The 84,347-nt window shown below is 36.4% G+C and carries 69 protein-coding genes, 1 tRNA gene and 2 riboswitches (1 of these 72 running past the window's edge); of the genes, 39 read left to right on the forward strand and 31 right to left on the reverse strand.

Going from position 1 to position 84,347, the window contains the following annotated elements; genetic code table 11:
* The 3 genes from bepA to ABN080_RS05145 all read left to right on the forward strand — a co-directional run.
* Window positions 1-24: the 3' portion of a beta-barrel assembly-enhancing protease gene (gene bepA / locus ABN080_RS05135; RefSeq protein ID WP_349440529.1), read on the forward strand. Its footprint begins 1,449 nt before the window's first position; the window shows 24 of its 1,473 coding nt (coding positions 1,450-1,473); its start codon lies beyond the left edge, outside the window; its stop codon occupies window positions 22-24.
* 8 nt (window positions 25-32) lie between these two features.
* Complete coding sequence (gene arsC, locus ABN080_RS05140; protein ID WP_349440530.1) at window positions 33-389, forward strand: arsenate reductase (glutaredoxin); 357 nt, start codon at window positions 33-35, stop codon at window positions 387-389.
* 711 nt (window positions 390-1,100) lie between these two features.
* Window positions 1,101-2,351, forward strand: a complete 1,251-nt coding sequence (locus tag ABN080_RS05145; RefSeq protein WP_109407721.1) for an MFS transporter — start codon at window positions 1,101-1,103, stop codon at window positions 2,349-2,351.
* A 207-nt stretch (window positions 2,352-2,558) separates the two neighbouring features.
* Here the strand turns inward: ABN080_RS05145 and hda are convergent, their stop codons facing one another.
* The 4 genes from hda to upp form a co-directional block, all read right to left on the reverse strand.
* A complete protein-coding gene (hda, locus tag ABN080_RS05150) occupies window positions 2,559-3,266 on the reverse strand; it encodes a DnaA inactivator Hda (RefSeq protein WP_036938961.1) in 708 nt (235 codons plus the stop codon).
* A gap of 249 nt (window positions 3,267-3,515) precedes the next feature.
* Window positions 3,516-4,721: a mechanosensitive ion channel family protein gene (locus ABN080_RS05155; protein WP_349440531.1), complete on the reverse strand. Its 1,206-nt coding sequence runs from the start codon at window positions 4,719-4,721 to the stop codon at window positions 3,516-3,518.
* Window positions 4,722-4,988: 267 nt separating this feature from the next.
* Entirely contained in the window at window positions 4,989-6,290 is a 1,302-nt protein-coding gene (uraA, locus tag ABN080_RS05160; RefSeq protein WP_109407723.1) for a uracil permease, read from the reverse strand.
* A gap of 190 nt (window positions 6,291-6,480) precedes the next feature.
* Window positions 6,481-7,107: a uracil phosphoribosyltransferase gene (gene upp, locus ABN080_RS05165; RefSeq protein ID WP_072068431.1), complete on the reverse strand. Its 627-nt coding sequence runs from the start codon at window positions 7,105-7,107 to the stop codon at window positions 6,481-6,483.
* Window positions 7,108-7,338: 231 nt separating this feature from the next.
* Here upp and purM point away from each other — a divergent pair, with 231 nt between their 5' ends.
* The 6 genes from purM to mgtE all read left to right on the forward strand — a co-directional run bounded on the left by purM (window position 7,339) and on the right by mgtE (window position 15,081).
* Window positions 7,339-8,379: a phosphoribosylformylglycinamidine cyclo-ligase gene (gene purM, locus ABN080_RS05170; protein ID WP_349440532.1), complete on the forward strand. Its 1,041-nt coding sequence runs from the start codon at window positions 7,339-7,341 to the stop codon at window positions 8,377-8,379.
* Window positions 8,380-8,392: 13 nt separating this feature from the next.
* Complete coding sequence (purN, locus tag ABN080_RS05175; RefSeq protein ID WP_349440533.1) at window positions 8,393-9,022, forward strand: phosphoribosylglycinamide formyltransferase; 630 nt, start codon at window positions 8,393-8,395, stop codon at window positions 9,020-9,022.
* Window positions 9,023-9,129: 107 nt separating this feature from the next.
* Window positions 9,130-9,720: a spermidine N1-acetyltransferase gene (gene speG, locus ABN080_RS05180; RefSeq protein ID WP_072068434.1), complete on the forward strand. Its 591-nt coding sequence runs from the start codon at window positions 9,130-9,132 to the stop codon at window positions 9,718-9,720.
* A gap of 46 nt (window positions 9,721-9,766) precedes the next feature.
* Window positions 9,767-11,848 carry a polyphosphate kinase 1 gene (gene ppk1 / locus ABN080_RS05185; RefSeq protein WP_072068435.1) on the forward strand — a complete coding sequence of 694 codons (2,082 nt, stop codon included), beginning with the start codon at window positions 9,767-9,769 and terminating at the stop codon, window positions 11,846-11,848.
* Between the two features lie 4 nt (window positions 11,849-11,852).
* Window positions 11,853-13,385: an exopolyphosphatase gene (ppx, locus tag ABN080_RS05190; protein ID WP_072068436.1), complete on the forward strand. Its 1,533-nt coding sequence runs from the start codon at window positions 11,853-11,855 to the stop codon at window positions 13,383-13,385.
* A gap of 232 nt (window positions 13,386-13,617) precedes the next feature.
* Window positions 13,618-15,081 carry a magnesium transporter gene (gene mgtE / locus ABN080_RS05195; protein ID WP_072068437.1) on the forward strand — a complete coding sequence of 488 codons (1,464 nt, stop codon included), beginning with the start codon at window positions 13,618-13,620 and terminating at the stop codon, window positions 15,079-15,081.
* An 83-nt stretch (window positions 15,082-15,164) separates the two neighbouring features.
* Here the strand turns inward: mgtE and ABN080_RS05200 are convergent, their stop codons facing one another.
* A complete protein-coding gene (locus tag ABN080_RS05200) occupies window positions 15,165-15,386 on the reverse strand; it encodes a hypothetical protein (RefSeq protein WP_196554057.1) in 222 nt (73 codons plus the stop codon).
* A gap of 770 nt (window positions 15,387-16,156) precedes the next feature.
* Here ABN080_RS05200 and ABN080_RS05205 point away from each other — a divergent pair.
* On the forward strand, window positions 16,157-17,530 hold the full coding sequence (locus ABN080_RS05205; RefSeq protein WP_072068439.1) for an MFS transporter: 1,374 nt from the start codon (window positions 16,157-16,159) through the stop codon (window positions 17,528-17,530).
* Between the two features lie 160 nt (window positions 17,531-17,690).
* On the opposite strand, the gene dtpA is transcribed toward ABN080_RS05205, so the two are convergent.
* On the reverse strand, window positions 17,691-19,157 hold the full coding sequence (gene dtpA / locus ABN080_RS05210; protein WP_349440534.1) for a dipeptide/tripeptide permease DtpA: 1,467 nt from the start codon (window positions 19,155-19,157) through the stop codon (window positions 17,691-17,693).
* Window positions 19,158-19,718: 561 nt separating this feature from the next.
* On the opposite strand from dtpA, the gene ABN080_RS05215 reads away from it, so the two are divergent.
* From ABN080_RS05215 to fbaB, 8 genes are all read left to right on the forward strand, one after another.
* A complete protein-coding gene (locus ABN080_RS05215; protein ID WP_196554055.1) occupies window positions 19,719-20,954 on the forward strand; it encodes an MdtA/MuxA family multidrug efflux RND transporter periplasmic adaptor subunit in 1,236 nt (411 codons plus the stop codon).
* Entirely contained in the window at window positions 20,954-24,085 is a 3,132-nt protein-coding gene (locus tag ABN080_RS05220) for an MdtB/MuxB family multidrug efflux RND transporter permease subunit (RefSeq protein WP_349440535.1), read from the forward strand. Before ABN080_RS05215 ends, ABN080_RS05220 begins: the two co-directional genes overlap by 1 nt.
* Window positions 24,082-27,165 (forward strand): multidrug efflux RND transporter permease subunit MdtC, encoded by a 3,084-nt coding sequence (gene mdtC, locus ABN080_RS05225; protein ID WP_349440536.1) that lies wholly within the window; start codon window positions 24,082-24,084, stop codon window positions 27,163-27,165. Before ABN080_RS05220 ends, mdtC begins: the two co-directional genes overlap by 4 nt.
* A complete protein-coding gene (baeS, locus tag ABN080_RS05230) occupies window positions 27,162-28,538 on the forward strand; it encodes an envelope stress sensor histidine kinase BaeS (protein WP_196554052.1) in 1,377 nt (458 codons plus the stop codon). Before mdtC ends, baeS begins: the two co-directional genes overlap by 4 nt.
* Window positions 28,539-28,560: 22 nt before the next feature.
* On the forward strand, window positions 28,561-29,268 hold the full coding sequence (gene baeR / locus ABN080_RS05235; RefSeq protein WP_072068476.1) for an envelope stress response regulator BaeR: 708 nt from the start codon (window positions 28,561-28,563) through the stop codon (window positions 29,266-29,268).
* Between the two features lie 119 nt (window positions 29,269-29,387).
* The gene (gene trhP / locus ABN080_RS05240) at window positions 29,388-30,767 is read left to right on the forward strand and encodes a prephenate-dependent tRNA uridine(34) hydroxylase TrhP (protein ID WP_075674055.1); all 1,380 of its coding nucleotides are present in this window, start codon (window positions 29,388-29,390) and stop codon (window positions 30,765-30,767) included.
* A 296-nt stretch (window positions 30,768-31,063) separates the two neighbouring features.
* A complete protein-coding gene (yegS, locus tag ABN080_RS05245) occupies window positions 31,064-31,957 on the forward strand; it encodes a lipid kinase YegS (RefSeq protein ID WP_349440537.1) in 894 nt (297 codons plus the stop codon).
* Window positions 31,958-32,006: 49 nt separating this feature from the next.
* On the forward strand, window positions 32,007-33,056 hold the full coding sequence (gene fbaB / locus ABN080_RS05250; protein ID WP_109407737.1) for a class I fructose-bisphosphate aldolase: 1,050 nt from the start codon (window positions 32,007-32,009) through the stop codon (window positions 33,054-33,056).
* A 55-nt stretch (window positions 33,057-33,111) separates the two neighbouring features.
* Here the strand turns inward: fbaB and thiD are convergent, their stop codons facing one another.
* Window positions 33,112-33,909, reverse strand: coding sequence for a bifunctional hydroxymethylpyrimidine kinase/phosphomethylpyrimidine kinase (gene thiD, locus ABN080_RS05255; RefSeq protein WP_349440538.1), 798 nt, complete (start codon window positions 33,907-33,909; stop codon window positions 33,112-33,114).
* A 51-nt stretch (window positions 33,910-33,960) separates the two neighbouring features.
* A riboswitch (TPP riboswitch) is annotated at window positions 33,961-34,049 on the reverse strand.
* A 316-nt stretch (window positions 34,050-34,365) separates the two neighbouring features.
* Between thiD and ABN080_RS05260 the strand changes: the two genes are divergently transcribed.
* A complete protein-coding gene (locus ABN080_RS05260; protein WP_349440539.1) occupies window positions 34,366-35,010 on the forward strand; it encodes a hypothetical protein in 645 nt (214 codons plus the stop codon).
* Between the two features lie 612 nt (window positions 35,011-35,622).
* Window positions 35,623-36,258 carry a lipid IV(A) palmitoyltransferase PagP gene (gene pagP / locus ABN080_RS05265; protein ID WP_349440540.1) on the forward strand — a complete coding sequence of 212 codons (636 nt, stop codon included), beginning with the start codon at window positions 35,623-35,625 and terminating at the stop codon, window positions 36,256-36,258.
* A gap of 116 nt (window positions 36,259-36,374) precedes the next feature.
* On the opposite strand, the gene ABN080_RS05270 is transcribed toward pagP, so the two are convergent.
* Together ABN080_RS05270 and mgrB are read right to left on the reverse strand one after the other, a co-directional pair.
* Entirely contained in the window at window positions 36,375-37,757 is a 1,383-nt protein-coding gene (locus ABN080_RS05270; protein WP_349440542.1) for an amino acid permease, read from the reverse strand.
* A 148-nt stretch (window positions 37,758-37,905) separates the two neighbouring features.
* Window positions 37,906-38,082 (reverse strand): PhoP/PhoQ regulatory lipoprotein MgrB, encoded by a 177-nt coding sequence (gene mgrB, locus ABN080_RS05275; RefSeq protein WP_164526450.1) that lies wholly within the window; start codon window positions 38,080-38,082, stop codon window positions 37,906-37,908.
* A gap of 339 nt (window positions 38,083-38,421) precedes the next feature.
* On the opposite strand from mgrB, the gene ABN080_RS05280 reads away from it, so the two are divergent.
* The 3 genes from ABN080_RS05280 to brnQ all read left to right on the forward strand — a co-directional run bounded on the left by ABN080_RS05280 (window position 38,422) and on the right by brnQ (window position 41,391).
* Entirely contained in the window at window positions 38,422-38,808 is a 387-nt protein-coding gene (locus ABN080_RS05280; RefSeq protein ID WP_006533085.1) for a helix-turn-helix domain-containing protein, read from the forward strand.
* Window positions 38,809-38,935: 127 nt separating this feature from the next.
* Window positions 38,936-39,742, forward strand: a complete 807-nt coding sequence (gene yidA / locus ABN080_RS05285; RefSeq protein ID WP_196554048.1) for a sugar-phosphatase — start codon at window positions 38,936-38,938, stop codon at window positions 39,740-39,742.
* 302 nt (window positions 39,743-40,044) lie between these two features.
* On the forward strand, window positions 40,045-41,391 hold the full coding sequence (gene brnQ, locus ABN080_RS05290) for a branched-chain amino acid transport system II carrier protein (RefSeq protein ID WP_197269068.1): 1,347 nt from the start codon (window positions 40,045-40,047) through the stop codon (window positions 41,389-41,391).
* 136 nt (window positions 41,392-41,527) lie between these two features.
* On the opposite strand, the gene ABN080_RS05295 is transcribed toward brnQ, so the two are convergent.
* Window positions 41,528-42,367, reverse strand: coding sequence for an N-acetylmuramoyl-L-alanine amidase (locus ABN080_RS05295; RefSeq protein WP_349440543.1), 840 nt, complete (start codon window positions 42,365-42,367; stop codon window positions 41,528-41,530).
* Between the two features lie 98 nt (window positions 42,368-42,465).
* Window positions 42,466-43,938 (reverse strand): alanine/glycine:cation symporter family protein, encoded by a 1,473-nt coding sequence (locus tag ABN080_RS05300; RefSeq protein WP_349440544.1) that lies wholly within the window; start codon window positions 43,936-43,938, stop codon window positions 42,466-42,468.
* 1,341 nt (window positions 43,939-45,279) lie between these two features.
* Between ABN080_RS05300 and ABN080_RS05305 the strand changes: the two genes are divergently transcribed.
* A complete protein-coding gene (locus ABN080_RS05305) occupies window positions 45,280-45,513 on the forward strand; it encodes a DNA polymerase III subunit theta (RefSeq protein WP_072068477.1) in 234 nt (77 codons plus the stop codon).
* A 98-nt stretch (window positions 45,514-45,611) separates the two neighbouring features.
* On the opposite strand, the gene yebF is transcribed toward ABN080_RS05305, so the two are convergent.
* Together yebF and ABN080_RS05315 are read right to left on the reverse strand one after the other, a co-directional pair.
* On the reverse strand, window positions 45,612-46,001 hold the full coding sequence (gene yebF / locus ABN080_RS05310) for a protein YebF (protein ID WP_197269067.1): 390 nt from the start codon (window positions 45,999-46,001) through the stop codon (window positions 45,612-45,614).
* A gap of 96 nt (window positions 46,002-46,097) precedes the next feature.
* Window positions 46,098-46,280, reverse strand: a complete 183-nt coding sequence (locus ABN080_RS05315; RefSeq protein WP_072068479.1) for a YoaH family protein — start codon at window positions 46,278-46,280, stop codon at window positions 46,098-46,100.
* A 112-nt stretch (window positions 46,281-46,392) separates the two neighbouring features.
* On the opposite strand from ABN080_RS05315, the gene pabB reads away from it, so the two are divergent.
* The 4 genes from pabB to mntP all read left to right on the forward strand — a co-directional run bounded on the left by pabB (window position 46,393) and on the right by mntP (window position 51,165).
* Window positions 46,393-47,778 (forward strand): aminodeoxychorismate synthase component 1, encoded by a 1,386-nt coding sequence (pabB, locus tag ABN080_RS05320; RefSeq protein ID WP_349440545.1) that lies wholly within the window; start codon window positions 46,393-46,395, stop codon window positions 47,776-47,778.
* Window positions 47,765-48,328, forward strand: a complete 564-nt coding sequence (locus ABN080_RS05325) for a CoA pyrophosphatase (RefSeq protein ID WP_349440546.1) — start codon at window positions 47,765-47,767, stop codon at window positions 48,326-48,328. The genes pabB and ABN080_RS05325 overlap by 14 nt, the downstream gene beginning before the upstream one ends.
* A gap of 185 nt (window positions 48,329-48,513) precedes the next feature.
* Entirely contained in the window at window positions 48,514-49,875 is a 1,362-nt protein-coding gene (locus ABN080_RS05330) for an L-serine ammonia-lyase (RefSeq protein ID WP_072068482.1), read from the forward strand.
* Window positions 49,876-50,378: 503 nt separating this feature from the next.
* A riboswitch (yybP-ykoY riboswitch) is annotated at window positions 50,379-50,518 on the forward strand.
* Between the two features lie 59 nt (window positions 50,519-50,577).
* Entirely contained in the window at window positions 50,578-51,165 is a 588-nt protein-coding gene (gene mntP, locus ABN080_RS05335; protein WP_196554042.1) for a manganese efflux pump MntP, read from the forward strand.
* Between the two features lie 94 nt (window positions 51,166-51,259).
* Here mntP and rlmA read toward each other — a convergent pair whose 3' ends face one another.
* Window positions 51,260-52,075, reverse strand: a complete 816-nt coding sequence (gene rlmA, locus ABN080_RS05340; RefSeq protein WP_349440547.1) for a 23S rRNA (guanine(745)-N(1))-methyltransferase — start codon at window positions 52,073-52,075, stop codon at window positions 51,260-51,262.
* A gap of 135 nt (window positions 52,076-52,210) precedes the next feature.
* Entirely contained in the window at window positions 52,211-52,624 is a 414-nt protein-coding gene (gene psiE, locus ABN080_RS05345) for a phosphate-starvation-inducible protein PsiE (protein WP_072068485.1), read from the reverse strand.
* A 236-nt stretch (window positions 52,625-52,860) separates the two neighbouring features.
* On the opposite strand from psiE, the gene ABN080_RS05350 reads away from it, so the two are divergent.
* Window positions 52,861-53,307, forward strand: a complete 447-nt coding sequence (locus tag ABN080_RS05350) for a universal stress protein (RefSeq protein ID WP_349440548.1) — start codon at window positions 52,861-52,863, stop codon at window positions 53,305-53,307.
* 190 nt (window positions 53,308-53,497) lie between these two features.
* Here ABN080_RS05350 and ABN080_RS05355 read toward each other — a convergent pair whose 3' ends face one another.
* The 3 genes from ABN080_RS05355 to cycA all read right to left on the reverse strand — a co-directional run bounded on the left by ABN080_RS05355 (window position 53,498) and on the right by cycA (window position 56,664).
* On the reverse strand, window positions 53,498-54,316 hold the full coding sequence (locus tag ABN080_RS05355) for an MBL fold metallo-hydrolase (protein ID WP_349440549.1): 819 nt from the start codon (window positions 54,314-54,316) through the stop codon (window positions 53,498-53,500).
* Window positions 54,317-54,509: 193 nt separating this feature from the next.
* A complete protein-coding gene (locus ABN080_RS05360; RefSeq protein ID WP_115349971.1) occupies window positions 54,510-54,944 on the reverse strand; it encodes a universal stress protein in 435 nt (144 codons plus the stop codon).
* Window positions 54,945-55,251: 307 nt separating this feature from the next.
* On the reverse strand, window positions 55,252-56,664 hold the full coding sequence (gene cycA / locus ABN080_RS05365) for a D-serine/D-alanine/glycine transporter (RefSeq protein ID WP_349440550.1): 1,413 nt from the start codon (window positions 56,662-56,664) through the stop codon (window positions 55,252-55,254).
* Between the two features lie 259 nt (window positions 56,665-56,923).
* Between cycA and ABN080_RS05370 the strand changes: the two genes are divergently transcribed.
* The 3 genes from ABN080_RS05370 (at window position 56,924) to ABN080_RS05380 (ending at window position 59,053) form a co-directional block, all read left to right on the forward strand.
* Window positions 56,924-56,999, forward strand: a tRNA-Lys gene (locus tag ABN080_RS05370).
* A 612-nt stretch (window positions 57,000-57,611) separates the two neighbouring features.
* On the forward strand, window positions 57,612-57,965 hold the full coding sequence (locus tag ABN080_RS05375) for a hypothetical protein (RefSeq protein ID WP_349440551.1): 354 nt from the start codon (window positions 57,612-57,614) through the stop codon (window positions 57,963-57,965).
* Between the two features lie 419 nt (window positions 57,966-58,384).
* Window positions 58,385-59,053, forward strand: coding sequence for a hypothetical protein (locus tag ABN080_RS05380; RefSeq protein WP_349440552.1), 669 nt, complete (start codon window positions 58,385-58,387; stop codon window positions 59,051-59,053).
* A gap of 495 nt (window positions 59,054-59,548) precedes the next feature.
* Here the strand turns inward: ABN080_RS05380 and ABN080_RS05385 are convergent, their stop codons facing one another.
* Window positions 59,549-60,916, reverse strand: coding sequence for a phage regulatory CII family protein (locus ABN080_RS05385; protein WP_349440553.1), 1,368 nt, complete (start codon window positions 60,914-60,916; stop codon window positions 59,549-59,551).
* Window positions 60,917-60,948: 32 nt separating this feature from the next.
* Window positions 60,949-61,179, reverse strand: a complete 231-nt coding sequence (locus ABN080_RS05390) for a regulator (RefSeq protein ID WP_109910781.1) — start codon at window positions 61,177-61,179, stop codon at window positions 60,949-60,951.
* A 140-nt stretch (window positions 61,180-61,319) separates the two neighbouring features.
* On the opposite strand from ABN080_RS05390, the gene ABN080_RS05395 reads away from it, so the two are divergent.
* The 4 genes from ABN080_RS05395 to ABN080_RS05410 are packed head-to-tail and all read left to right on the forward strand — an operon-like array spanning window position 61,320 to window position 64,816.
* On the forward strand, window positions 61,320-61,907 hold the full coding sequence (locus ABN080_RS05395; RefSeq protein WP_349440554.1) for a phage repressor protein CI: 588 nt from the start codon (window positions 61,320-61,322) through the stop codon (window positions 61,905-61,907).
* 19 nt (window positions 61,908-61,926) lie between these two features.
* Window positions 61,927-62,808, forward strand: coding sequence for a hypothetical protein (locus tag ABN080_RS05400; protein ID WP_349440555.1), 882 nt, complete (start codon window positions 61,927-61,929; stop codon window positions 62,806-62,808).
* A gap of 2 nt (window positions 62,809-62,810) precedes the next feature.
* Window positions 62,811-63,824: a phage integrase gene (locus tag ABN080_RS05405; protein ID WP_349440556.1), complete on the forward strand. Its 1,014-nt coding sequence runs from the start codon at window positions 62,811-62,813 to the stop codon at window positions 63,822-63,824.
* Complete coding sequence (locus tag ABN080_RS05410) at window positions 63,821-64,816, forward strand: hypothetical protein (RefSeq protein WP_349440557.1); 996 nt, start codon at window positions 63,821-63,823, stop codon at window positions 64,814-64,816. The genes ABN080_RS05405 and ABN080_RS05410 overlap by 4 nt, the downstream gene beginning before the upstream one ends.
* Before the next feature lie 351 nt (window positions 64,817-65,167).
* On the opposite strand, the gene ABN080_RS05415 is transcribed toward ABN080_RS05410, so the two are convergent.
* The 6 genes from ABN080_RS05415 to ABN080_RS05440 all read right to left on the reverse strand — a co-directional run bounded on the left by ABN080_RS05415 (window position 65,168) and on the right by ABN080_RS05440 (window position 72,060).
* On the reverse strand, window positions 65,168-65,866 hold the full coding sequence (locus ABN080_RS05415) for a fimbrial biogenesis chaperone (RefSeq protein ID WP_349440558.1): 699 nt from the start codon (window positions 65,864-65,866) through the stop codon (window positions 65,168-65,170).
* Window positions 65,867-65,868: 2 nt separating this feature from the next.
* Window positions 65,869-67,248 carry a fimbrial protein gene (locus tag ABN080_RS05420; RefSeq protein WP_349440559.1) on the reverse strand — a complete coding sequence of 460 codons (1,380 nt, stop codon included), beginning with the start codon at window positions 67,246-67,248 and terminating at the stop codon, window positions 65,869-65,871.
* Complete coding sequence (locus tag ABN080_RS05425) at window positions 67,245-69,773, reverse strand: fimbria/pilus outer membrane usher protein (protein ID WP_349439132.1); 2,529 nt, start codon at window positions 69,771-69,773, stop codon at window positions 67,245-67,247. Before ABN080_RS05425 ends, ABN080_RS05420 begins: the two co-directional genes overlap by 4 nt.
* A 16-nt stretch (window positions 69,774-69,789) precedes the next feature.
* Window positions 69,790-70,518, reverse strand: coding sequence for a fimbrial biogenesis chaperone (locus ABN080_RS05430; RefSeq protein ID WP_349440560.1), 729 nt, complete (start codon window positions 70,516-70,518; stop codon window positions 69,790-69,792).
* 60 nt (window positions 70,519-70,578) lie between these two features.
* Entirely contained in the window at window positions 70,579-71,109 is a 531-nt protein-coding gene (locus ABN080_RS05435; RefSeq protein ID WP_072068492.1) for a fimbrial protein, read from the reverse strand.
* Between the two features lie 504 nt (window positions 71,110-71,613).
* On the reverse strand, window positions 71,614-72,060 hold the full coding sequence (locus ABN080_RS05440; protein ID WP_197269063.1) for a DUF6386 family protein: 447 nt from the start codon (window positions 72,058-72,060) through the stop codon (window positions 71,614-71,616).
* A gap of 143 nt (window positions 72,061-72,203) precedes the next feature.
* Here ABN080_RS05440 and ABN080_RS05445 point away from each other — a divergent pair, with 143 nt between their 5' ends.
* Complete coding sequence (locus tag ABN080_RS05445; RefSeq protein ID WP_349440561.1) at window positions 72,204-73,037, forward strand: hypothetical protein; 834 nt, start codon at window positions 72,204-72,206, stop codon at window positions 73,035-73,037.
* Window positions 73,038-73,313: 276 nt separating this feature from the next.
* The gene (locus tag ABN080_RS05450) at window positions 73,314-74,159 is read left to right on the forward strand and encodes a hypothetical protein (RefSeq protein ID WP_349440562.1); all 846 of its coding nucleotides are present in this window, start codon (window positions 73,314-73,316) and stop codon (window positions 74,157-74,159) included.
* Between the two features lie 100 nt (window positions 74,160-74,259).
* Here ABN080_RS05450 and putP read toward each other — a convergent pair whose 3' ends face one another.
* Entirely contained in the window at window positions 74,260-75,744 is a 1,485-nt protein-coding gene (gene putP / locus ABN080_RS05455) for a sodium/proline symporter PutP (protein ID WP_196553694.1), read from the reverse strand.
* Between the two features lie 467 nt (window positions 75,745-76,211).
* Here putP and putA point away from each other — a divergent pair, with 467 nt between their 5' ends.
* On the forward strand, window positions 76,212-80,174 hold the full coding sequence (putA, locus tag ABN080_RS05460; protein WP_349440563.1) for a trifunctional transcriptional regulator/proline dehydrogenase/L-glutamate gamma-semialdehyde dehydrogenase: 3,963 nt from the start codon (window positions 76,212-76,214) through the stop codon (window positions 80,172-80,174).
* A gap of 458 nt (window positions 80,175-80,632) precedes the next feature.
* Here the strand turns inward: putA and fliZ are convergent, their stop codons facing one another.
* The 4 genes from fliZ to ABN080_RS05480 all read right to left on the reverse strand — a co-directional run.
* Window positions 80,633-81,163 carry a flagella biosynthesis regulatory protein FliZ gene (gene fliZ, locus ABN080_RS05465; protein WP_006533125.1) on the reverse strand — a complete coding sequence of 177 codons (531 nt, stop codon included), beginning with the start codon at window positions 81,161-81,163 and terminating at the stop codon, window positions 80,633-80,635.
* Between the two features lie 58 nt (window positions 81,164-81,221).
* Window positions 81,222-81,944: an RNA polymerase sigma factor FliA gene (locus ABN080_RS05470; protein WP_036912728.1), complete on the reverse strand. Its 723-nt coding sequence runs from the start codon at window positions 81,942-81,944 to the stop codon at window positions 81,222-81,224.
* 440 nt (window positions 81,945-82,384) lie between these two features.
* Window positions 82,385-83,491 (reverse strand): FliC/FljB family flagellin, encoded by a 1,107-nt coding sequence (locus ABN080_RS05475; protein ID WP_349440564.1) that lies wholly within the window; start codon window positions 83,489-83,491, stop codon window positions 82,385-82,387.
* A 138-nt stretch (window positions 83,492-83,629) separates the two neighbouring features.
* A partial coding sequence (locus ABN080_RS05480) for a flagellin (protein WP_349440565.1) occupies window positions 83,630-84,347 on the reverse strand: 718 nt, incomplete at its 5' end.

Genomic DNA, 84,347 nt, shown 5'->3' on the forward strand with positions numbered 1-84,347 from the left:
CAAAGAGACAGTCAATTTAAATAAGGGACAACATGACCAAGAAAGTGACGATTTATCACAATCCACGCTGTTCAAAAAGCCGTGAAACCTTACATTTATTAGAAGAAATGCAAATAACCCCTGAGATTAATCTCTACTTAGACACAGCGCCTTCAGTAACAGAACTTAAAACACTTCTTAAAGCGCTAGGGTTTGATGATGCAAGAAAATTAATGCGTACAAAAGAAGAGATCTATAAAACACTCAAACTTGCTGACGAAACATCGCAAGATGCGTTAATTCAAGCAATGCATGAAAATCCTAAGCTTATTGAGCGCCCTATTGTGGTTGTTGGAAATAAAGCCCGTTTAGGCCGCCCACCTGAGCAAGTGAAAGAGTTATTTAGCTAAGAACAGGAAAATTTAGCTAGGATCAGAAAATTAAAGCCTATACTTCACGATACATGAGATAGGCTTTATTCTTTATGTTTTATCATTAATACCGCAACCGTTTACTCTCTTTTCCCCATTTAGGCATAAATCACTAAATGTTATTAAATTGTGAACGCAACAATTAATAAAGTGTTCTTTATTCCCTCAACAGAAAAAAATTAATCTCTTTTTGCTTTCAAAAAAATTCATCTCAGTTTCATATTTTTTATGGCTAATAAATCGTCATTTTTTGGATAGTCTATCAAGATCACACTATCCCGCTATAGGTCACCTTAAAAAGAAAAAAATAATCATGTGTTTCATTTATATTGTGACTCAAGTCTCTTTACACAAATGCGTTCCTACATATCATAGACATCAGAAAATATGATAGCAGAGTTGATAAACACTAAATTCTCGCCACTCTATTTTTTCATTATCATCCAAGAAAGAAATTAACAAAAAAAATACATTTTAAACAGCACTGCAATACAGCAATAATCTTTCAATTTGTTATTTACTCTATCTCTTCTTTAGTTGTTAACTTTTAATTTGATGACAATTAATCGGTGTGAAATGAAGTTATAGATGTATATGAAATAAACAACGTTATAGCCAACATTATGGGCAATTAAAACTAACCAATCATCATTATGGTGTCGGGTGATTGCTAGGCTAATAGGAAAACAGATGAATATCGTACTTAGATTAAAACTTGTCTCATTCCTCCAGTTCTTTATATGGGGATCTTGGCTGGTAACATTTGCCTCGTATCTCTTTGGAGAACTGCATTTTAAAGGTAGTGATGTTGGGCTTATTTTCAGTGCTCTTGGGCTTGCCTCACTTATCGCACCTGTCATCATGGGATTTATTGCAGATAAAATAAATAACCGCAAATTAGTATTTATTACCCTGCATATTTTTTCTGCATTAGCATTAGTGTTGATGTCGCAAATGACGACTGTCACTACATTATTTTTTGCTACCTTGTTGCATTTATTGTTCTTTATGCCAAGTATTTCAATGGCAAACAGCATCATCTTTGAACTGTTAGAGCAAAAACATTTAGAACCTAACAACTACTTTCCAAAGATCCGCGTTTACGGCACAGTTGGTTTTATCGCGGCCATGTGGGTTATTAGTTTCTTAGGTTTAGGTAATAGCTATCATCAACTCTTTGTGGCTGCAATTGCTTCTATTATTCTCGCTGTTTTTGCCATGTTCTTACCTGCAACAAAAGCAGTTGATAAAAATGAAGCTAAAACAGAAGAAGTGGCATTTAGTCTTTCTAATATTTTGCAAGTTTTCAAAAAGAGAAACGTAGTTGTTTTCTTATTCTTTGCAACACTATTAGGATCTGTTCTGCAAATTACGAATACTTTTGGTGTACCATTCCTGCAAGATATTGCAGCATTACCAAACGCCGATGATTCATTCTTTGCACGTTATCCTTCTGTATTTTTATCTATTTCACAAATTTCAGAAGTCGTCTTTATTTTATTCCTACCTCTGTTACTAAAACGAGTAAGAATCGAAACTATTGTTTTATTTAGTATGATTGCTTGGATTTTACGTTTCGGTTTCTTTGCTTACGGCGATTACACATCATTAGGACAAATCGTCTTATTATTATCAATGATTGTGTATGGTTGTGCTTTCGACTTCTTTAATATTTCAGGTTCACTGTTCTTAGAAAAAGAGATCCCATTACAATATCGTTCAACTGCACAAGGTATGTTTATGACCTTAGTGAACGGTTTTGGTACTTATTTAGGTGCAATGTTAAGTGGCTGGGTCATTGACTTATACACCACAAATGGTGCCGTTGACTGGAAATCATTCTGGTTAATTTTCACAGGATACACGGTTGCAATTACTGCACTTTATCTGATTTTCTTACTGGTACCTCAGAAGAAAACTAAAGTAGTAGAAGCACACTAATTATTTAACCCTCCTCCTTTATTGTTTGTATTTCTCACCGCTTGCCTTTTATAAAGACAAGCGGTTTTTTTATAGTTTTTAATACAAAAAATCACCATTAAAAATAACGAAAAATCATTACTTTTAATTGGTTTAATTTAAACAATAGAGGAAAATTTGTGTTATTCACCTCACCTAATTTGATGAGGGATAATATTGAGGTAAAAGCTACAGTTTAAGAATATCTTTCACGAAGGGAATGGTGAGTTTTCGTTGAGCTACAATAGAAGCATGATCAAGTTCATCAAGCATTTCAAAGAGTGTCCGCATTTTTCTATCAAGGCGCTTTAACACAAAGCGACCTACATCTTCAGGTAACTCAAAACCACGAAGCTTTGCCCTTAATTGTAATGCTTGAATTTTTTCTTCATCGCTTAATGGCTGCAAACGATAAATTTGCCCCCAATCTAGCCGAGACGCAAGATCAGGAAGTTGTAATTCGATTTGGCGAGGTGGTCTATCCCCAGTAATTAATAAACAAGTTCGACCATGCTCTAAAACGCGATTATAAAGATTAAATAAGGCAAGCTCCCACTCTTCATCACCTGCAATACATTGAACATTATCGATACAAACTAATGATAGATGCTCCATGCCTTCAAGGACATCGGGAACAAAATAGGCTCGTTTATCAAGTGGAACATAGCCAACGGCATCACCTTTTAATGAAAGTTCAGCGCATGCAGCATGTAATAGATGGCTTTTTCCACCCCCGTCGCGGGACCAGAAATAGATATAACTGCCATGGGATTGATGAATGGCGGTTTGAATTGCCGCGACTAACGACGCGTTTTCCCCTGCATAAAAGCTATCGAATGTCTCATCATCGGGCAGAGATAGTGGTAATGATAGCTGTGACGGCGTATTCAGAAGCACCTCACCTGAATAGTTTAATAAACGTGGTGATTCTAACACAAATTCTCACAAGGTCAGAACCAATATTAAAAAAGCACATGATACTGATTAAGATAACAGCAAGATTTGCGTGATCGCTTATTTTATGAACTCTTCATGCTTCAAGTTGCCCTATCATTGACTTTGTTTATTTACACGAGTTGCCAAGCTATACCTCAAATTATTTAGCATAAAATTAAAAAAGTATTCTTTGTTTAATTAATATTTTTATTATCTGAATTTTAATTTCGCAACATCATTACCTGAAGGTTGCTGATAAATATCAAGCTTAAAATATTTAGCTGATGCATTTATATACTCAAAAATTTCAGATTGTGTTTCTTCATATTCAACCCATGTTGTCGCTCTGGTAAAACAGTATAACTCTACGGGTAATCCCATGGGGGTTGGTGGCATTGTTCTTATCACTAAATACATATCAGGCCTAACATCACCACGCATTTTTATCCAATTTAGCATGTACTTTCTAAATAGCTGTAAATTGGTGACCCCTTTTGTTTCTAGCCACACATTAATATCGCCAATCTCTTCTTCTTTGCCTTCAAGCATAGCTTCTATGCTTTTACGAAGAGGAACTGTATTTTTTAATTCAAGGACTAATTCTTCCGTTGCAAATGAAATCGAAGATTGGTCAATATAAAAGCTACGTTTAATCCGACGTCCTCCAGATGAAAACATCGGTTGCCAGTTAGTGTATTTTTCCGTCAAAAAATCTTTGGTTGGAATACGTGAAATCGTATTATCCCAATTACGGACTGTGATAGTGTGTAATGCGATATCAATCACCTCACCACTGATATTACTACTTGGAAGTTCTATCCAATCATAAAGCTTTAAGACTTTACCGTTAGAAATAAGAATATTGGCAACAAATGAGATAAGAGTATGTTGAAAAACAAACATTAATACCGCAGCAATGGCACCAAAACTTGAGATAATAATAAGTGGTGATTGTTCAGTAAAAAGTGCAATGATCAAAATAAAAGAAATTATCCAAACGACGATTTTGGCAATTTCAATATAACCTTTAATGGAATTGTTCCGATGCCACGCCTTTTTTGCATGCCTAATGTTAAAAATATCGAGAGCATTATTAAGCAATGAGGCAATATTGATAATAATAAAAGCTCGAGCAACCGTCTCAAAGATAACATTCATCTCATGAGAAAAAGAAGGTAGTAGCTGATTAATATAAAGAACTAATGTTACTGCAACTATAGAGGCACTCTTTTTAGCAATGTCTTCTATCGTCTCTTCATCTGAAAGTTCAGTAAATAAAAAAAGTAATCGCTTTGCAATTCGGCGGAAAATCATCTTGGCGAAAAACCATACCACCAGCAACACAACAACTAAGAATATTGTGGTAAATATTTGCTTTGATGTTATGAAATCATAAATTTCAATGAGTTTTTCCATAAATTACGTTATACCTTTTTTGAGTCTTTCCCAACCTTAAAACGAATGTCACTTAAACAGTAACTAAATGCCTATTTCGCATAAGAACAGACATCCATTGTCTCATTTATTTTATTTAAATAAACATCATGATTGAATTATTGATGCTTTTCTAAGTTTTAAACACTCAAAAAATCAAATATCTTAGTTTTTAATTTTAACATAAAAACAGGGTGCAATAAAAAAGACGGATATAATCCGCCTTTTTCGTTAACTTCAACATATCACTTATTTTTTATTTGCAGTACCACTGACTGATTCAATCGTGTTATCTACAAATTCTGATTCAGGTCGAACAACACTGACTAATTTAAAGATTAAGCTTAAAACAATACCCACAACTGTTGCTAAAGCCATGCCTTTTAATTCAGCTGCACCAATGTGAATTGAAGCGCCACTCACACCAACAATCAGAATAATGGCAGTTAATATCAAGTTTTGCGGTTTGTTGTAATCCACTTTTGAATCTAACAAGACACGAATACCTGATGCACCAATGACACCATAAAGCAATAAAGATACTCCTCCCATCACTGGAACAGGAACAGCAGCAATAGCGGCGGCTAATTTACCTACACAGGATAATAAGATTGCAAATATTGCCGCGCCACCAATAACCCATGAGCTATAGACTTTGGTAATTGCCATAACACCAATATTTTCACCATATGTGGTATTTGGCGTTGAACCAAAGAAACCCGAAATTATGGTAGAGAAACCGTTTGCGAACATAGAACGATGTAAACCTGGATTTTTCATTAAATCGCGTTGCACAATATTTGCTGTAACAACAAGGTGACCAACGTGTTCAGCAATAACCACTAATGCCGCAGGCAGAATAATGAAGATTGCACTCCATTCAAAACGTGGTGAATAGAATGTCGGTAATGCAAACCAATTAGCTTCTTTAATAGGCGTAACATCAACAGCCCCTAAGAAGAAAGAAAGCGCATAACCTGCTAATACCCCTATAAGAATAGGAATAATTGCAAGGAATCCTCTAAACATCACTGAACCTAAAATAGTGACACCTAAAGTGACCATAGAGATAAGCAATGTTTGATTATCTACTGGTGCATCTGCACTTGGTAATAAACCCGCCATTCCTGCCGCGGTTCCTGCTAACTCTAACCCAATAACGGCAACGATTGCGCCCATTGCCGCAGGTGGAAACATCACATTAATCCAGCCTCGCCCTGCTATTTTTACAATACCTGCCACAAGACAAAATAACACGCCACAAACGATGAATCCCCCAAGTGCTAATTCATACCCTAATGGTAACAACAAAAGCACTGGTGAGATAAACGCAAAACTTGAACCTAGATAAGCAGGAATGCGTCCTTTACAAATAAAGAGATAAAGCAGGGTTCCGATCCCGTTAAATAACAATATTGTTGCCGGATTAACTTTAAATAATATTGGCACAAGTACGGTAGCGCCAAACATTGCAAACAGATGCTGAAGGCTCAACGGAATTGTTTGTAATAATGGTGGGCGCTCTTCTACCCCGATTGCACGACGAGTCATGCTTACGACCTCTCTTTAATATGAATGTGAAATTGGTTTGTATTTTTAACTTTATACTCGTCTTATTTTAAGTCGCCATGTTGCTGTCTAGGCCCACTCGCACTAGTCATCTAACTGCACCTTAAATATGTAGAGTATAGAAAAAATAAATGGTCCAAAAAAAAGCCGACTATCAAAGTCGGCTTAATTATTATTTTGTACCAAATATCTTATCACCAGCATCGCCAAGACCTGGAACGATGTACCCATGCTCATTAAGATGGCTATCAACCGATGCAGTATATAACTCCACATCTGGATGAGCTTCTTCTAATGCCTTAATACCTTCTGGAGCAGCAACCAGTACTAATACTTTAATTGAAGTACAGCCCGCATTTTTTAATAAATCAATTGTGGCAATCATAGAGCCGCCTGTTGCTAACATAGGGTCAACAACAAGAGCCATACGCTCTTCAATATTGGATGCTAATTTCTGGAAGTAAGGGACGGGTTTTAAGGTTTCTTCATCGCGGTAAACGCCAACTACACTGATTCGGGCACTAGGAATATTTTCTAATACTCCATCCATCATCCCGATACCTGCACGGAGGATAGGAACTACTGTGATTTTTTTTCCTTTAATCTGTTCTATCTCTACCGGACCACACCAACCTTCAATTGTTACCGTCTCTGTTGCTAAATCGGCGGTAGCTTCATACGTCAGTAGACTGGAAACTTCTGAAGCCAGTTCACGAAAGCGCTTAGTGCTTATATCATGATCTCGCATCAGCCCCAATTTATGTTGAATGAGTGGGTGTTTTACCTCAACGATCTTCATAATTTCTCCTAATGTACGACGCAGCCTGACAAAAAAATCGCGAGATTATACCGCTTTTTTGCCAACATTCCATCGTTTTTCTATTGATATTGATCAAGCGCACAGCTTTTAACCACACCAACATGAATAATTGTGACCTAGAAAGAAGATCCTCGCAAACGTTTGCTTTGCCTGTTAGAATAGCGCCCGCACACATTTTTTCTTAACAGCAACTTGCCGTGAGGGCTCTACGTGACTAACAAATCCTCTCTCAGCTATAAAGATGCCGGTGTCGATATTGATGCAGGTAATGCTTTAGTCGATCGTATCAAAGGTGTAGTAAAAGAAACTCGCCGTCCTGAAGTTATGGGGGGTTTAGGTGGTTTTGGTGCACTATGTGCAATTCCATCTAAATACCGCGAACCTATTTTAGTTTCAGGCACCGATGGTGTGGGTACAAAACTCCGCCTTGCGATGGATTTAAATCGCCATGATGACATCGGTATTGATTTAGTCGCAATGTGTGTCAACGATTTAATTGTTCAAGGCGCCGAACCCCTTTTCTTCCTTGACTACTATGCCACAGGAAAATTAGATGTCGATACCGCTGCTCGTGTTGTAACAGGTATTGCTGAAGGTTGTAAACAATCAGGCTGTTCATTAGTGGGTGGTGAAACAGCAGAAATGCCCGGCATGTATCATGGCAATGATTATGATATCGCAGGCTTTTGTGTCGGCGTGGTTGAAAAATCAGAGATTATTGATGGCAGTAAAGTTAAAACAGGTGATGCATTAATTGCTTTAGCATCCAGCGGCCCTCATTCTAATGGTTATTCATTAGTCAGAAAAATTCTTGAAGTCAGCAATACACAAGCTGATAACACATCATTAGGTGAAAAATCACTTGCCGATCACCTATTAGCGCCTACACGTATTTACGTGAAATCACTGCTGTCATTAATTGAGAATGTTGATATTCATGCAGTTGCACATATTACAGGTGGCGGTTTCTGGGAGAATATTCCTCGCGTACTACCTGAAAATACGCAAGCTCGTATCGAAAGTCACAGTTGGGAATGGCCTATAGTCTTCAAGTGGTTACAAGAAGCGGGACAAGTTAGCACACATGAAATGTACCGCACCTTTAACTGTGGTGTCGGACTATTAATTGCGGTTAATCCAGATGATGTTGAAAAAACATTAGCACACCTTGCAGAATGTGGTGAAAATGCATGGCTTATCGGTGAAATTGCGCCACAAGCCTCAGGTGAAGCACAAGTCATTATTAACTAATGAAAACATGTGAATGAAAAATATCGTTGTCCTTATTTCAGGAAACGGCAGCAACCTACAGGCGATTATTGACGCCTGTAGGGCAAATAAAATCACAGGTAATGTGGTTGCTGTCTTTAGCAATAAAGCGGATGCTTATGGCCTCGAACGTGCAAAACAGGCTGATATTCCAGCCTATTTTGTTGATCCATCCCAATTTAATGATAGAGCTGATTACGATAAAGCGCTAATCGAAAAAATTGATGTTTATCAGCCTGATATCGTGGTTTTAGCAGGCTTTATGCGTATTCTATCACCTAATTTTGTCACTCATTATCAGCATAAATTATTAAATATTCACCCTTCTTTGCTTCCTAAATATCCAGGGTTGCATACTCATCGCCAAGTTTTAGCAAATAAAGAGTCTTTTCATGGCGTTACCGTCCATTTTGTTACCGAAGAACTTGATGGTGGCCCAATGATTCTTCAGGCACGTATTCCTGTTTTGCCGGATGACACTGAACAATCATTACAAGCTAGAATACAAATAGAAGAGTATCGTATCTACCCATTAGCAATCAGCTGGTTAGCTGAAGACCGATTGACTATGAAGAATAATCAAGCTTTCCTTGATGATATTGCGTTGTTCGGCAGCCTTGATTAACTATTTCGTTTAAGCTAAAAAGTCACATTGTGCTACACTGTAGCCCGCGTGACTTTTTTTGTGTCACCCTTTTCTCTTTTTTATTCAATGCATTCACCGAGGTGCTTATGTCCGGTGGTAGGAAAGTTCCACCTATAAAATTACGTCCTCTCGAACGAGAAGATCTCTCTTTTGTCCATCAACTTGATAACAATGCCAGTGTTATGCGCTATTGGTTTGAAGAGCCTTATGAGGCTTTTATTGAGTTAAGTGACTTATATGAAAAACATATTCACGACCAAAGTGAACGCCGTTTTATTGCTGAAAGTGAAGGCACTAAAGTGGGACTTGTCGAGTTGGTTGAAATTGATTATGTTCATCGTCGTGCCGAATTCCAAATTATCATTGCACCTGCACATCAAGGTCATGGCTATGCAGCACGAGCAGCAAAATTAGCGATGGATTATGCTTTTTCTGTACTTAATTTATACAAACTCTATTTAATCGTTGATAAAGAGAATGCTAAAGCGATTCATATTTATGAAAAGCTTGGCTTTAAAAAAGAAGGTGATTTAATAGATGAGTTTTTTGTTAACGGTGCCTATCGTTCTGCAATTAGAATGTGTACATTCCAAGCACCTTATTTTGAGCAAAAAGCCAAAGAAGCAAAACCCGAAAATTTTGTCAAACCGGGTGCGACTATTAAGCAACATGTCTGATTTATTCAGATATTAAGATTTAACTTTAACCCTAGTTGGAGTTCAGATGTCCCAGGAACGACTCTATATTGATAAAGAGATCAGTTGGCTTGCGTTTAATGAACGTGTATTACAAGAAGCGGCTGACAAACGAAACCCGTTAATTGAAAGAGTCAGGTTTCTGGGGATCTATTCAAATAATCTTGATGAGTTCTATAAAGTCCGTTTTGCTGATGTTAAACGCCGTATCTTAATTAATGAAGAGCGAGGCTCTCGCTCTGCTTCAAGTCATGCTCGCCATCTTATCAAAAAAATTCAATCAAAAGTGGCTAAGGCTGACCAAGAATTTGATGCTTTATATAACGATTTATTGCTTGAAATGGCACGAAATCAAATCTTCTTAATCAATGAACGTCAAATATCACCTAATCAACAAATCTGGTTACGCCAATATTTTCGTCAAAACTTAAGAAAACACATTACGCCCATTTTAATTAATCCTGAAACCAATTTGGTTGAGTTTCTTAAAGATGACTATACCTATTTGGCCGTTGAAATTGCACAAGGGCAAACTATTCATTACGCCTTATTAGAAATTCCATCAGATAAAGTTCCTCGTTTTGTTATTTTGCCAACTGATCAAGGGCGTAGTAAGAAAAAATCCATGATTTTATTGGATAATATTTTACGTTACTGCCTTGATGAAGTTTTTAAAGGTTTTTTTGATTATGACTCATTGAATGCTTATTCTATGAAAATGACGCGAGATGCGGAGTACGATCTTGCGACAGAAATGGAATCAAGTTTACTTGAAATGATGTCCTCAACCTTAAAACAACGCCTTACCGCAGAGCCTGTGCGTTTTGTTTATCAACGTGATATGCCAGATGAGATGGTGGCATTACTGCGCAGTAAATTAGGTTTATCAAATAACGACTCCGTTATTGCAGGAGGGCGTTATCATAATTTTAAAGACTTTATTAACTTTCCAAATGAAGGTAGCAAATTTCTATTAAATAAGCCTATCCCGCGGTTACGCCATATTTGGTTTGATAATTTCCGTAATGGTTTTGATGCCATTAGGGAGCGAGATGTCTTACTTTATTATCCTTATCATACTTTTGAACATGTGCTGGAATTGTTGCGCCAAGCCTCTTTTGATCCAAGCGTTATTTCAATTAAAATCAATATTTACCGTGTTGCAAAAGACTCTCGAATTATAGACTCCATGATCCATGCTGCACACAACGGTAAACGAGTCACTGTGGTTGTAGAATTACAAGCTCGTTTTGATGAAGCGGCCAATATTCATTGGGCAAAACGCCTAACAGAAGCTGGTGTTCACGTTATATTCTCTGCGCCAGGTTTAAAAATTCATGCGAAATTATTTATTATTTCTCGCTTAGAAGATGGCGAAATTATTCGCTATGCCCATATTGGTACTGGGAATTTTAACGAAAAAACGGCGCGCCTTTATACTGACTATTCGCTCTTAACTGCGAATACTGAAATTACCAATGAAGTACGTCGTGTTTTTAGCTTTATTGAAAACCCTTATCGCCCTGTTACTTTTGAACATTTGATGGTTTCACCTCAAAATTCGCGAACTCTTTTAAACCAACTAATTACTAATGAAATTCACAGTGCTCAAGCTGGGCATCCCGCAGGGATTACATTAAAAGTGAATAATTTAGTCGATGAAGAGTTAGTTAATCGTCTTTATGACGCATCAGAAGCGGGAGTCAAAGTCCGACTTTTAGTGCGAGGCATGTGCTCTTTAGTCCCTAATCAGCCAGGATTTAGTGAGAATATTCAAGTCACCAGTATCGTTGATCGTTTTTTAGAACATGATCGTGTTTATGTCTTTACTAATAAAGGTGATGAAAAAATCTTCTTATCTTCTGCCGACTGGATGACGCGAAATCTTGACTATCGTATTGAAGTTGCAGTGGCTTTGCTTGATCCTCAACTAAAACAGCGTGTTCTTGATATATTAGATATTCAATTTAATGACACCGTTAAAGCGCGTTTTATTGATAAAGATTTAACAAATAGCTATGTTCCTCGTGGAAATAAACGTAAAATTCGTTCCCAGCTTGCTGTCTATGAGTACATTAAATTGTTAGAACAACCAGGGGAACGAGCGTAACTTTATGCCTTTATCACAAGATGACTCTTCACCACGCCCTTTAGAAATTGCAGCTATTGACCTCGGTTCTAATAGTTTTCATATGATAATTGCGCGCGTTGTTAATGGCGCATTGCAAGTGTTAAGTCGCTTAAAACAGCGTGTTTATCTCGCTGATGGCCTTGACGATAATAATGAATTAAGCGAAGAGTCTATGTTACGCGGACTTTCCGCCCTTTCTCTTTTTGCTGAAAGGTTACAGGGCTTTCCTGCCGAAAATGTTACCGTCGTTGGCACACATACATTACGTGTTGCTACTAACGCTAAAGTCTTTCTCCAACGAGCAAAAGAAGTTATCCCTTACCCTATCGAAATTATTTCTGGACATGAAGAAGCCCGGCTTATCTTTATGGGCGTTGAACATACACAATCGGAAAAAGGTCGAAAGCTCGTTATTGATATTGGTGGTGGCTCAACAGAATTGGTTATTGGTGAAAATTTTGAGCCGATCTTAATTGAAAGCCAGCGCATGGGTTGTGTTAGTTTTAGTCGTCAATTTTTTCCTGAGCAAAAAATCAGCGAATCTGCTTTTCGTAAAGCGCGAGAAAAAGCAGCACGTAAAATGGAAAAAATTGCATGGCAATATAAAATGACCGGATGGGATGTGGCTTTAGGCGCATCGGGTACAATTAAAGCGGCTCATGAGATCTTAGTTGAGTTTGGCGAAAAAGACGGTGTTATCACCCCCGAACGTCTACTTATGTTAACAAAGCAAGTGTTACGCTTTAAGAAATTTAAAGATATCTCATTGCCGGGATTATCCGATGAGCGTAAACATGTTTTTGTACCGGGTTTAGCGATTTTATGTGGCATTTTTGATTCTTTAGGATTAAAAGCATTACATCTATCTGATGGTGCGCTACGTGAAGGTGTGCTTTATGAAATGGAAGGTAGATTTCGCCATCAAGATATTCGCCAACGTACAGCAAAAAGCCTTGCCGAACACTATAATATTGATAGAGAACAAGCAAAGCGCGTGCTTGAAACCATGCAATCCCTTTACGAACAATGGGCACAACAAAATCCTAAACTCGTTCGCCCTGATCTAGAAGCTATTTTAGTTTGGGCAGTCATGTTACATGAAGTCGGATTAAGCATTAATTTAAGTGGATTGCACCGTCATTCTGCCTATATTCTTTCAAATACAGATTTGCCCGGTTTTAATCAAGAACAACAGCTATTATTAACAACCTTAGTTCGCTATCACCGAAAAGGGATTAAGCTGGATGAACTACCTAAATTTAATCTTTATAAAAAGAAACAGTATTTCCCACTTGTACAAATACTGAGGTTAGCAACTTTACTTAATAATCAGCGACAATCAACGACAAAACCAGCATCTTTGCGTTTAGTTACTGATGAAAATCACTGGACTCTTTATTTTCCTAAAAAATATCTTTCCGATAACACATTGATGGAATTGGATTTAGAAAAAGAACAAGAGCATTGGCAGTCAGTTCCTGGCTGGAAACTGGATATAAAAGAGGAATCTGCTTAACAATATGATATTATACAGAAAAAGACGCTAGCCAATGCGTCTTTTGTTGCATCTATCATACAACAACTATCACATAACAACATAGGTTTGATTTGTGACCATAATATGAACATCATCAACGCAATATTGTTCAAGATTCATATTTTTTATACGGAGAAAACCGATAATCATCCTAAAATGGAATAATTAGTGTTAATGGTTATCTCCCTCGTAAGAATTAAAAAGGAATAACATGTCTCAACCAGCTATCAACAATGATACTGCGGCTGCCATCAATCCGTATTCACAAAAAGTGGCACTCCTGCGTCAGCAAATTTTGAGTATCTTTCTTGAAGATGATCATTTTGTTGAAACCGTTTTAGGGGAAGCAAGTGAAAATGATAGGCTGAGCCACCATGAACTTCATGAAAAAATCACCACTGTTCGAGAATTACTACAAGATCTACACGCGGCAGATATTGCAGATATTCTTGAAGCCCTTCCCTATGACGAACGTCTCGCATTGTGGCATTTGGTTGATAATAATGAACGTGGTGCTGTTTTAGTCGAAGCGTCTGTCGCCGTTTGGGACAGTTTAATTAAAGATATGACCGACCGTGAATTATTACGATCGGTCGCCACATTACATGTGGATGAGCAAGCCTACATTGCAGAGCACTTACCCCGCGATACAATGCGTCGCCTTCTTACCTATTTAGAACCAAGCCTGCGTAATAGGATAAGAGAAGTCCTGCAATATCCAAAAGACAGCGTTGGTCAAATGATGGACTTTGAGTTCGTCACTGTGCGAGGCAATGTAACGTTAAAAACCGTACAACGCTATCTGCGCCAACGAGGCTCTATTCCGGAAGCAACGGATAAAATTTTCGTTATTGATAATAAAAATCATCTTTTGGGCGAACTTCCATTAACCACTGTTTTAACGCAATCTCCTGACAAACTTGTCTCAGATGTGATGAAAACAGATACCGTCAGTTTTATGCCAGAAGAAAAAGGCGAAGATGCTGCGGGCGCGTTCGAACGTTATGACTTAATTTCAGCAGCTGTAGTTGATAGCAATGGCCTTCTTATGGGGCGATTAACCGTTGAAGATATTGTTGATAACATGCATGAAGAGAGCGATACCAACATTCGTCGTATGGGGGGCTTGAGCCCAGAAGAAGACGTTTTCGCTCCAGTTGGACAAGCTGTTAAAACACGTTGGACTTGGCTTGCTATCAACTTATGTACTGCTTTCGTTGCCTCCCGTGTTATCGGTGTCTTTGAAGATACTATTTCACAATTAGTTGCCCTCGCCACACTAATGCCAATTGTTGCTGGTATTGGGGGTAACACAGGTAATCAAACTATTACAATGATTGTACGTGCCTTAGCACTGCACCAAATTCAAACTGGAAGCTTCTCATTCTTAATTTTAAGAGAGCTTGGTGTCGCCTTTATCAACGGTATTGTTTGGGGAGGGATAATGGGTATTGTCACCTTCTTCCTCTATGGTGACCTTGCTATGGGCGCAGTTATGACGATGGCAATGGTGCTTAATCTCTTAATGGCCGCCATGATGGGTGTATTAATCCCGATGACCATGATTAAATTAGGTAAAGATCCCGCCATTGGTTCTAGTGTGATGATAACCGCCATTACAGATACTGGTGGTTTCTTTATATTCTTAGGTTTAGCCACCATTTTCTTAGTTTAAAATAACGCAATAATAAACCATTACACTAACGCCACTGTTAATAAAATACAGTGGCGTTTTTTTGAGTAACCAACAATAAATAATTAAGCCGTTGTTGAAAGGTAATAGTAAATGAGTAGTAATACGATGATCAGCGATGTGATAAAGGTTTTTTTAACAGAAGCACTCAGAGCATAATTATCACTGTATTTGGTGTTATTTAGAATGGTTTTTAACGCTAAACCACCACCTAATGCAACGACAGAAAGTGAGGCAAACAGAACAATTGCAGCTAAGAGAATAGCACTCATAGAGATAGAGACCATAAATCCTCCGACAGTTCAATTGACTTACTGTTGTAATTATAACCAAAAATAACTTTTTTGATGCTTATTTTTGTTTTTATTTTTCATTTAAGAAGTCGCTCAAAAAAATCACATTATGCATAAAAACACAAAAATATGATTATGATTACAAAATTAATTGGCATTTAATTCCAATAATTATTAATTTATTGAAACCAACACCCACAAAAGCCAAATTTAACATACAGTAGAATATACTAATAATCTATTTCCTATCAGATCATATCTTTCACTATTAATACGAATAGCTTTATTAATTATCTAATAATAACTTTTTTTACAAAAAATAATAAATTAAACTCATATCGATTTTATTATTTAATCGTTTATTTAAAGCATAATAAATATATTCAATATCACCTCGTTTTTATTTAAAAATATTAAAATTCACCTCATAAAAAACAATATGTAATATTTTTATATTATATATGGCATTTCCTATTTATTGATATAAGATATTGCGATATAGATAAATTATAGATATTAAACTTGATAATTGTTAGCTTTCAAGTCTATTTGATTGTTTTATTTTAACCTATTTACATCATTAAGAGCTTCCTGTTATAACTTAAACCATCATCACAACATTATTCTTTCTCACGTAAATAGCCTATAAATAACCACTTAATGTTATTTATTTCCACCCTATTTTATTTGCTGATCCTAAAAGAATGTATTTGTGACTTTATTAGTTATTTATTTCATCACGATGATTATTATAGGTTGTTATTATGACATCACAATCACACTCCACTCAGCCGTTGAGTCAACCTACGGCAAGACCATTAAATCGCAACGATTATAAAACGTTGGGTTTATCCTCACTAGGAGGAACTTTGGAGTTCTATGATTTCGTGATCTTCGTGTTCTTTACGAAAACATTGAGCCATTTGTTCTTTCCCGGTGATAACGCCTTTATTGCACAGATGCAGACATTAGGTATTTTTGCTGCCGGTTATCTCGCTCGCCCTTTGGGGGGCATTATTATGGCACACTACGGCGATATTATTGGCCGTAAGCGCATGTTTACTTTAAGTATTTTTTTAATGGCTGTTCCAACATTAATTATTGGTTTATTACCCACTTATGCCAGCATTGGGGTCGCAGCCCCATTATTGTTGTTATTAATGCGTATCATGCAAGGTGCTGCTATCGGTGGCGAAATGCCAGGTGCTTGGGTATTTATTGCAGAACATACACCAAAACAACGTTATGGCTTAGGTGTTGGAACATTAACATCAGGTATTACTGGCGGTATTTTATTAGGATCGATCGTCGCAATTATCGTTCAGCGCAGTTATAGCGCTCAAGAAGTTAATGATTTTGCTTGGCGTATTCCCTTTATTTTAGGCGGAATATTTGGCTTAATCTCTGTTTACTTGCGTCGATTCTTGCAAGAAACTCCAATCTTTAAAGAGATGGCCGCAAAAAAAGCCTTAGCACAAGAAATGCCTGTAATTTCTGTTATTAAAAACCATAAACAAGCGTGTTTAATTACGGCTGCATTAACTTGGTCTTTATCAACAGCCATTGTTGTCACCATATTGATGACACCTAGTGTAATTGTTGAAGGAATTTACAAAATTGATAGAACCACCTCATTGGAAGCGAACTGTGTTGCAACATTAACCTTAACTTTAGGTTGTATCTTCTGGGGCTGGATTGGCGACAAATTAGGAACACGTGTTTCAATGACATTATCATGGGGTGGTTTGATTGTTACTGCATTCCATTTCTATGGCAATTTAGATACAGCAATGTCAGGTTTTCAGTTGGCATTTAATTATGGATTGATGGGCTTTTTCGTTGGTGCGATTGCAACAACACCAATTGTTAGTACAAGAGCATTTCCACCATCGATTCGTTTTTCAGGATTGTCTTTTGCTTATAATATGGCTTATGCCGTGTTTGGTGGATTAACTCCAATGTTAACAGGTGCATGGTTAGAAAAAACAGCTATGGCGGGCGCCTATTATGTCGCAGGAGTCTCATTCTTAGCAATTGCTGTCGCATTCTTACCTTTGGCTTATAAAGGTTGGACTGCGGTAAAGCCAGCTACCCATGAAAAAGACGTTGCATTACAAATTGATAAAGTGGTTGGTTAAGTCTTTATCAATGTTATAAATGTCCCCTTATACAATACCGCCCTTATTAGGGCGGTATTTTTTATGGCGGCAATTTTTCTGAATTAGGTAATCCTCAACACAAAAAAGGATGCCTTGTGGCATCCTCTATTTTCTTCAGCTTTCTTTTTAATGCGACACATTACTGTGTCATTTTGCTCAGCATTGGTGCAGTTAAAAGCATTAAGATTGCAATAACACCAGTCACAATACCGATTTGTAGGAAGACACTGCTGTAGATTTCTAATGAGGCATGTGCGCTTTGAACATCTTCTGGTACCGCCATTAAACTTGCCACTTTACCTGCAATAATTGCAGCAGCTGCCGAAGTTAAGAACCAAGCACCCATGATAAAGCCCATTAGACGCTGTGGTACAAGTTGAGCAACCATTGCAAGGCCAAGCCCTGAAATCATTAACTCACCAATACTTTGGAAACCATAACTTGCGACTAACCACCATGAAGAGACAATCCCTGCTTCATTTGCCATGCTTGCACCCAGTGGTAACACTAAAAATGCTGTTGCACTTAAGAACATTCCAACAGTGAACTTATAAGGCATAGGTAATTTATCGCCCATAAAGTTATATACTGCTGCTAATAATGGGCTCGCTAACATGATCCAGAATGGATTAAGTGATTGAAACTGTTCTGGTTGAACACTGAAACCTAACAGAGAATGTTCAACGTTATGGATCGCAAAGAAGTTTAAAGATGTTGGCATTTGATCGTAAAGAACAAAGAAGACCACTGCTTCAACCATCAGTAAAAATGCCACAATCATCTTACGGCGAGCAACCCCTTTCATCATAAAGGTTTCACGCGCAAAAATAAGGATGATACCTAATGAGATCACGGCTAAAGACCAACTTGCCACTTCATTATTATGTAATAACCAAGTCGATACTGCCGTTAAAGCAACGATCCCCACCAGCGTTAATAACAATTTTAAATAATTAAGCGGTTCAAAATCAGGTTTAGAGCCTTTATCTTTGATCCATCCTCGACAAACCATAAAGTTTGCTAAGGTGATCAGCATACCTACAACACTTAATGCAAATGCTACATCCCAACCATAATTAGCTGCTAACCATGGTGTTGCTAGCATAGATAAGAACGAACCTACGTTGATAGACATATAGTACATGGTAAATGCACCGTCTAATTGTGGATCGTTTTTCTCATAACAGGTTGCAAGTAATGAGGATGGATTTGCTTTAAATAAACCATTACCTACAGCAATGGTTGCAAGTCCCCAATAAATCACATCTTTATCGTGATCTGAGAAAGCCACCATTGCATAACCAATTGCCAGTACGATTGCCCCAAGGATAATAACCCTTTTAGTACCAAGAACTTTATCCCCAAGCCATCCACCGATAGCAACAAAACCATAAACCAATGCGGTAAATGCAGCAAAAACGGTGATTGCTTCCGCCTCACCCATGCCCAGCATTTTAACCAGGTAAACGGCCATGATCCCTTGCAGACCGTAATAGCCAAAACGTTCCCATAATTCGATTGAGAAGATGAGATAAAATGCGCGAGGCTGTTTAAATGCATTCAGGCTCGGTTTTTGTCCATCGTCAGGTGTGTTTGCAGTTGACACTAAAAACCTCTAATTATTTTATTACGCCTTTATATTTAGGCTAATTTTTACAAAAATGATTATTTTAAGACAGAGTTAAAGCTCGGTGAATTTCATACTGGATTGTTATTCTTTGAAAAGAGTTCAAACACAGAGAAAAACAAGGTTGGCATTCTATCACTGGAAAGCATAATTATCTAAGAATTATAACTAACTATTGCGTTTTATCATAGTTACAGGCATTTGTACAAAATAGTTATGCGTTCAAAAAAACATCAAGCAAAATAACTTACTGATTATCAATAAATTATTTTCTACTTAATTATCCCTATATAAACAATTAAGCCACGCTATTGTTTGTCTGTTTTTTAATAAATAATGGCTTATTGAATAACAACGATAAAATAATGCCAGTATCATTTTATTTTAACTGCTTAAAATAAAGCCAATAAAACACATTCCTTGACTTAATTTCCATATTTCCTCCATTTTTAACTGTGTAAAAACAGGTAGAATGTCACTATTCCAAAATTTCATTTCAGTATTTCTGATTAGCTAGTTGCCAGTGGGATCACAAAAGTAATGAATAAAAATAAAAATGCTAAAAAAAGAGTTTCTCTTATTATCGCTTTAATCGTCGTAGTCGCAGGTGCTTACGCCTATTGGCAATTTAATGCAGCAAAAACAACTACACCTGAAAATAAAGGAACTCAAGCAACAAGCTCACAAAGTCGAAGTACAACTGGATCTCGTCGCCCTCCTATGCCACCCGTTCAGGTTGCAACATCAATACAAGAAGATGTGCCTCAATTTTTATCAGCTTTAGGTACAGTGAAAGCAACTAATAGCGTCACAGTGACGAGTCGTGTTGAAGGTCAATTAATGGCTTTACATTTCACGGAAGGGCAGCAGGTTCAAAAAGGTGATTTATTAGCAGAAATTGACTCTCGCCCATTTGAAGTGCAATTAGCCCAAGCCAAAGGACAACTTGCAAAAGATCAAGCCACATTAGCTAATGCACGTCTTGATTTAGCACGTTATCAGAAGTTGGCAAAAACGAATTTAGTCTCACAACAAGAGTTGGATAATCAGCAAGCTTTAGTGAAACAGTCAGAAGCAAGTATCCGTATTGATGAGGCTACAATCAGTAATGCACAGCTGCAATTAACTTACAGTAAGATTACGGCACCGATTTCAGGTCGTGTGGGATTAAAACAAGTTGACGTGGGTAACTATATTTCAGGTGGCTCATCAACGCCGATTGTGGTTATCAATCAAATGGATCCCGTTGATGTGCTTTTTACATTGCCAGAACAAGATTTAGCAAAAGTTATTCAAGCACGTAAGAATAGTGCTGATTTGCCTGTCACCGCATTAGACAGAAATAACCAGTTTGAATTAGCTCAAGGAAAATTATTTAGTGTTGATAACCAAATTGATGCCACTACTGGCACCATTAAATTAAAAGCACGTTTCCCGCAACAAGAGACAACATTATTTCCTAATCAATTCGTCAATGTCCGTCTTTATATCACCACATTAGAAAAAGCGGTTGTTATTCCGAATGCGGCTTTGCAAATGGGTAATGAAGGTCACTTTGTTTGGGTTGTGAATAACGAAAATAAAGTTAGCAAATTACGCGTGGAAGTCGCCTTACAAAATGCAGAAAAAGTTGTGATAGCTTCTGGTTTATCAGCAGATCAGCGTGTTGTAACGGATGGTGTGGATAGATTAACACAAGATGCAAAAGTCGAAATCGTGACACCTACAGTACCTAAAAATAAAGAAAATAACCGTGTAGTTGCGGAGAAAGCGTAATGACCGAAAAAACACACGGTACAGGTGGGGGACCATCTCGCTTATTTATTCTGCGCCCAGTTGCAACAACTCTTTTTATGGTGGCCATACTGTTAGCTGGTATCGTTGGTTATCGTATGTTACCAGTGTCTGCCTTACCTGAAGTTGATTACCCGACAATTCAGGTCGTTACTCTCTATCCTGGAGCAAGCCCTGATGTGATGACATCCGCTGTCACTGCACCACTTGAACGACAATTTGGGCAAATGTCTGGGTTAAAACAGATGTCATCACAAAGCTCTGGTGGCGCTTCAGTGATCACTCTGATGTTCCAATTAACCTTACCATTAGATGTTGCAGAACAAGAGGTTCAAGCTGCGATAAATGCAGCGACGAATCTACTACCCTCCGATTTGCCTTACCCACCGATTTACAGCAAAGTAAACCCAGCTGATCCGCCTATTTTAACTTTAGCGGTGACTAGCTCAACATTACCGATGACACAGTTGCAAGATATGGTTGAAACCCGTATTTCGCAAAAAATTTCACAAGTTAATGGTGTAGGTTTAGTGGCATTAGCCGGTGGTCAGCGTCCCGCAGTTAGAGTCAAACTCAATGCACAAGCCGCAGCGTCCTACGGTTTAGACAGCGAAAAAATTCGTGTAGCAATCAATAATGCGAACGTTAACTCAGCGAAAGGAAGCCTTGATGGCCCTACTCGTTCCGTAACATTATCGGCTAATGACCAAATGAAATCATTAGAAGATTATCGCCAACTCATCGTTGCCTATAAAAATGATGCGCCTATTCGTTTATCTGATATCGCAACTATCGAGCAAGCGCCTGAAAATAACCAGTTAGGTGCATGGGCAAATAACGAACAGGCAATTATTATAAATGTTCAACGTCAACCCGGCGTTAACGTTATTGATACCACTGATAATATTCGTAATTTATTACCAGACTTAGTCTCTAATTTACCTAAATCAGTGAATGTTGAGATATTAACTGACAGAACCACAACGATCCGGGCATCAGTTAAAGATGTACAATTTGAGCTTGGCTTAGCTATCGCACTTGTAGTGATGGTGATTTATCTCTTTTTACGTAATGGTGTCGCAACTTTAATTCCAAGCATTGCCGTACCACTTTCATTAGTAGGTACATTCGCAGTGATGTATTTCTGTGGTTTTTCTGTCAATAATCTCACCTTAATGGCATTAACGATTGCGACCGGCTTTGTTGTCGATGACGCCATTGTTGTGATTGAAAATATCTCCCGCTACCTTGAGCGTGGTGATAAGCCGTTAACAGCCGCTTTAAAAGGAGCCGGCGAAATTGGCTTTACCATTATTTCACTAACTTTCTCTCTGATTGCCGTACTGATCCCCCTGTTATTTATGGGAGATATTGTTGGTCGTCTATTTAGAGAGTTTGCAATCACCCTTGCTGTCGCCATTCTAATCTCTGCGGTGGTTTCGCTGACATTAACGCCAATGATGTGCGCGCGATTGCTAAAGCCTGAAAATGAAATCAAACACAATCGTTTTGAAATAGCATGTGAACGCTTCTTTGAAAAAATGATTGCCGTTTATGCCGTGTGGTTAAAACGTGTGTTAAACCATCAATGGATCACCTTAGGTGTTGCACTCAGCACTTTGGTGTTGACTGTTTTGCTGTATATGTTTATTCCTAAAGGCTTTTTCCCATTGCAAGATAATGGATTATTACAAGGCACCATTGAAACCTCACAATCTATTTCTTATCAATCGATGGTTGAAAAACAGCAGCAAGTGGTTGATAAACTCATTGATGATCCTGCGGTTGATAATATTGCCAGTTTTGTCGGCATTGATGGTAGTAATGCAACACTCAATACGGGTCGATTACAAATCACATTAAAACCCCTTGATCAACGCGACTCGCGTATTGATACAATAATTCCTCGTCTACAAGAACGCATAGCCTCTATTTCAGGCATAACGCTCTATTTGCAACCCACACAAGATCTAACAATTGACACGCAAGTTTCTCGTACTCAATATCAATTTACGTTGCAAGCAACATCATTAGATGAATTGGCGTATTGGGTACCAAAGCTTTCTCAATCATTAAAAAACAGCCCAGAACTAACCGACATCAGCAGTGATTGGCAAGACGGTGGCATGATGGCGTATATCAAAGTGGACAGAGATTCTGCAAGTCGCTTAGGTATTACAATGAGTGAGATTGATAACGCACTTTATAATGCTTTTGGTCAGCGTTTAATTTCAACTATCTACACTCAAGCAAATCAGTACCGTGTTGTATTAGAACAAGATATTCGCAATGGTGATGGCTTACTGGCGCTCTCAGCCGTACATTTAACTGGCAAAGATGGCGCTATGGTACCACTGCTTTCAATTGCCTCGGTAGAACAGCGCTTAGCACCACTTTCGATTAATCATCAAGAACAATTTCCTTCAGCAACATTCTCATTTAATGTTGCCGAAAAATCGTCTCTTGAAGAAGCAGTCAAAGCGGTAAAATTGGCGGAAGAGCAAATCTCGATGCCAAGAGATATCACTACTCAATTCCAAGGTGCAACACTCGCCTTTGAAAGTGCACTTTCAAGTACTTTATGGCTGATTATCGCAGCTATTGTAGCAATGTATATTGTGCTCGGTGTGTTATATGAGAGTTTCATTCACCCTATTACTATTTTATCTACACTACCGACCGCGGGTGTCGGCGCATTGCTCGCATTAATGGCCGCGGGTAATGAGCTTGATATTATTGCTATTATTGGGATCATTTTGCTTATTGGGATCGTAAAGAAAAACGCGATCATGATGATAGACTTTGCCCTTGCAGCAGAACGAGAACAAGGTTTAACCCCTTACGAGGCTATTTATCAAGCGTGTTTATTACGTTTTCGTCCAATATTAATGACAACAATGGCGGCACTCCTCGGAGCTTTACCTTTAATGTTAAGTACTGGTGTGGGTGCAGAATTACGCCAGCCATTAGGGGTTTGTATGGTCGGAGGCTTAATTATGAGCCAGATCTTAACTCTGTTTACTACGCCAGTGATTTATCTACTGTTTGATAAATTATCACTCTATGTAAACCGCAATAAACACATTGAGAATAATAACGGGGCTGTATCATGAAGTTCTTCGCCCTCTTTATTCAACGACCCGTAGCAACCACATTACTTAGTTTAGCAATTTCTCTTTGTGGTGCATTAGGCTTTATGTTACTTCCTGTTGCGCCTTTGCCTCAGGTTGATTATCCCGTTATTAATATCTATGCCTCATTACCTGGGGCTTCGCCTGAAACTATGGCATCTTCTGTTGCTACACCGCTTGAACGCTCTTTAGGGCGAATTGCAGGTATTGATGAGATGACCTCTAGTAGCTCGCTTGGCAGTACCAGCATTACGTTGGTATTTGACTTAAATAAAGATATCAATACTGCTGCTCGTGATGTGCAAGCGGCGCTAAATGCGTCACAAAGCTTATTACCTTCCGGAATGCCAAGTCGCCCACGCTATTATAAATCAAATCCTTCTGATGCACCGATAATGATCTTAACATTGACCTCTGACATACAAAATACAGGAGAGCTTTACGATCTGGCATCAACCCGCCTTGCACAAAAAATCTCACAAATTGAAGGAGTAAGTGAAGTTTCTGTTGGTGGAGGATCATTACCCGCAATACGTGTTGCTCTCAATCCTGATGCGCTATTTAACCAAAATGTTAGCCTTGATGATGTGAGAAAAGCAATTAACCAAGCGAATGTGCGACGCCCCCAAGGCTTTGTCAATAATGATGAAAATCGTTGGCAAATTCAAACCAATGACGAGTTAAGCAAAGCGGTTGAATATCGCCCAATCATCGTGCATTACAATCAAGAAGCTGTTGTGCGTTTAGGCGATGTTGCGCAAGTCACTGATTCGGTACAAAACTCACGCGCAGCAGGGATGAGTGGCGGCGAACCTGCTATTTTACTGGTTATTCGCCGTGAAGCGGGAGCCAATATTATTGAAACGGTTAACCGTATTCGTGATGAACTTCCTGAATTACGTGAACTTATTCCAGCCAATGTCGATTTAAAAGTTGCCCAAGATAGAACCCCCACTATCCGCGCATCATTAGCAGAAGTTGAACGTGCGTTAGCCATTGCTGTCGCACTCGTAATTCTAGTCGTATTTTTATTTTTACGTTCAGGCCGTGCTACGCTTATTCCTGCCGTTGCTGTACCCGTTTCATTAATTGGTACTTTTTCAGCCATGTATCTTTGTGGCTTTAGTTTAAATAATCTTTCATTGATGGCATTAACCGTTGCTACCGGTTTTGTGGTTGATGATGCCATTGTGGTACTCGAAAATATCTCTCGCCACATTGAGAATGGTTTAAAACCTAAAGAAGCCGCTTTAAAAGGGGTTGGAGAAGTCGGCTTTACCGTACTTTCGATGAGTATTTCTCTCGTGGCGGTATTCATCCCTCTGCTATTAATGGATGGACTTGTTGGACGATTATTTAAAGAATTTGCTATTACGTTAACCACAGCTATCGCTATTTCTTTATTTGTTTCGTTAACACTGACCCCCATGATGTGTGCGCATTTATTAAAAGGTGTCAAACCCAAAGCACAATCGCATTTGCGAGGATTTGGTAAGTTACTTTTCCGCGCTCAACAAGGTTACAGTGTCACATTACAAGGGGCGTTGCGCCATCGACGCTGGGTTATGGCGATTTTTCTTGCGACTTTAGGCCTAAATGCTTACCTGTATATCAGCGCACCTAAAACATTTTTTCCCGACCAGGACACTGGCCGATTAATGGGATTTGTCCGTGCTGACCAAAGTATTTCATTCCAATCAATGAAAGAAAAAATGACCCGTTTTATGCAAGAAATAAATGCAGATAAAGACGTAGATAGCGTAACGGGCTTTACGGGAGGGGGGCGTATTAACAGTGGGTTTATGTTTATTTCCCTCAATCCACTGTCAGAGCGTACTGATAGTGCCAACCAAGTGATCAATCGTTTACGTGCCAAACTCGCTGATGAACCTGGCGCTAACCTCTTTTTAATGCCTGTGCAAGATGTTAGAGCAGGTGGGCGTCAGGCCAATGCCAGTTATCAGTTTACCTTATTAGCGGATGATTTAAGTGAATTACGTAAATGGGAACCCATTGTACGTAAAGCATTAGGCGAACTGCCTCAACTTGTGGATGTTAACTCAGATAAAGAAGATAAAGGTGCTGAAATGGCACTAACTTACGATCGAGATACCATGTCACAATTAGGTATTAATGTCAGTGATGCGAATAATTTGCTGAATAATGCTTTTGGTCAACGTCAGATCTCCACGATCTATGCCCCACTCAATCAGTACAAAGTCGTCATGGAAGTGTCTGAACAGTATACACAAGACGTTTCTGCGTTAGATAAAATGTATGTGGTAAATAACCAAGGTGAGCGCATTCCGCTCTCTGCATTTGCAAATTGGTATCCTGCCAATGCGCCATTGAGCGTCAACCATCAAGGATTATCTGCCGCCTCAACGATTGCTTTTAATATTCCCGAAGGTTATACATTAGCTGATGCAATTAATTCTATTGAACGCACAATGACTGAGTTGGGTGTACCCAATACCGTAAGGGGCACCTTTGCAGGTACGGCACAGATCTTCCAAGAAACCATTAAGTCACAGCTTATTCTTATCTTAGCGGCTATTGTGACTGTGTATTTGGTATTAGGTGTACTGTATGAAAGCTATATTCATCCACTCACCATTTTATCCACCCTTCCTTCCGCCGGTGTCGGTGCGTTATTAGCGTTACAGCTTTTTGATACACCTTTTAGCTTGATTGCACTTATTGGCATTATGTTACTCATTGGTATTGTGAAGAAAAATGCCATTATTATGGTGGATTTTGCGATCACTGCCCAACGCGAGGGTAAATTGTCAGCCAAAGAAGCCATTATTCAGGCGAGCTTATTGCGCTTTCGCCCAATTATTATGACAACCCTTGCCGCATTATTTGGCGCATTGCCATTGATGTTAGGAAGCGGAGATGGTGCAGAATTAAGACAACCTTTAGGGATAACAATCGTAGGTGGGTTATTAATGAGCCAACTCTTAACCCTTTATACCACCCCAGTTATTTATCTATTTTTTGATGGATTGCGTGAACGTTGGCAACAACGCCGTTTCAGCAAGAAAGAGGCTAAAGCATGAAACTGAGAAGCAAGCTGTTCTTGGTGATTTTCGCTACCTGTATGGTTGTAGTTCTTGCCATGCATATTGGTATTCGAGGTAGCTTTCAACAAGGGTTTATTGGCTATATCAAGAAAAACAGTGAACAGCGTGCAACTCTTTTAGCTGAAGCCTTAACAGATCAATATGCTTTAACCGGTGACTGGCGTTTTCTCAATAGAGATGATCGTTCTCTTTATCAAATATTACGCAGTATTGACCAAATAAGCCAAAGCAGTGAAGGCCCTCCACCAAAAGGCTGGCGCACACAGTTTTGGATTGTTGATAAAAACATGAAGCGCTTATTTGGTCATGACAATCAATTTCCTGAAGAAACCTTCAAAAAACCAATTACTTCTCATGATGAAATTGTAGGTTGGGTGATTGTCAGTGCCGCTGATAAGATTAGTAGTGAAGCGGATATCAGTTTTGATAAACAACAACTGCGTACCAGTTGGATAATTGCAGGTTTAACCGTTCTTTTAGCTTTACTGATTACACTGATCCTTTCTCGCAATATGATACGCCCCGTTAAACGACTGGTCGAAGCCACACATAAATTAGCCGCTGGTGATTTTGCTGTTCGTGTAACACCCAGTAGTAAAGATGAAATCAGCCAGCTCGCTACAGACTTTAACCAACTCGCCAGCACACTAGAGAAAAATGAGCAAATTCGTCGTGATTATATGGCTGATATTTCACATGAGTTACGTACACCTCTCGCTATTTTAAAAGGGGAATTAGAAGCGTTACAAGATGGAGTAAGAAAGCCCACGTCCGAGACATTAAACTCCCTTTTATTCGAAGTGACAAACCTGACAAAACTGGTGAATGATCTCCACCAACTCTCATTATCCGATAGAGGCTCACTCACTTATCGTAAAGATTTTATTGATATTAATGAGGTGATTTTATTAGCTGTTGCTTCTTATCGCCACACATATCACACCAAAGATATTGCCTTATATACTGAATTAGATGATATCTCTCCATTAATTGTACAAGCCGATCCTGACCGGCTTATTCAGCTTTTTCATAATCTATTAGAAAATAGTGTGCGTTATACCTATGCTGGTGGACAATTACATATCAAGACAAAAAAAGAGAATAACTGTGTATTGATAACCTTAGAAGATAGCGCGCCTGGATTGGATAAATCACAGTATCAAGCCGTTTTCCAACGCTTTTATCGTGCAGAAAGCTCACGAAATCGTGCCAGTGGCGGTTCTGGATTAGGTCTTGCGATTTGCGAAAATATCGTTGAAGCTCATAATGGTAAAATAAGTGCTATGCCTTCATCTTTAGGAGGCATGAAAATTCTTATAGAATTACCTGCATATTCTGATGATCTTTAAGCCTATAACCACTGGGCCAATAATGACTGCTGCCGAATCACCCTATTCAATCCTTATAGTTGAAGATGAACCCAAGCTTGCTCAATTACTTATTGATTATCTTCAAGCTTCAGGATATCAAACTCACTGGCTAGCAGATGGTGCTGAAGTTAGCCATTGTGTAAAACAACAACATTACGATTTAATATTATTAGATCTGATGTTGCCCGTTAAAGATGGCATTACGATCTGTAAAGAGTTACGTCAGTTTTCTGATATTCCCATCATTATGGTCACAGCCAAAACAGAGGAAGTAGATAGATTGCTTGGACTTGAGATTGGCGCCGATGATTATATTTGCAAACCCTACAGCCCAAGAGAAGTCGTAGCCAGAGTCAAAACTTTATTACGCCGTTTTTATCGACCACAAGATATTGTTCAAAGCGATAAGTTAGTTATCATTGATGAGCAGGCTTATCAAATCCAATATAACAATAAAATTCTCGACTTAACCACAGCTGAATTCCGTCTACTCAAAGCATTAGCGACACAACCCGGAAAAATATTAACTCGTGATCAGCTAATGGATCATCTTTATGATGATTACCGCATTGTGACTGACAGAACCATTGATAGCCATATTAAAAACTTAAGACGTAAACTTGAGCAACTTAACGATCAGATTGAATTTATTCGCTCAATTTATGGCCAAGGGTATCGTTGGGAGACACAAGCTTATCGATTTCGATGATATTTTTTCAGGAATACATTGAACCTCGCTACACTTAAGCGCTAGAATCCTCCCCTTTATGATATACCCCTACCCAATGTGTGGGGGACTGACTTGAAATCAGAACCAGGAAATTAACCATGTTTACACCCGAATTGCTCTCTCCTGCTGGCTCATTAAAAAATATGCGCTATGCATTTGCTTATGGCGCAGACGCCGTTTATGCAGGTCAGCCACGTTATAGCTTACGTGTGCGTAATAATGAGTTTAACCACGAAAACCTTGCCAAAGGTATTCAAGAAGCCCATGAACTAGGTAAACGCTTCTATGTTGTGGTTAATATCGCACCCCATAATGCTAAATTAAAAACCTTTATCCGTGACTTAAAACCCGTCATTGATATGGGTCCTGATGCGCTGATTATGTCTGATCCGGGTTTGATCATGATGGTACGTGAAGCGTTCCCTGAAATGGATATTCACCTTTCAGTACAAGCCAATGCTGTTAACTGGGCAACCGTAAAATTCTGGCGTCAAATGGGATTAACGCGAGTGATCCTGTCTCGTGAGCTCTCTATTGATGAAATTGCTGAAATTCGTAAGCAAGTTCCTGATATGGAATTAGAAGTTTTCGTTCATGGTGCATTATGTATGGCTTACTCAGGCCGTTGCCTGCTATCTGGCTATATCAATAAACGTGATCCGAACCAAGGTACTTGTACTAACGCTTGCCGTTGGGAATATAAAGTCGAAGAAGGCAAAGAAGACGATGTGGGTAATATCGTTGAAAAATACACGCCAATTCCAGTTAAAAACGTTGAGCCTACTTTAGGTGTTGGCGCACCAACAGATAAAGTTTACTTAATTGAAGAAGCAAAACGCCCTGGTGAATATATGACTGCGTTCGAGGATGAACACGGTACTTATATCATGAACTCTAAAGACTTACGCGCGATTGAACACGTTGAGCAATTAACTCAAATGGGTGTACATTCGCTGAAAATTGAAGGTCGTACTAAATCCTTCTATTACTGCGCCCGTACAGCACAAATGTATCGTCGTGCAATTGATGATGCTGTTGCAGGCAAACCATTCGATCCAACGTTGCTAACGACATTAGAAGGCTTAGCACATCGCGGTTATACAGAAGGTTTCTTACGCCGTCATACCCATGATGCGTACCAAACTTATGAATATGGTTATTCTGTCTCTGATACCCAACAATTTGTCGGTGAATTCACCGGTAAACGCGTAAACGGTTTAGCTGAAGTTGATGTTAAAAATAAATTTGTTTTAGGTGATAGCCTAGAATTAATGACACCAACCGGCAATATTCAATTTACCTTAGAAGAATTGTTTAACAAAAAACAGCAACCAACTGATGTTGCACCAGGTAATGGTCACATGGTTTATTTATCTGTTCCTGAAGATGTTGATTTAGATTTCGCACTGCTGATCCGCAACCTACAAGGTACAACAACACGTCAGCCGCATAAGATTGATGCTGTAGAAGTGAAGTAAAGCGTCATAATCTGATTTAAAGTGATCAATTTCAAATACAGATCACATCAATAATGATTTGTTTACCGTATCATCAGTTCCGAAAAATAAAGAACTAGAATGAATACAGTAAGACTAGGAACCACCTCCTTGGCAAATCCAATCTCCCTTGGATTTGCCTTTTCTTTTTTCATCTCCGTTATCAACTCTCCTTTACGTAAACACATTCCCTTTTTCGTTATCATTTGTAAAAAAAATAGTAATTTTCTCGATATCCATTACCTTTAAAAGAGTGATTCAATTAAAGGGATTCATCAATGAGTAAAATTAGTTTGCTGATCATTAATGGAAAAAGCACTAACAACAGCGCATTGAGAAAAGCAGTTTACCAATTACGTAACGAAGGTTTTAACCTCCAAGTAAGAGTAACTTGGGAATCCAGTGATATACGCCGTTTTGTACAAGAAGCTATAGATATACAAGCAGAAACGGTGATTGCAGCAGGAGGAGATGGAACGATTAATAGCGTTGTTTCTGAATTAATTCATCTTTCACCCTCATCTTTACCAACACTGGGCATTATTCCATTAGGCACAGCAAATGATTTTGCCACCAGCGCACAAATCCCTCGTGATATGGAAAATGCACTTAATTTAGCAGTTAAAGGTCGAGCTGTTCCCATTGATGTTATCTCAGTGAACAAGACGCACTATTTTATCAATATGGCATCAGGCGGTTTTGGAACCAAAATCACAACCGAGACTCCTGAGGCATTAAAATCAGCATTAGGTGGAGCTGCCTATTTTATTAATGGTCTTTTAAGTATCGACTCTTTAAAAGCTGATTATTGCACTATTGAAGCTGAAAATTTCCATTGGGAAGGCGAGTCTCTTATTCTAGCTATCGGTAATGGCCGCCAAGCTGGTGGCGGACAGAAATTATGCTCTGAAGCCTTAATTAATGACAATAAACTCAATATCACCATTGTTGAAGCTCACGAACTTCTCCCCTCTATTTTAAACAGCATGTTTGATAGCAAGAAAAATGACAAGATAATTGAGCGAGAAAGTCGCTGGGTAAACATTAGTGCTTCTCATGAAATGGTGTTTAATTTAGATGGAGAACCCCTTTTAGGGAATAAATTTGAATTTATTGTGTTACCTGAAGCGATCCACTGCCGGTTACCGCCTCAATGTGACTTGTTATCTTAATGTAGATAAATGACAATCACTCTCATCTCATCATGAACTGGAGTATGTAATGACTGATATAGTAAGTTTGTTAGGTGCTGATGCAAAATCATTATTAGACCATCGTTGCCAAACCATCCCGAGCGAAAATCTCTACCTGCCAGGTTCTGACTTTGTTGATCGTGTAATGATTGATAATAATCGCCCTAATAGCGTGTTACGTTCAATGCAAACCCTGTTTAATCACGGGCGTTTAGCGGGAACGGGTTATCTGTCTATTCTACCTGTTGACCAAGGTGTTGAGCACTCAGCGGCGGCCTCTTTCGCAGCAAACCCTCTCTATTTTGATCCAAAAAATATTGTTGAGTTGGCGATTGAAGCAGGTTGTAACTGTGTTGCCTCTACTTATGGTGTTCTTGCTTCTGTTTCTCGTCGCTATGCACACAAAATTCCTTTTCTTGTGAAATTAAACCACAATGAAACCTTAAGCTACCCAGCGCAATATGACCAAACTCTGTATGCCAGTGTAGAACAAGCGTTTGAAATGGGTGCTGTTGCAGTGGGTGCGACCATTTACTTTGGTTCACAAGAAAGCCGTCGCCAAATTGAAGAAATTTCAATGGCCTTTGAACGTGCTCATGAATTGGGTATGGTCACTGTATTATGGGCTTATTTACGCAACCCAGCGTTCAAAAAAGATGGTGTAGATTACCATGCAAGTGCAGATTTAACGGGGCAGGCAAACCATTTAGCGGCGACTATTGGTGCTGATATCGTTAAACAAAAAATGGCTGAAAATAACGGTGGCTTTAAAGCGATTGGTTTTGGTCATACTGATGAGCGCGTTTACACGAAACTCACGACTGAAAACCCAATTGATTTAGTTCGCTACCAATTAGCAAACTGCTATATGGGGCGCGCAGGATTAATTAACTCTGGTGGGGCTTCTGGTAATAATGACCTTGAAGATGCGGTCCGCACCGCTGTTATTAATAAACGTGCTGGTGGTATGGGATTGATCTTAGGTCGTAAAGCGTTCAAAAAATCAATGAAAGATGGCGTTGCCCTGATTAATGCAGTACAAGATGTTTATTTGGATAAATCTGTCACTATTGCTTAATTGCTTAACTGATAGATTTGACGATAAAGCCCCTTTTATTGAGGGGCTTTTAGTATCACCACCAGCGATGAAAATGGTGCACTGGGCCAAAACCTTGCCCAACCTCTAAACTATCCGCATGTTCTAGCGCTTGTTGTAAATAGGCTTTTGCTTGCTCAACACAAGTTTGCCAATTAGAGACTTGAGGACGAATAGCGGCTAAAGCGGCTGAAAGCGTGCATCCTGTACCGTGGGTATTTTTCGTATTAACGCGTTTTGAGGTAAATCGCCACTCGCCATCTTGAGTAAATAACCAATCAGGGCTTTCATCTTCTGTTAAATGCCCTCCTTTCATTAACACGGCTTTGCATCCTTGCTTTAGCAATGCATAACCTTGTTGCTTCATCGTTATTTCATCTTGAGCGACTTCACAACCTAGCAGTGCAGCTGCTTCGGGTAAATTAGGAGTGATCAAATCTACCAACGGTAAAAGCTGACGGATCATTTTATTAACCGCATCAGGCTGTAATAGAGGATCGCCACTTTTTGCAATCATAACCGTATCAAGTACAACAAAAGGAATGGCATATTGTTGAAGCTTGTCGCAAACCACATCAATAATTGAGGCATTAGAGAGCATGCCAATTTTGGCACTATCAATTCGAACATCAGACAAGACAGCATCTAATTGAGCTGCAACAAAATCAGGGGATAAATCATAGACACTACGGACACCACAGGTATTTTGGGCAACCAGTGCCGTCATTACGGTTGTGCCATATACACCCAGTGCGGAAAATGTTTTCAGATCGGCCTGAATACCTGCACCACCACTAGGATCGGTGCCTGCGATAGACAATGCATTGAATCTCACTGATTAACTCCTCCTTTCACCAGTTACAGAAAAGTCGGGCTCTGTTAATCAGCAGAGTTACCTTGACTTCCCTACGCTGGCATTATCCAGATCAGGTTATACGGGTTCATCTCAGCCATAAGGCGCCCCGAGCCAAAGCCTGTAAATTCAGGCGATAAGGAGTATCGCATGCTCAAGATAAAGATGCTAGTTTGATAGCTCATCTCGAGCTATAGATTCTCTATTGTTGAGATTTGTGATTCAGTAAGATAAATCAGCTAAGGTTGTATATAATAAATACTAAGCCGATGGCTTCTATTGCATTACACATCAATTTAAGGAATATATTTCAGATATATTTAAATAATAAGAATAAAATAAATTATTTTGTTCATTTTAACGACAATCGATATATTATCTGCTAGATGAGGTATTTATAATGCATTTTTGGACAATCACACAATGCGGAGGGGCTAAATGAAAAATGAACCATCGCAACAGAATAATGGACAATCAATGCCTTATCTTATTCCTGATGCAGATTTTAATGTAAAGTTGAAAATTCACTCTAGAAATATTGATCATACAAAAGAATTCCTTGAAAAAGGTGTGGAAGACTTTGTATTACCAGAATATAGCATCCCTAATGGGTATCGTTTTGTTAAATCTTTAAAACGCAATCAATATCGTTTAATTTCAACTACCAATGCACCTGAAACAGTTTATCTTGTAGAACTTATTTTTCGCAAAGACATTATATTTAGCAAAACAACATGTACCCAAGTTAAAGTATGGCGAACTGTTTCTGAAGAACATGATATTGCGACAAGATATCTCCCTAGACACTTCTTTAGTTATTTACTTAAAACATACAACATTGTTGTTTCTGATGAAGAGCAAACCGGTGCAGGTAAGCGTTTTTGGGAAACAATGATTGATTGGGCTTTTACTGCTCACCTTAATGTTTATATTTCAGATGGAACAGAAGAAAACCGCCTTCTAACAGTAGTGAAAGATACTGATGATCTTTATGAAAACTGGGACGCTTTCTGCTGGGGTAAGGATCGTGATACTCATACTCACCGGCTCCTTGTTATTAGCCAAGAAAAATTATCTCAATAAATGCTTTCTTCACGTTGAGAGTGTGTAAGCAACAATTCTTTAATTTGCACTCTCTCAACATAGGATTATCTGTATAAAAAACAAACTACACTCCTGTTGTTAACGCTTAAAACTAAACGTTTTATAAACCAACCTCTGTTTTTTTCTTTTTTTATTTAACTCTTCTTATTCGTTACTCTATTATCCGCTGGAAATTAATCTCTTTTTATAACCTAATGTTATTGATATTAAATTTATCTCAATATTTTCATTAAGTCATAAAAATAGCTATTTTATGGGATTTTGCTGTTGAAAATAACCAACCTAAAATTATTTCTCTTTAACCTTATTTATCAGCTATTTATTAGCAATCTAATAAAAACTTAATTTTAAATTAAAAACAATACGTTACCATTAAAAGATAACAATATTGAATGCCTCAAACAAACACATTCATAAATACAACAAACTTGTTTATTTTCTTTATAACCGATTCTTATCCCTTAAGATTTTAGTTAAGAAGTAAAGTTTCAGATACCTCTTATCTTAAATACTTGTCGATTAAATAACACTATTAGTAACGTTTATTTGTCATCACCAGAATCATAGCAATGCCGTACTCGGAGTTATATTATGTTTTCAACCTATTTTCACCCTAGCGTATTAGCAACTACGTTGTTTTCGCTTGCGTTAACAACAACTGCTTCCGCTTCTGAAAATAATTCAATCCCACATCAGATTATTACTACAGAAAATCATCAAACTACCAATAATGTATCTCAATCTAATAGCGAAGAGAGTTATTGGGGGAAATTCAAACGTAATATCAATCAAACTTGGGATAACGACCAATATAACTACTATTTACCTGTTTGGACTTGGCATAACCGTTTTACTTACGATAAAGAAAAAACGGATCGCTATAACGAAACCCCTTGGGGTTTTGGTATGGGGAAATATCGTTATGACAGTGATGGTGATTGGCATTCTCTTTATGCAATGGCATTTATGGACTCAAATAACCGTGTACAACCTATTATGGGCTATGGTTTTGAGAAAATGTGGTATCCCGGTGATAAAGACGGTTTCCGAATGGGCGCAGGATTTACACTAAGTATTACTGCTCGCCATGAATATAACTATATTCCTATGCCACTGCCTTTACCGTTAGTGTCTGTTGGTTATGGGCACCTTTCACTACAAGCAACGTATGTACCTGGTACTTATAACAATGGTAACGTGTTATTTGCTTGGTTACGTTGGCAGTAACTGCTTATTTTTGCCTATCAGAATAAGTGTGAACAATAAAAATATAGAGCATAAAAAAACGCATCATTGAGATGCGTTTTTTGTTCAATAAAGTAACTCAACCAATCTGTAGTAACTTAAATATCTTGACTTGCTTGAGCATTATCTGGCGTTTTCTTCATACGAGAAATCTTAAATCCAACCCACAAGAACGCAATCCAGAATGGCATTAAAATCACCGAAATATTCACTTGTGGCATAAATAAGATAATCACTAAAATCATGCATAAGAAAGCCAGGCAGATATAGTTACCATATGGATACCAAAGTGCTTTAAAGAAAGGCTCTACACCCTCTTTTGTTTTTGCAGCTCTGAATTTTAAATTCGCTAAACAGATCATAATCCAGTTAAGCACTAACGTAGTAACAACCAATGCCATTAATAGCTCTAACGCCTGATCAGGTAATAAGTAGTTAACTAAAATACCTAATGAAGTCGCAATTGCTGACAATAGTAACGACACTACCGGTACACCACGTTTATTAATACGAGAAAGTGCATGTGGCGCATTACCTTGTTTTGCCAAACCATAAAGCATACGACTATTAGAATAAACACCGCTGTTATAAACAGATAATGCAGCTGTTAATACCACAGCATTTAAAATATTTGCGATTAAGAAATTATCCAAATTATGGAAAATCAGTACAAATGGGCTTTCACCTTTCACTACTTGAGTCCAAGGATAAAGTGACAGTAGCACCAACAATGAACCGATATAGAAAATTAAAATACGATAAACAACTTGGTTAGTCGCTTTCGGGATGCTTACTTTTGGATTTTCAGCTTCAGCTGCCGTGATCCCCACTAGCTCAAGTCCACCAAAAGAGAACATGACAATTGCTAATGCCGACATAAAGCCCGTAAAACCATGAGGAAAGAAACCTAATTCCCATAAATTACTTACAGAAGCTTGAGGCCCACCATTGCCGCTTGCCAGCAAGTAGCTCCCGAATAAAATCATACCAACAATTGCTAATACTTTAATAATGGCAAACCAAAACTCGGTTTCACCATACATTTTAACGTTAATCAAATTGATTAAGTTGATTGCCACAAAGAAGATAGCAACGGAAACCCAAACAGGGATATCAGGCAACCAATAGTTAATGTATTTTCCTGCTGCAGTTAATTCTGCCATACCAACAAGGATAAACATCACCCAGTAATTCCAACCAGATAAGAAGCCGGCAAAAGGGCTCCAATATTTATTGGCAAAGTGACTAAACGAACCCGCAACTGGTTCTTCGGCAACCATTTCGCCCAATTGGCGCATGATCATAAACGCAATAAAACCACCAATAGCATATCCTAGTATTACTGATGGGCCCGTCATATTAATGGTTTGCGCTATACCAAGAAACAGACCAGCGCCGACAGCACCACCCAGCGCAATAAGCTGGATATGTCGATTTTTCAGACCGCGCTTAAGTTCTGTCTGTTGCGACTCTCTCGCCATACATCCTCTTCTTTTATTATTTTATCAACTTAACGTGTAAACTAATATTTACGATTTTGTTTATTTCAAGCCCCCATTAAAACACTAATCTGACTTGAATAACAAATACATTTTATGCTAGGCGAAAAATAATAAGAAAAGCGACTTTTTAGCTATGTTTGGAGGGGAATAATGTGGTAAACCGACAAAGGCCTTGCTGAAAGTCTTCTCCGCGATCGCAAAAGTTGTCTAAAGCCATAAGATAGAGACCAAAGCTAATGGCTAATGCAATAATTAAACTAATAATTATTTTCTTTGCGTTCAATTTAAAATCCTTTAAATACATTTTGTTAGTATGATTAATAACATTATAAGCATTCGCTTAAATACGATAACAACACAGAGAGTTGTTGTTATAAAATTCGCAATCAATTATCTCTATGAGTGAATTTAGCATAACTTTCATTATGAAAGATAAACGCTTCCTCGACAAAATTGAGATAATTTGCACTATTTTTCTATAAATTGTCGGCGAAATGAACACTTTTTATTTTTATTACACATTTTGCCAACGATAAGAAATAGCTATCCATTAATATGGATTTCTCTGTCTGCCACTTTTTGTATAAGATTAGGGAGTTAATTTTGATTTTTACCTTAACTTCATTGATAGAATGGAACTGTAATGCCACAAGATAATCATCTCGCATTGGTTTGCGCGCTAAGTAAATGGATTGAGGAGCATTTAGGCCGTGTTATCCATCTTGAAGAGTTGGCGGCTTATTCTGGGTATTCTCTTTGGCACATGCAGAAAATCTTTAAAGAAGTCACAGGCACCTCTTTAGGAAAGTATATTCGTCAACGTAGATTGGCTGGCGCTATCCATTTATTACGTACAAGTGAACGTTCTATCTTTGATATCGCCCTCGATTTTGGCTTTGGTTCGCAGTCTCACTTTACTTACATGTTCCGTAAAGAGTATGGCATTACGCCTTTCGACTTTCGGCAAAATCAAGAGATCGTATTAGAAACCAAACAACCCTTACATTTACAATCACCTTGTTGTGATTAACCCTTCTATTTATGTGACATTATACAGATAGCCTTTAATGTCACATAAATAATACTCTAACTATGTGATGATAGACCGCTTCGCCCTTCCTTTATCATGATTGCTTTTATTTAATATGGGGATGCTAATGAGTATTAAGCTTATCGCTATTGATTTAGATGGAACCTTACTCAACAAACAACACGAAATCACGCCCGAAGTACAAAATGCGGTTCAACGAGCAAAAGAAGCTGGTGTTAAGATTGTGCTAGCTTCGGGGCGCTCTTTTAATGGCATCTCCCCTTATTTAAAGATACTCGGTCTTGATACTTCTGATTGTTACTGTATTAGTAATAATGGAAGCCAAATTCATCAAGCAGATAATGGTGAAGTCATTATTCAAGATTTACTCAATTTTGAAGACTACCTCTATTTTGAAAATCTCTCTCGTGAGATAGGCGTTCATTTTCACGTCATTAGTGATAATAAAATTTATACAACTAATCGTCATATTAGCCATTTCACTTGCCAAGAAGCCTTCTTATCTTGGACACCTCTTTACTACCGTCCACTTAATGAAATGCAATCTGATATGTATTTTAGTAAATTTATGATTGTTGATGCTCCGGCCGTTTTAGATAACGCCATCCAATATTTACCTGCCAATATTTACGAACAATACAGCATATTACGTAGCGCCCCTTATTTTATTGAAGTACTAAATACCAATGTCAATAAAGGTAGTGCGGTTCAAAAAGTCGCTGAACATTTAAAAATTACTCCAGAAAAAATTATGTGTATCGGTGATCAAGGTAATGATTTAGCAATGCTGAAATATGCAGCTTTAGGTGTTGCCATGGGAAATGCCCCTGATGAAGTGAAAAAAGTCGCCAAATTCGTCACACTTTCTAATGAAGAGCACGGTGTTGCAGTCGCTATCAATAAATTTATTTAAACACGATCTTTTTTGTGTTTTATCGTGAATGTCTACAAAATTATATAGCATTTGTGATCCTTAGCAGAGGATCACACTGCTTTTTGACCAAAAACATAGCCTTTTATTATTCTATAATTACTGTTAAATGAGCGTTAAATCTGCCTTTCTTCTTACATATCCTTCAGAATTTGTTACTATCAATTCACTTTTCGTTATTCAAACTGCATTTTTACAACATATTCAGCTATTAAATAGGCTCAGAGTAGAATAACAAATATAAATCATTAATATATTTTCTTCACAGACAGGTAGTTTTAGTTATGCTTTCTACAAAAGACATGCTCGTTCTTGGAATGATGGTTTTCGCACTCTTCCTCGGCGCTGGTAATATTATTTTCCCCCCAATGGCGGGTTTTCAATCAGGAAGCCTTTGGTTTAGCACATCCTTAGGTTTTCTTGTTACGGGTGTCTTACTTCCTTTTCTTACCTTAGTCATTGTCGCAATTCGAGGACGTGGTGAGCGTCTTTCTGTTGATTTACCTTCATGGGTTGCTGTCATTTTCTGGGTTGCACTATATCTTATCGTAGGCTCTACTTTCGCGATGCCTCGTGTGACTAACACCGCCTATGAAATGGGCTTCCTGCCGTTAGGTCTTATTGAGAAAAATACCGCAACACACCTGACTTTCGCGCTTGTTTTCAATATTACAAGCATGTTTTTCATGCTAAAACAAGGCACGATGATCAGCGCTATTGGTAAATTTATGACTCCAGCACTGTTAGTCTTGCTGGTTGTTGTCGGCATTGCCGTTGTGGCTAAACCTATTTCTCCTATTGGAGAACCAACAGGTCTTTATGCTGTTAATGGTTTCTTCTCTGGCTTTATAGATGGTTACCAAACCATGGATGTCCTTTCTGCTATGGCATTCGGTGGTATCGTTGCGCGTGCTTTGTATACCAAAGGAATTACTGAACCACGCCAAATTGGTTTTATTACCGTAAAAGCAGGACTCATTTCAGTTTTACTGTTAGCTGCGCTTTATCTATGCCTTTTCTATTTAGGAGCTACTAGCCACTCTGTTTCTGTTTTTGCAGATCCTGCACTCAATGCCACAAATGGTGGTCAAATATTCTCTCGTTATGTTGATGCCTTATTTGGCTCTGTCGGTACTTGGCTAATGGGAGGGATTGTTTTATTAGCAAGTATGACCACACTCGTGGGTGTAACAAGTGCTGCAGCTGACTATTTTGCGACATTCCATCACCGCTTAGGCTATCGCTTCTGGGTTGTTGTCTTTACATTAATGACCACAATCGTATCAACGTTTGGCCTTGATACTTTATTACGCGTAACCATTCCTGCGTTATTGATGATTTATCCAACATCAGTCACATTAGTATTACTACAATTTATTCGTAATAAATTAAAATCACCACGCTTTACCTATCGCTTTACTATTGCCATCATCGTACTAATGAGTCTTTTCGATACGTTGAAACAATTGAAATGGTTAAATGCTGATTTACTGCAATTATTTAGCTATATCCCACTTTCTGATTATGGTTTAGGTTGGGTATTACCCGGTGCGATCGCATTCGTGATTTCACTGTTCGTTAGCTTAAATCTTAAAGAAAAAAATCTTTCAGTAGAAAATACAGCGAAATAATTAGTCTATAGCTCGTAATTTGTAACACTGATTGTGAGTTCACAAAAAAAGCGTCTTCCAACTTTTATATTGGAGACGCTTTTTTCTTTTTGATTACCTATGTTTTTGCTATCTATTCATCTCATCAACGGAAATTTTAAGTTCGGTATTTCTCAATCAAAGCCATTAAAATAGCTTCTGATTGAGCATCAGGGATCCCATTGGCCTTTGCTGATCTAAAATGCATTTGGAAAGCCTTCACGACTTTTTGTGCATTGTTATCTAATACGCCATTTGTGGGTGTTTGATAACCATATTGCTGTAATAGCTTTTGGAAGTTTGCAACATCAACGGGCTCAGAAGGATCTCTACCTGCTAAATAAGTTTGTACTAACTGTTTATTAGGCCAAGCACCTATTCCTTGGTTTGCTAATCTTTCCCAAGGAAATAAAGGACCCGGATCAACTTTTCTTAAAGGTGCAATATCACTGTGACCCAAAACATTTTGAGGCTCAATATCATAGCGTTCAATAATATCTTTCATCACACTTGAAATAGTCACAATTTGATCTGCTGTATAAGAATACCAATACCTAAATTTTCCATTATCACGGTAGCCCAGGTTAACTATCTCAATACCAATAGAACAATGATTTAAGCTTGTCGCTTCTCCCCATTGACTAACACCTGCATGCCAAGCAATTTGTTTTTCATCTACTAATGAAATAACCACAGGTTTTCCATCAATAGTTGAAGGATGTGTGGGAATAAGATAATGGCTACTGACTCGCCCAGCAGTGAGAACCTTCAATGAACGCTCATCATCTAGCGCGGTATAATGCATGACTAGATATTTAACACAGTCCTTAGCATCCTGCTTATTAGGGATAACTTTAGCAATATAATTGCCTCTATCAATAAATTCAGGTTGTTGAGCACAACTACTTAAGAGACCTACTACAATAAGTAATCCTATATAATACCAACTAGACCTCATTTCTGATCCTTGATTGATTATTCCCAAAGTTAAATTGTAATCAAAAAACCCATATTAAAAAATATGGGTTTTCCGTTTTGACTCTTTTTTTATATTTTTCAGTTATTGCTGACTTTTTCACACCGAACTAAAGGCTCATCAGGAATGATATTATTTTCCCATATGCCATCTTCAATATCCGCTTGTAACTCTGGATATTGGCGTATATCAAAAGTTGGCAATAAACCGGCTTGTCGTTGTTCGTTGTAATCTTTGACTAATTTTAATGCAACACCTGAAAGCAATATGATGGCAATTAAATTTGTCATTGCCATTAATCCCATCGAGAGATCAGCCATTTTCCAAACAAGAGGCATATCTGCCAAAGCACCAAACATCACCATTGCTAATACAGCTGAACGTAAAAGGAATAACCCTGTTGTATGATTACGCCCAAGGAAAATCATATTACTTTCTGCATAAGCATAATTGGCAATAATCGAGGTAAAAGCAAAGAAGAAAATAGCAATAGCAATAAAGGTACTTCCCCAACCACCAACACTTGATGACAGCGCTAATTGTGTCAATTGAATACCATTAATGCCTTCAGGATAACTATCGAGTACTCCTGATGACAAAATAATCACTGCTGTTGCGCTACAGATAACCAACGTATCCATAAATACGCCAAGCATTTGAATATAACCTTGAGATGCAGGGTGTGGCGGATAAGGTGTTGCAGAAGCGGCGGCATTAGGAGCTGATCCCATTCCTGCTTCGTTAGAGAATAAACCCCGTTGAATACCTTGAGTCATTGCTTGGCTAATACCGTAACCTATCGCACCAGCGGCAGCTTCTTGTAAACCAAAAGCACTTTTAAAGATTAAAAGGAAAACATCAGGTAAGCGTTCAATATGATCAGCAACAACCCAGAAGGCTAATAATAAATAAGCAGTTGCCATAATAGGAACGACTAACTCTGCAACACGAGCAACCCAACGTAGACCACCAAAAATAATAAATCCGCTAGTTACCACTAAAAAGATGCCAACATAAAATGGATCAAAATTAAAGGCTGATGCTGTTGCTTGCGCAATTGAATTAGCTTGAACCGCATTAAAAACTAAACCGAAAGCAATGATGAGGAAAATAGCGAAGAGAACGCCCATCCAGCGCATTTTCAATCCCTTCATCATATAATAAGCAGGTCCCCCACGGTAATTACCCTCATCGTCTTTTGTCTTATAAAGTTGTGCTAATGTACTTTCAATTAAAGATGTTGCCATACCGATTAGAGCAACAACCCACATCCAAAAAATAGCACCAGGCCCGCCTGCCGTTAATGCAATAGCGACACCGGTTAAATTTCCGGTTCCTACTCGCGCAGCTAAGCTTGTACATAACGCCTGAAAGGAAGAGATCCCTGATTTATCTGACTTATGGCTATTTTTTAAAATAGAGAACATATGACTAAAATGTCGGATTTGTATAAACCCAGTACGGATAGTAAAATAAATACCGACTCCTAGAAGTAAGTAGATAAGGACATATCCCCATAAAATGTTATTTGCAAAGTTTATTAGCCCAGTCAAATTAATCCCCCTGTATAATAACGTATATAACTTATCCTTACATCGCTATTGAAATAAAAACGAATAAACACCGTATGATTGAATCAATTAATGATCCGAGTATGTCTTTATGTAATATCAAAAGTTGCTGTGTAAAAAGCGAATTAAATGTAACACAAGATTATACGATATGTATATTTTTTGTTTATTTTTTTACATGTTAGTATTTAAATTTAATTATCTCATTAACTAAAACGAACAATATTAAAAAATAAAAAAAACATAAATATCATTAAGATAAATAAATATTTCTTAATTTCATTAACTCAAAAAAGAAAAATTAACACTTTAATAATTAAGTTAATCAGTCATTTTAGAAAAAAAACATATAGCTTAAAAAAACATCAGCAAATAACTTTACTTATATCTAAAATAAATTTCAAAATGAAAAATAAAAACGATTCGTTAAAGTAATATCTTGAAGCTTGGATTAGCCATTCTGATAATTAACATTTAAGAAATAAGATTTTTATAATCATTAACAATAAAAATTTTATATTATAAAATCAATAAAGTGCTTTAATATTAATAAGGTATTATAGTAAAACAAAACGTATACTTTATAATTTCTCTTATAAACCTATCTAAATATTTAAATTTAAATATATCTTTTTATTTCTCATTTTTACGAATGCCATTGATTGGCATCCTTTCTCTTTTTTATTCACTTACTATTCATTAATAGCACTCCTTTTTTTTGAATACTAATTAAAGAGTATTAAATATTTATTTCATATTAATAAAAAAATGAAGAATCACGTAAGTTTACCTATTAACCATTTAGTTAATTTTATTTATACTATGTTTTTCCCTGGTGTTGTATTATTTTTCGCCCTGTTTCCCCAACAGGGCATTTTTTTACATCAATATTTCAATATGTTACCCCCCACTTTTATCAAGTAATATAAAACAAACACATAGATCCCCCCTACCCAATAAATTAACAATATTTATCTATTTTTGATGCAAACTTCTCTGTTTTTTTCATTGATCTAAATCAAATTAAAGATTAGATTTATTTACTCTTTGTAGAAGTAAATTATTTTTTAGTCTATTTTAAAATCAATTTAATTATGTGTATAAATGTAATTTTTATCATTTTCATTATTAGAATTACCCATAAAGTAGTATAACAATTAGTAAATATTTATATTTTATTGTTATATTTAATGATGCTGATTAAAAAATGTTCTAAATAATGCGTATGTTTTTTTATCATTATATAATGACTAATATCTTTATTTACTTGCATTAATAAGCATGCTCTTTTACTTTATTCATATTGTTATAGGGAGGAAGATGATGGGTTATAACCTTTCAGAATTAACACAAGAAGAAAAAGACAAAATAAACGTAAGCTTAGCAGCTTCAGGAGTTGCCTTTAAAGAGCGATATAATATGCCCGTTGTTGCTGACGCAGTTTTACGAGAGCAGCCTCAAGCGCTCCATGCTTTTTTTCAAGAAAGACTAATGTTTTATCGAGCAAGAAGCCAACACTATTCTCGTTTACCTTATGAGCCTCAAGCGAAAAAATAATAGCACTTTTTTGATAAAATTTAATGACAAAAAAAGAGATAAACTTAAGTTTATCTCTTTTTTTCAATCAGTTAACAACGAAAAATACCACTTATTCATTATTTAGGTGAAACATAAGTGATGGTATTTTCATCGCAATTAACTTGAACGTTGTAACGAAGGTCTGTTCTCGCCCCACGAACATTCAATACCATCTGATAGTTATTATCCATCTTGATAACTTCATTAGCATTGATACTTGCTACAGGTTTCGGACCCAGTGCCTTTTTATCTTCTTGCCAACGAGGAAGGCGATTCTGTAGATAATCATTCTTCACTCTAGCAACAAGTTGGTTGTTGTCTAAATTAACGCAACTTGCAAAAGGCGCAGAACGTACAACATCTTTATTAACATTATCGACACTTTCCGCAGATGCTCCAAAAGAAACAACAAGTAAAAGAGCGACACCAAGTATCCCTGTTTGACCTGCTAACTTGCTTAATTTCATATAACCTCCCGAAAATATCCCTTAAAACAGGATGTGTTTCCATTAAGCATAGCATAGGGTTAACAACATATTTGTGACATTTGTTAAAAAAATGTTTTATTCATTCTCGTCATCAAATATGATAGAAACCGATTCACGCGTTGTGTGCTTTTCTCTTAATTCCTGAGCAACCAACTGAATAGCCTCTCCACTGCTCATTCCCTCAGCCATAAGAGATTGAATTTTTTCTACTGCTTTTTGTTGTTCTTCATGTGTTAATGTAGGCATTCCTAGAAACATAATGTTACTCTTATCTTTATCAACTTCTATTTTGTATTTACATGAATATAATCTTTTTGATTACAATTCATTGTGCGAATGATACAACATACTTTGTTTACATGGTCATAAGATGGATATGCAATTACAACAACGTGAGCTCATTTATACTCCAGATCTAGCACTACGGATATTCTCTCCCATCGCTTCATTGCCTTGGTCTAGTTTACTTCATTCTGGCTTTGCCGAACATCCTCATAACCGTTTTGATATTATTGTCTCTGATCCTCTTGTAACTTTAGAAACTCGCAAGCAAACCACAACGATTAAAGAAAAAAATGGTGCAATCAGACGCTCTAAAAAAGATCCATTTACATTGATCCAACAAGAACTAGAACAGTTTAATTTTCATCCAGAATACAATGACTCATTGCCGTTTTTAGGTGGGGCTTTAGGTATTTGGAGTTATGACTTAGGTCGTCGCATTGAAAAACTACCTGAAAACGCTAAAAATGAACTCAATTTTGCAGATATGGCTATTGGAATTTATGATTGGGCTTTAATTGTTGATCATAAATTAAAAAAAGCCACTTTAATTAGTTATGACAATATTGATGAGCGATTGCAATGGCTAGAAAACCAAACATCCACATTGATTGATACTCCATTTGCATTAACCACAGACTGGCAATCGAACATTAGCAATGCTGAATACAACGAAAAAATTGCTAAAATTCATCAATATTTACTTTCTGGTGATTGCTATCAAGTTAATTTGGCTCAACGTTTTTGCGCAAGCTATGTTGGTAGTGAATGGAATGCATTTTTAACATTAAATCAAGCAAATAAAGCACCTTTTTCGTCTTTTATGTGTTTGCCCAATAATTTTGTGTTAAGTGTTTCACCAGAGCGTTTTATTCATTTAGCTGATAGTAAAATAGAAACACGCCCAATAAAAGGAACTCTTCCTCGCAAAGCAACCCCCGAAGAAGATGATGAACAAGCTTTACTGCTACAAAGCTCACGTAAAGATCGCGCAGAAAATTTAATGATTGTTGATCTTATGCGTAACGATATAGGAAAAGTTGCCGTTACCGGTTCCGTTAAAGTACCAGAACTGTTTGTTGTTGAACGTTTTCCAGCTGTACACCATTTAGTCAGTACTATTACAGCACAACTTCCCCCACATCTAACAGCAACCGATTTATTAAGAGCTGCGTTTCCCGGCGGTTCTATCACTGGCGCACCTAAGATCAGGGCAATGGAAATCATTGAAGAATTAGAGCCACACCGCCGTCATGGATATTGCGGTGCCATTGGCTACATTAGTTTTTGTGGCACAATGGATACCAATATCAGCATCCGTACTTTATTGACAGAAAAAAATAAGATTTACTGTTGGGCGGGTGGCGGTATTGTCGCTGATAGTGTTGCTGAAAAAGAGTACCAAGAAACATTCGATAAACTTGGGCAAATATTAACTGTTTTAAATGAGTCTACTGTCGATGACACCCATTGATACTTTTATCAATCGTTTTCAACTCACATTACCTAATGATAGGGTAAATCAGCCACTTCATGCTCAAAAAACGGCGGCTGTATTGCTGCCGATTATCAATAAACCTAATCCAACCATATTATTAACAGAACGCGCATCAACATTACGCTCTCATGCAGGTCAAGTCGCTTTACCTGGTGGAAAACGTGATCCTGAAGATAATAACCTTATTGAAACCGCACTCAGAGAAGCTCACGAAGAAGTCGCTATTCCACCCAATACTGTTTCAGTGATTGGGCGATTACCTCCATTGCAAAGTTCAAGTGGATATTTGGTTACTCCCATCGTGGGTGTAATCCCAGCAGGTTTATCTTTACGCCAAAACCCAGCTGAAGTTGCATCTATTTTTGAAATGCCATTAAGTCACGTGCTCAATGTACAACATTATCAGCCACTCGATTTTCGTCGTTCAGGTGAAAATCATCGGATCTATTTTTACCCTTACAATGGACATCTTGTCTGGGGATTAACGGCAGCTATTTTACATAAACTTGCTTTACATATCACTTAAAGCGTTATTTTCTGTTCAGCTTGTGCTTTTTATCATCGCCTTCACAACTCTACTTAGCTATTTTAAAAAAATGTTGTAAACTACATCATTAACGGGACGATATAATCGTAAAAACGATCCCTTTACTATAAATAACTATATTTTATTCTTTTTTAACCCTCTCTCTTATTATTAAGGAGTCTTACGTGATTAGCGTTTTCGACATGTTTAAAGTGGGCATCGGACCATCTAGCTCTCACACTGTAGGGCCAATGAAAGCGGGTAAAGAATTTGTCGATGATTTAGTCAACCAGGAATTGATTGCGTCTGTCACTCGTGTAGCTGTTGATGTTTACGGCTCCTTGTCTTTGACAGGTAAAGGTCACCATACTGATATCGCTATCATTATGGGCTTAGCAGGTAACGCACCAGCTACTGTCGATATTGACAGCATCCCCGGTTTTATTCGTGAAGTTGAAGAAACAGGCAAACTTTCATTAGCGAACGGTTTAAAAGTTGTCGATTTCCCAGCAGAAAGCATGCATTTCAGTAATGACAATCTCTCATTACATGAGAATGGTATGACTATTCATGCTTTTGCTGGTGACAAAGAAATATATAGAAAAACTTACTACTCTATTGGTGGTGGTTTTATTGTTGATGAAGAAAATTTTGGCAAATCAACACTTAATAGCAAACCTGTTTCATACCCTTATGCTAGTGCGGAAGAGTTATTAAAGCACTGCAAAGAAACGGGTTTATCCATTTCTAGCTTAATGATGAAAAACGAGCTAGATCTGCACACCCAAGCTGAAATCAATGCCTATTTCGCTGATGTTTATAAAACAATGCAAGAATGTATTGAACACGGTTTAAATACAGAAGGTGTATTGCCAGGCCCATTACGTGTACCTCGCCGTGCGGCTGCATTAAATCGTTTATTAACATCAAGCAACAGCTTATCAAACGATCCAATGAAAGTCGTTGATCTCATTAACATGTTTGCACTGGCCGTAAATGAAGAAAACGCAGCAGGTGGACGTGTTGTAACTGCACCAACTAATGGCGCATGTGGTATCGTGCCAGCAGTATTGGCTTACTACGATCGTTGTATCGAACCTGTGACACCAGAAACCTACTTACGTTATTTCTTAGCATCAGGGGCAATTGGTATTCTTTACAAAATGAATGCCTCAATCTCTGGTGCTGAAGTGGGTTGCCAAGGCGAAGTCGGCGTAGCTTGTTCAATGGCCGCTGCGGGTCTTGCTGAATTATTAGGTGGAAGCCCAGAGCAAGTCTGCATTGCTGCTGAAATCGGTATGGAGCATAACCTCGGTTTAACGTGCGACCCAGTTGCAGGACAAGTACAAGTTCCATGCATCGAACGTAATGCCATTGCTTCAGTAAAAGCAGTTAATGCGGCACGTATGGCCATTCGTCGTACCAGCGAACCACGAGTTTCTCTCGATAAAGTCATTGAAACTATGTATGAAACAGGTAAAGACATGAATGCTAAATATCGCGAAACATCACGCGGCGGTTTAGCAATAAAAGTACAATGTGACTAATTAACCTTATTTTAGTTAAAAGCCATTCAATTCATTTTGAGTGGCTTTTTTATTACTATAAATTTTATTTTTAATAATCACTTAACCTACAGATAATTAAAGAAAAATAAAATTAATAAATTAAATAAAAAACACTTTTTAAAAAAAAACTATTTTTTATTTTTATATATCTCTTAAAAACAGAAAATAAACATTAAATAAAGACTCATTAAATATAGGCTTATTTAATATTCATTTAATATTTGAAGAAATTAAGCTTATTATTTTTAGGTGTATTACTCTTAAAATAAAGAATTAATTTTTTATTTTAATATAATTACAATCCATTGTTTATTATATGGTTAATAATTTATCACATTGAAACTTATCATTTTTTTAACATTTCAAAAACTTTTCTAATATATTTAAAATCGCCAAAGCTAATAATGATAATTATTATCAATATCATCTTTAAAATATAATAAATAATATGTTGCCTTTCAGAAATAATATGTTATCTTCTGCATCAAGTCATTGGGGAGTAGCCTGTCTTAAAATAAAACTTAATTATTTTAAGAAATCTGTGTCAACATACTCGCTTATTTTTATTTAGCGTGGTGCAGATGCCGTAATACGGTTGGCAAGACCATAGACACATAATTGTACTTCTTTGGTTGGGGGTCAATTGTGTGTATATGGAAATACCCCAACCGAGGCTTTATTATGAGTTTCTACGCTACTATCATCCTCGCCCTTGCTCTTTCTATGGACGCATTTGCTGTTGCAGTCTGTAAAGGTGCCACATTACATAAACCTCGTTTTCGTGAAGCACTCCGTACTGGATTTATATTTGGTATTATTGAAGCCAGCACACCCGTTATCGGTTGGGCATTAGGTTTATATACTAGCCAATATATTATTCAATGGGATCACTGGGTGGCTTTCGGGCTATTATTTATTCTTGGTAGCCGTATGATTTATCAAAGCCTAAAACGTAGTGATGAATGTCCTTGCGAAGACGACGCACCACAACGCCATGGCTCACTCTCATTAATTGCAACAGGCATAGCAACAAGCCTTGATGCAATGGCAATTGGTGTTGGTTTAGCATTCCTTCAAGTAAATATTGTTCATACTGCGATGACCATTGGCATGATGACGATGATCATGGCAACATTAGGTATGCTAATTGGGCGCTATATTGGCCCAGTGCTTGGGAAAAAAGCAGAAATTATTGGTGGGATCGTATTAATTGCTATCGGCTTTAATATTGTATTCGAACATCTTGAATTATTTATGTACGCTAAATAATTACCAATTTAACAGAACACAATAAAAAGCTTAGGTTTGATATCACGCCTAAGCTTTTTTATTTACATCATAAATTATTTATTGTTTTTCGTTATTAAGCACGACGTTGATAAACACGAATTAAAAAATCCGTTTCACATTCAAAACGTTCACTTTCAGTTAATGACTGTTTCACTTCTTCACTTGCTCGCCATGCAAACGGCGTCATTTGTAATAAATCAAATGCCTGCTTACCGTTTAAATTCATCATATAAGCAACTTGATGTTCAGCCACTTTATTAAAACCATCAAATTGTTCTTCTTTTAATGGATGAAGATGTACTTCTGAATAAATCAGTGCTTTTAGCTGGTATAAATGGCGAGGTGCAGGAGTGACCGTAATAATATATCCATTATTTACAATAACTCTGGCTAATTCATCACTATTACAAGGTGCATAAATACGAATAACCGCATTTAAAGAAGCATCACAAAATGGCAAACGCTGGCTTGAAGCCACACAAAAATGGATAGATGAATAACGTTTAGCTGCATATTTAATCGCAACTTTAGAAACATCTAAGCCATACACTTGTGGATTATGTAATTTTAAATTTTGATAAAACTGGTGGGTGTAATAGCCTTCGCCACAACCAATATCCAATACAACACTATTATCTATAGGCAACAATGTTTGTAGTAAATCAGCCACTTTATCTCTCATTGGCTGATAAAAACCTGCATCTAAAAACTCACGGCGAGCATTTATCATTTCAGCGCTATCACCCGGCTCTTTCGAGCGTTTAAATTGCACTGGTAGTAAATTTACATACCCTTCTTTCGCACAATCAAACTGATGATTATTTTCACATACCCAACTGTGAGCCCGAAGAGAAAGTGCCTGTTGACATAATGGACATTGATAGGACATAGTAATATTTTTGTATAACCCCTAATAAAATTGAGAGGGATAATAACATACCTCTCTCAATCTTGCGGAAACCTTATTTTATTCTTAAGACTGTTTTTTATGCTCAGTAGCTAAGTAAACATAAATTATCGATTTTTAAGTCCGTTTTAACTTTTCAGTATTGGCAATAAATAATGCGATAACTAGCAGTAAAATTGCGCCTGATTGGATTAAAGTATCCACAGAATCTTTGTGTTCAACAATAATCAAACGCACAATTGCAGTAATACCGATATAGATGAAATATCTAAGCGGGAAATGCCCTCCAGATAAAAAATATTTAACAATAAGCGCAATAAACTCAAAATAAAGAAAGTAGATCAAAATACCTTCTAGTAATTGATAAGATGACTCTTGTGCACCTAAATTAAATAATAATGAAGCAATTACATAAGTTTCTTTGATAAGAAAACTGACTAATACAATTGCTAAAATAAGCAATCCAATATTAAGCACCCACTGTAATATGGTGGCAATACATTTAAGTAAGTCTTCGCTTGATTTTCTCATATAAACTATAACCTAGTGAGATCATTCCATGGATGTGTAAAAATAATAAAAATAGCGATTAGGCAATTGGCTAAATTTTAAAGGATTTACTCGTTCACCACACCATTTTTTTATCTTTTAGAGCCTAAAAACCCAAAATAATGATGCAATAATCGCAATATTTGCTTTTAAATTTCAACTTGTAAGCTAATTTACTTATACTTACTTTAAGGGCTAATTTATTTAAAAGGTAGACTATGGCTAACAAATACCTTGTTGCAATTGATTTATTAGAAGATAACAGAATTCAACGAATGATTGCTGATATTCACTTCCTTGCCTCAAAACCAGAAAATTATTTCCATTTTATTACAGTTATGCCTAATTTACGCTCTTTAGAAGCTTACGGGCTTAATTGTGATAGCTCGTCTGTCGTTGAGAAAAAGCAACAAGCTTTAGTTTTATTAACTGAAAAATTAGAGCAATGTGTAAAACAACAATTTAACTTACCCAAAGAACAATACCAATGCCATGCCGTTATTGGTACGCCTAATTATAATATTCTAGAGTTGGCAGAAAAAATTGATGCAGATACTATTATTATAGGTTCAAGCTCACGTAACCAACGTAATATATTGCTGGGTTCAACAGCGGATTATATTGTCAATAACACCTCACGCTCAGTAATGGTTATTCGCAAGTAAAACCACTAAGGCATATTCCTTTTGGCAATAATACTAAATCAATTATTGCCAAAGCTATTAGCGTATCCAGTTGTTGTAAATAGCACTAAAAGTACTTTAATTTTTTCATTTTAAAGAGCTAACTTGTTAGAATAGCGATCAAAAAAACAAAAATTTCACGTCTGTTTTAAGTTCAATATTTGCATTCATTTTACTCAAAAGATAAAGATTGTCCTGCATTGAAATCTTTTGCATTAAGGTATTTTCGCCCTAATACACCAGTGCAATGACATCCATACACATCAATATTTTTATCTATTGCTTTTTTAGCACGTTCTAATGCAAAAGGGGTTGCGCAGCGCAAATGTAAGCCTCCCACAATTGCTTGAATTTGATGATTACCAGTTATTCTTTTCGCATGTTCAACTATAGATTCAATACCAGAGTGACTACAACCCGTAATAATTACCAGGCCTTTTTTTCCTTGCCAAACAAGAAAACTATCATCAAGAACGTAATCATCTTCTTCACCTGATTCATGAATAATAACGCCATAGCGTTTACTCACTTGGCGTTGTGTTACTTGTCCTGAATAAATGAAATTCTTCTCAATTGTTAAAGGAACTTCTGTTAATTCAAAAGAAAATTGTGTTTCAAGTTTTTTGCGATCAAAAAAAGGAGCTAATCGTTTAAATTTAATATTTTTATTGCCTAAAAAAAGTGCTGAATAACGAACAGAAAATAGATGAGGATGAGCGATAACTCGTGGCTTATTGGAGAAAAAGCCTACTGGTAAATGCGTAAGTCCACCAAAATGATCATAATGCCCATGAGAGACAACAATTGTTTTCAATGTAGTTAAATCAATCCCCATCTTTTTCGCATTTGAAGAAAAGGTAAAATCTTTTCCCGTATCAAAAAGTATTTTAGCTTGGCACTCATCATCTTCTAATAATAATGATAAGCCAGGATAGTAATGAAGCTCAGGATTGACTGATTTATTTTCTAGTAATGCAGTAATTCTTAACATGAGTTTTGATGATTATCGTTATTAGAAGATGGCTTATAGTAATTAAAAAAGGTAGTGTTTCAAATATAAAAACCATTGATTTGTACGATCCTCGCTATCTCATTACACAACCGCTGTTATATAAAAATGAAATATAACAGCGGTATTGTTATAAATGGCAGTTACTCTTATGCAATATACAGCTTACTAAGTCTTATCTCACCACCATAACAGAGCGTTTAGCGTAGCGTGTAATATCAGCAGCTGTTGAACCAATATGATAAGAATCATCTTCAGGATTATGAGAGCCAATCACGATTAGATCTGCGTTTACTTCATCTGCAATCTGCAATATGGCATCTCGTGGTGTTCCTATGCAAATATGAGTTTGCATTCTGTCTTCAGGTAAATCAAACCGTTCAATAATTTTTTTTAGCTCTTTTTCAGCTGACGTTTTTAGGCATCCTTGATCTAATTGATCACCATTCATAACAAGTCGATAATAAGAAGATTGTGGAAGTTTCGGGAGTACATACAAAAAATGAACATAAGGATCTTCATTTTTTGCAATATTTTCCACTAACGGAATTGCTTTGTTCATTAGGTTATCTTCATCAATATCAATGGGAACCAAAATATTCTTATACATACCGCCTCCTTTTATTTTAATTGTAGGATAGTGTATTTTTAAAAAATTACCGGATGTAGTTAACATATTTTAAAAATATTTTATCACCCCTAAATAATGCCTGTTTTTCACTCAGTAAATAACAAAATATACATTTATTAAATTAATAACTAAGACTATAAGGCGATTATGGGTATATAAATATAATATCTTTATTTTAGATTATAAATTTTTATAAAATAATTATTTTATCAGTAATAAAAAATTCCCAAAAAAAAACCTTATTAGATTAAATAAGGCTTTTCTCTTTCATTGCGTGATTAATATTTTATTTTTGATCACTCTTTTTCTGTTTGTTCTTTTTAACATATTGATAGCCTATAGCTAGTGCAATAAACCACAATGGCGTCACACTTAACGCTTGGCGAGTATCATGTTCAAAAGCTAATAACACCGTCATAAAGGCAAAGAAAGTCAGGCATAGCCACGACATCAGAATACCTAATGGCATTTTATAAATAGATTTCTCATGCAACTGAGGGCGTTTTTTACGATACGCTAAATAAGAGCATAAAATCATACTCCAAATAAACATAAATAATAACGCTGACACTGTTGTTACTAAGGTAAATACATGCATAACATCGGGAATAAAGTAAATTAATACGATTCCACATGATAAACATAAACTGGTGAATAACAGCCCATTGGCAGGTACAGCCCGCTTAGATAATTGGCTAAACTGCTTTGGTGCTTCGCCCTCTTTTGATAAACCGAATAACATACGGCTTGTAGAAAATATACCACTATTAGCAGAAGACGCAGCAGCCGTTAATACGACAAAGTTCACCAAACTTGCAGCTGCAGGTATTCCTATCATGACAAATAATTCCACAAAGGGGCTTTTATCCGCCAAAATAGAACGCCATGGTGTGACTGACATAATAATTGCCAATGCCAGCACATAGAAAGTAATAATACGAATAGGAATAGCGTTAATGGCTTTAGGCAATGATTTCTCTGGATCACGTGTTTCAGCAGCTGCGGTTCCTACTAATTCTATTCCGACAAAAGCAAAAATAGCGATTTGGAAGCCTGCAAAAAAACCACTTAACCCTTTAGGGAACATTCCCCCATCATTCCAAATATTCTCTAATGCCGCGGTATGTCCCGCTGGAGATTCAAATCCAATACTAATGAGAACAATCCCCACAATGATCAAAGAAACAATAGCTGTTATTTTTATCATGGAGAACCAAAATTCCATTTCCCCAAACAGTTTTACTGTTGCTAAGTTCAAAATAAGCAATGTCAGCACACAAATAAACGATGTGCCCCATTCAGGGAAATTAGGCGCCCAATAACTAATATAAGACGTTATAGCAACAATATCGGCAATACCTGTAATAACCCAACAAAACCAGTAGGTCCAACCGACAAAAAAGCCCGCCCAAGGCCCTAATAAATCACCCGCAAAATCACTAAATGATTTATATTCTAAATTTGATAATAACAACTCTCCCATAGCTCTCATAACAAAGAACAGGACAAAGCCAATTATCATATAGACGAAAATAATTGATGGCCCAGCTAATGAAATGGTTTTCCCTGATCCCATAAATAGACCAGTACCAATAGCTCCACCAATAGCAATTAATTGAATATGACGATTTGTTAGCCCGCGTTGTAGAGTGGCATTTTTCACTCTAGCGGGAGGAGAAATTTCTGTTTGCTCTTCCATACCATACCTGAAATGTGTTCATATTTTTGATGTTGTTTTGCCACTATTTTATTTTTTGACGTGGCAATATGTTTGCGAAATTATTGTGACACAAATCTCAGTGTAAGTAATGAAAAGATCACTTTTAGTAAAATGAATGATGCTTTGATAACCAGATAAGATCCTTTCTTTAATTTATCTGGCGATATTTTATCCATTTGAAAAAAAATTAAAATAAGAGCTTGACCATCGCTTTTGAGAGGAGAATAATCTGCGCATCGGGTTGTTAGCTCAGTCGGTAGAGCAGTTGACTCTTAATCAATTGGTCGGGAGTTCGAACCTCCCACGACCCACCAAATTTAAGCTGATAAATCAGACATTTACGCCACTTAGCAATAAGTGGCTTTTTTGTTTTTATAGCTGAGTGTCGCAAAAGTGTCGCACGAGTTTTTTTATCTCTCCCTTCCGAAAGCCGAAAGTTATCGATTTTATTTAAAAATAATTAGTCGTAATAAATTTAATAATTAATAAAAAACAAACAGAATAAAAAACCATAAAAAATAATAAAGCCAGATAATCCATTCACATCCACTCTATGTTAACCAAGCATCTCAAAAATAAATTTTCTTAATCATTTCAGTTTCGAAAATCTATAACTCACAGGTATGCATTTCACGCTTAGGTAGCACCTACGCACGAACCAAGATATTCCTGTATACTTCACTTATTAATTAACTCTGAGGTAACATGAAAACATGAATTTCATAATTTATTGTATTCTTTTCTTGTGTGTCACATGCTGGATATGGAAAAAAAAGAATCGATTCTCATTAAATTCAGATAACTTACAAAAACAATGGCTTTTCAAATTGGCCATAATTTTTCCACTAGTATCTAGTTTGTATTTTATCATATGTCTTAGTGCTCCATATTCATTTCGATTTGATTCACATGGCTATAACACCTTCTTGGAAATTAATAAATTTTCATTAAGTATTTTAGCTCTTTCACCTATTCTTGGTGTTTTTGTTGTTTATGTGCATCGTTCCATTCAAAGTGAAGAACAACGTAAAATTAGTGAAAAACAATTGAGTGAATCTCAAAACAAAAATAAAGCTGATATGTATTACTCTAAAAGAAAGTTTATATCAGAACAATTAGATTATGTGAATGAAGGCTTTAATTATAAATTAAGAAATGTTAATGAGCTTTATAATTTAGCTTTCTTAGTTGGCGATAATTTTAACGATGAAATTAACGCTAAATTCTACATTTATTTAAATGATACAATAAAGTTAATTATATCCGACATTGAAAAATAAACGTATTTACCCAAGAGTTAAAATCAACTAATATTGCTTATGATAAAATTATTGACAAAATATCCGATTGCATTACTGGCATATTGCGATCTGTTAATGCACTTGAAACTCAATTATTAATTGAACCGAAATCCATGAATGAATTTAAAACTATAAGAACATCTATTAATACAAAGTATTCATATTATTCTTTAACAGAAAAAAATGAAGCAGATAAAAACAAATTTATATCAAATGTATTATACGTCATTGATGACATTTATATTGAGATAAACTCTGCTCATCAACTCATATTAAGAATATTATCATGCTTGATATCAAAAAAAGATATTATAAAATACATGCCCAACTATTTAAATCTTGAAGAAATAATTTATAACCATTTATACGAACAAAAAGTTTAAAAAGGCAATAACATCATGGATTTACTTACAAATATCGAGACTAAAAAAATCACAAAAGAAACATATGAATATATATCAAAATTAGGTTTGGATAAAGAGACAATATTAAAATGTAGTGATTTTTTAATAATGCAATTAGATTATATAGTTAGAAGCAATATGGAAAATGTACATAAAATTATACGAGAGATTAATAACTTAGAAAAAAATAATGATTATTCTAGGACTAAGCCCGCTAAAAAATTTAAAAACCCCCCGTTAAAAGGACTATATCATAAGCACTATGAAGGCACTGGATTAGAAAGTTTAAAAATAAACATTCAAAATCAATTGAATATAAATGAAAAAAAACACAAAAAAGCACTACCTAATTTTGAACATTGGCTTAAAGAATATGTTAAAAATAATAAAGGCAATAAAGAGTATTTTGATAAAGAAGATTATTTTAACATATCACATGAATTCGCAAAGCAACTTATCAACGATAGTTTTAATCAAAAAGCTCGTAATAAAACAATAACTGGTCATTGGATAATTTACGCGAGATATAATAATGAAAATTATTATCTATGTCTTTCTAGACACTCTAACTCGAAAGACGATGATTTTATAATAAGAAATAAAATAGATGAAACTTGTACGAATAAATTCCCATTTTTAAAAAAAATATTATCTCCTTTATAGGATATTTCAGTTTCAAAAAATGCCATATACATGATTAACCAAAGTTATTTTATTTTCTCTGGTTTTTAATTTAGATCATCAACCCCACGTAAAGTATGAAATTTCTTTTACTATCAATGCGTTAATTTTTTATCGCGATCCTTTTTCTATCTCTCAAACTGAAATTACCTGAAATCTTTTTCAATCATTTCAGTTTGACGCCGACGCAAAGAATCCAATCACCGCGCGCCCTCGCGATATGTTTTGTAAAAATTTCAAACTGAAATAATTTTTAGATCCAAATTGTGCAGGCGGGTGCGGAGTAGTGCGTTTTACGTGGTGAATGATTTTATTTCGTGGGGATTGCGCGCACTGTGCCACACGCTATCAACGCGATCCATTTTGAGTTAACGCAGATGTATTATGAGAATTGAACGCCGTAGCGTGGCGTAGAAGTGGATATATTGACGGGCGTAAAAAAGCCCGCAATCGCGGGCAAGGATGGTAACGATTTTATCACCCAATGACAGGTGAATACTTCTGTTTTAGTCCTGTTGATTTAGTGCCTGTATTACTAATGGCTGAGGCATTTAATGGACTGCCCGTGTTGTTATGAGTATGGCTTGCGGTAAGTGTGGCCAGCTCATTGACGACGTCTAGCGTATCTAACATGCACTGCATCACATTCAATTGTTCATTACCCAAATAAACAACGGGTGCCATGATTTTTTGCATCGCGCCTGCAATACTAGAACGCACTGCCCCGATTTTTTCCTCCAGTTTCTGACCAACATCTATCGTCATATTTTGCCCCACAGCAATAACCCTATTAGCTTGCGTTGCTTGGCTAAAATCGCCCTCTGCAATTTGCATAATGGCACCTGCCATTAACGTGCTGGTGCCAATGACTGTGGTTTTATCGGTAGCTTGTACGGTGGTTTCTCTGGCGATAACGGTGCGATTTTCCGTATCAGTTTTCACCTCACGATGCATCGACTCTTCAATAATTTTCTGGTCAGTTTGACGATGCCATGTGCCGTCCTGCGTAACCCGTTGTGATACCTCTTGGCGTTGCTGTTGCAGTTGTTCGCCTGGCTTGATGTCTGGCAAGGTATTGCCATGACTTAACACTTGGCGAATAAACGGTTTATCTGCACGGCCATTTTCAAATGCAATTTCAACCATCGAACCCACAGGCGGATATTGAAACATCCCCGACTCATTGCCTGCCATGGGCAACGGTAACGGCACCGCATGATAAACGGGTGCCACATCATTGCCGTCGGCATCAACCATTTGCACGTCAACGGCGTATTTCGGTCTAAAGGGGTCTGAAATATCCCCTGCGGTAGTGTTTTCGGTGGGTGCTTCAACACGGGCAAATTTCGGCAAGTGCAACCCTGCAGAAAGTTCGGGGTAAGCATTATCAATTTGTTGTTGTGCTATGGTGCGGTTTTCGGCTCGTCCTGTAATGGCATCAGGGCTTGCTGTATTAACAGAACGTTTAAATTCAGCAACACGCGCATTATTTAAATTACCGCCTGACACTGTATTAGTTGCCAACTTTCCAACTTCACCGACTGCCGTTAATAAATAAGCGGGTACATTAGAATCACACGCTTCATTAACAGGCACTGACGGCTGACATTGCATCTGTTCTAGAACACCATCAAGGATAGAGGCGTCCTCAGTTGCATCAGTCAGTTTCATTAAATCAATGCACGTTAATTGGTGCGGTTGTTCAGGGTTTAACTTGTTACGCAACATTTGGGCATTCATGCCGATACTTTCAGCTATTTGCACTAAATCCCCTTTATGGGTATTTGCGAAAGCACGGCATGCATTATCGAAGTGCGCTTGTTTGGAAAACTGATAATCAAACATGGTGTTTATTCTCAATATACGAAAGACTTGGCTTACAAATTCGGTTGAAGCGAAATATTGCAACCTTCCGATGCATCTGTATAAAGAGCAAGCATATTGATTAATACTTTTCCACGCTTCATGTCTGCTGACTTAGCGCGCACAGGTAAACGCCCATCAGCAATCATGTCACGAATGGTTGATTTAGGTAATCCAGTGCATGTGCTGAACGCGTCAATTGTAAGATAAGGCGTGTTTATGTTGATTGTAATATTAGGACGCATAAGGCAAAATCCCCTATTAGGTTTTATTCGATGCTACTCGATAATAATCGCTTTTAACTACAAACTAAGGCCAACCCATTTCGTATTTAGCTACATATCAAAATTATTTTGTAGTTTTTTGCGATAAGGATGATATATACATGGGAAAATTTCACCTAGAAATGGTTGGGGATAGCGCTCCAATATTGGATCGCATAATAGAAGCTTATGGGTTCAGCTCTAAAATAATGCTAGCCCAACACCTAGAAATGGCATCTAGCAGTTTAGCAGGAAGATATAAGAGGGATATTTTTCCAGCTGATTTAGCTGTCAGATGTGTTGCTGAAACAGGCGTCAGCCTTGAATGGTTAGCGACAGGTAATGGAAAACCTTTCGATTATGAAAAACTAGACAACTTAAAAATTCCTAACTTTCAACTAAAAAACGGACAACTCATACCCTCAGACCATATTATGTTTGATAAAGTGATTTTCCCCAATCAATCCCCTTTGCCATCAGAGCCAATATCTATACAAGATGGAAATAGTTACTTCATTATTGATAAAAAATATAACGATGTTTTCGATGGAAAATGGCTCATCGAAATTGATGGAAAAAATAGCATTAGAGAACTGACTAGAATGCCTATGCAACGCGTTAGAGTTTCAAGTATTGGAATGGCTTTTGATTGTGAAATTTCTGATATAAAAATTCACGGTCGAGTAATTACTATTATTGAAAATCAGTAACTAGATAAGGATTATTAAAATGGCCACTTCAAAAAAAGAAAGTAAAGAAAAGATAACTGATTCAGATAAAATTACAGAACAGCAAGAAATAAAGAAAAAGACTTGCTTCGTAATTATGCCTATTGCGGATCACCCCGATTACGAAAAAGGGCATTTTAAAAGAGTTTACGAATACTTGATAAAACCAGCATGTGAAACTGCTGGATATGAGCCTATTCGAGCAGATGATAGTAAAGCTTCTCACATGATCATGTTTGATATTCTCAAAAAAATAGTGGAATGTGATATGGCTATTTGTGATTTATCGACTAAGAATGCAAATGTATTTTATGAGCTAGGTTTAAGACAAGCTTTTAATAAAAAAACTATACTTATAACAGATGGAAAAGAAAAAACTCCTTTTGATATATTAGGATTTCGTCATGTTACATACTCACCAAATTTAAGAATAGATCAAACAAAAATAGATATAGAAGAAATAAAAGATATGTTATTGGAAACTGAATCCGCCTCCCAAAATGATATTAATTCTATAGTCAAATTATTAGAAATAGAACCTGCTAAAATAGATTATGAATCTTTAAATAATAAAGAATCAATATTTTTTAATATGTTAACTGGGATAAATCACAGGTTAGACCTTATAACAGATCACATGTATTATAAAAGTGATGAAGTAAAATTTAAAAATTCAATAATAAATAATTTTAAAGAAAATTTAAATCTATATGAAATATTAACAAATAAAGAGTTAAACCCATATGCATATAAGTATTATAGTCAGAATGGAGCTTTAGGCGAAATAACAAGCATGCATCCAACTTTTATTAAATTTTCTATGGGTGAAAAATATTCTAGAGATCCTCAAACATTAAAGGGTATAAAGGTGAATGATTTGTAATTATGACAATAAATAAACAACCAGATGGTCGTTGGCAAGTTGAGAGCTACCCCAATGGCCGAACTGGTAAACGAATTAGAAAAGTCTTCACCACAAAAGGCGAAGCCATTTCATTCGAACGTTATATTCTTGAACAAACAGAAGATAAGCCGTGGCTAGGCGAAAAAGAAGATAAACGTTTATTGTCTGAATTGGTTGAAATCTGGTTTCGTGCTCATGGTATTACATTAGCTGATGGTGAAAGCCGAAAGCAAATGATGTTATTCGGTTGCAAAGCAATGGGCGAACCTTTAGCAACAGAGTTTAATGCTAAGTTATTTTCTGTTTATCATGAAAAGCGATTAAGTGGAAAAATTACTCGTGCTGATAGGATCAAGTCCGTTGCTCCACGAACAACAAACCTTGAACTAGCCTATTTTCGCGCTATGTTTAATGAGTTGCATCGATTGGGTGAGTGGAAAGATGATAACCCATTAAAGAATGTTCGCTCATTTCGTACTGATGAATCAGAAATGGCGTTTCTTTCTGATGAACAGATTATCCAACTGCTAGAAGAATGTGATAAAAGCAAAGCGAAAGACTTATCTATTATTGTCAAAATAGCACTTTCCACTGGAGCGCGTTGGTCAGAAGCTGAAGGTTTAACCAGTTCACAAGTTACCCCTTACAAAATTACGTTTACTAAAACAAAAGGTAAACGTAATAGAACTGTACCTATATCAGAAGAGTTGTTTAATGAAATTCCGAAACGTAGAGGCCAATTATTTACACCCTGCTATTCTGCTTTTCGTTCAGCAATAAAACGCGCCAATATTGAATTACCCCATCGACAATCATCTCATGTTTTACGACATACTTTTGCCTCACATTTTATGATGTCAGGCGGTAATATTTTAGTTTTACAGCGGATATTAGGTCATACCGATATTAAAATGACTATGAGATATTCGCATTTCGCTCCAGAGCATTTAAATGATGCGCTGATGTTTAATCCTTTAGTAAAGTTGAAAATATGAATCAATATCTATCAATATCATTAGTTATCATAGCACCAATAATTTTATTTACTTACTTATTAAATAAAAGAAAAGGAAAATTTTGGTTAGATGACCAAGGATTACATTTACAACCATTATTTTGGCTTTTAATTACTTTTCCATTAATTATCAGTGCAATATTATGGTTACTAATATCAAAGGATTATTCATTAAATTTGACTAAAGATGGATATAACCAATTTATAGATTATGCAAAACTTCCATTGTTCATACTCACATTATCACCAATACTCGGTGCTTTTGTTATCAATGCACATCGTTCAATTCAAATTGCCAAACAGATTGAAGAAACAGAGAAAAAAAATAAAATTGATATTTATTACTCCAAAAGAAAATTTATTAATGAACAACTATCTATATTTAGAACATCTGATAATGAAGTAATTAGCAATCCGAACTCACTATATAATAAAGCATTTAAATTAAAGAATGACTATATAGATATACCCAACAATTCTTTTTATGATTATCTTGATGAGTTAATATATAAAATCGGGACTAATTTTCTTGTTATTAAAAACAATATTAATCATGAAAAATTATATGAAAAAGACTCAGATAGTGATAAATATATAGCTAATGATTTAATTTATTTGAATTTATTTATCCCCATCATTAGGTTAAAAGAACAATTAAACATAATAGATGATAAAGAAAAAAATATATTATTTTGTTGTGAAAAAACCATAAATGAAGTTCACCCATTCATAGACATTAATAATAGAGCCTTTTATAATAGCCTTATCATTAATACTTCGGCATTAAACATATATAACTTTTTAAATTCTGTTAAAGAAATTATATTGATATTATCATTAGATAAAAATATAGATAAAATATTACCTCATTTCAATCACACTTTATCACATTTTATAATTAATAATATTATTAGTAAGCAACATAATAATGGCGATAAAGTGGCGACAGAAAACCAGAACAACCATGAATAGTCATAGCTCATCGTTTTCTAACTTACTGAAAAACTTATAACTTATTGATTTTATAGTAGTTAGAATACTACTCTAATCAATTGGTCGGGAGTTCGAGCCTCCCACGACCCACCAAATTTAAGCTGATAAATCAGACATTTACGCCACTTAGCAATAAGTGGCTTTTTTGTATCTGGAAGAAAATGGCGACAAAATGGCTCTTTTTTTGCCTTATATTTACGATTAATAAGCAAAGTGTATTATTAACTCAATCTTGGTATAAAGCTTATACAAACAATATCTAATGCCAGATATTTAAAATAAGATATTTATCTAATTAATAGAAAAATCTAAAAATAAATCACTAAAACCCTACTTCATCTCCTTTTTACTTTGAAATTCACTACCAAAATCATCAATAAGCACATAGCTGATTTGGTTTATTTTTTCATTGGCTAATGTTACTTGCTGTTTTGAAAAGGGCGCTAACATAGGAATAATGATATTAGGATTATGTTCACCAGATGCAGATTTTATCGTGACATAAAACGGCGTAGGATTTTCGATTGTTAATTGTTTATCTGATTTCGTGAAGATAAGCGATTGGCTAACTTCTGAAATATTCATCACTAAATGATCAGGACGATAAAATACTTTTATTTGCAATCTCACCACAACATTAATTAAGTTTTCATCTTCTTTTTTATTTACTGGCTTGGGTGTTATTTCATATAAATTGAGCCAATAAAGTGCTTCTTTTTCTTTGTCTGTATGCATAAATTTATTAATTATTCGAATTAATTGTGAGTTATTAGGTTGTAGTTGCAATACAGGAGGTAAAGATAAAGCAGAAACATCAGTTATCGTTTCTGGTGTATTTTCAGGATTTCCATCATCAACCCATGTTTGGACCATAACCGGAAATTCGCCATCATTTTTTATCTTAAATGAAGCCTCTCTATCAGAGTGATAAAGAATAACTCTAGAACCTTCTAATGCTAAATCTGCTTTCACAATATTCGAAAAAATAGGAATACAGAGTAATAAAATAAATAACCTAAATCGCTTCATTATTATTGCACCTGTATAATAACTTGTAATGTGGCACTAAATTTACCCATTGTGATCTGCTCTCTCGGTAATGCTTCCAATGAGGCATACAGCGTTTTTGTTAACTCAGAGACACCATTATTATAAGAGAGTGATTGCGCATCCTCTAATACAGAATACCAGCCATAGGCTTCGCCTTGCCCTTCACTCGCCAAAGTCGATAATAAATTTAATGGCATGCCATTAGGTCTATATATTCTTACCCCGACACCTTTTGCCATATTATTATTAGTTCCATACCCATCCGTGACCAAATGCGTGATAGCGCCTCCATTAGGCACTGTTAACCCTAACTCAATAGCTTTATTAACATTAGCAGGACGAGGTAAAAAACCCATTGCAGTTTGACCGGTTCCCGTACCTGTTAACATATTTCCTACTCCATCATTAGCCGGACTCGCTATTTGGCAATAGAAATTAATATCGATAGGTAATGTAACTTTTTTTCCACTTGCCAATTCATTAACGGTAACTAATGGAAATGACACATAAGGTGTAACATTACGCACAAAACAAGTTGCTGCATTTCGAATATAAATACGACGAGACATATTTACAGAAGCCGGCCAATAAGCATAAAAGCCATGATAATTTGAGGCATGATCACTGCCATCTTTTAATAAATATGAATAATTAGAACTCTGAAAGGCAATATAACCGGCAGGTTGGTTAACAAAGGTAATTAATCCGCTACTTGATTGCGCAGGTGGCATATCCCCTGTTCTTTCATAGTTAATTTTAAAAAGCTCAACTTCCATATTTGAGAAATCCTTGGCTTTTACTAAGATCCAATTTTGGCTATCTCGGTCTAAATTAGTTAATGGACGAGATTTCCAGTAACGGCTGTAATATTCACCGGTTATGGTATTTTTAATACGGATGCCTAATCCTCTAGCAAGGCTAATATAAGTTTCATTTAATCCTAATGCAGGATTAACTAATTTTTTACCGCCATAAGCATAATCGCCATTAGTGGAATAGAACTCTCTTAATTTTCCTTCCTCATCTGCTGTACAGCGAAATAGTATTTGCTCAGGATCATACGTTTCATAACCGGCATCTAACATAGAAACAAAACCACTTGCGACTAAAGTACCCGGAGGCTGGAACTGATCATTATTAACATTAATAACTTTGGGAGTTGTACCCATAGATCCAGAATCATCTCGCGCGCCAGCCCAACTTTTTGCCGTTCCTTTACCAGGCTCTGTATAATAATTGCTTCTAGGATTAGTGTTTGTTGTCGTTATTTTATAGCAGGTTGCAGAAACAAAAGTTGGGATCAACATTAACACGGATAAAATAACTGTTTTAAACGAAAAGTAATGGCAATTTAATTTCATAAACATTGACCTGATAATAAAATAAGTTTATCGGCTTCTTTTTCTTCTGGTATTGAGTAAGTTAATTTACAGCTATTTGCTTCTTTCCCAACAATTAATGTATCTTCTCTATTTTCAACCCGAACATAAACTTGGTTACTTTGCCCAACCATACCGACAATATGACCTTCTTTATCGTAAACATTATCACCCAGTGCTAGCTGAGTTTCTGGTTTAACACCAATTAATACAGGATATCCGACTCGCGTTTTAAATACTATTTTAGTGCTAGCCCCAGAATATGGCGCTATTTGTTTCGTGTTTTCTAAAAGCTCAATATTATTATTTTGAATATTTTTCCCATCTAAACTGACATTGTTATATTGATAAGGAACCAAAGATGGCACAATAGCGTAACCAAAATAGTCAATTTTAGATCCCATTCCGTTGCTTACACTCGCGCCATTCGCACCTTTTGCTTCAATTAATGCAAATGATTCACTAATACGAGGTCCTAATGTTACGCCACCACTATGAGCAACCAATGCGCCTTGAACACCAATACTCCCTTGAGTGTAATGTTTACCATTTGAAATACTGCCTGATAGTGTCGTAAATGGCAGTTGTTTAATCACATGTAAACCGCTACCTATTGCTCTGTTTTGCGTGTCATAGTCAGTATTTACACTATAAGATAACGTTTTGTCTTCACCTAACAAACCTGAGAGGTTAGCTTGATAACTAGAGTTATCACTCGCATGACTCGATGATAATGATAACATTGGTGAATAATCAGACATCCCCAATGGCATAGAAACAGAAACCATAATCATATCTTCTGAAATAGAGTCTGTTTTTGTTGATGTGAATGTATTATTGGCAATCATCTGCCCTGTTTTTTGGCGACTATAGGCAATATTGTAAGCGATATCTTTATAAGTATTGGAATATCCGATTTGATATTGTGCATCATGCCCTTTATTACCATAATAATTACTGATGGAACCAGAAATATAAAGCTGTCCCCATTTATCTAAAGCTTGATTCACGCTTAGTGTAAATTGGCTTTCTTGATTATAGCTATTGGAATTCCAAATCATGCCATCATTTGCACTTTTTCTTAAACCTAATACGTCATTATATTCACGAAAATTCTCTGTTGAATATTTATAACCCGCCAATGTAATAACCGTATTTGTTGGACTAAAAGTACGACTATAGCTCATACCTAATCGTCCACCTTGATAATTTTTACCATTAATCTCAGCATTAGAAAGCGCACTATTAAATCCAAAAGCCCCTAATTTAGTTGCAATAACAGAACCAGCAAATATTGCCTGATATTGATGCCCAACACGTAATCCCGTATTTAATGTTACGGTATTATTTAAACCGTATTGCAAAGCAAGATCCGAAAAATAGCTATTTTCGGAGCCAAAATTATTCACTTCTCCGGCGGTGAAATTATATTTAAACCGCCCCGCCCTGACTGATTCGGGTAATGCGCTAAAAGGCACGGTAAAAGAAGAGATTTTGCCATTTCCTTCATGTATTTCGACAAGCAAATCACCTTCATAACTAGTGGGATAAAGATCATTAATTTCAAATTGACCAGGAGACACTGTCGTTTGATAAATCTCAGTGCCATTTTGTTTTACTACCACTCTCGCCGTAGTGGTGGCAATACCTCTGATAACAGGTGCATACCCTTTTTGTGAATCAGGCAGCATTCTTTCATCAGACATCAATTGGATCCCTTTAAATGCCAAACTAGAAAACTGTGTACCTGCCGTATAAATATCTCCCACCACTAGTGTCGATTTTAATGAGAGTATCGGTTTTTGTAGATAAGTTCTTATCCAATTAAAATCACTATCACTCCCCGCCTTTGAAGAATTATAAGAATAAGAAGCTTGTTGCCGAAATTGCCATGTTCCTAAGTTGACGCCCAGATTAACACTTGCAAATCCATAGTCTGAGGTTTGCCCTCTCGATTTATTTTTATAATAGTTACCAGTGTAGTTGGTAAACAGCATCGTATTTCCTGCATCTAAATCCGCTTCATTAACATAACCTTGCGGTATTCTCTTTAATAAGATTTGTGGTACCGCTATCGTTATTCTGAAGTTTGCAGCGTCAAAAGTATCTACGATATTTTTATTGATCTGGTTTAATGACAAACATTGCGTATTCTCATTATTCATTATATCGCTCAACAAAATTCCCATTTCATCAATTTGCTTAAGCGTAAAACAAGGCAACACTTTATCGTTATCATTTAACTTAAATTTAATCGTTTTTCTTTCTACAAAACGATTATTAATATAAATATCAACATCGTAATCACCGGGAGAGAGATAATTACTGTCATGAAGTTGATTCATATTAATATTGTTTTTATTGCCTAATAATAAAGCAGGATCAAATTCATACTCATCAGCAATAGCTAAAGGCATTGTATGAATAACAAAAGTAAAAGAGCTAATTAAGAATATTAATCTTAACTTCTTGTTTAATTTAGCCACTCTTTTTTCTGTTAATTTCATTTCAATGCCATTTAAATTAATGAATTAAATATGTTGCGCTATTTTGTCCACCTAAATCATTAAGATATTTATAAGTTATCTTATCGGGTGAGAATGAAAGTTTATTGTTTGTCTCTGATAATAAAGTTTCTGTAGAGAGCGGAGAAATCATAGTAGACTTAAATGCAAATTTTTGTCCTGACGTATTTGTGGCTTCTAACGAAGCAAATGATACAAAGAAAGGTGAGCTATTCTTAACTGTTATATTGCCATTAGTGTCTTTTAAAAAGGTTATTTGTTTTTCAACATTATTGATCTGTGATTCAATTGCGCTAGGACGATAAAATATTTTTAATCTATGATGCACAATAACAGTAAAACTATTACCTTCTTTGATATCTTGATTCAGATTTTTAGGTGGGATCTGGGCGATATTTAAATAAAAAAGGGATTCTTTATCTTGAGGAAGGTCTTCTCCTATATAAATCAATCGAGCATCTCGCCCTATTTTAGGATCGATACGAAAAACAGGGGGTTGAATTATAAAAGGAGCATCCGCATTATCCGGCGTTGAATTTGGATTGTTTTTATCCGCCCATATTTGCATGATGTAAGGAATATCATCATTATTCATAAATTTTAAAACTTCAAAACGTGCGTCTGAAGAATAAATAATTCGGGTTTTTAGCATCGTAACACTTGAAAAAGCCGCTGTACTATAACTTAAAAAAAGAACTGCAATGAGCATGATTATTTTTTTTATCATTTTATCTTCCTCTTATATAATCAAAAAATGTCTCCTTTATATAAAGGAGACATAGTAATATTATTGATAAGAGATAGAATACTGCACACTACCTTCTACTTTACCTGCTGTGGCCACATCATCAGCATAATAACGAACCGCATAATCATAAGATGCAGATTCTTCATTGGCTTTTAATACCAGGCCATCATTACCTACACCGGTTAAATCAATTTTTGTTCCTGTGTTTGCAGGATCGATGATTTCTAAACTGACATTGTTATTAGCAGCAGAGTTACCAATACGACCTTCAGTGGTTAGATTATTGGCAACAAAAATCGTTTTAATATTTGTATCAGTTCCTTTAGTACCTGTACAACCACTTACCGCGATAGTAAAAGGTGTTTGTCCTGCTGTTTTGCCTGCTGTGTCTAAAGCAGTCACTGGTACTGTGGGTAATAACACAACTGGTAATGCGGAGTTGCCATTAACGGTGACAGTACATGTTTCATCAGAAACTTCACCTTGGAAACGAATAGTATTATCTGAAGCAGCAAAAGCAGTGGTAGAAAAAATACCTGCGATCATAGTAGCAAGAAGTATTTTATTCATAGTAAAACTCTCCGGTAATATATCTAAATAAGACTGGTTTATGGTGATTGTAATATACAAATAGGACATCGAATAATGTAGTTTATAAAAAACATTACTCTATATTTATTACGTAATAATATGTAAGTAATTATGATTATCTACTTATTCACTCTAAACACGCAACTACTTTACTATTAAAATAAGTATTTATACCTATATAATTTACAGTATCATTCTTATTTTGATTTTCTTTTTTAGATTAAATTTCAATTAAAATTTAATTAATTAAAAATATTAAGATTAATATTAAAAATAACCTTTCTTTATTTTATTTAATATTTATCATTTTTATTAGAAGTCAATCAACGATCCTTATCTCCATTTAAAGAATAAATTTATTTAATTATTTATAGTTTTATTAACAACAATAAACTATTTATCAATGTAATATTTAAAAATGGTTAATTAGTTAAATTTAATTAATAAAATATCGATTATTTAAAAGTGATATTTATATTTTTATTAATCAATACGTATTATTGTTTTAAATCTATTTTTTTCTAATTTACATGATATTATCGAAATAAAAAGTGAATAACTTTTTTTTCTTAAAGAGACTTCATAATTTCCTTTCGGTAAAAAAATAATCTCTCCTGAACAATATGCCGGATCATTAGGTTCTAGATCCCCTCCTGTAGTATCTTCACCTGCACCTATGAATATTTTTCCAGAAGGGCAATTTATTTTTATTTTTACATCCGGTTTCTCTATTTTTTCACATAGGTTAATCGTGTATAAACCATCTTCACCCAATCCAATAAATGCAATATTTCCTTTATTCATTTCTTTTAATTCGTCATCTGGGATACACCACCAATCTGCTGTATCTAATTTCCGATGTTGGATAGCCTGCAGATCAAAAATGGCTAAAGTGGCGGTATCTGTAATAAAGGAAAAATGTGTGGGCATTAGTGTTTCCATTAAAAAATAAAAATGAGTACTTTATCCATTTTGGTGCATGAGCAAGTAAAGTATTTCATCTATACTATTTGTCAATGTAATTACCTATACTTGCATTATATCTTATACACTGCTTTATCATGGATGGCCTTATGAAATCACGATTACTTCTTACCTTGTCACTGTATGCTGTTTCATCTTTCTCTGTGTTTGCATCTTCAAACCAATGTACTGATGCTGCAAAACAGATCAATATTGCCAATAGTACCATTATGCTGCTCAGCTCTTATAATGGCCCTGTTAAATCAGTCATCATGACAAGCACTATTCCTGATGATGGACGATTTAAGGCATTAAAAGGTGAAATTCAGCTTGATGGATGTGGAAACTTGCTTAAAGACAGTACATCAATGCAAGAATACTTTGAAGGTAATGTAGAAACGAATTTGATAAGAACATCCCCCGATAACCCTTCTGTTACTCGATATCAATTTCAGCTAAAAAATGCCTATGGTTCACATTCTATCTATATGCAAGAAACCTATCTTAAAGATGAACAGAACCGACTCAATAAAAAAATCACTCAATACTATGCCCATGATGGTGCTTTAATGGATACGTTTACCAGTCAATTTGAGTATAAAGAGGGCCGTATCATTAAAGAGATCAGTCAATCTTCAGCAACAACGTCTGATGTTATCACCACATTGTATTCTTATGATCCCCAAGGAAAACTGCAACAAGTGATTGAAGATGGAAAAATTAATGTGGAATATGAATATGATGTTGAAGGGAAAATAACTAAACAATCAAATTATATCAAAGGTATAAATGGGGAAGACAAGGCATTTATTTCTACTTGCATTGAATGGGATACTTTCAATAACTGCTTAGAAGAACAACTGGAAAGTACCATAAAGTTTGATGAAGAAATTATTAATTATAGCAAAGCGACTATTCATAATAAATTTAGTTACTACGAGTGATTTATATATTTTTTATTATTTTGATAGATAACTAAATAATATTAAAATCAGACTATCTAAAATAGACTGATTTTTTTTATTTATATACCTACATATCAATAAGGTAGTTATCAACACTTTCATCAAAAAGCAATTTATGTAAAACTACTTAAATCAATTAATGATACCGTAATACTTACTAAAAAAATTATCTTCCTTTATACTGCTTAGAAAATAATGATGGACGCTTTCTATTAAACAGCATCCTTTTATAAAAATTTTAAAATGGCTCATTACATGAAATTACAGTTATTTTTTATTTTTTCTTTATGCACACCACTAATAAGTTTTTCAGCTTCTGCTAAAGGATCTTTGTGCGATAAAACACACAGACAAAGTAATTCAATAAAGAATATGGTTAGTATGCTTGATTATTATAATGGCCCAGTGAAATCAGTCATTACAAGCAGTCAATTGCCTCACGAAGGTAGATTTAAAGCTTTTAAAGGTGAAGCTCAATTTGATGAATGTGGAAGTTTAATGCTGTATGATTTTTCCACACAAGAATATATTCATGAACATATAGAAACCAACCTTCTAAGAATGTCAGTGCCTTATGATATGAAATTTAAATATCAACTAAAGAATCGCCATAGAACTCATACTTTATATTTACACACCTTATACCATGAAAATGCTCAAAATCAGTTAACACATAAGGTCTCTAATTTTTATGATGAGCATGGCAAATTAATGGGCTCTGAAACAAGCCAATTTTCTTATAGTGATAATAAAATTACTTCAGAAACGGTGATTAAATCTGATACTGAAAATTTAGGAAATACCATCTATTTTCATTATGATAAACAAGATCGTTTATTAAAAACAGTTGAAAACAATGAAATAACATTAGAATTTAATTATGGCTCAGATGGTAAAGTATTACATCAAACACAATTATTCAGTAGCCTCTATGATGATATAAGAGAATATGACCAAACATGTCGAGAATGGGATAAATATAATAATTGTTTAACCTGGGATTTAATTAGTACTATTAAACAAAATGGTGAGCTTATTGATACTAGCAAAGCAACTATTTATAATCGTTTCGAGTATTATGAAGAGGTTAATTTAAATTAATTTTGAATTATAAAGTTACCCAGTATAAATAATTGTATTTAAAAAGGGCGTTTATTTATTAAATAAACGCCCTTCTCTCTTTAACTTGGTTAAATTTTTATTATGTATTACGATATTGCATTTCAGCTTCATCAAAACGTTGCTGGTTCTCTTTACTTGGTACTTTCCCCATAAGACTTACTGCAATGATGGCGATAGAAGCAAAAACAAAGCCAGGGATAATTTCATATAACCCAAACCACTTGTATTGCATCCACACTAATACCGTTAAAGCACCAATCAACATTCCGGCAAAAGCGCCGTTGCGTGTCATACGTTTCCACATCACAGAGATAAGAATGACAGGACCAAAAGCGGCACCAAATCCAGCCCATGCGTTACTGACTAAATCGAGGACTTTATTATTAGGATCTCGAGCTAAGAAGATAGCAATAACAGCCACTAATAACACCATCCCACGCCCTACCCAAACCAGTTCTTTTTGACTAGCACTTTTACGAATGAAAGGCTTATATAAGTCTTCTGTTAAGGCACTTGCACACACTAACAACTGACAGCTTAATGTGCTCATTACGGCGGCGAGAATGGCTGATAACAAAATACCTGCAATCCATGGATTAAACAGTAACGATGCCAATTCCATAAAAATACGTTCATTTTTCGCCGTTACAGCCCCTGCTTGTGCCGGATTCATTTCAAAATAAGCAATACCGAAGAAACCAACCGCAACCGTTCCGCCTAAACAAAGGATCATCCACGTCATGCCGATACGACGTGCTTTGCGAATTGTTTGATTCGAATCAGCCGCCATAAAACGCGCTAAGATATGAGGTTGTCCAAAGTAACCTAATCCCCACGCCAATAAAGAGATAATGGCGATAAAATCAAGACCCTTGAACATATCAAGATAAGACGGATCTTTAGCTTTAATAATTGCAATAGAAGTATCAATGCCACCAATGGAGAAAATCACAATAATCGGTGTCAGGATCAGAGCAAAAATCATGAGTGTTGCCTGAACGGTATCAGTCCAGCTTACTGCAAGAAAACCACCTAAAAAAGTATAGGCAATTGTTGCAAGTGCACCATAAATCATTGCTTCGTGATAAGGAATATGGAAGGTTGATTCAAATAGCATTCCACCAGCGACCACACCAGATGCACAATAGATAGTAAAAAAGGTAAGAATAACTAATGCTGAAATAATGCGTAGCATTTTGCTTTTATCATCAAAACGCGAAGTCAAATAATCAGGCAACGTTAATGCATTATTATTTTTTTCAGTTTGCAAACGTAAACGCCCTGCAACTAAGCGCCAGTTTAGCCATGCACCTAAACAGAGCCCTATAGCTATCCAACTTTCTGAAATACCCGCAAAAAAAACTACACCGGGTAATCCCATTAATAGCCATCCACTCATATCTGAAGCACCCGCTGAAAGCGCAGTCACTACACTGCCTAGCCGTCGCCCCCCTAAAATATAGTCATCAAAATTTTTTGTTGAGCGATAAGCTAGATAGCCAATAAAAAGCATACCCAGAATATAGATCGTAAATGTAATTAGCATTGGCGAAGTTAGAGCCATAATTGCAGTTCTCCATAAATCTGTTTTCGATCATTGATATGCTTCTGACTTGTACAGGAACGTTGCACTTCGTTGCGCATTAATGATCTTTTCAGTTTTTAATTAAAATAATTTCTTACAGCAACAGATAAAACATTCACATCAATCCTAGAATAGGTTAACTGCATTTAACAAGAAATTAACGTTTAAATGTTTAATTTTTGTATATGACTTCACACTATTTGTCTTAATTTGAACAACATTATAAATATAAACATCAATAAAATAAATATAATTAATTGATTTATATAGATATATAAAGAGATATAAATTGATTCATTTTTAATCACACATAAAACCTGACCACTTTCACATTATTTATAAATAAATTGTTAACAATGTTGCACAAAGTTGCAACATGAATGATATTAATAAAAATAACGGGTAACAGTACTTGTGAATGAGAAATAGAATATGAGGAGCACTGCATGAGTAGCACAACAATGGGTGTTAGACTTGATGAAGATACCCGCAATAGATTAAAAGAGGCCGCACAAAAATTAGACAGAACATCGCATTGGTTAATTAAACAAGCTATCTTCAATTATCTTGAACAAATTGAAAATGATCAGGTGAATATTAGTAATACAACATTTGCTGAACAAGATCTTGAAGGAGAGACTGAAACACCAACAGCTCATTATCAGCCTTTTTTAGAGTTTGCTGAACATATTCACCCGCAATCTGTTTTACGCTCTGCTATTACCTCTGCATATCGTACTCCTGAAATACAGGCTGTTCCTATGCTATTGCAACAAGCGACATTACCTGAAAATGAAGCCCAAGCAACGCATAAATTAGCCTATTCCATTGCCGAAAAATTACGTAAACAAAAAAATGGCATTGGGCGTTCAGGACTTGTACAAGGCTTATTACAAGAATTTTCACTTTCTTCACAAGAAGGTGTAGCTTTAATGTGTTTAGCGGAAGCGTTACTGCGTATTCCCGATAAAGCCACACGTGATGCCCTTATTCGTGACAAAATTAGTCATGGTAATTGGCGCTCACACTTAGGACAAAGCCAATCGATGTTTGTGAATGCAGCGACATGGGGCTTATTATTCACAGGTAAATTAGTTTCTACACATAATGAAGAAAAACTCTCTAACTCTTTGAATCGCATCTTGACCAAAAGTGGTGAGCCATTAGTACGTAAAGGCGTTGATATGGCCATGCGTTTAATGGGGGAGCAATTCGTTACAGGTGAAACTATTTCTCAAGCATTAGCAAATGCTCGTAAGCTTGAAGAGAAAGGCTTTAGCTACTCTTATGACATGTTAGGAGAAGCGGCATTAACAGAAAAAGATGCACAAGATTATTTAGTTTCTTATCAGCAAGCTATCCACGCCATTGGCAAAGCGTCTAATGGTAGAGGTATTTATGAAGGCCCAGGAATATCTATCAAGCTTTCAGCATTACACCCTCGCTATAGCCGTGCACAATATGAACGTGTTATGTCAGAGCTTTACCCTCGCCTACTCTCATTAACATTACAAGCAAAACAATATGATATCGGTATTAATATTGATGCTGAAGAAGCGGATAGACTTGAAATTTCACTCGATCTCCTTGAAAAGCTCTGTTTTGAGCCTGAATTAGCAGGTTGGAATGGGATTGGTTTTGTTATTCAAGCCTACCAAAAGCGTTGCCCATTAGTAATTGATTATGTCATCGATTTAGCTCGTCGTAGCCGTCGTCGCTTAATGATCCGTTTAGTTAAAGGCGCATATTGGGATAGCGAAGTAAAACGTGCTCAAATTGATGGTCTTGAGGATTACCCTGTTTATACTCGTAAAGTGTATACCGATGTTTCCTATTTGGCTTGTGCAAAGAAACTACTTGCGTCGCCTAACTTTATTTATCCTCAATTTGCAACACATAACGCACACACCCTTTCTGCAATTTATCATTTGGCAGGACAAAACTATTACCCCGGGCAATATGAATTCCAGTGTTTACATGGCATGGGTGAGCCTCTTTATGCACAAGTTGTAGGAAAAATAGCAGACGGGAAGTTGGGTCGTCCTTGTCGCATTTATGCACCAGTAGGAACACACGAGACGTTACTCGCTTATTTAGTGCGTCGTTTACTTGAAAATGGAGCCAATACCTCATTTGTAAATCGGATCGCGGATACTACTATTTCCCTTGATGAGTTGGTCGCTGATCCGGTCAAAGAAGTCAATAAAATGGCACAAGCTGAGGGGCAAATTGGGCTTTCACACCCTAAAATTCCACTTCCTCATCAGCTTTATGGTGATGAGCGTAAGAACTCACCAGGTATTGATATGTCAAATGAACACCGTTTGGCATCACTCTCTAGTGCATTGTTAACCTCTGCCACTGAAAATAGACATTGTGAACCGTTGTTAGGTGATACGTTTAATTCTTCAGAAAAAACACAAGCGCTTCAATCTGTTTTAAACCCAGCAAATCATACTGATATAGTGGGTACAGTAAGAGAAGCCACTGAAGCCGAGGTAGATTTTGCTTTAACCGTTGCTCAAGAAAATGGAGAAATATGGTTTGCAACGCCTCCTACACAAAGAGCCTCTTTTTTAGTTCGCACTGCGGAATTAATGGAACAACAAATGGGGCCATTAATGGGAATTTTAGTGCGTGAAGCGGGCAAAACTTATAGCAATGCCATTGCAGAAGTACGAGAAGCGATTGATTTCCTCTATTACTATGCAGCACAAGTTGCACAAGATTTTGATAACAATACACACCGCCCTTTAGGGCCTGTGGTTTGTATCAGCCCATGGAACTTCCCATTAGCCATATTCAGCGGACAGATCGCAGCAGCGTTAGCCGCAGGTAATACCGTACTTGCTAAACCTGCTGAGCAAACACCTTTAATAGCTTCAAAAGCAGTTGAACTCTTCCTTCAAGCTGGTGTTCCTCGCTTTGCATTACAGCTTTTACCGGGCCAAGGCGAAACTATTGGTGCTCGTTTAGTGGCTGATGAACGTGTTCGTGGTGTGATGTTTACAGGTTCGACAGATGTTGCACATATTTTACAAAAAACCTTAGCTGGTCGATTAGATAGCGAAGGTCACCCCGTTCCTTTAATTGCAGAAACTGGTGGTTTAAATGCCATGATTGTGGATTCTTCTGCATTAACCGAACAGGTTGTTACGGATGTTATGGCTTCAGCTTATGATAGTGCAGGTCAACGTTGTTCTGCGTTACGCCTTTTATGTATTCAAGAAGAAGTAGCAGATCACACCATTGAGATGCTTAAAGGAGCAATGGCACAAGCGATAATAGGTGATCCGAGTTTATTATCCACCGATATTGGCCCTGTTATTGATAAAGAAGCGAAAATAGGTATTGAGAAACATATTCAAGTTATGCGCACAGCAGGTTACGACATTTATCAAGCCTCATACAATAACCTGCCAAAACAAATTGAAAATAACAGTACTTTTGTTCAACCTACTTTAATTGAATTAGATAAAGTCAGTTCTCTAAAAAGGGAAATTTTTGGCCCTGTATTACATGTTGTACGTTATGCAAGCCAAGATTTACCTGCATTACTCGAAGAGATTAATGCGACAGGCTATGGCTTAACAATGGGCGTTCATACAAGAATTGATGAGACTATCGCTTATGTTGCATCAAATGCCAAAGTGGGGAATTTATATGTAAACCGTAATATGGTTGGTGCGGTTGTCGGCGTTCAACCCTTTGGTGGTGAAGGATTATCTGGTACAGGCCCGAAAGCGGGTGGCCCTGTTTATCTGTATCGCTTATTATCCAAACGCCCTGAAAATGCAGCAACGCAAACACTGGCGCGTCAAGATGAAACATTCCCGCTTGATACTTCTATGCGTAATTTACAAATTTACAATAAATATATGGAATGGTTATCAAACAAAGCAGATAAATTACACTATGAAGCCTTAGAAAAATATGCACTTGCATCCCAAGCAGGGACATTACGTATATTACCGGGCCCTACTGGCGAACGTAATACTTACCAATTAGTTCCTTGCGGTAATGTGCTTTGTATTTCAGATAATGAGCAAGATGTTCTAACCCAAATAGCAGGTGTTCTCGCCTCGGGTTGCCATGCCATTATCGTCAATAGCTCGTTCTCACAAAAAACATACCGTGAATTACCTGATATTGTCAGAAAAGCAATTACACTCACTGAAAACTGGGCTGAGGAACCATCAAAAATAAATGCTGTTATTTATCATGGTGATGGTGATCAATTACGTGAAACTTGCCAGAAAATTGCTCAACGCAAAGGGGCAATAATCTCTGTTCAAGGATTTTCACGAGGTGAAACGGGCTTATTGTTAGAGCGTTTATTACATGAAAGAGCATTAAGCATTAATACTGCGGCCGCCGGTGGTAATGCAAGTTTAATGACCATTAGTTAATTAGCTCTCCTCTTTTTCTCTTTTTATTTTGAGACCACCTTTAAAAAAGCTTTGATTAAAGGTGGTTTTTTCTTTTATTAATCTAATGCTTATAAAAAATAGCCAAGATAGATATTTATCTTAATGCTGTGACTATTCTCACTCTTTTTATATTTATCCATCGCCGACTATTGAATTAGTAAATATACTTGTCGCCAAGTCAACCAAAACCTAGAAGTTGATTGAATTATATCGTTATGTATACCTTAAAAGTTACGCCCTTCGGGGCGTTTTTTTTTACTTACAAATGTCATGTTAATGGCATTTATAAACACAATATTGTATTTAATCATCGATAAATAAAGAAATTGAAAAACAACAAAGAGATTAAGTAAGAAGAAACAGAAAGGAACTTGAATTAAGTCAAAAGAAAAAGGAGTAGGCTAGGCTACTCCTTTTAAGGTCTCTCTTGAGCGCAATTAGTGACTGCTATTCATCGATGGTGGCTCTTGACACCAATCGAGATATTGCTCGTACTTACGTAACGCAATATTGTAGTTACTAAATGCAGAGGGAGTGAGCTTTTTACTCAGGTCTGACTGAATTTTCTCTGTCGTAAATTCTTGACGAGGAAAATTAGTTGAAGTCAGTAATTCATCGAGCCGACGTAAACGAACCACATACTCACGAACAGTACTGTGGCTCATCTCCGTTTGTTCAAACAAATACTGCTTAAAAGACATAATGTCAAAGTAGTCAGTTTCACTATTACAGTAAATCTCACTACAAAAACGGCATAGCGCAGAAAACTTCTCTTGTAACGTTTCCCACGTTTCATCATCAATTAAATCCGTCATTTCAGAAATGGCTTCTTTATTGATAACTTGGCGATTGAATACGAGAGAGATCCGATCAAGCGCCTTGTGGCAATGTAGACAATGAGTCTGGCTGTGTTTATAGTCTTTAATGTAACGGCTTAGCGGCCGTTTCTTTTGTGTTGAAACAGACATAAGAGATAAAGCCCTGTGTTGTAGTCTTAATAAACAAAAACAAAAATAAGCAAAACTTCTATTTCTCTGGGTTTAAGCGTGCTCGCAGCCTTTTTATGGCTTGGCTGTGTAGCTGGCTTACGCGGGATTCCCCGACATTAAGCACTGCGCCTATTTCTTTCAAATTAAGTTCTTCCTGATAATACAGAGTAAGAACCATTTTTTCCCTTTCGGGAAGCAATTCTATCGCGTCTATGACTCTTTGGCGAATATCACTTTCTAATAACATCTGTAATGGATTGTCATCATGATCTTCGTCTTGAGACGGTTCACAGCTTTCACCGTAAATTTCATGCCATTCGTCATAAGAGAACAATTGGCTGTTATTTGTATCCAATAGGATCTGCCGGTATTCTGCTAATTCAATCTGCAAATGATCAGCAACTTCCTGTTCTAATGGGGGTCGTCCTAGATCCTGCTCTAATTGATGAATAGAATGAGTCACTTCTCTTGCATTGCGACGCACACTACGTGGCGCCCAGTCTCGACTACGTAGCTCATCTAACATAGAGCCACGGATACGTTGAACAGCATAAGTGGTAAAGGCAGCACCTTGCATTGAGTCATAACGCTCAACAGCGTTTAATAACCCAATCCCACCCGCTTGCAAAAGATCATCCAATTCAACACTCGCAGGTAACTTGACCTGTAATCGTAATGCTTCATGGCGAACCAACGGGACATATCGCTCCCAGAGGCTATTTTTGTCCATCACGCCTTCGGCGGTATACAAATCACTCACAACAAAAGACACCTTTGGATAAAAGACCGGAAACCATTATCTGGCGAAATAAATTTAGCAATCGGCTGAACAGTGAAACAAAAGCGCCTCTTTTTCACCTATGCCAAATTTTCAGCAAAAATTGGGTTTTCATTGATAAATTAATTTGTCATTGCATTACGAGAACTACTTTACCTTAAAACATACGCAGCTAATCCTTAGAAAAACCGTTAATTAAATTGATAATTTATCTCATTAAAAGAAATCGACGCATAGAATATGCATTCTGTTCATAAAAAAATAACATATAAATCATAGTATTTTATTTTGTGAGATTTTAGCGTCTAATTAATAAGTTGAAATACTCATAAATGATTAATAAAAAAAACTATTACATTGATGATAAAACACACAGGAAATTATCGAATGACTTATCTGTTTTATCAGAAGGATGAAGAGGATTAACGCAACAGTGATAATACATTTTGAGGTAACTGGTTTGCTTGCGCTAATACCGAGGTTCCCGCTTGTTGCAAAATTTGTCCTTTACTCATATGAGAGACTTCCATGGCATAATCGGCATCTAAAATACGACTGTTAGCCGCCGTTAAATGAGTCACCGTATTATTCAGGTTATTGACCGCCGAATCTAAACGGTTTTGAACAGCCCCTAATGCAGAACGAGCGTTATCTACTTTACTAATTGCAAAATCTAACGCTGCAAGAGCACCATCATTAACACTGAAAGCTTCAACCAGACGCCCTGCACTAGGGGTAAAGTTATTAGCAGGACCCATTGCACTCGCTTTTATAACGAGTTTAGTTTTATCTGTTGCATCAGCTTCAAAAGCTCCCGCAGACACTAAGTACCATCGGTTACCTGATACCGCAATATATTTATCTTTTACCACTTTACCATCAAGAATATATTCACCGACTAAATAACCTGTTTTATAATCTGTAATACCGTTAATACCGAGTGTGCTTGGATCAATAATTGCTCCTATTTTTGTTTCACCCTTTCTTACTGTTGATGTTGTTAATAACTTATTGTTTGCAATATCTAAAGTATCACTATTGATTTTATCTAACTTAAATCTAATCACTTCATTATCATTTGTTCCTATCTGAATGGTCATTTCATTATCATCATTCAAAACATGAACATCATTAAATTGGGTTTGTTCAGAGATACGATTAATTTCAGCAGTACGTTGTTTGATTTCTTCTTTGATCGATTTGAGATCTGTAATGGAATTTGAACCATTCTTTGCTTGTACGATTAACTCACGAACACGCTGTAAGTTGTCATTAACTTCATTTAATCCGCCTTCGGCAGTTTGTACAATCGAAATACCGTCATTCGCATTACGTACGGCTTGGGTTAAACCTCGAGTATTGGCGGTAAAGCGGTTTGAAATTGCCTGACCTGCAACATCATCTTTCGCACTATTAATGCGTAAACCCGAAGATAAACGTTGAATGGCATTGCCCAATGCACTTTGAGAACGATTTAAATTATTTTGCGTTGTGAGTGATAAGATATTTGTTTTAATAACTTGTGCCATTGTTATTACTCTACATTTATTAATAGCTAAAATAAAAATACGCTATTTAAAAATATAGGCTGAATTAACTTTTAAATAACAAAGGATCTGGATCCTCTATCTAAAAATTAATCAGCCTAATTGTTCTTTATTATTTTATTATCTTAATAGTGATAATACATTTTGTGGTAATTGGTTTGCTTGCGCTAATACCGAAGTACCGGCTTGTTGTAAGATTTGACCTTTACTCATATTAGACACTTCTGTGGCATAATCGGCATCTAAAATACGGCTGTTTGCTGCAGTTAAATTAGTCACAGTATTGTTTAGATTATTCACAGTCGATTCTAAACGGTTTTGAACAGCCCCCATTGAACTACGTAAGCTATCCACTTGCGCTAATGCATCGTCTAATCCTTTTAACGGTGCATCATTAATGGTTGGTGGTGTTGAAGATGCTTTAATTTCAGCGCCTTGTGATAAAACCACTTTACCACCAACTGTAAATTTATGCGTTGATGTATCGACAGCACCCGTTGTATCCAGCGTTGCTTTATACGTTTTAACATCCCCATTTTTATCTTTTATTTCGATTGCCAATTGGGTTTTATCTTCTTTACCATTGGCATCCAACGCATAGTAAACACCTTCTAAAGATTCACCTGCTGCTAAACCTGTTTTAAGTGATGCTGTATCGATATCAACATCTTGATATTTAGGAGGAGTATCGCCATCAGAGACAGAAACTGTCGTAGTTGAACTCCCATGTAAACTGCTTGGTTTAGCGGTCAAATCTAATTTATCAATCCCTAAAGTAGTGGCATCCATCTTTTTCAGATTAACACTAATTTGTTCTTTATCATTTGCCCCAATTTGT

The organism is Proteus sp. fly-1089 (assembly GCF_040138965.1).
GTDB lineage: Bacteria > Pseudomonadota > Gammaproteobacteria > Enterobacterales > Enterobacteriaceae > Proteus > Proteus vulgaris_B.

Coding starts and splice junctions, on each gene's coding strand:
- mntP (WP_196554042.1), top strand. CDS start 50,578: ATGAGTTTCTACGCTACTATCATCCTCGCCCTTGCTCTTTCTATGGAC.
- yegS (WP_349440537.1), top strand. CDS start 31,064: ATGAGTAAAATTAGTTTGCTGATCATTAATGGAAAAAGCACTAACAAC.
- ABN080_RS05260 (WP_349440539.1), top strand. CDS start 34,366: ATGAAAAATGAACCATCGCAACAGAATAATGGACAATCAATGCCTTAT.
- ABN080_RS05435 (WP_072068492.1), bottom strand. CDS start 71,109: ATGAATAAAATACTTCTTGCTACTATGATCGCAGGTATTTTTTCTACC.
- ABN080_RS05270 (WP_349440542.1), bottom strand. CDS start 37,757: ATGGCGAGAGAGTCGCAACAGACAGAACTTAAGCGCGGTCTGAAAAAT.
- rlmA (WP_349440547.1), bottom strand. CDS start 52,075: ATGTCCTATCAATGTCCATTATGTCAACAGGCACTTTCTCTTCGGGCT.
- ABN080_RS05315 (WP_072068479.1), bottom strand. CDS start 46,280: ATGTTTCTAGGAATGCCTACATTAACACATGAAGAACAACAAAAAGCA.
- ABN080_RS05420 (WP_349440559.1), bottom strand. CDS start 67,248: ATGAAATTAAATTGCCATTACTTTTCGTTTAAAACAGTTATTTTATCC.
- uraA (WP_109407723.1), bottom strand. CDS start 6,290: ATGACTCGTCGTGCAATCGGGGTAGAAGAGCGCCCACCATTATTACAA.
- ABN080_RS05305 (WP_072068477.1), top strand. CDS start 45,280: ATGGGTTATAACCTTTCAGAATTAACACAAGAAGAAAAAGACAAAATA.
- yidA (WP_196554048.1), top strand. CDS start 38,936: ATGAGTATTAAGCTTATCGCTATTGATTTAGATGGAACCTTACTCAAC.
- mgrB (WP_164526450.1), bottom strand. CDS start 38,082: ATGTATTTAAAGGATTTTAAATTGAACGCAAAGAAAATAATTATTAGT.
- upp (WP_072068431.1), bottom strand. CDS start 7,107: ATGAAGATCGTTGAGGTAAAACACCCACTCATTCAACATAAATTGGGG.
- brnQ (WP_197269068.1), top strand. CDS start 40,045: ATGCTTTCTACAAAAGACATGCTCGTTCTTGGAATGATGGTTTTCGCA.
- ABN080_RS05205 (WP_072068439.1), top strand. CDS start 16,157: ATGACATCACAATCACACTCCACTCAGCCGTTGAGTCAACCTACGGCA.
- ABN080_RS05385 (WP_349440553.1), bottom strand. CDS start 60,916: ATGTTTGATTATCAGTTTTCCAAACAAGCGCACTTCGATAATGCATGC.
- ABN080_RS05450 (WP_349440562.1), top strand. CDS start 73,314: ATGAAATTACAGTTATTTTTTATTTTTTCTTTATGCACACCACTAATA.
- ABN080_RS05200 (WP_196554057.1), bottom strand. CDS start 15,386: ATGGTCTCTATCTCTATGAGTGCTATTCTCTTAGCTGCAATTGTTCTG.
- ABN080_RS05410 (WP_349440557.1), top strand. CDS start 63,821: ATGAATCAATATCTATCAATATCATTAGTTATCATAGCACCAATAATT.
- ABN080_RS05280 (WP_006533085.1), top strand. CDS start 38,422: ATGCCACAAGATAATCATCTCGCATTGGTTTGCGCGCTAAGTAAATGG.
- psiE (WP_072068485.1), bottom strand. CDS start 52,624: ATGAGAAAATCAAGCGAAGACTTACTTAAATGTATTGCCACCATATTA.
- ABN080_RS05325 (WP_349440546.1), top strand. CDS start 47,765: ATGACACCCATTGATACTTTTATCAATCGTTTTCAACTCACATTACCT.
- ABN080_RS05440 (WP_197269063.1), bottom strand. CDS start 72,060: ATGCCCACACATTTTTCCTTTATTACAGATACCGCCACTTTAGCCATT.
- putA (WP_349440563.1), top strand. CDS start 76,212: ATGAGTAGCACAACAATGGGTGTTAGACTTGATGAAGATACCCGCAAT.
- ABN080_RS05395 (WP_349440554.1), top strand. CDS start 61,320: ATGGGAAAATTTCACCTAGAAATGGTTGGGGATAGCGCTCCAATATTG.
- purN (WP_349440533.1), top strand. CDS start 8,393: ATGAAAAATATCGTTGTCCTTATTTCAGGAAACGGCAGCAACCTACAG.
- pagP (WP_349440540.1), top strand. CDS start 35,623: ATGTTTTCAACCTATTTTCACCCTAGCGTATTAGCAACTACGTTGTTT.
- ABN080_RS05360 (WP_115349971.1), bottom strand. CDS start 54,944: ATGTATAAGAATATTTTGGTTCCCATTGATATTGATGAAGATAACCTA.
- fliZ (WP_006533125.1), bottom strand. CDS start 81,163: ATGTCTGTTTCAACACAAAAGAAACGGCCGCTAAGCCGTTACATTAAA.
- ABN080_RS05155 (WP_349440531.1), bottom strand. CDS start 4,721: ATGGAAAAACTCATTGAAATTTATGATTTCATAACATCAAAGCAAATA.
- ABN080_RS05380 (WP_349440552.1), top strand. CDS start 58,385: ATGGATTTACTTACAAATATCGAGACTAAAAAAATCACAAAAGAAACA.
- putP (WP_196553694.1), bottom strand. CDS start 75,744: ATGGCTCTAACTTCGCCAATGCTAATTACATTTACGATCTATATTCTG.
- ABN080_RS05475 (WP_349440564.1), bottom strand. CDS start 83,491: ATGGCACAAGTTATTAAAACAAATATCTTATCACTCACAACGCAAAAT.
- ABN080_RS05400 (WP_349440555.1), top strand. CDS start 61,927: ATGGCCACTTCAAAAAAAGAAAGTAAAGAAAAGATAACTGATTCAGAT.
- ABN080_RS05215 (WP_196554055.1), top strand. CDS start 19,719: ATGAATAAAAATAAAAATGCTAAAAAAAGAGTTTCTCTTATTATCGCT.
- cycA (WP_349440550.1), bottom strand. CDS start 56,664: ATGGAAGAGCAAACAGAAATTTCTCCTCCCGCTAGAGTGAAAAATGCC.
- ABN080_RS05405 (WP_349440556.1), top strand. CDS start 62,811: ATGACAATAAATAAACAACCAGATGGTCGTTGGCAAGTTGAGAGCTAC.
- ABN080_RS05430 (WP_349440560.1), bottom strand. CDS start 70,518: ATGATAAAAAAAATAATCATGCTCATTGCAGTTCTTTTTTTAAGTTAT.
- ABN080_RS05415 (WP_349440558.1), bottom strand. CDS start 65,866: ATGAAGCGATTTAGGTTATTTATTTTATTACTCTGTATTCCTATTTTT.
- ABN080_RS05145 (WP_109407721.1), top strand. CDS start 1,101: ATGAATATCGTACTTAGATTAAAACTTGTCTCATTCCTCCAGTTCTTT.
- ABN080_RS05390 (WP_109910781.1), bottom strand. CDS start 61,179: ATGCGTCCTAATATTACAATCAACATAAACACGCCTTATCTTACAATT.
- yebF (WP_197269067.1), bottom strand. CDS start 46,001: ATGAAATTAAGCAAGTTAGCAGGTCAAACAGGGATACTTGGTGTCGCT.
- baeR (WP_072068476.1), top strand. CDS start 28,561: ATGACTGCTGCCGAATCACCCTATTCAATCCTTATAGTTGAAGATGAA.
- ABN080_RS05355 (WP_349440549.1), bottom strand. CDS start 54,316: ATGTTAAGAATTACTGCATTACTAGAAAATAAATCAGTCAATCCTGAG.
- ABN080_RS05425 (WP_349439132.1), bottom strand. CDS start 69,773: ATGAAATTAACAGAAAAAAGAGTGGCTAAATTAAACAAGAAGTTAAGA.
- speG (WP_072068434.1), top strand. CDS start 9,130: ATGTCCGGTGGTAGGAAAGTTCCACCTATAAAATTACGTCCTCTCGAA.
- mdtC (WP_349440536.1), top strand. CDS start 24,082: ATGAAGTTCTTCGCCCTCTTTATTCAACGACCCGTAGCAACCACATTA.
- trhP (WP_075674055.1), top strand. CDS start 29,388: ATGTTTACACCCGAATTGCTCTCTCCTGCTGGCTCATTAAAAAATATG.
- baeS (WP_196554052.1), top strand. CDS start 27,162: ATGAAACTGAGAAGCAAGCTGTTCTTGGTGATTTTCGCTACCTGTATG.
- fbaB (WP_109407737.1), top strand. CDS start 32,007: ATGACTGATATAGTAAGTTTGTTAGGTGCTGATGCAAAATCATTATTA.
- arsC (WP_349440530.1), top strand. CDS start 33: ATGACCAAGAAAGTGACGATTTATCACAATCCACGCTGTTCAAAAAGC.
- ABN080_RS05445 (WP_349440561.1), top strand. CDS start 72,204: ATGAAATCACGATTACTTCTTACCTTGTCACTGTATGCTGTTTCATCT.
- ABN080_RS05350 (WP_349440548.1), top strand. CDS start 52,861: ATGGCTAACAAATACCTTGTTGCAATTGATTTATTAGAAGATAACAGA.
- ppx (WP_072068436.1), top strand. CDS start 11,853: ATGCCTTTATCACAAGATGACTCTTCACCACGCCCTTTAGAAATTGCA.
- mgtE (WP_072068437.1), top strand. CDS start 13,618: ATGTCTCAACCAGCTATCAACAATGATACTGCGGCTGCCATCAATCCG.
- pabB (WP_349440545.1), top strand. CDS start 46,393: ATGGATATGCAATTACAACAACGTGAGCTCATTTATACTCCAGATCTA.
- ppk1 (WP_072068435.1), top strand. CDS start 9,767: ATGTCCCAGGAACGACTCTATATTGATAAAGAGATCAGTTGGCTTGCG.
- ABN080_RS05220 (WP_349440535.1), top strand. CDS start 20,954: ATGACCGAAAAAACACACGGTACAGGTGGGGGACCATCTCGCTTATTT.
- ABN080_RS05295 (WP_349440543.1), bottom strand. CDS start 42,367: ATGAGGTCTAGTTGGTATTATATAGGATTACTTATTGTAGTAGGTCTC.